At 68.7% G+C, this 113,941-nt stretch carries 108 protein-coding genes (2 of these 108 running past the window's edge); 41 read left to right on the forward strand and 67 right to left on the reverse strand.

Translation table 11 applies throughout. The features are described 5' to 3' along the window. Positions 1–662: the 3' end of a hypothetical protein gene (locus tag AB0M24_RS16985; RefSeq protein ID WP_363767663.1), read on the forward strand. The gene continues 1,378 nt to the left of window position 1, outside the view; the window shows 662 of its 2,040 coding nt (coding positions 1,379–2,040); its start codon lies beyond the left edge, outside the window; its stop codon occupies positions 660–662. Positions 663–744: 82 nt separating this feature from the next. Next, complete coding sequence (locus tag AB0M24_RS16990; protein ID WP_363767666.1) at positions 745–1,233, forward strand: hypothetical protein; 489 nt, start codon at positions 745–747, stop codon at positions 1,231–1,233. Here AB0M24_RS16990 and AB0M24_RS16995 read toward each other — a convergent pair. The 5 genes from AB0M24_RS16995 to AB0M24_RS17015 all read right to left on the reverse strand — a co-directional run bounded on the left by AB0M24_RS16995 (position 1,202) and on the right by AB0M24_RS17015 (position 7,273). Further along, on the reverse strand, positions 1,202–1,918 hold the full coding sequence (locus tag AB0M24_RS16995; RefSeq protein WP_363768270.1) for a BTAD domain-containing putative transcriptional regulator: 717 nt from the start codon (positions 1,916–1,918) through the stop codon (positions 1,202–1,204). The two genes, AB0M24_RS16990 and AB0M24_RS16995, sit on opposite strands and share 32 nt — an antisense overlap. A gap of 63 nt (positions 1,919–1,981) precedes the next feature. Then, complete coding sequence (locus tag AB0M24_RS17000) at positions 1,982–4,354, reverse strand: hypothetical protein (protein WP_363767669.1); 2,373 nt, start codon at positions 4,352–4,354, stop codon at positions 1,982–1,984. After that, positions 4,351–5,175 (reverse strand): carbohydrate ABC transporter permease, encoded by an 825-nt coding sequence (locus AB0M24_RS17005; protein ID WP_363767672.1) that lies wholly within the window; start codon positions 5,173–5,175, stop codon positions 4,351–4,353. The genes AB0M24_RS17000 and AB0M24_RS17005 overlap by 4 nt, the downstream gene beginning before the upstream one ends. Continuing rightward, entirely contained in the window at positions 5,172–6,032 is an 861-nt protein-coding gene (locus AB0M24_RS17010) for a sugar ABC transporter permease (RefSeq protein ID WP_363767675.1), read from the reverse strand. The genes AB0M24_RS17005 and AB0M24_RS17010 overlap by 4 nt, the downstream gene beginning before the upstream one ends. Beyond that, entirely contained in the window at positions 6,029–7,273 is a 1,245-nt protein-coding gene (locus AB0M24_RS17015) for an extracellular solute-binding protein (protein ID WP_363767678.1), read from the reverse strand. Before AB0M24_RS17015 ends, AB0M24_RS17010 begins: the two co-directional genes overlap by 4 nt. 153 nt (positions 7,274–7,426) lie before the next feature. Here AB0M24_RS17015 and AB0M24_RS17020 point away from each other — a divergent pair, with 153 nt between their 5' ends. Genes AB0M24_RS17020 through AB0M24_RS17035 form a run of 4 tightly spaced genes read left to right on the forward strand, consistent with a single transcriptional unit; the run spans position 7,427 to position 11,268 of the window. Continuing rightward, positions 7,427–9,751 carry a glycoside hydrolase family 3 C-terminal domain-containing protein gene (locus tag AB0M24_RS17020; RefSeq protein ID WP_363767681.1) on the forward strand — a complete coding sequence of 775 codons (2,325 nt, stop codon included), beginning with the start codon at positions 7,427–7,429 and terminating at the stop codon, positions 9,749–9,751. 8 nt (positions 9,752–9,759) lie between these two features. Further along, a complete protein-coding gene (locus AB0M24_RS17025) occupies positions 9,760–10,404 on the forward strand; it encodes a helix-turn-helix domain-containing protein (RefSeq protein WP_363767684.1) in 645 nt (214 codons plus the stop codon). Between the two features lie 4 nt (positions 10,405–10,408). Continuing rightward, positions 10,409–10,954, forward strand: coding sequence for a hypothetical protein (locus tag AB0M24_RS17030; protein ID WP_363767687.1), 546 nt, complete (start codon positions 10,409–10,411; stop codon positions 10,952–10,954). 29 nt (positions 10,955–10,983) lie between these two features. Beyond that, entirely contained in the window at positions 10,984–11,268 is a 285-nt protein-coding gene (locus AB0M24_RS17035; protein WP_363767690.1) for a PASTA domain-containing protein, read from the forward strand. Here the strand turns inward: AB0M24_RS17035 and AB0M24_RS17040 are convergent. Beyond that, a complete protein-coding gene (locus AB0M24_RS17040; protein ID WP_363767693.1) occupies positions 11,243–12,547 on the reverse strand; it encodes a nucleobase:cation symporter-2 family protein in 1,305 nt (434 codons plus the stop codon). The genes AB0M24_RS17035 and AB0M24_RS17040 overlap by 26 nt on opposite strands. A 78-nt stretch (positions 12,548–12,625) precedes the next feature. Between AB0M24_RS17040 and AB0M24_RS17045 the strand changes: the two genes are divergently transcribed. From AB0M24_RS17045 to AB0M24_RS17080, 8 genes are all read left to right on the forward strand, one after another. Continuing rightward, positions 12,626–13,348: a DUF2071 domain-containing protein gene (locus AB0M24_RS17045; RefSeq protein WP_363767696.1), complete on the forward strand. Its 723-nt coding sequence runs from the start codon at positions 12,626–12,628 to the stop codon at positions 13,346–13,348. 280 nt (positions 13,349–13,628) lie between these two features. Further along, positions 13,629–16,310: a BTAD domain-containing putative transcriptional regulator gene (locus AB0M24_RS17050; protein ID WP_363767699.1), complete on the forward strand. Its 2,682-nt coding sequence runs from the start codon at positions 13,629–13,631 to the stop codon at positions 16,308–16,310. Positions 16,311–16,416: 106 nt separating this feature from the next. Further along, on the forward strand, positions 16,417–16,596 hold the full coding sequence (locus AB0M24_RS17055; RefSeq protein ID WP_363767702.1) for a thiazolylpeptide-type bacteriocin: 180 nt from the start codon (positions 16,417–16,419) through the stop codon (positions 16,594–16,596). Further along, positions 16,593–18,995 (forward strand): lantibiotic dehydratase, encoded by a 2,403-nt coding sequence (locus AB0M24_RS17060; protein WP_363767705.1) that lies wholly within the window; start codon positions 16,593–16,595, stop codon positions 18,993–18,995. Before AB0M24_RS17055 ends, AB0M24_RS17060 begins: the two co-directional genes overlap by 4 nt. Next, complete coding sequence (locus AB0M24_RS17065; RefSeq protein WP_363767708.1) at positions 18,992–20,071, forward strand: hypothetical protein; 1,080 nt, start codon at positions 18,992–18,994, stop codon at positions 20,069–20,071. Before AB0M24_RS17060 ends, AB0M24_RS17065 begins: the two co-directional genes overlap by 4 nt. Positions 20,072–20,076: 5 nt before the next feature. Beyond that, a complete protein-coding gene (locus AB0M24_RS17070) occupies positions 20,077–21,459 on the forward strand; it encodes a hypothetical protein (protein WP_363767711.1) in 1,383 nt (460 codons plus the stop codon). Then, a complete protein-coding gene (locus AB0M24_RS17075) occupies positions 21,456–22,937 on the forward strand; it encodes a YcaO-like family protein (protein ID WP_363767714.1) in 1,482 nt (493 codons plus the stop codon). The genes AB0M24_RS17070 and AB0M24_RS17075 overlap by 4 nt, the downstream gene beginning before the upstream one ends. 8 nt (positions 22,938–22,945) lie before the next feature. Then, a complete protein-coding gene (locus AB0M24_RS17080) occupies positions 22,946–24,688 on the forward strand; it encodes a thiopeptide-type bacteriocin biosynthesis protein (RefSeq protein WP_363767717.1) in 1,743 nt (580 codons plus the stop codon). 40 nt (positions 24,689–24,728) lie between these two features. On the opposite strand, the gene AB0M24_RS17085 is transcribed toward AB0M24_RS17080, so the two are convergent. The 7 genes from AB0M24_RS17085 to AB0M24_RS17115 all read right to left on the reverse strand — a co-directional run bounded on the left by AB0M24_RS17085 (position 24,729) and on the right by AB0M24_RS17115 (position 34,433). Further along, positions 24,729–25,715: an acyl-CoA dehydrogenase family protein gene (locus AB0M24_RS17085; protein ID WP_363767720.1), complete on the reverse strand. Its 987-nt coding sequence runs from the start codon at positions 25,713–25,715 to the stop codon at positions 24,729–24,731. Beyond that, positions 25,712–27,253 carry an aldehyde dehydrogenase family protein gene (locus tag AB0M24_RS17090; RefSeq protein WP_363767723.1) on the reverse strand — a complete coding sequence of 514 codons (1,542 nt, stop codon included), beginning with the start codon at positions 27,251–27,253 and terminating at the stop codon, positions 25,712–25,714. Before AB0M24_RS17090 ends, AB0M24_RS17085 begins: the two co-directional genes overlap by 4 nt. Positions 27,254–27,279: 26 nt before the next feature. Beyond that, positions 27,280–28,137 carry a 2Fe-2S iron-sulfur cluster-binding protein gene (locus tag AB0M24_RS17095; protein WP_363767726.1) on the reverse strand — a complete coding sequence of 286 codons (858 nt, stop codon included), beginning with the start codon at positions 28,135–28,137 and terminating at the stop codon, positions 27,280–27,282. Further along, entirely contained in the window at positions 28,134–29,903 is a 1,770-nt protein-coding gene (locus AB0M24_RS17100) for an NAD(P)H-dependent oxidoreductase subunit E (RefSeq protein ID WP_363767729.1), read from the reverse strand. Before AB0M24_RS17100 ends, AB0M24_RS17095 begins: the two co-directional genes overlap by 4 nt. Next, positions 29,904–31,844, reverse strand: a complete 1,941-nt coding sequence (locus AB0M24_RS17105) for a molybdopterin-dependent oxidoreductase (protein WP_363767732.1) — start codon at positions 31,842–31,844, stop codon at positions 29,904–29,906. Positions 31,845–31,941: 97 nt separating this feature from the next. After that, complete coding sequence (locus AB0M24_RS17110) at positions 31,942–33,234, reverse strand: ferredoxin reductase family protein (protein ID WP_363767735.1); 1,293 nt, start codon at positions 33,232–33,234, stop codon at positions 31,942–31,944. Between the two features lie 137 nt (positions 33,235–33,371). After that, a complete protein-coding gene (locus tag AB0M24_RS17115; RefSeq protein WP_363767738.1) occupies positions 33,372–34,433 on the reverse strand; it encodes an aldo/keto reductase in 1,062 nt (353 codons plus the stop codon). A gap of 97 nt (positions 34,434–34,530) precedes the next feature. Between AB0M24_RS17115 and AB0M24_RS17120 the strand changes: the two genes are divergently transcribed. Beyond that, positions 34,531–35,421: an AraC family transcriptional regulator gene (locus tag AB0M24_RS17120; RefSeq protein WP_363767741.1), complete on the forward strand. Its 891-nt coding sequence runs from the start codon at positions 34,531–34,533 to the stop codon at positions 35,419–35,421. Here the strand turns inward: AB0M24_RS17120 and AB0M24_RS17125 are convergent, their stop codons facing one another. The 3 genes from AB0M24_RS17125 to AB0M24_RS17135 all read right to left on the reverse strand — a co-directional run bounded on the left by AB0M24_RS17125 (position 35,422) and on the right by AB0M24_RS17135 (position 37,843). Further along, positions 35,422–35,730: a hypothetical protein gene (locus AB0M24_RS17125; protein ID WP_363767744.1), complete on the reverse strand. Its 309-nt coding sequence runs from the start codon at positions 35,728–35,730 to the stop codon at positions 35,422–35,424. Positions 35,731–35,946: 216 nt separating this feature from the next. After that, entirely contained in the window at positions 35,947–36,864 is a 918-nt protein-coding gene (locus AB0M24_RS17130) for a LysR family transcriptional regulator (RefSeq protein ID WP_363767747.1), read from the reverse strand. A 1-nt stretch (position 36,865) separates the two neighbouring features. After that, entirely contained in the window at positions 36,866–37,843 is a 978-nt protein-coding gene (locus tag AB0M24_RS17135; RefSeq protein WP_363767750.1) for a 2-dehydropantoate 2-reductase, read from the reverse strand. A gap of 110 nt (positions 37,844–37,953) precedes the next feature. On the opposite strand from AB0M24_RS17135, the gene AB0M24_RS17140 reads away from it, so the two are divergent. Both AB0M24_RS17140 and AB0M24_RS17145 read left to right on the forward strand, forming a co-directional pair. Beyond that, positions 37,954–38,667 carry a GntR family transcriptional regulator gene (locus AB0M24_RS17140; RefSeq protein WP_363767753.1) on the forward strand — a complete coding sequence of 238 codons (714 nt, stop codon included), beginning with the start codon at positions 37,954–37,956 and terminating at the stop codon, positions 38,665–38,667. A gap of 261 nt (positions 38,668–38,928) precedes the next feature. Next, positions 38,929–39,114, forward strand: coding sequence for a hypothetical protein (locus AB0M24_RS17145; protein ID WP_363767756.1), 186 nt, complete (start codon positions 38,929–38,931; stop codon positions 39,112–39,114). Here AB0M24_RS17145 and AB0M24_RS17150 read toward each other — a convergent pair. The 6 genes from AB0M24_RS17150 to AB0M24_RS17175 form a co-directional block, all read right to left on the reverse strand. Next, a complete protein-coding gene (locus AB0M24_RS17150) occupies positions 39,105–40,121 on the reverse strand; it encodes a TerC family protein (RefSeq protein WP_363767759.1) in 1,017 nt (338 codons plus the stop codon). The two genes, AB0M24_RS17145 and AB0M24_RS17150, sit on opposite strands and share 10 nt — an antisense overlap. A 28-nt stretch (positions 40,122–40,149) precedes the next feature. Further along, a complete protein-coding gene (locus tag AB0M24_RS17155; RefSeq protein ID WP_363767762.1) occupies positions 40,150–40,572 on the reverse strand; it encodes a hypothetical protein in 423 nt (140 codons plus the stop codon). A 3-nt stretch (positions 40,573–40,575) separates the two neighbouring features. Then, entirely contained in the window at positions 40,576–42,069 is a 1,494-nt protein-coding gene (locus AB0M24_RS17160; RefSeq protein WP_363767765.1) for an Nramp family divalent metal transporter, read from the reverse strand. A 118-nt stretch (positions 42,070–42,187) separates the two neighbouring features. Then, a complete protein-coding gene (locus AB0M24_RS17165) occupies positions 42,188–44,338 on the reverse strand; it encodes an acetate--CoA ligase family protein (protein WP_363767768.1) in 2,151 nt (716 codons plus the stop codon). Positions 44,339–44,360: 22 nt separating this feature from the next. Then, positions 44,361–45,590: a formyl-CoA transferase gene (gene frc, locus AB0M24_RS17170; RefSeq protein ID WP_363767771.1), complete on the reverse strand. Its 1,230-nt coding sequence runs from the start codon at positions 45,588–45,590 to the stop codon at positions 44,361–44,363. Positions 45,591–45,600: 10 nt separating this feature from the next. Then, on the reverse strand, positions 45,601–47,286 hold the full coding sequence (locus tag AB0M24_RS17175; protein WP_363767774.1) for a thiamine pyrophosphate-binding protein: 1,686 nt from the start codon (positions 47,284–47,286) through the stop codon (positions 45,601–45,603). A 126-nt stretch (positions 47,287–47,412) separates the two neighbouring features. Between AB0M24_RS17175 and sucC the strand changes: the two genes are divergently transcribed. Both sucC and sucD read left to right on the forward strand, forming a co-directional pair. After that, positions 47,413–48,519, forward strand: coding sequence for an ADP-forming succinate--CoA ligase subunit beta (gene sucC / locus AB0M24_RS17180; protein WP_363767777.1), 1,107 nt, complete (start codon positions 47,413–47,415; stop codon positions 48,517–48,519). Beyond that, entirely contained in the window at positions 48,519–49,397 is an 879-nt protein-coding gene (gene sucD, locus AB0M24_RS17185; protein WP_363767780.1) for a succinate--CoA ligase subunit alpha, read from the forward strand. The genes sucC and sucD overlap by 1 nt, the downstream gene beginning before the upstream one ends. Here sucD and AB0M24_RS17190 read toward each other — a convergent pair whose 3' ends face one another. The 7 genes from AB0M24_RS17190 to AB0M24_RS17220 all read right to left on the reverse strand — a co-directional run bounded on the left by AB0M24_RS17190 (position 49,398) and on the right by AB0M24_RS17220 (position 55,165). Next, positions 49,398–50,219 (reverse strand): hypothetical protein, encoded by an 822-nt coding sequence (locus tag AB0M24_RS17190; protein WP_363767783.1) that lies wholly within the window; start codon positions 50,217–50,219, stop codon positions 49,398–49,400. After that, complete coding sequence (locus tag AB0M24_RS17195; RefSeq protein ID WP_363767786.1) at positions 50,216–50,518, reverse strand: type VII secretion target; 303 nt, start codon at positions 50,516–50,518, stop codon at positions 50,216–50,218. Before AB0M24_RS17195 ends, AB0M24_RS17190 begins: the two co-directional genes overlap by 4 nt. Then, positions 50,515–50,859: a YbaB/EbfC family nucleoid-associated protein gene (locus AB0M24_RS17200; RefSeq protein ID WP_363767789.1), complete on the reverse strand. Its 345-nt coding sequence runs from the start codon at positions 50,857–50,859 to the stop codon at positions 50,515–50,517. The genes AB0M24_RS17195 and AB0M24_RS17200 overlap by 4 nt, the downstream gene beginning before the upstream one ends. A 13-nt stretch (positions 50,860–50,872) precedes the next feature. Further along, the gene (locus tag AB0M24_RS17205; protein WP_363767792.1) at positions 50,873–51,490 is read right to left on the reverse strand and encodes an ESX secretion-associated protein EspG; all 618 of its coding nucleotides are present in this window, start codon (positions 51,488–51,490) and stop codon (positions 50,873–50,875) included. Continuing rightward, positions 51,487–51,786, reverse strand: a complete 300-nt coding sequence (locus AB0M24_RS17210) for a hypothetical protein (protein ID WP_363767795.1) — start codon at positions 51,784–51,786, stop codon at positions 51,487–51,489. The genes AB0M24_RS17205 and AB0M24_RS17210 overlap by 4 nt, the downstream gene beginning before the upstream one ends. Next, positions 51,783–53,006, reverse strand: coding sequence for a hypothetical protein (locus AB0M24_RS17215; RefSeq protein ID WP_363767798.1), 1,224 nt, complete (start codon positions 53,004–53,006; stop codon positions 51,783–51,785). The genes AB0M24_RS17210 and AB0M24_RS17215 overlap by 4 nt, the downstream gene beginning before the upstream one ends. Before the next feature lie 74 nt (positions 53,007–53,080). After that, positions 53,081–55,165 carry a helix-turn-helix domain-containing protein gene (locus AB0M24_RS17220; RefSeq protein WP_363767801.1) on the reverse strand — a complete coding sequence of 695 codons (2,085 nt, stop codon included), beginning with the start codon at positions 55,163–55,165 and terminating at the stop codon, positions 53,081–53,083. A gap of 66 nt (positions 55,166–55,231) precedes the next feature. Between AB0M24_RS17220 and AB0M24_RS17225 the strand changes: the two genes are divergently transcribed. Further along, positions 55,232–55,831 (forward strand): DedA family protein, encoded by a 600-nt coding sequence (locus tag AB0M24_RS17225; protein WP_363767804.1) that lies wholly within the window; start codon positions 55,232–55,234, stop codon positions 55,829–55,831. Here AB0M24_RS17225 and AB0M24_RS17230 read toward each other — a convergent pair. Beyond that, a complete protein-coding gene (locus tag AB0M24_RS17230; RefSeq protein WP_363767807.1) occupies positions 55,794–56,513 on the reverse strand; it encodes an SDR family oxidoreductase in 720 nt (239 codons plus the stop codon). The genes AB0M24_RS17225 and AB0M24_RS17230 overlap by 38 nt on opposite strands. 104 nt (positions 56,514–56,617) lie before the next feature. Between AB0M24_RS17230 and AB0M24_RS17235 the strand changes: the two genes are divergently transcribed. Continuing rightward, complete coding sequence (locus tag AB0M24_RS17235) at positions 56,618–57,463, forward strand: alpha/beta hydrolase (RefSeq protein WP_363768273.1); 846 nt, start codon at positions 56,618–56,620, stop codon at positions 57,461–57,463. On the opposite strand, the gene AB0M24_RS17240 is transcribed toward AB0M24_RS17235, so the two are convergent. From AB0M24_RS17240 to AB0M24_RS17270, 7 genes are all read right to left on the reverse strand, one after another. Then, complete coding sequence (locus AB0M24_RS17240; protein WP_363767811.1) at positions 57,438–58,541, reverse strand: macrolide family glycosyltransferase; 1,104 nt, start codon at positions 58,539–58,541, stop codon at positions 57,438–57,440. The two genes, AB0M24_RS17235 and AB0M24_RS17240, sit on opposite strands and share 26 nt — an antisense overlap. Positions 58,542–58,574: 33 nt before the next feature. After that, positions 58,575–59,684 (reverse strand): 3-oxoacyl-[acyl-carrier-protein] synthase III C-terminal domain-containing protein, encoded by a 1,110-nt coding sequence (locus AB0M24_RS17245; RefSeq protein WP_363767814.1) that lies wholly within the window; start codon positions 59,682–59,684, stop codon positions 58,575–58,577. 98 nt (positions 59,685–59,782) lie between these two features. Then, on the reverse strand, positions 59,783–60,700 hold the full coding sequence (locus tag AB0M24_RS17250; protein WP_363767817.1) for a Gfo/Idh/MocA family oxidoreductase: 918 nt from the start codon (positions 60,698–60,700) through the stop codon (positions 59,783–59,785). Positions 60,701–60,704: 4 nt separating this feature from the next. Further along, positions 60,705–61,772 carry an ABC transporter permease gene (locus AB0M24_RS17255; RefSeq protein ID WP_363767820.1) on the reverse strand — a complete coding sequence of 356 codons (1,068 nt, stop codon included), beginning with the start codon at positions 61,770–61,772 and terminating at the stop codon, positions 60,705–60,707. A gap of 1 nt (position 61,773) precedes the next feature. Next, positions 61,774–62,643, reverse strand: coding sequence for an ATP-binding cassette domain-containing protein (locus AB0M24_RS17260; protein WP_363767823.1), 870 nt, complete (start codon positions 62,641–62,643; stop codon positions 61,774–61,776). A gap of 68 nt (positions 62,644–62,711) precedes the next feature. Next, positions 62,712–63,554, reverse strand: a complete 843-nt coding sequence (gene fdhD / locus AB0M24_RS17265; protein WP_363767826.1) for a formate dehydrogenase accessory sulfurtransferase FdhD — start codon at positions 63,552–63,554, stop codon at positions 62,712–62,714. A 390-nt stretch (positions 63,555–63,944) separates the two neighbouring features. Then, on the reverse strand, positions 63,945–65,186 hold the full coding sequence (locus AB0M24_RS17270) for an MFS transporter (RefSeq protein ID WP_363767829.1): 1,242 nt from the start codon (positions 65,184–65,186) through the stop codon (positions 63,945–63,947). Between the two features lie 62 nt (positions 65,187–65,248). Here AB0M24_RS17270 and AB0M24_RS17275 point away from each other — a divergent pair, with 62 nt between their 5' ends. Beyond that, positions 65,249–66,526: a molybdopterin molybdotransferase MoeA gene (locus AB0M24_RS17275; RefSeq protein ID WP_363767832.1), complete on the forward strand. Its 1,278-nt coding sequence runs from the start codon at positions 65,249–65,251 to the stop codon at positions 66,524–66,526. 4 nt (positions 66,527–66,530) lie between these two features. Here the strand turns inward: AB0M24_RS17275 and AB0M24_RS17280 are convergent, their stop codons facing one another. Genes AB0M24_RS17280 through pcaH form a run of 5 tightly spaced genes read right to left on the reverse strand, consistent with a single transcriptional unit; the run spans position 66,531 to position 70,344 of the window. Beyond that, positions 66,531–67,694, reverse strand: a complete 1,164-nt coding sequence (locus AB0M24_RS17280; RefSeq protein WP_363768276.1) for a 4-hydroxybenzoate 3-monooxygenase — start codon at positions 67,692–67,694, stop codon at positions 66,531–66,533. Further along, positions 67,694–68,053, reverse strand: coding sequence for a 4-carboxymuconolactone decarboxylase (gene pcaC / locus AB0M24_RS17285; protein WP_363767835.1), 360 nt, complete (start codon positions 68,051–68,053; stop codon positions 67,694–67,696). Before pcaC ends, AB0M24_RS17280 begins: the two co-directional genes overlap by 1 nt. Next, a complete protein-coding gene (locus tag AB0M24_RS17290) occupies positions 68,050–69,147 on the reverse strand; it encodes a lyase family protein (RefSeq protein WP_363767838.1) in 1,098 nt (365 codons plus the stop codon). The genes pcaC and AB0M24_RS17290 overlap by 4 nt, the downstream gene beginning before the upstream one ends. A 2-nt stretch (positions 69,148–69,149) precedes the next feature. Beyond that, complete coding sequence (locus tag AB0M24_RS17295) at positions 69,150–69,635, reverse strand: protocatechuate 3,4-dioxygenase subunit alpha (protein WP_363767841.1); 486 nt, start codon at positions 69,633–69,635, stop codon at positions 69,150–69,152. Beyond that, entirely contained in the window at positions 69,628–70,344 is a 717-nt protein-coding gene (gene pcaH, locus AB0M24_RS17300) for a protocatechuate 3,4-dioxygenase subunit beta (RefSeq protein WP_363768279.1), read from the reverse strand. The genes AB0M24_RS17295 and pcaH overlap by 8 nt, the downstream gene beginning before the upstream one ends. A 92-nt stretch (positions 70,345–70,436) precedes the next feature. On the opposite strand from pcaH, the gene AB0M24_RS17305 reads away from it, so the two are divergent. The 3 genes from AB0M24_RS17305 to AB0M24_RS17315 all read left to right on the forward strand — a co-directional run bounded on the left by AB0M24_RS17305 (position 70,437) and on the right by AB0M24_RS17315 (position 72,666). Beyond that, positions 70,437–71,180 carry an IclR family transcriptional regulator gene (locus AB0M24_RS17305; protein ID WP_363767844.1) on the forward strand — a complete coding sequence of 248 codons (744 nt, stop codon included), beginning with the start codon at positions 70,437–70,439 and terminating at the stop codon, positions 71,178–71,180. 31 nt (positions 71,181–71,211) lie between these two features. Then, positions 71,212–71,784, forward strand: coding sequence for a TetR/AcrR family transcriptional regulator (locus AB0M24_RS17310; protein WP_363767846.1), 573 nt, complete (start codon positions 71,212–71,214; stop codon positions 71,782–71,784). Between the two features lie 66 nt (positions 71,785–71,850). Further along, positions 71,851–72,666: an alpha/beta hydrolase gene (locus AB0M24_RS17315; RefSeq protein ID WP_363767849.1), complete on the forward strand. Its 816-nt coding sequence runs from the start codon at positions 71,851–71,853 to the stop codon at positions 72,664–72,666. 13 nt (positions 72,667–72,679) lie between these two features. On the opposite strand, the gene AB0M24_RS17320 is transcribed toward AB0M24_RS17315, so the two are convergent. Beyond that, positions 72,680–73,537: a cellulose binding domain-containing protein gene (locus tag AB0M24_RS17320; protein WP_363767852.1), complete on the reverse strand. Its 858-nt coding sequence runs from the start codon at positions 73,535–73,537 to the stop codon at positions 72,680–72,682. Positions 73,538–73,778: 241 nt separating this feature from the next. Here AB0M24_RS17320 and AB0M24_RS17325 point away from each other — a divergent pair, with 241 nt between their 5' ends. Further along, entirely contained in the window at positions 73,779–74,189 is a 411-nt protein-coding gene (locus AB0M24_RS17325; RefSeq protein WP_363767855.1) for a ribonuclease domain-containing protein, read from the forward strand. Between the two features lie 4 nt (positions 74,190–74,193). Here AB0M24_RS17325 and AB0M24_RS17330 read toward each other — a convergent pair whose 3' ends face one another. Continuing rightward, positions 74,194–75,324, reverse strand: a complete 1,131-nt coding sequence (locus AB0M24_RS17330; protein WP_363767858.1) for a helix-turn-helix domain-containing protein — start codon at positions 75,322–75,324, stop codon at positions 74,194–74,196. Positions 75,325–75,565: 241 nt separating this feature from the next. On the opposite strand from AB0M24_RS17330, the gene AB0M24_RS17335 reads away from it, so the two are divergent. After that, positions 75,566–77,257, forward strand: a complete 1,692-nt coding sequence (locus tag AB0M24_RS17335) for an FAD-binding dehydrogenase (RefSeq protein ID WP_363768282.1) — start codon at positions 75,566–75,568, stop codon at positions 77,255–77,257. Here the strand turns inward: AB0M24_RS17335 and AB0M24_RS17340 are convergent. Genes AB0M24_RS17340 through AB0M24_RS17365 form a run of 6 tightly spaced genes read right to left on the reverse strand, consistent with a single transcriptional unit; the run spans position 77,254 to position 83,749 of the window. Next, entirely contained in the window at positions 77,254–78,951 is a 1,698-nt protein-coding gene (locus AB0M24_RS17340) for an FAD-dependent monooxygenase (RefSeq protein WP_363767860.1), read from the reverse strand. The two genes, AB0M24_RS17335 and AB0M24_RS17340, sit on opposite strands and share 4 nt — an antisense overlap. Further along, a complete protein-coding gene (locus AB0M24_RS17345; protein WP_363767863.1) occupies positions 78,948–79,871 on the reverse strand; it encodes an amidohydrolase family protein in 924 nt (307 codons plus the stop codon). The genes AB0M24_RS17340 and AB0M24_RS17345 overlap by 4 nt, the downstream gene beginning before the upstream one ends. Next, entirely contained in the window at positions 79,868–80,203 is a 336-nt protein-coding gene (locus tag AB0M24_RS17350) for a DoxX family protein (RefSeq protein ID WP_363767866.1), read from the reverse strand. Before AB0M24_RS17350 ends, AB0M24_RS17345 begins: the two co-directional genes overlap by 4 nt. Continuing rightward, the gene (locus AB0M24_RS17355) at positions 80,200–81,771 is read right to left on the reverse strand and encodes an AMP-binding protein (RefSeq protein ID WP_363767869.1); all 1,572 of its coding nucleotides are present in this window, start codon (positions 81,769–81,771) and stop codon (positions 80,200–80,202) included. Before AB0M24_RS17355 ends, AB0M24_RS17350 begins: the two co-directional genes overlap by 4 nt. Further along, a complete protein-coding gene (locus tag AB0M24_RS17360) occupies positions 81,768–82,646 on the reverse strand; it encodes a fumarylacetoacetate hydrolase family protein (protein ID WP_363767872.1) in 879 nt (292 codons plus the stop codon). Before AB0M24_RS17360 ends, AB0M24_RS17355 begins: the two co-directional genes overlap by 4 nt. Further along, on the reverse strand, positions 82,643–83,749 hold the full coding sequence (locus tag AB0M24_RS17365) for a VOC family protein (protein WP_363767875.1): 1,107 nt from the start codon (positions 83,747–83,749) through the stop codon (positions 82,643–82,645). Before AB0M24_RS17365 ends, AB0M24_RS17360 begins: the two co-directional genes overlap by 4 nt. Before the next feature lie 99 nt (positions 83,750–83,848). Here AB0M24_RS17365 and AB0M24_RS17370 point away from each other — a divergent pair, with 99 nt between their 5' ends. Next, a complete protein-coding gene (locus AB0M24_RS17370) occupies positions 83,849–84,472 on the forward strand; it encodes a TetR/AcrR family transcriptional regulator (RefSeq protein WP_363767878.1) in 624 nt (207 codons plus the stop codon). Between the two features lie 440 nt (positions 84,473–84,912). On the opposite strand, the gene AB0M24_RS17375 is transcribed toward AB0M24_RS17370, so the two are convergent. After that, positions 84,913–86,823 (reverse strand): KUP/HAK/KT family potassium transporter, encoded by a 1,911-nt coding sequence (locus AB0M24_RS17375; RefSeq protein WP_363767881.1) that lies wholly within the window; start codon positions 86,821–86,823, stop codon positions 84,913–84,915. 147 nt (positions 86,824–86,970) lie between these two features. On the opposite strand from AB0M24_RS17375, the gene AB0M24_RS17380 reads away from it, so the two are divergent. From AB0M24_RS17380 to AB0M24_RS17410, 7 genes are all read left to right on the forward strand, one after another. Beyond that, on the forward strand, positions 86,971–87,612 hold the full coding sequence (locus tag AB0M24_RS17380; RefSeq protein ID WP_363767884.1) for a PhoU domain-containing protein: 642 nt from the start codon (positions 86,971–86,973) through the stop codon (positions 87,610–87,612). A gap of 133 nt (positions 87,613–87,745) precedes the next feature. Continuing rightward, positions 87,746–88,027: a metal-sensitive transcriptional regulator gene (locus AB0M24_RS17385; protein WP_363767887.1), complete on the forward strand. Its 282-nt coding sequence runs from the start codon at positions 87,746–87,748 to the stop codon at positions 88,025–88,027. Positions 88,028–88,045: 18 nt separating this feature from the next. Further along, complete coding sequence (locus AB0M24_RS17390) at positions 88,046–88,252, forward strand: copper ion binding protein (RefSeq protein ID WP_363767890.1); 207 nt, start codon at positions 88,046–88,048, stop codon at positions 88,250–88,252. After that, the gene (locus tag AB0M24_RS17395) at positions 88,249–89,085 is read left to right on the forward strand and encodes a hypothetical protein (protein WP_363767893.1); all 837 of its coding nucleotides are present in this window, start codon (positions 88,249–88,251) and stop codon (positions 89,083–89,085) included. The genes AB0M24_RS17390 and AB0M24_RS17395 overlap by 4 nt, the downstream gene beginning before the upstream one ends. Beyond that, on the forward strand, positions 89,075–91,258 hold the full coding sequence (locus tag AB0M24_RS17400) for a heavy metal translocating P-type ATPase (protein WP_363767896.1): 2,184 nt from the start codon (positions 89,075–89,077) through the stop codon (positions 91,256–91,258). Before AB0M24_RS17395 ends, AB0M24_RS17400 begins: the two co-directional genes overlap by 11 nt. Positions 91,259–91,320: 62 nt before the next feature. Next, positions 91,321–92,160, forward strand: coding sequence for a GDSL-type esterase/lipase family protein (locus AB0M24_RS17405; RefSeq protein WP_363767899.1), 840 nt, complete (start codon positions 91,321–91,323; stop codon positions 92,158–92,160). A 62-nt stretch (positions 92,161–92,222) separates the two neighbouring features. Continuing rightward, positions 92,223–93,071: a GDSL-type esterase/lipase family protein gene (locus tag AB0M24_RS17410; protein ID WP_363767902.1), complete on the forward strand. Its 849-nt coding sequence runs from the start codon at positions 92,223–92,225 to the stop codon at positions 93,069–93,071. Here the strand turns inward: AB0M24_RS17410 and AB0M24_RS17415 are convergent. Genes AB0M24_RS17415 through AB0M24_RS17425 form a run of 3 tightly spaced genes read right to left on the reverse strand, consistent with a single transcriptional unit; the run spans position 93,052 to position 96,192 of the window. Then, complete coding sequence (locus tag AB0M24_RS17415) at positions 93,052–94,614, reverse strand: ATP-binding protein (RefSeq protein WP_363767905.1); 1,563 nt, start codon at positions 94,612–94,614, stop codon at positions 93,052–93,054. The genes AB0M24_RS17410 and AB0M24_RS17415 overlap by 20 nt on opposite strands. After that, positions 94,611–95,255 (reverse strand): response regulator transcription factor, encoded by a 645-nt coding sequence (locus tag AB0M24_RS17420; RefSeq protein WP_363767908.1) that lies wholly within the window; start codon positions 95,253–95,255, stop codon positions 94,611–94,613. Before AB0M24_RS17420 ends, AB0M24_RS17415 begins: the two co-directional genes overlap by 4 nt. A 25-nt stretch (positions 95,256–95,280) precedes the next feature. Further along, on the reverse strand, positions 95,281–96,192 hold the full coding sequence (locus tag AB0M24_RS17425; RefSeq protein WP_363767911.1) for a LysR family transcriptional regulator: 912 nt from the start codon (positions 96,190–96,192) through the stop codon (positions 95,281–95,283). A gap of 66 nt (positions 96,193–96,258) precedes the next feature. Here AB0M24_RS17425 and AB0M24_RS17430 point away from each other — a divergent pair, with 66 nt between their 5' ends. Continuing rightward, positions 96,259–97,191, forward strand: coding sequence for a DMT family transporter (locus AB0M24_RS17430; protein WP_363767914.1), 933 nt, complete (start codon positions 96,259–96,261; stop codon positions 97,189–97,191). Here AB0M24_RS17430 and AB0M24_RS17435 read toward each other — a convergent pair. Next, the gene (locus tag AB0M24_RS17435; RefSeq protein WP_363767917.1) at positions 97,142–97,657 is read right to left on the reverse strand and encodes a hypothetical protein; all 516 of its coding nucleotides are present in this window, start codon (positions 97,655–97,657) and stop codon (positions 97,142–97,144) included. The two genes, AB0M24_RS17430 and AB0M24_RS17435, sit on opposite strands and share 50 nt — an antisense overlap. Positions 97,658–97,827: 170 nt before the next feature. On the opposite strand from AB0M24_RS17435, the gene AB0M24_RS17440 reads away from it, so the two are divergent. Then, positions 97,828–98,784 (forward strand): class I SAM-dependent methyltransferase, encoded by a 957-nt coding sequence (locus tag AB0M24_RS17440; protein ID WP_363767920.1) that lies wholly within the window; start codon positions 97,828–97,830, stop codon positions 98,782–98,784. Here AB0M24_RS17440 and AB0M24_RS17445 read toward each other — a convergent pair. From AB0M24_RS17445 to AB0M24_RS17460, 4 genes are all read right to left on the reverse strand, one after another. Next, positions 98,756–98,878: a hypothetical protein gene (locus AB0M24_RS17445; protein WP_363767923.1), complete on the reverse strand. Its 123-nt coding sequence runs from the start codon at positions 98,876–98,878 to the stop codon at positions 98,756–98,758. The two genes, AB0M24_RS17440 and AB0M24_RS17445, sit on opposite strands and share 29 nt — an antisense overlap. Before the next feature lie 81 nt (positions 98,879–98,959). After that, positions 98,960–99,205 (reverse strand): hypothetical protein, encoded by a 246-nt coding sequence (locus AB0M24_RS17450; RefSeq protein WP_363767926.1) that lies wholly within the window; start codon positions 99,203–99,205, stop codon positions 98,960–98,962. 109 nt (positions 99,206–99,314) lie between these two features. Further along, the gene (locus AB0M24_RS17455) at positions 99,315–99,722 is read right to left on the reverse strand and encodes an FAD/NAD(P)-binding protein (protein ID WP_363767929.1); all 408 of its coding nucleotides are present in this window, start codon (positions 99,720–99,722) and stop codon (positions 99,315–99,317) included. A 7-nt stretch (positions 99,723–99,729) separates the two neighbouring features. Beyond that, the gene (locus AB0M24_RS17460) at positions 99,730–100,209 is read right to left on the reverse strand and encodes a DUF4386 domain-containing protein (RefSeq protein ID WP_363767932.1); all 480 of its coding nucleotides are present in this window, start codon (positions 100,207–100,209) and stop codon (positions 99,730–99,732) included. A gap of 64 nt (positions 100,210–100,273) precedes the next feature. On the opposite strand from AB0M24_RS17460, the gene AB0M24_RS17465 reads away from it, so the two are divergent. After that, positions 100,274–102,904: a BTAD domain-containing putative transcriptional regulator gene (locus AB0M24_RS17465; RefSeq protein WP_363767935.1), complete on the forward strand. Its 2,631-nt coding sequence runs from the start codon at positions 100,274–100,276 to the stop codon at positions 102,902–102,904. On the opposite strand, the gene AB0M24_RS17470 is transcribed toward AB0M24_RS17465, so the two are convergent. Next, positions 102,849–103,460 carry a TetR/AcrR family transcriptional regulator gene (locus AB0M24_RS17470; protein WP_363767938.1) on the reverse strand — a complete coding sequence of 204 codons (612 nt, stop codon included), beginning with the start codon at positions 103,458–103,460 and terminating at the stop codon, positions 102,849–102,851. The genes AB0M24_RS17465 and AB0M24_RS17470 overlap by 56 nt on opposite strands. Before the next feature lie 71 nt (positions 103,461–103,531). Between AB0M24_RS17470 and AB0M24_RS17475 the strand changes: the two genes are divergently transcribed. From AB0M24_RS17475 to AB0M24_RS17485, 3 genes are read left to right on the forward strand one after another with little or no spacing between them, the layout of a single operon-like run. Beyond that, entirely contained in the window at positions 103,532–104,389 is an 858-nt protein-coding gene (locus tag AB0M24_RS17475; protein WP_363767941.1) for a metal-dependent hydrolase, read from the forward strand. After that, positions 104,389–105,285 carry a PDR/VanB family oxidoreductase gene (locus AB0M24_RS17480; RefSeq protein WP_363767943.1) on the forward strand — a complete coding sequence of 299 codons (897 nt, stop codon included), beginning with the start codon at positions 104,389–104,391 and terminating at the stop codon, positions 105,283–105,285. The genes AB0M24_RS17475 and AB0M24_RS17480 overlap by 1 nt, the downstream gene beginning before the upstream one ends. Then, positions 105,282–106,901: an SDR family oxidoreductase gene (locus AB0M24_RS17485; protein ID WP_363767946.1), complete on the forward strand. Its 1,620-nt coding sequence runs from the start codon at positions 105,282–105,284 to the stop codon at positions 106,899–106,901. Before AB0M24_RS17480 ends, AB0M24_RS17485 begins: the two co-directional genes overlap by 4 nt. A 6-nt stretch (positions 106,902–106,907) precedes the next feature. Here the strand turns inward: AB0M24_RS17485 and AB0M24_RS17490 are convergent, their stop codons facing one another. From AB0M24_RS17490 to AB0M24_RS17520, 7 genes are all read right to left on the reverse strand, one after another. Beyond that, on the reverse strand, positions 106,908–107,330 hold the full coding sequence (locus tag AB0M24_RS17490; protein ID WP_363767949.1) for a tetratricopeptide repeat protein: 423 nt from the start codon (positions 107,328–107,330) through the stop codon (positions 106,908–106,910). A gap of 29 nt (positions 107,331–107,359) precedes the next feature. Next, entirely contained in the window at positions 107,360–108,883 is a 1,524-nt protein-coding gene (locus tag AB0M24_RS17495) for a carboxylesterase family protein (RefSeq protein ID WP_363767952.1), read from the reverse strand. Between the two features lie 7 nt (positions 108,884–108,890). Continuing rightward, a complete protein-coding gene (locus AB0M24_RS17500; RefSeq protein WP_363767955.1) occupies positions 108,891–109,859 on the reverse strand; it encodes an NAD(P)-dependent alcohol dehydrogenase in 969 nt (322 codons plus the stop codon). A gap of 65 nt (positions 109,860–109,924) precedes the next feature. Beyond that, entirely contained in the window at positions 109,925–111,916 is a 1,992-nt protein-coding gene (locus AB0M24_RS17505; RefSeq protein ID WP_363767958.1) for a hypothetical protein, read from the reverse strand. Between the two features lie 9 nt (positions 111,917–111,925). Beyond that, positions 111,926–112,522: a VOC family protein gene (locus AB0M24_RS17510; RefSeq protein ID WP_363767961.1), complete on the reverse strand. Its 597-nt coding sequence runs from the start codon at positions 112,520–112,522 to the stop codon at positions 111,926–111,928. Then, positions 112,519–113,859 (reverse strand): NAD(P)/FAD-dependent oxidoreductase, encoded by a 1,341-nt coding sequence (locus tag AB0M24_RS17515; protein ID WP_363767964.1) that lies wholly within the window; start codon positions 113,857–113,859, stop codon positions 112,519–112,521. The genes AB0M24_RS17510 and AB0M24_RS17515 overlap by 4 nt, the downstream gene beginning before the upstream one ends. Next, a protein-coding gene (locus AB0M24_RS17520) for a VOC family protein (protein WP_363767967.1) crosses the window boundary here: on the reverse strand, positions 113,859–113,941 show its 3' end. The gene runs 364 nt beyond the window's last position; only the last 83 of its 447 coding nucleotides appear in the window; the start codon falls outside the window, past its right edge; its stop codon occupies positions 113,859–113,861. Before AB0M24_RS17520 ends, AB0M24_RS17515 begins: the two co-directional genes overlap by 1 nt.

The raw sequence follows: 113,941 nt of genomic DNA on the forward strand, positions 1-113,941 counted from the left end.
TCGCGGCCGCGCACCTGGAACGCGCGGTCACCACTAACATCCGGTTGGGCAACCGGCCGATGACCGCGTACGCCCGCGCTCAGCTCGCCCAGGTCGTGGCCGGCGACCGCGCGCGGGACCTGCTGGACCTGGCTGTCGCGGACGCGGCCGAGATGGGCATGACCGACCGCGTCGCGCAGTGGACCCGGCCGGATCGCATCTCGTTCCGGCGTGAGGGCAGCCTGTGGGTCGTGTCCCGGCGCAGCACCGAAGTCCGCGTCGAGGACCTCGTCGGCATGCGGTATCTGGCCAGGCTCGTGGCCGCGCCCGGAACCGACATCGCCGCGCTGGAGCTCGTCGGCGGTGAGGACAGCGGCAACCAGCCCGTGCTCGACTCATCGGCGCGCACCGCCTATCTCGCGCGCGTCCGCGACCTCCGCGCCCGAGCCGACGAGGACCCTCGGGCACAGGCCGAGCTGGAGGCATTGCTCGACCACCTGGAACGCGAAACCGGACTCGGCGGACGTACGAGGAACTTCGCCGGACCCGCCGAACGCGCCAGAACCGCGGTGCGCAAGGCGATCCGCCGTGCCATCGACGCGATCGCGGTGACCGAACCGTCCACAGCGGACGCCCTGCGCTCGTCCGTCACCACCGGCTACCGCTGCTCGTACCGGCCCTGACCACCGCGCGGCAGCCGGTTGGCCACCGGCGGTTCGTAGAACTCGTGCAGGCGCCGCAGGAGCGCCGGACACAAGGAGAGCTATGGACAAGAAGAGTTCCTTGCTGCAGCGCCTCGTGCGCTTCGGCGCGATCGGGCTCGCCGCGCTGGGCATGATGACCGTGATGTCGGGCGCGGCCGAGGCGAAGTCGGCGTGCTCGAGCGGCTCCAAGCACGTCATCTGCTTCTCGATCACCCATGTCGGCGGCGACCAGTACGACGTGCACGTGGGCATCGACATCACCATGTCCCAGTCCGACGCGCAGGCGATCATCGACCAGCCCGGCGACCCGATCGACGCGTGGGCCATGGGCGACGACCCGTTCTTCGACAACGCGGAGTTCCGCATCCCGTTGAGCTGGGTCAACGCCTGGGAGGGCGGCCTGAGCGCCGAGATGGACATCCGGGTGCCGTACGCGGCGCTCGACGAGGACTCGGACGGCGGCGACGAGCTGTTCGCCCGCGTGCGGTTGTTCGACCAGCGCACGTCGACCAGAACGTTCACGTCGAGAACGCTTTCGAGCCCGTTCTAGACAGCACCACGGCTTCCCGGCGGCGCAACGCGTCGCCGGGTTCCATGCCGAACTCCTCGATCATGAGCGTCCGCACCCGCCGGTAGGTCCGCAGCGCGTCACCCGGCCTGCCCGCCCGTTGCTGCGCGTCCATCAGCAGGTCCCACAACGACTCCCGCAACGGATACAGCGCCACCAGCCGTTCCAGTTGCCCGATAGCTTCGGCGTAGCGGCCTTGGAGGCACAGCGCCGCCGCGTGGTTCTCCTCGGCGGACGCCACCGCCTCCCGCAACCTGATGATCTCCGCGCTCGCCCACCCCTCGACCGGGCAGTCCGCGAGCGGCTCACCCCGGTACAGCCGCAGAGCCGCCTGGTAGTCACCGCGTCGGACGTGCTCGTCGAACTCCTCGACGTCGACCACGACCTGTGTGACGTCGAGCAGGTAGCCGGGTTCTCTGGTCAGGATCACGCCGTCCACACCGAGTGCCTTGCGAACCTTCGCGATGTGGCCCTGCAACGTCTTCGTCGCCGTCGGCGGCACGTCCTCGCCCCACAGCCCGTCCACCAGCGCCGACCGCGACACCATCTTGCCGGTCCGCAGCGCCAGCAACGCGAACACCGCGCGTCTTCGTGCTCCCGTGAAGTGGACCTGGCCGTTCGGTCCGTGCACTTCCAGCGGCCCGAGCAGCCGCACCTCGACCTTCATCACGATTCCCCTCCCCTTGGACGCAGGAAGAGGCGTGCCACGGGTGTGCCGTGGCGTGGCACATCACCCGAAGTCGAGCTTGACCAGCGGGTTGTCGAGGTGGAGGTCGCCCAGCGGGACGACCGAGCCGTTCCGCGTGAACGGCAGGTCCCAGTGCAGCGACAGCCCGCGGTAGTCGACACCGTCGGCGCAGAACGACGGCTCGCCCAGCGCGGCGCAGAACTCGTCGAACGAGCCGCTGCCGACCGTGCACACCCACGCCCGTCCGCCCAGAACCTCCTGGAACGCGTTCGGGCCCGTCTTCACCACCTGGCAACCGCCGTCGGTCGTGACCGCGACGAACCCGTTGCCACGACGTCCGGCGAGCCAGCCGCCGACCGCGCGCCACTCGTCCATGGTCGACATCGGGAACCAGGCGTGCGTCCGGTCGGTTCGGTGCACTGCCAGCACGACATCCCGGTACTGCCGCACGCGTGGCAACACCCGATGACCTGCCCACGCGTTGGGCCGTGCGGAGGAGTGCGTCGCGTCGTTGGCCGGGTGGGTGGCGTAGATCTGGGTCTCCGGGCCGAGCACCGCGCCCCAGACGTGTTCCTGCAGCCCGGGAAGCCCGGCTCGGTAGTCCTGGACGCTCGACAGCAGCACGTCCGACGTCTTGTACACCACCAGATGCGACTCGTAGGCGCGTTCCAGCAGGTCGTGGTGCAGCCGGTACTGGCCGCGGTAGTGCTGGAAGCCGAGCCACTCCTCGGGCAGTTCAGCGGCCCGCTTGACGTGGTCTGGGAGCACGTACTTCCTGCTGGTGGCCAGTACGGTCGCGGGCAGCACGGCGGTGTTCAACGCACCGACTCCCCAGCACAGCCACGAGATCGGCGCGGTCTCCTCCAGCCTCGCGCTGCGCTGGGTGTGCACGTACGACCTGCCGTGCGCGCACCCGTGGATGCCCCGCCACGAGTTCGTGGCCAGCGTGAACAACGTCTTGTCGAGCAACCTCCTGGCCAGATCGGCGATCTCCGCGTCGTCGCAGAACTCCACCAAAGTCGTCAACGCCAGCACGTCCACGGCCAGGTAGGCGTTGGAGTCGAACTCGCTGTACCCGGCGGCGAGCTTGCGCACCAGCCACTCCCGCGCCAACTCACGCCCATGTTCCTGGTGCTTGGAACCGGTCCAACCCGTGTTGGCGAACGTCTCGTCCGCGAACAGCTGCCCGGCCAGCAGTTCCGCGGTGTGCCAGACGAACTGGTGGTTCTCGGTGAAGTAGCACATCGCGTCGAGGCCGGGCTGGTCGATCCAGTACTTGAACCCCAGCAACGCGTCCCGCACCAGCTCCCGCGACTCCGGTACGCGATGCCACAGGTGCAGCAACCCGACCGCCTCGAAGTCGGCGCAGTCGGCGCGGTTCTCGATCATCCAGAACGACCGCGCCACCCGCACCGGCCGGAACACGTGCTTCGAGTCCAACTCCTGTGCCGCAAGCTCCGCGGCACACCCGGTCGCCGCCGCCGCGTGGTCGAGCAGCTCCCGACGCCACTCGTCGCGCTTGCCGACCGGCTCACCGCGGTACTCCGGCACCAGGCACACCGGGAACTCGCGGAACTGGTCCCCGATCGACACCCGGACGATCCGCTCGCCGGTGCTCAGCATCGACGCCGCGTCGGCTTGGTCGGACGACTCGACGGTGAGCGGCACGACCGCCCGCCCGTCGACAAGCGTCACCTCGCGCTCCATCTCTCCACAGTGGACTTGAACCTTGACATCCGGCCCGATCAACTCCACCTCGGGCTCGGTGATGCCCCACTTGGGTGTGCCGACGGCGTTCAGCAACCGATCAACGTGCTCGTCGCCGTCGTGTCCCGGAATCACGACTCGGACCGGCAGCCCCGCCACCCGCAACCGCAGAATCTGGCGGCACTCGCGAAACCCGACCTGCCAGCTCGCGATCACGACCTCGGAGATCCCCGACGGCAACCACACGCGAACGTCGTGCTCAGCGGGTTCCATGTACGTGACCTGCTCGGTCCGCAACACACAGGACCCGTTGACGTACACCAGAACAGGCCCGGTACTGGCGACTTTCAACGTCCGCCACTCCGCCTGGTCGACCTCGAACGCCGTGCCCGCCAGCGCGATCCGCTTCTGCGGCGTGAAGCAGAACTCGCTGAAGTCGACCAGCCCGTCCGCCGCCGCGCGCACCCGTCGCCACGTCTCCCCCGCGACCACAGCCGGTGGCGGCTCCTCGACCAGCGGATCCCGGCGGTACAGCAGCTCTTTGAACGGCGTCACGTCCGGGCCGTTCGTCAGCACCCACCGCCCGCCCGGCCCCCACGGCGAGCCCGAGGCGTCCAGCACGTCGTCGAGTTCCAACGGCGTCGGCCACGGTCCGGCGACCAGCCAGTCCCGCACCCCGCCGAGTTCGTCCAGCTCGTGCGTGCTCATTTGAACCCCGTCTGTGCGATGCCTTTGACGATGTGCCGCTGGGTGAGCAGGAAGACGATGATCACCGGCAGCATGCTGACCACGGACATCGCCAGGATGTAGTTGAAGGGCACGACTTCCTCGCTGTTGAACTGCGCCAACGCGACGGGCAGCGTGTAGAGGTCCTGCGACTGGGCGATCACCAGCGGCCACAGGAAGTCGTTCCACCGCCAGATCACGGAGAAGATCGTCACGACCGCCAGCGCGGGCCGGCACAACGGCAGGATCAGCCTCAGGAAGATCCGGAACTCACCGGCGCCGTCCATCCGCGCGGCCTCGACCAGCTCGTCCGGAATCGTCAGCATGTACTGCCGCAACAGGAACACGCCGGTCGGTGTCGCGGCCGGTGGGATGATCATGCCGAGCAACGAGTTCGTCATCCCGAGCTGCGAGGCGACCTGCTGCAACGGGATGAGGATGATCTGCAGCGGGATCATGATCGTGCCGAGCGTGACCAGGAACAGCAGGTCGCGGCCGCGGAAGTTGTACTTCGCCAGCGCGTAGGCGGCCATCGAGTTGATCGCGAGCGTTAAAACCGTTGCCGACACCGTGACGACGAGGCTGTTGCGCAGGTAGATGGTGAAGTCGAAGCGGGACAACGCCTCGGTGTAGTTGTCGAGCGCAAACGTCTGCGGCAGCAGCGCGGGCGGGCGCGCGGCCAGTTCCGTGCGGTCCTTGAACGACGACAGCGCCGTCCACACCACGGGCGCCAGGAACAGCAGCGTCAACGCGATCAGCCCGGCGTACGTGAGGACCCGGCCGGTGGTCGGCGGGCGCCTCACACCGCTTCCCTTCTGCGCGCGTACAGGAAGTTCAGCATCGTCAGCGCGAAGATCGTCACGAACAGGACGACCGACCCGGCCGCCGCGAGTCCGTACCGGATCGGCGAACGGAACGCGTGCTCGTAGACGTACTGGACCATCAGCGTGGTGGCGCCCAGCGGCCCGCCGCCGGTCAGCGTGTAGATGAAGTCGAACGCCTGGAACCCGGCGATCAACGACAAGATCACCACCACAAGTGTGGTGGGCCGCAACAGGGGTAGCGTCACGAACCGGAACCGCTGCCAAGCGCTCGCGCCGTCCAGCCGCGCCGCCTCGTAGTAGGAGCCGTCGATGCCCTGCAGCCCGGCCATCATGATCAGCGTGTAGAACCCGACGTGCGTCCACACGCCGACGAACACGGTCACAGCGAGCGCGAGCCTGCCGTCGATCAGCCACGGGATGTCCGCGCCGAGCATCGAGTTCAGCGCACCCGCCCGGCGTTCCAGGATCCAGCCCCACAGCAACCCGACCACGACCGGCGAGAGCAGGACGGGCAGGAAGAACACCGCGCGGAAGAACCCTCGCGCGCGAATCGGTTGCGTCAACAGCAACGCCAACCCGGCAGCGCCCGCCGTGCACAGCACGACGAACGCCAGCACGAAGATCACCGAAGCACGCGCGGCCGTCCAGAACTCGGCGTCACCGAACAGGTTTCCGTAGTTGTCCACGCCGACCGGGCGGAACGTGCGGCCGTTGTTGCTGTCGTAGCCGCTGACCACGAACCCGTTGATCGCCGGGTAGATGATGAACACGCCGAAGATCAGCATGTTCGGGGCGATGAACAGGTACGGGGCGAGCCGCTGGTTCCACGGCTTCACCTGAGGTTCTTCTCGGCCGCCGCCCGGATGTTCGTGACGGCCTGGTCAGGGCTTTCCTGACCGGCGATGACCGCCGCGAGCTCCTTCACCACCGTGGTCGCGGTCGGCGAGAAACCGGGACTGTAGGTGCTGGCGAACCCGGCCTTGTCCGTGCGTTTCACGTCGGCGAGGAACGTCGCCATGTCCTCCGCGCGGTTCGGGTACTGGACACCTGACGCGATCAGGTCCTTGCGAGTGGGCAGGAACTGGGCTTCCTTCGCGTACTTCTCCTGCGCGGCACGGGAGTTCATGAACGCGACGAACTTCGCGGCCAGCTGCGGGTTCGCGCTCTGCTTGGTGGCGGCCATGAACTTGCCACCGGGATACCCGCCGCAGCGTTCGGCGCACGGGTTCGGCATCGCGGCCCACCGGAACTTCGCGACCTTGGTGAACTGGCTGACCTGCCAGTTGCCGCTGACGCACACGGGTGCGTCGCCGGCCAGGAAGATGTCGATGGCGCCCTTGTACTTCGTGCCGGACTCCAGCCAGAAGTCCTTGGACATCAGGCCCTGCTGGTGCAACTCGGCGAACTGCCTGATGGCGGCGGAGGCTTTCGCCGCGTCCAGTTCGACACCGTTCGCACCGAACAGGTTGGTGCCGAACTGGTTGAGCATGCCGGAGAACCGGTGGCCCGACTTGTCGTAGGCGAGGGCGAACGCGGTCCCGTTGGCCTGCTGCACCTTGCGCGCGTTCGCGATCAGCTCGTCCCAGGTCCAGGGCTGCGACGGGGGCGTGACACCGGCTTTCGCGAACATGTCGAGGTTGACGAACGGCCCGTTCATCGTGAGGTCGCTGGGCACCGCGAGCAACGAGCCGCCGGGACCGCTGATGTAGTCCCGTGCCTCGTCCATGAACTGGGCGCCGATGTCCTGGCCGTTCGCCTTGAGGTCGAGCAACGCGTCGCGGTACCCGGTCAGCGTGTCGGTCCGGAACACGTCCGGGGCGTTGTTGCTGGCGATGCGACCCTGCAGCTGCTGGCTCAGCTCGGAGAACGGGATGATCTGCAGCTCGACGGTCGCCCCGGTCTCCTGCTCGAAGTCCTTGATCAGGGCTCTCGTGACCTGCTCGTCGGGACCGTCGGTGAAGTAGAGGTACGTGAGGTGGTTCTGCGCTGAGGAGTTCGTCCCGCTGTCGTTGGTTCCGGGAGCGCAGGCCGCCAGCAGCAGCGCCGCTCCCACGATCATCTTCCGGTTGAAGCGCATCGGTGAGCTCCACTCGCCGGCGACGGAAAGCGCTTACCCACCTCGACCTTAGCGCCCTTACCTCGGACTTAAATATAACCACCCGATAACGACAGCATCACGGCCACATATACCGACCGACCACACGGTCGGGACTTCTGGTGTGCTGAAGACATGGACATCGAGAAGGCGATCGCGAGCCTGGACCTGCCGCGCAAGGTGCGACTGCTGACGGGGTCCGCGCTCTTCGCCCTGTGGCCGGAGCCTGCGATCGGACTGGCGTCGCTCAAGCTCTCCGACGGCCCGACCGGTGTCCGCGGCGCCGAGCTCAGGGGCGGAACGATCGCCTGCGTGCTGCCGAACGCGACGCTGCTCGCCCAGCACTGGGACGTCGACCTGGCCCACGAGGTCGGGTCACTGCTCGCCGACGAGGCCGCCGCCCAGCAGGTGCACGTCCTGCTCGGCCCGACGATCAACCTGCACCGCACCCCGCTCGGCGGCCGGCTCTTCGAGGCCTACAGCGAGGACCCGCTGCTCACCGGCGTGCTCGCTGCCGCGTACGTGCGCGGCTTGCAGGACAAGGGCATCGCGGCGACGCCGAAGCACTACGTGGCCAACGAGTCCGAGACCGAACGGCGCACGGCCAGCTCCGAGCTCGACGCGAAGACGATGCGCGAGGTGTACCTGCTGCCATTCGAGATCGTCGTCGAGGACGCCGCGCCGTGGGCGATCATGGCCGCCTACAACAAGGTCAACGGCGTTCCCGCGACCGAGCACGTGGACCTGGTCGAGGGCGTGCTGAAGGGCGAGTGGGGCTTCGACGGCCTGGTCATGTCCGACTGGTTCGCCGCGCAGTCCACCGCCGAGAGCGCGAACGGCGGGCTGGACCTCGTGATGCCCGGTCCCGGCGGACCGTGGGAGGACGCGCTCGTCGCGGCCGTCGAGGCGGGCGAGGTCCCCGAACGAGTCGTCGACGACCACCTGCGCCGGTTGCTGCTGCTCGCCGAGCGGGTCGGCGCGTTCGGCGAGCGCTCGTGGCCGGAGGACATTCCCGCACCGGACAGTGCGACCAGGCGTGAGCAGCTGCGGAGGTTCGCGGCGGGCGGCATGACGGTTCTGAAGAACGACGGCGTGCTGCCGCTGCAGGACTCCCAGGTCGCGCTGATCGGCCGGCACGCGATCGACACCGTCGCCCAGGGCGGCGGTTCGGCCGGACTGCGGCCACCGCACGTCATCAGCATCGCCGACGGCCTGACGTCGCTGCTGGGCGACCGAGTGTCCGTTGTGGACGGTGTGGAGGTGAGGCAGCGGTACGCCGCTCCGGGTCCTGGTGTGCTGCGCGACATCCGTGCCACGACGTTCGACGCGGCGGGCGAGGTGCTGGCGTCACGGGAGATGGAGATCGCCGAGCTCGCGGCGTACGGCGGATGGGCGCAGGGTGCCGCGTCAATCGAGGTGTCCGGCGAGGTCGTGCTGGACGAGCCGGTCAGGATGCTGGTCGGGGTGCGCGGGTTCGGCGACTGGACGCTCGAGGTCGCCGGTGAGCAGCACGCCACGCGGCTGGCGTGGGCGGACGGCATCGTGGAAGAAGCGCTGCTGAAGCCGCCGTTCTGGACGACCGAGGTGCTCGTGTCCCCCGGCGACCGGATCACCGCTCGGGTGCGCGAGGCCGCCGCGCTGGTCGGGCTCATCGCCCAGCCGGTCCCCCGCTCCCCCGCCGACGTCATCGGTGCCGCGGTGCGGGCCGCGCGCCAGGCGGACGTCGCGGTGGTGGTCGTCGGCCTCACCGACGAGCAGGAGACCGAGGGGTTCGACAAGACGACGCTCGCGTTGCCGGGCGAACAGGACGCCCTGGTCGCGGCGGTGGCAGCGGCCGCGAAACGCACGGTGGTCGTGGTGAACGCGGCGACACCGGTGCTGATGCCCTGGCTCGCCCAGGTCGACGCCGTGCTGTGGGCGGGCCTGCCCGGCCAGGAAGCCGGTGACGCCGTGGCGGCCGCACTGCTCGGCCACGTAGAACCGGCCGGGCGGCTGGTCACCACGTTCCCTCGGGCTGACTCCGGCGCGCTGACCCCGGTACCGGTGAACGGCTCACTGCCCTACACCGAAGGCACCGCGATCGGCTACCGCGGCGCGACCGAGCCGTTGTTCTGGTTCGGCCACGGCCTCGGCTACACGACGTGGGAGTACGGCACGGCATCCGCTTCCGTTGTGGACGGTGTGGTCGACGCGGTGTCGTTGTCGCTCACCAACACCGGCGAACGCTCCAGCCGCGAGGTCGTCCAGGTCTACCTGCGGCCGAAGAACGAACCCGTGCGCCTGATCGGATTCGCGGTCGCCGACGTCGCGGCGGGCGAGACCGCGCGGGTCGAGGTGGCGTGCTCACCGCGCGTGCAACGGATCTGGGCGGACGGCTGGCACCCGTTGCGAGGCGGCGAACTGCTGATCGCCCGCGGTCTGGGCGACGTCCGCGTTACCCTGCGCGTTGATCAGGAGTGAGGTGAGCCGTGTCGTTCCCACCGAAGTACCGGGCCAGGTCGCGGGTCGACATCTCGGGTGAGGAGTCCAGGGCGAAGGCGGTCGCCGTCGCCACCGAGCTGTTCGCCACGTCCGGGTTCCGCGGCACGTCGGTGGCTGCCGTCGCGGCGAGGACCGGGCTCTCGCAGTCCGGTCTGCTGCACCACTTCCCCAGCAAGGCGGCCCTGCTCGCCGCCGTGCTGGAGCAACGCGACCGCGAGGACGGCGACTTCCTCTCCGGCACCACCGACCCGCCACTGGGCTGGGCGGCGTTCGACGCGCTGACGGCCCTGGTCGCGCGCAACTCGACCCGCCCGCAGCTGATCGGCCTGTTCGTCCGTCTGGCCGCAGAGGCCACCGAACCCTCGCACCCGGCCCACTCGTGGATCCGCGAGCACTACGCGGGCACCCGCACCTGGCTCACCGACGCCGTCCACACAGGACAGCAGCGCGGCGAGATCAGCGCGGACGCCCCGGTCGCCACCATCGTGCGCACCACGATCGCGGTGATCGACGGCCTCCAGCAGCAATGGCTGCTCGACCCGGACGAGGTGTCGATGGCGGCGGAGTTCGAGGCGTTCACGCACACCCTCCGCGCCCGCTGGGGAACCACGGGCGCCGCCGAACGTCCTTGAGGTCATGCCACGAGTACTCGTCGTGCTGTGCGCTGCGATCGTGCTGACAGGTGCGATCGCGGTCGCCGTGTTCGGCCGGCCGGGCCCGAGCCTCGATCCGGAACGGGAACAGGCCGTGCGCACCGCGGTCGAGACCCACCTCGAACAGAACCACTGGCAGGGCGTACTGGCGGCGCGGTACGAGGACCAGCGCGTGCTGTGGATCTGCGCGACCGAGGTGATCGAGGCGAACCGGGAGCAGTCCGAGATAGGCATGCGCGTGCTGTGCGACGAGTACGCCGCCATCAACGGAGAACTGCTCTACGGCAGCGGCGAGTCGATGCCCGTGCTCGCGACCGTGACCACACCGCCCGACGCGGTGGCGGTGCTCAGCGTGCGGTCACCTCCGGACGGAGCGGGCAACGCGGAGTGGATCGAGGACCACTTCTCCTGGCTCGGAGTCAAGAAGCTGCACCGGTTCGAGGGCGGCGACCTGCAGGACGAGACGGTCACCAAGGCCCTCAGCGCGTTCGGGCTGCCCGCCGACGCACCTGTTCGCCCGCGCTCCTGACCGGTACCGTTGGTGTCGGGTGAAGTCATGTGACAGTGGTAGTTCCGAACTTCCACGGCAAGCAGGCGCTCGACGCGTGGCTGACAGGCCACGACGCGGGATTGCTCCTGCAGGGTCCTGATCCGGACAGTCCCCATCCCCTCCTCAACGGCGTCGTCGTGGCGCAGCAACCCGCTGCGGGCACGCGCGCCGAACGCTGGGACGTGGTGACCGTGTGGGTCGAGGGCGGTGGCGACGGCAGCGGAGTCCGCGAGCCGCGTCGTCCGCTGCCGGAACGCCGTGAAGCGACTAAGTACTACGACGGGTGTGGTTGAACAACAGGTTCAGCACGAACGCGGTCAGCGCCGCACTCGTGATGGCGCTGCCCGCGATCACCTGTGCCCACGCGGGAAACGACTGGTAGATCTTCGGCGCGACGACCGGGAGCAGGCCGACGCCGATCGTCACCGCGACGATCAGCAGGTTGCCGGAGTTGTCGAAGTCGACCGTGCGCAGAATCGCGATGCCCAGTGCCGCGACGGTCGCGAACATGACCAGCCCGGCCGCGCCGACCACAGGACCGGGCAGGGCGGCGACGATCTCGCCGAGCTTCGGGATCAGGCCCAGCACCACCAGAATCCCGCCGGCCACCGCCGTGACGTACCGGCTGCGCACCTTCGTGATGCCGACCAGGCCGACGTTCTGGCCGAAGTTGGTGTCCAGGAAGCCGTTCATGACACCGCCGAGCACGCCGGAGACACCCTCGGCGGCCAGGCCCCGTGCCAGGTCGCGGGACGTCACCGGGCGCCCGGTCATCTCGCCGACCGCGATCATGGAGGCGGTCGACTCGGTGAAGGTCACCAGCATGACCACGCACATGGAGATCACGGCGGCCAGCGGGAACTGCGGCGCACCGAAGTGGAACGGCTGGGCGATGCCGAGCCACGCGGCGCCACCGACACCGGAGAAGTCGGTCATGCCCAGGAAGATCGCGACCACAGTGCCGCCGATGAGCCCGATCAGCACACCCAACTGGCCCAGCAGTCCGCGCGCGAACCGTCCGACGAGCACGATCACCAGCACGATCCCGAACGCCAGCGCGAGCTTCTTCCCGGACGCGTAGTCGGGTGCGGACTCGAACCCGGTGATCAGCCCGGCTCCTACCCCGATCAGCGACAACCCGATCACCGTGATCACCGACCCGGTCACCACGGGCGGGAAGAACCGCACGGCCCGCGCGAACGGCACCGCGATCAGGATGCCGAACACGCCGGCCGCGAGCATCGAGCCGTAGACGGCCTGCACGCCGTACTGGCCGGCGATCAGGATCATCGGTGTCACGGCGGTGAACGTCGCTCCGGCCACGACCGGCAGCCGCACGCCCAGGACGTTGCCGATGCCGAGCGCCTGCAGCAGCGTGATCAGGCCCGCCACCAGCAAGTCCGCGTTGACCAGCAGCCCGATGGTGTGGGTGTCGAGACCGGCGGCGGCGCCGAAGACCAGCGGCACGGTGACGCAGCCGGTGTACATGGCGAGGACGTGCTGCAAACCGAGCAACCCGAGCCGCGCGGGTGGCAGCACCTCGTCGACCGGATGCTTCAGGGCGGTGTCCATGGGCTCTTCGTAGACCCTCCACGTCAACGCCGCGTCACGGCCGCGAGAACTCGCCCGCTCAGCGGTACGTTCAGGCGCATGACCGAGCCGGTGACGCCGCTGACACCGCGCCCTGTGCGGTTCGCCGCCGTGGGCCAGTGGTGGCGGGACGTGACGTTCCTCCACTGGGCCGTCGAGCCCGAGCAGGTAGCGGGGTTCCTGCCCAGGGGCACGGTGCCGGACACGCTGAACGGCGTCACGTACATCGGGCTGGTGCCGTTCCGGATGCATCCGATCGGCGGACGGGTCGGGCCGCGGCTGCCGTACATCGGCACGTTCTGCGAGACCAACGTCCGGCTCTACTCGGTAGACGGCGAGGGCAGGCGCGGGGTGGTGTTCCTGTCGCTCGACGCCAGCCGGCTCGTGCCGGTGCTCGGTGCACAGACCAGCGCGCGGCTGCCGTACAAGTGGTCATCGATGCGGCTGAAGCGGGTTGGCGACGTCCTCACCTACACGTCCAAGCGCATCTGGCCAGGGCCGCGGGGCGCGTCCAGTCGGGTCGTCGTCCGGACCGGAAAACCTGTCACACCAGGTGACCTGGAGAGATTCCTGACCGCGCGCTGGGGTTTGCACGTCGCGTGGCACGGAAGAACGATCTACTTGCCCAACGACCACCCGGAGTGGCCGCTGCACGAGGCGGACCTGCTGGACCTGGAAGAGGATCTCGTGGCCGCGTCCGGACTCGAAGCCCCACCAGGGCCGCCGGTCAGCGTGCTGCACTCGCCGGGTGTGCCGGTGCGGTTCGGCGTTCCCCTGACGTAGAAGGGTGGTGGCCCGGTTCAGTCTGGGGGACCTGTCCGGGCCACCGGTCAAGGTGGCCGACGTGCGCGGTGACTTTCACACGCCGGCCAGGTTCTTGGGGGAACCGGACCCGGCAACTGCGCCGACCCCCTGTTCCCGGGTTTTCGGGCCCGGCGGCGCAGGTACCGGATCTGGGTACAAAGGTGCCAGGCGGCGCGCACAGATTTCGCCCAGGCACCGCACAGAGCCGCCTCGGTGCGCGAGGATGGTTCGATCCAAACGTTCGAGGAGAGATGCGCCTGTGGAGTTCCTGTTGCTCGGCCCGCTTTCGGTCAGGCGGACGGGCACACCGCTGGAGCTGGGCGGACCCCGGCAGCGAGCGGTGCTGTCGATGCTGTTGCTGCACGCCAACGAGGCGGTCAGCGTCGCACAGCTCACCGAGGCGGTCTGGGACTCGCCGCCCGTCGCACCCGAGTCGAACCTGCGCACCTATGTGGCCGGGTTGCGCAAAGTCCTCGGGGAACGGCTGATCACCCGGCCCGGTCACGGCTACCAGCTCGCCGTCGAACCCGGTGAGCTCGACCTCGACGCGTTCGACTCGTTGCTGCGCCAGGGCGAGGAGGCCTTGGAGGAGGCCGACGTCGAGGCCGCGGCAGGGTTCTTCGGATCGGCTCTGGCCAGGTGGCACGGCGTTCCGACGGCCGAGCTGAGCGCGGGACCGTTGCTGCGCGCGGAGTTCACGCGTCTGCAGGAACGACGGCTGACGGCGGTCGAGCGGTATGCCAAGGCGGCGCTGGAGCTCGGCCGGTTCGACGACGTGATCGACCGGTTGCGGCGGGAGACGGCGCAGCACCCGTTGCGCGAGGAGTTGTGGGCACAGCTGATGCTCGCTCTCGATCGCTCCGGCCGTCGCACCGAAGCACTGGAAGCCTATGCGGCCGTGCGCAAACACGTGGTCGAGCAGGTCGGTGTCGAGCCCGGTGCGCGGTTGCGGCAGCTGCAGCAGGTGATCCTCAAGAGCCGGGTGCCGTCGCACGCCGCGTTGAACGCGCATCGCCAGCTGCCGATGGACATCGCCGAGTTCACCGGGCGCGAGGCGGAGCTGCGCCGGTTGTGCGAGCCGGGGCCGCAGACCACCGTGGTGATCTCCGCGATCGAGGGCATGGCGGGGGTCGGCAAGACGAAACTGGCTGTGCGGGCGGCGCATCAGCTCGTCTCGCGGTATCCGGATGTCCAGCTGTGGGCCGATCTGCACGGGTTCGACGCGGACGAGCTGCCCGCCGATCCCGCCGCGGTGCTGGAAAGCTTCCTGCGCCTGCTCGGGGTGCCGGGCGGCCAGATCCCGGAGTCGCTGGAGGCACGGGCCGCGCTGTACCGCGACCGGCTGGCGGGCAAACGGGCGTTGGTGCTGCTGGACAACGCGGCCGGCGAGGACCAGGTGCGGCCGTTGCTGCCGGGCAGCGCGTCGTGCCTCGTGCTGATCACCAGCCGCCGCACGTTGCTCCGGTTGGACGGGGTGTCCTCGCTCTTCCTGGACGTGTTCACGCCCGGCGAGGCTGTCGCGTTGCTCTCGCGGATCGCCGGTGCCGACCGGATCGACGCTGATCGTGAGGCAGCTGTTCGGGTCGCGGACCTGTGCGGGCATCTGCCGATCGCGGTCGCGTTGGCGGCGAAACGACTCGCCCGCCGTCCACAGTGGACCGTGCTGGACCTGGTGGCGCAGCTCGAACGGGGTGGTGCCGGCGCGCGAGGCGTCTTCGACCTCTCCTACCAGGCACTCCCCGACAACCAGCGACGATTATTCAGACTGCTCGGACTCCACCCCGGCGAGGACTTCACCGCCGAGTCCGCCGCCGCGCTCGCCGGGCTGACCGCGTACGAGACGGAAGACCTGCTGGAGACGTTGCTCGACGAGCATCTGCTGCAGCAGCACACTCCTGGGCGCTACGGGCTGCACGATCTGTTGCGCGCCTATGCGGTTGAGCAGGTCATGGCCGCGGAACCGCCGCCTGCCAGGGACTTGGCGCGGCGGCGGGTGCTGGACTGGTACGTGCACACGTCGTGGCACGCCGAGCTGCAGCTCAACCCCGTGCGGAAGCTGGAGGTCGGCCCGGCGGACCCGGCCGTGCACCCGCGCACGTTCGCCGACCGGGACGCGGCTTTGCTGTGGTGCGACACGGAACGCGCGAACCTGGTGGCGGCGGTGCGGGACGCGGCCGAGCACGGGCTGGCGGAGCAGTGCTGGAACCTGGCTCAATGCCTGTGGGACTTCTTCAACCTGCGCAAGCACTGGACTGATTGGATAGACACGCATAGCGTCGCGCTGGCCGCCGCTCGTTCCGTTGGTGATCGCAGTGCCGAAGGTCGGATGCTGATCACCCTGGGCATCGGGCTGCGCGAGATTCGGCGTCACGACGAGGCGATCGAGTGCTACCAGCAGGCGTTGGCGATCTTCCGCGCGATCGGGGACAGGTCGCGCCAGGAACCGACGTTGAACAACCTCGGCATCGCGTACATGGTGCAGGGACGGGTCGACGACGCGCTGTCGTGCTACGAGCAGTCGGCTGAAATCGCCCGTGAGCTGGGGAATCTGCACTCGGAAGCCGTGACGCTGAACAACATCGGGCTGCTGCACGCTGATGCCGGTCGTTTCGAACCGGCGCTGGAGCGGTACCTGCGGGCGTTGGAGATCCGGCAGGAGATCAAGGACCCTTACAGCGAGGCGATCCTGCTCAACAACATCGGCGAGGTGTATCGGGGACTGCTGGACTTCCCCGAGGCCGTGTCGTACGTCGACCGGGCGCTGGAGACGTTCCGGGCGATCGGCGACCTCTACGGGCAGGCCGAGTCGCTGGACAACCTCGGGCTGGCGCTGGACGGGCTCGGTGACCGGCGCGGCGCGGAGAAGTGCTGGCTGGAGTCCGCGACGTTGTTCGAGGAGCTGGGCGAACCCAAGGCCGACGAGGTGCGCGGCCGGTTGTAGCCGCCGCGATCAAGCAGAGCGCGATCCGTGCCGTATCGCGCTTTGCGAGCCTGGTCGAACGGCCCCCCGGCCAGTACCACCACAATTGAATGAGAAAGGCCACGGCATGAAGGATCTTTCGTTCGACCTCGACGACCTCGAGCTCGGTGACCTCGCGGTCACCACGATGCGCGACTCGGTCGCGCTCCCCGAGTCCGGCGCGTCCGGCGGACCGTCCTCCTGCTCTTGCAGCAGTGGTTCCTGCAGCAGCTGCCACCAGCCGCAGCTTCCTGTCTCGAACTCATGACCGATCGCGTGCAGGGAGAAGCAGCGCCGTACGCACTCGTGCGTCTGGCGGCCCTGCCGCACCCGGACGGCGCCGCAGCCGCGGCGCCGTTCCGGCGGGCAGTGGAGGCGTTGGCGGACACCGAAAGCCGGTTGCAGTCGTTGACCGGTCCGTTGTGCGACGCGTTGCACGACAGCGCGGGCGCCCACACCTCCGAGTTCCACCGCCGTGTCGTGCTGCCGTTGCGCCGTGACGTCCACAACCGGCGCATGCCCAAGCCTTCGTTGCGTTCCGCCGCGTCTGTCTTGCAGATTTCTTTGTTGGACACGTGGTTCTCGTTGATGGACTCGCTCGAGGAGTTGGTCTCGGAGGTCGCGCGGTTGCAGCCCGAGGCCTTGGCCGCCGAACGCGCTGTGCTCGCCTCGGTATGTGCTTCGGAGCCGTTGCGCCGTGCGGCAGTCCTCAGTGGACGCGATCTGTGGCAGGGGCTTTCGCGTGCCGGTTCCGACGACCGCCGGGCCCGCAAAGCCGAACCGACTGTGCTGCGCTACGCCTTGCGCGCCACGTCGAAGACCAGTCCGCTGTCCTGGTACACGTCGACGGGCTGGGGCACCTGGTCGGCCGACGCTCCCGCGCCCGACTGGGGCACGCCCGTCGCCGTGACGCGGGTCAACCAGATGCTGCTGACCCGCCTGGTCGCCGCGCTGGTCTCCGACCGCTCCCGGCTCTTCGATCACCCGCACCGGCTCGCGCCCGACGTGCACGAGGACGACGGCCGGATGAAGTTCCTCCGCGACGTCCCCGCTTCCGGGCCGTTGCGGGCGTATCTGTGCTCCGAGGAGAACGTGGAGCTGGCGGCCAGTCCGCCGTTGAAGTTCCTCATCGGCCTGACCGCGGCCAATCCCAAGGGAATCAGCCCGTCCGAGCTCGCCAGCGTGCTCGCGACCCGGCTGCCCGACGGGGAGTCCGACCGCGCGCAGGGCTATGTCGCGCTGCTGCTCGACATCAAACTGCTGATCCCGGTTCTGCCCGTCGATCCGCAGGACCCCGCCGCCTGTCCGGCGCTCGCCTCCTGGCTGCGCGACACAGGACGGTCCGAGCTCGCCGATGTGGTGATGTCGATCTACTCCGCGACCGTCGCGTTCGGATCGCTCTCGTCCTCGGAACGTCCCGCCGCGTTGGCCGCGTTGACCGCGTCGTGGGAAGAGTTGGGCTCCTCGGTCGGTGCCGATCTTGGCGGGCTCGTGCCGCTGAGCGAGGATGTCGTGCTGCCGCAACCGGTTCGTCTCGGTCGCTCCTACGGGTACGACGGTGTGCGGTCTTTGGCCGCACTGACTCCGTTGCTCATGTTGTTCGACCGGCACCTCGCTATCCGCCGGCACATCCGCGACCAGTTCGTCGTGTCCTTCGGCCGCGGCGGCTCCGCCCGGCTCGCCGAGTGCTCGCAGTTGCTGCTGGACGCGCTGGCCTCCGCGCCGACCGGTGGCCTAGGTGCCAGCCGCGCGCAGGTTGCCGATCTGGTGGTGGACGGCGTGATCACCGACGAGGCCGTCTCCGCCGCCGCCGACCTGCTGCCGTCGTGGATGAAGACCCGTCCTGTCTCGTACGGCTTCTTCGCCCAGCCTTCTCCTTCCGGTCTTGTCGTGAACCACGTCTACGACGGGTTCGGCCGCTTTCCGGGCCGGTTCCTCGATCTGCTGCCGCCCGAGGCCTACGCGTCCGTCCGGGCCACTTTGGACGGTGTGTTCCCGCGCGGCTTCGCCGAGTACCGCCCGGTGCAGGGCTTCAACCCGAACCTGCACCCGTTGCTGGGCTCGGTGGAGATCGGCGAGGATCCGCGCTGGGCCGACCACACCCCGGACGCCTTCGAGCTCTTCCACGACCAGGAACGCGACGAGCTCCGGCTGCGTCGTGGCGGCACTTCGGTCGACGTCCTGTACCTCGGCTACCTGATGCCGATCTCCCTGCCCGGCCGCGCCGCCGCCCTGCACGCCGACCTCGCGTGCGGCGCGGCCGACCTCTCCCAGTTGAGGCCGTTCTCCCACTCCGGTGACGTGCTGTTCGCCGACCGCCTGCGCTACCGCGACGTCCTGCTCGCCCGTCGCACGTGGGAGTTCGCAGCTTCTTCGCTCGACGTCTCGGGCGTGGCCTCGGTGACGAGGTTCCGTGCTTCGTGTGGTCTGCCGGGTGAGGTGTTCGTGGGCATGGGCGGTGTCGTGTCGTCGCGGGAGGACTACGTGGCCCGCATGAACGGCCCGAAACCGCAGTACGTGGACCTCACCAACGCCCTGCACCTGCGCAACCTCCCGCGCCTGCTGACCCGCTACCGCGACCACCGCGTCCAGCTCACCGAGGCCCTCCCGGTCCCGTCCGGCCAGGTCCTGGAAATCTTCGCGGAGACCTACCGGAGGGCCGAGTGACCGACGTCGTCTGCTACTACCACGACCCGATCAAAGCCCCACTGGTTCGCGACGGCGCCCTCCCTTCGCTGGCGGCCGCGTTGTCGGCCTTCCCCGACGTGATCGGGCACGTGGAGCGCCACTGGCTGCACGGCCCGCACATCCGCGTCCGCCTCTCGGGCCCGTCCGCCGACACCGCTGCGCTTCTGGTGGCTTCATTGCTTCGTTCCTACGTGGCCGCTCATCCGTCCACTGTGGAGCTATCGGAAGCCGAGCAACTGGCCCACGCCTCCTCGGCCGCAGCCGCCGAACTGCTGCTGCCACCGTTCACACCGTTGTACCCCAACAACTCCGTGCGCATCGAGCCGACGTGCGTCGACCGTCTGCGCGACCTCGTGCCCGACGCGTACATCGACCTGCGCTTCACGGGCCTGCGACTGGGTTTGCCGGCGTTGCGGGAGTCCTTCAGCATCCCGCGCGCCGAACTGGCGTTGACCGCGATGGCCGTGCACGCCAGCCGCTACCCCGCCGGCCTCCAATACGGCTACCACTCCTTCCTCTCCCACGTAGAAGAGTTCCTGCTCGCCTGCGACCCGACCGGCACAGTCCGCTCCACTTTGGACTCCGTGTGGTCGGCCAACGCATCCTCAGCCCGCTCCTTGGTCTCACGCGTGGCCTGGGGTCACCCGACGACGTCCGTTGAAGCCACCTGGCAAACCTGGACCATCTCCATGCGCCTGGCCGCCGAGTCCTCCTACGACACCGGCCTGCTCGAACAGGGCCGCAACCCCCGCCACGGCACCCGAGCCCACGAAATCGGCGACCCCACCGTCATCAGCCGCCACGACCCGGCCTCCCGCACAGCTTTCAGCGAGTACCACCAGGCGCTGTGGTCGGTCGACCTCTCCCAACCGGAGATCGAACGCAACATGACCGTCTACCGCTGCGGCACCAACGTCCTCTACCAGCTCCTGGCCATCCTCGACATCACCCCGATGGAGCGCTACTGCGCGGGCTACCTCCTGGCCCGCGCCGCCCAGGACATCCTCGGCACCACCTGGTCAGCCCAGTTCGCCTCGCTGACGAAGGCCGGGTGACGCCCGTGCTCATCCGCCTCCGCCCCATCGTCCAAGCCACTCCGACCGCCAACGGCCTGCACCTGCGAGGCTGGTCCTCGTCGTGCACGATCACAGGCGGCGCGGGCCTCTGGAAGGTGTGGCAACGCCTGGCCCCGCAACTGACCTCCGGCATCACCGACTTGGAAGTGCCTGAAGGAACTCCGCCGGCGGTCCGGGCTGCGGTCTCGCTGATCCTGGACCAGTTGCGGGAACACGACATGCTCGTGTCGATGTCCGCGGAGTGGGACGCCGACGGCCCTACGCCGGACGTCGCTGCCTGGCTGGAGTCGGCGGCGGCCGATCCGATCGACGCGTGGCGCCGGCTGCGCGCTGCGGTGGTGACGATCTCGGGAACCGGACCGCTGGCCGAAGCGGCGGCACGGGCTGTCGCGGCAGTGGGGCTGGCGGTTGTACGCGAATCTGGAACTCAGGCCGACGACGCCGAGCTCTTGGTTGCAGCTGGAGACCTCGTGGTCCTGGCGGGTTGCGGGGCGGATGTCGGCTATGTCCTGCCGATCGAGGAAACTTTCAATTCGTTCAACACTGAAGCCACTATGCGAACCGTCGCAAGGCTGGGTCTCACCGGAGAACCGACCCCGATCTTGGCCACGCTCATCGGATCCGCCGCCGTCCATCGCCTCGTCTGCGCGGTAGCAGGATTCCCCGACCCGGCCTCAGAGTTCGCCAAGACGCACCCCTACCCGATGGCCCTGATCGCACGAACCAATCCCCTCCGCGCCACCTACCACCCACTCATCACCGCCTCCCACCTCACCCCCTCCGCCCTCACAGACCCGTGGCAAGCCCTCGACGCCCTCACCGACCCCGAACTAGGCCTGGTCGACCCGCCCGAGTTCGGCACCCTCCCCCAGGTCCCGGCCAAGCTCGCCCGATCCGGCGACTCGCTCGGCATCGGCACCACCGCCGACGCCGCCCGCCTCGACGCCGCTCTCAACGCCCTCAAGTCCGACGGCATCGACCTCCTCCACGCCACCGGCACCATGCTGCGGAGGGCGGCCCTTCTCCACACCGGTGAGCCGGTCGACGACGAGGAATGGGCCGACGATCCCGCCGCGCGCCGGTGGTGGAAGGCGTTGACCGAGAGGTTCAAGGTCCCGGCGGTCGTCTACGTCGAGCGGCTGGCCCGAGGTGCCTACAAGGCCGAGATCCGAGACAGCCACCACCTCCTCGCCTGGGCGGTCGAGGCCACGCCCGCGCAAACCGTGGCGCTGGCCGCCCTCGCTGCCACGGGTTACGCCCAGGCCGGCAGAGACGGCACCGCCCACCTCAACAACGCCGGTCCGCACCAGAGGGACCAAGAAGAGGCGCTCCAGCGGACGCTGGCCGACCTGGACAGTGCCGCATGATCACCTACACAAGAGCCGATCCTCCGCGGGTCCGGGCGGACGGCGCGCTCGTGCTGATCGGCGGCTGCCCGAAGTGCGCGGAACAAGCACGACTCCCGGCAATCCCAGAGCTGAAGCTCAAGGGCCTGGGAGCGCCGGCATTCCAACCTCTCGTCGAGGCACTCCGAAACCACGAAGACACCGTGATCGCGATCCGCACCGACCTGGGAGTGGTGTCCACCCACGAACCGAGGCCGTGCAGCCAGACCTACACAGCGCCGACGGAAACCAGCGTTCCGGTCAAGCAGAACGAACTCAGGACCGAGAACGAACTGACCACTGTGGACAACCTCAAGGCGGCAACCGTCGACTTCCGGCACGGCCCGGTCACGAGCCTCTACCGCAGCGGCGACCTCCCACTCGCCACGGTCACGGCGGAACTCAAGGACCACGCGGCAGGCCACGGCAGAACAGCGACCTTCGAGCAAGCGGAACGAGTCGCGTTGTTCGAAGCCATCGAGCGCTACAACGGCATGCGCCCGCGCAAGCACCAGCCCACGACAGAAGCATCGTTCGCGGAGCTCGGAGACGAGGCGCTCGACCCGGCAAGCCTCGCCCTCAACGACGAAGACCAGCGCTACACGAAGGACCTCAGGATCCGCTGGGTCGAAGGCTGGTCGTACAGCCGGAACAAGCCGATCTGGGTACCCGAGCAGGTCGCCTACTGGGGCGCGGAAACGCCACCGGAGCAGCGGTTCGTCTACGAGACGTCCAACGGCTGCGGCCTCGGCAACAGCCTCACCGAAGCGGTGCTGCACGGCCTGTTCGAGGTCGCCGAACGCGACGCCTTCCTGATGGCCTGGTACGCCAAGACCCCGCTCACCAGAATCGAGCTGCCACAAGACCAGCTGCTCGCCCACCACGCCGACAGGCTCGAAGAGCTCGGCTACGAGCTGATCTTCCTGGACGCCACCAACGACCTCGGAATCCCGACCGTCCTCACCCTCGCGAGAACCGACGAAGACCTGCCCAGAGCGTTCTTCGCCGCCGGCGCCAGCCCGGACCCGCTAAGGGCAATGCATTCGGCAGCAGCAGAAGTGGTCGTGGACGTCGAGGCGTACAGAGCGCCCGAGAAAGACCTCCGGACACTCCTCAACGACCCGTACCAGGTCACGTCGATGGACGACCACGTCGCGGTCAACACCCTGCCCGAGGCCAGAACCAGATACGACTTCCTCGTCAGCGACCAACCACCAAAACGATTGCGGGACAACAGAAACCACACCGATCTCAGGCAGCTGCTCGACAGCTACGCCCAACGGCTCGAAGTGATCGCGGTGGACCAGTCGGATCCGCACACGGCAGACAAGCTCGGGCTGTACTCGGCCAAGGTCATCGTCCCGGGCACGCTGCCGATGACGTTCGGCCACCGACTCCGCCGCACGCGAGTCCCGAGGCTCCGCGAAGTGCGCAACCCGCACCCCCACCCGTTCCCCTAGGAGCAGCTGTGACCTGGACCGGCCTGCACTGCAGGGTCTCCTGGAAACGAGCGGACGTCGACACCTTCATCGCCGACGCGCTCGCCGACGTCATGGCGCCCCACGAGTGGTACTTCCTGCGCTACTGGGAAACCGGCCCACACCTGCGCATCCGCATCAAGAACGCCCACAACACCACCGAGCTCCAAGCCCAACTCCACCACCTCATCGCGCAACAGGACTTCGCCGCCGAGCCGGACGAAGAAGGCTGGCTCCCCCACGGCGACGTCCGCGAGGTCGAGTACGTCCCGGAGACCGCACGCTACGGCGGCCCGAAAGCACTCCCGATCGCAGAGGAAGTGTTCTGCCGCAGCACAGAAGTCGCCATCGCCGTCCTCAAAGCGGCCCGCACGGACAGCGCCAGGCTCACCGCGGCGATCGACCTCGCGATCGCCACGACCAAGGCACTCGACCTGAACCTGCCCCGGGCCGCGAGCTGGCTCCGCACCCTCGGCGCGGGTTGGCGCAACGTCCAGGAGCGCGCCCCGGCCCCGACGATCGGCTCCCACCACGCCGCCCACCAGCTCCTCGCCCAGCGCGGCGCGGACCTGGCCGCCCGATGGCACCGCGAACCACAAGGCGCGCTGGCTCACTGGACCACGTCGATCAGAGAAGCCCTCAACCGCACCGGCGAGTACCTGCCCTACGTCTGGGCCTCCCAGCTGCACATGCTCCTCAACCGCCTCGGCATCAGCCCGAACGAGGAACGCATGATCTGCTGGACCACCGCAGCGGCAGCACTCTCCCCCACAGGTCTCCAGGACTTCCACGAGGACGGCGCAGAAGCCCCAGATCGACGGTACCTGGAAGCCGCCAAGTTCCTCCCGGGCTTCACAGACCAGCTCCCCCGCAAGACAAAGCCCCAGCGACAAGTGTGGGCGCCAACCACCACACTGCCGTCCACAGTGGACCTGAACACCTTCACAGGCCGCAAGACGAGCCGTGATCTCGACGGCGACCTCACCAGCACCCAGCTCGGCAACCTGCTGTGGAACGCCATGTCACCGAGAGACGGCAGATGGCCCTACCCGAGCGCCGGCGCCCAGTACTGCGCCCGCCTCAGGCTCATCGCGCTGAACGTCGAAAACCTGCCCCCAGGCCGCTACGAGGTCAACGAAACCGACCAAACGCTCAGCCGCACAGGTGAAGCACCGAAGATCGAAGACCTGGAAGCCACCTCGATGTGGTTCGGCCCAGGTACCACCGAACTGAAACACACCCCGGCCATCCTCGCGCTGTACGTGAAGATCGGCGAGCTGAGGCAAACCTACGGCCTGCGAGCACTCAGGTTCGCGTTCACCGAAGCCGGACATCTCGCCCAGAACCTCACCGTCACAGCGGCGAACCTGGGCATCAAAACCGGGCTGGTAGGCGGTTTCTACGACGACATCGCCCACGACGTCATCGGACTCGACGGCGTGGACGACGCACTCGTCTACTTCCTGCCCCTGGCCTCAGAGAATCCGGCCGCCGACGAACATCAACGCGCTGACCAGCACCGCCAGCAGTCCCAGCAGCAGCCCGATCGCGGCCATCGGCTTGCCGCGCCGGTTCCCGGTCAGGCCGAGCACCGCCACGACGACCACGATCAGCCCGCCGCCCAGGCCGACGTAGACCCGGAACCCGCTCATGTTCATCGGGAGGAACGGCGCCACGACCGCCACCAGCCCGAGAACCAGCGCGACCAGCCCGAGCACGGGACTCTTGGATGACGTCGGCAGCGACATGTTCGCGACCCTAACGAACCGAAAACTAGATCTCCACCGAATCCAAAAGAACATCCACAGTCGGTTCGATCGCGGCAGCCGCCCGTGCGTCCCGGAACCGGCGCTCGATGCCCAGATCCCGGCGGAACGCCGCGTCCCCGCACACCTTCATCGCCATGTCCGTGACAGCGACCGCAGCCTCGGTAGCGGTCACCGCGAGCAGCCGAACCCGGTCGACAGACCTCTCCGGATGCCAGGTCACCGCCGACAAGGTGTCGTTGTAGAGCACCCGCACCGAGTCCGTCCGCAACCGCATCCGAGCCAGATCGGCCCGTGTCCGCGGATCCCCGCCGCCCAAATGCCCCAGAGCAGCGGCCAGCGCACCCTCCATGAGCCCCAACGACACGGCGGCCCCGAGCACCAGGAACCACGGAAACGCCAGCTCTTCCGCCCACAGCAGGTTCGACGCCGGCACTCGCACGGGATCCGCTTCCACACACGTGGCGACAGTCCCCCGCAAGCCCATCCCGGCGTGGTCGGCGGGCACGAGCAACCCCGGCGCCTCGGCGGGCACCAGCAGCAACGCAGAGCCGCAGGACCAGACGTAGCTGTCGGCCTCCCCGGCCGCGATCACCCAGCTCTTGCGCGCCCGCACCTGCACGACATCGCCGTGCGTCGACACCGAACCGGAGGCACCGAACGCCGCCAACGTCGACAAGTGACGGCCCGCCGCGATCTCAGCACGCAACCAGAGCGGCCCGGAGCGGTTCAGCACCGCACAAGCCGAATAGTGCGAGCGCAACACGGAAGCCGTTGCGCCACAAACCCGAGCGATCTCCTCGACGACGCGTCCGGCCGAACGAAGATCCTGCCCTCCACCGCCGACGGTGCGGGAGATAGTCATGCCAAGCAGGCCGCGCGCCCCAAGAGCGTTCAGGGCAGCGCGCGGGAACCTGGCCTGTTGATCGACATCGGCGGCGGACGGTGCCACCACGTTCTGCACGATGCGGAGCAGGTCCGCCCGGTAGGTCACGTGGGCGGGTAGAGCGAGTAGGACGGGAAGTTGCCGTAGGGCCGTTCGTCCGGCGGGCCCTCTGTCACGGCGTGCACGAGCAACGAGCCACCAACGAACGCACCGCGCCACGAGGCGCCACGGCCACCGAACACCTCGTCCCGGTCACCCCGCGAGCGCGGCTTGTTGATGCCGACCTTGAACGCCTGCACGTCCTCGGCGAGCCTGCGGGCCGTCGCCTCGTCGTCGCACGCCAACGACGCCACCAGCGCGCCGTTCGAGGCGTTCATCGCGGCCAGCAGTTCGGCCTCGGTGTCGACCAGGACGATCGTGTCGACCGGCCCGAACGGCTCCGCGTGGTGCAGCACCGAAGACCGCGGCGGATCCAGGATCGCGACCGGCGCCAGGTACGCCGCCGTCTGCTGACCGGGCAGGAAACGGCCGGAGTCCAACGATCCCCGGTACAAGGGCACACCGCCGGCCCGGATCGCCTCCTCCACGACGTCGCCGAGCTCCTTGGCCTTCGCGTCGTTGATCAACGGCCCGAAGTCCAGCACGGGCAGCTCGTCGCCGGGCGAAGTGACGGCGAGCGGATGCCCGAAGGTGACCTCCTGGACCGCGGGCAGGTACACCGAGAGGAACTTGTCGAACAACGACCGCTGCACCACGTAGCGCGGATAGGCGGTGCAACGCTGCTTGCCGTAGTCGAACGCCTTGCGGATCTGCGCGCCGAGCATGTCCCAGGAGTCGGTTTCCCAGACACCCCAGCAGTTCAGGCCCTCCTGCTCCAGCACGTGCCTGCGCTGCGAGTCGACCAGCCGCGTCGCGATGGCGCTGCCGACGTCACGACCGCCCACAAAGGACACACAGCCCAGGAACGACGACCCGACCAGCACTGGTGCCAGCTCGGCACCGCTGCCGCTGACCAACGTCAACGGCAGCCCGGACCGCACCGCCAGAGCGGTGGCCAGCGTCAGGCAGCTCACGCCGCCGTCGGTCGGCGCCTTGGCGATGACCGCGTTGCCCGCCAACGCCTGCACGAGCATCGCGTGCATCAGCACGCTCATCGGGTAGTTCCAGGAGGCGATGTTGCTGACCGGGCCGGACAACGGCGTGCGCCCGGCCAGCATCGAGTCGATCTCCTCGACGTACCAGCGCACGCCCTCGATGCACCGGTCGACGTCGGCCGTAGCGAGCCGCCACGGCTTGCCGATCTCCCACACCAGCAGCAACGACAACAGGTCGCGGTGCTCAGTCAACGCGTCCAAAGCGGACGACACACGGGCTTTGCGTTCCGGGAGAGGCACGTTGCGCCACTCGATGTGCTGGTCGACGGCCGCGACCACCGCCCGTCCCGCGACGTCGAAGTCGAGGAAGGGCGGGCCCGCGATGGTGGAGCCGTCGACCGGGGTGGTGGCGGGCATCGGTTCGCCGGAACGACTCCACCCGCCGCCGAAGTGGTTGAGCAGCCGATCGTCGTGGAACGCTTCGGGTGCGATCCGAACGCACTGCGAATAGACCTCGTCCCACGAGGTGCCGGGCTTGAGGATCAACGACATCTTCAGCGCCCTCCAAGATGCTGTGATCAGCGGTTTTGCACGTGCTGCCAGCCGAATCGGCCCTTGATGCACAGGTTTCCGTGCGTGACAGTGCTTTCGTGCGGTGAGGTGACCTTGACGATCTCGTTGTCCTGCACGTGCAGGGTGAGGTTGCACCCGACACCGCAGAACGTGCAGATGGTCGTCGTCTGGGTCTGCGCGGACTCGTCCCAGGTGCCGTCCTCGCGCTTGTCGTGCTCGCGCTTGAAGCTCAACGCACCCGTCGGGCAGACCTCGATGCAGTTGCCGCAGTACACGCACGCGCTGTCGGGCAACGGGGTCGAGAACTCCGTGGAGATCCGCGAGTCGAACCCGCGGCCCGCGACGGAGATGGCGAAGCTGTTCTGCCACTGGTCGCCGCACGCGTCGACGCACTTGTAGCACATGATGCACTTGCCGTAGTCGCGGACGTACAGCGGATTGTCCACAATGGTCGGCTGAAGCTTCGTCTCGGCGTCGGGGCCGAAACGAGCGGGGTCGGCGCCGCACGCGGACATCCACTCGTCCACGTGCGGCGTGGTGGAGAGGTCCGTGGCGGACCCGAGAAGTTCCAGCACCAGCTTGCGGCTGTGTTGCGTGCGTTCGGAGTCGGTTTTCACGACCATGCCGGGCTCGACCTTGCGCGAGCACGACGGCACCAGCGTGCGCGATCCCTCGACCTCGACCATGCAGACGCGGCAGGCGTTGGCGGGCTTCAACGTGTCGCCGTAGCACAGCGTCGGGATCGACTTCCCCGACGCCGTACACGCATCCAGGATCGTCGCGCCCTCCGGCACCCGCACGCTTTCGCCGTCCAAGGTGAACTCGACCAGCCGCTTCGGAAGCCCGATCTCGACGATAGTCATGATGTCGCCTCCTCCGCGTAACCCAGCCGGTCAAGAGCTGATTCGATGGCGTTCCAAGCCGTCTGGCCCAAGCCGCAGATCGACGAGTCGCGCATGACCTGCCCGACGTCCCGCAGCAACTGGAGATCCGCCGCGCTCGTGCTCAACGGACGCTTGCCGACCAACCGGTGCAGCGCTTCCTCCTGCCGCACAGTGCCGATCCGGCAGGGTACGCACTGCCCGCACGACTCGTCGCGGAAGAACGAGGCGATGCGCACAAGGAAGCTGCCCAGGTCGGCCGTGTCGTCGAGCACCAGCACGACACCGGAGCCGAGCGTGGTGCCGGCGGCGCGCGCGTCCTCCAGGGTGAGCGGCAGGTCGAGCTCGTCCGGGCGAACGAACCCGCCTGCCGCCCCGCCGAGCAGTACCGCTCGCAGCTCCCGGCCTGGCGGCACGCCACCCGCCAGATCGAGGAGTTCCCCGAGCGTGGTGCCGAACGGCACCTCGTACACGCCCGGACGACTCACGTTGCCCGACAGGCAGAAGAGCTTCGGTCCCGTCGACCCGGCGGTGCCGAGGCGCGTGTACGCCTCGCACCCCTCCGTGAGGATCACCGGCACGTTGACCAGCGTCTCCACGTTGTTGACCACGGTCGGCTTGCCGAACAGCCCCGACTCCACCGGGAACGGCGGCTTCGAGCGCGGTTCCCCGCGGAAGCCCTCGATCGAGTTGAAGATCGCGGTTTCCTCACCGCAGATGTACGCCCCGGCGCCGCGGCGGATCTCGATGTCGAACGAGAAACCCTCGTGGCCCATGATGTTGTCGCCGAGGAAGTTCCGCTCGCGCGCCTTCGCGATCGCGTTGCGCAGCAGGTGCAACGCGCGCGGGTACTCACCACGCAGGTAGAGGTAGCCGCGCGAACACCCGGCGGCGAACCCGGCGATCGTCATGGACTCGATCACCGCGAACGGGTCGCCCTCCATGAGCAGCCGGTCCTTGAACGTGCCGGGTTCACTCTCGTCCGCGTTGCACACCAGGTAATGCGGCCGCACCGGCTGACGTGCCGTGGCATCCCACTTGCGCCCGGTCGGGAACGCCGCGCCACCACGTCCCATCAGCTTGGCGTCGCTGACCTCGCGGATCACCCCGGACGGCCCGAGCAGCAGTGCCGTCCGGAGAGCGTGATAGCCGCCCGTCGCCCGGTAGTCGTCGAGCGACTCGGGGTCGACGACGCCGACTCGTTTGAGCAGCCGCAGGCCGGGGGCACCGGCCTGCGGCACCTCCGCGCGCTCACCGTCCACGTGGGAGGGACCAGCGGCCGCCACCGCGATCACCTCACCGGCGTGGGTGGGCGCCAGGAGCTGCTCCTTCGCCACCTCCCCCGCCTCGAACGCGAGCGCCGCCGGAGCCTTCTCGCACACCCCGAGACACGGGCTGCGCAGCCAGCCGCTCTTCACCCCCGCCGGACCGAGCTCGTCGGTCAGCCTGTCGCACAACGCTTTCGCGCCGTTGACCTGGCACGCGAGGTCGACGCAGACGTGGGTGATCTTCGCAGGGCGTTCGGAGAGCGAGAACAACGAGTAGAAGCTCGCCACCCCGTACGCCTCGGCCGGCGGGATGTGCAGGACGCGGCAGATGTGGTTCAGCGCGCCCTGGCTGATCCAGCCGACCCGGTCGTTCACCGCGTGCAGGGCGGGCAGCAGCTGGTCCCGCCCCATGCCGGTGAACAGGTCGACGACGACGCGTTCGGCTTCGGTGGGCTCGACGTCGAGCAGTTTGAGGTCCACTCACGCCACCGTCCCGGAAACTACAGGGACCGGAAGCTTGTCGATGCGGATCGCCGCGGCCTTGTACTCGGCCGTGCCCGCGATCGGACAGGTCGCCTCGATGGTGATGATGTTGACGTCGATCTCGTCCGGGAAGTGGAACGTCATGAACACCAGGCCGGGCGTGAGTCCGTCGTCGATCCGCACCGGCGCCTGGATCTGCCCGCGCCTGGACGTGATCTGGACTTCCTCGCCGTCTCGAACGCCGAGCTCCTCCGCGTCCTGCGGGGAGAGGTCGAGCGTCTCGCCCTTGCGCAGCGGCGACTCGAACCCGGCCGACTGCACGCCGGTGTTGTAGGAGTCGAGCCGTCGGCCGGTGGTGAGCCGGAACGGGAACTCGTCGGTCAGCTCGTCGACCGGCGGGCTGTGCAGGACCGGCGAGAACGTGGCGGGCATGCCGCGCTTGGCCGGGTCCTCCTCCCACAGCCGGCCGTGCAGGAAGCTGGGTTCGAGGGAGTCCTCGCTCGGGCACGGCCACTGGATCCCGCCGAGCTTCTCCAGCCGCTCGTAGGACATGCCGGTGTGCAACGGCGACAGGCTGCGCAGCTCGTCCCACACGTCCTCACCGGTCATGTGCCGCCACGGCGCGCCGAGCCGCTCGGCGATCTGGCTCATGATCTCGATGTCGTCGCGCGCGCCCTCCGGTGGGTTCAACGCCTTCCTGACGCGCTGGACCCTGCGCTCGCTGTTCGTGAACGTGCCGTCGGTCTCGCACCACGCGGCCGCCGCGGGCAGCACGACGTGGGCCATCTGTGCGGTCTTGGTGAGGAAGATGTCCTGCACGACGATGTGGTCCAAGTTGGACAGTCGCTTGATCGTGTGCTCGCAGTCCGCCTCGGACTGCACGGGGTTCTCGCCGATGATGTAGACGGTGGTCATGTCACCGCGTTCCATCGCCTCGAGCATCTGGGTGAGGTTCCAGCCCTTCTTCGGCTGGATGTTCGAGCCCCACGCCTCGTTGAACTTGGCCGCCACCGCGGGGTCCGTGATGTCCTGGAACCCCGGCATGCGGTCGGGGATGGCGCCCATGTCGCCGCCGCCCTGGACGTTGTTCTGCCCCCTGAGCGGGTTCAGCCCCGCCCCGTACCGCCCGACCTGCCCGGTGAGCAGCGACAGGTTGATCAGGCTGAGCACGTTGTCGGTGCCGTTGTGGTGCTCGGTGATGCCGAGCGTCCAGCTGAGCTGCCCCCGGTCGGCCTTGGCGTAGGCGTGCGCGAGCTCGCGGATGAGCTCGGCGGGCACCCCGGTCTCCAGCTCAGCGACCGGCAGCGTCCACGGCTCGACGGCCTTGACGAACTCCGCGAACCCCTCGGTCGCCCGCTCGATGAAGCTCATGTTCGTGAGGTTCGACGCGATGATCTCGCGCGCGATGGCGTGGGCCAGCGGGATGTCCGTGCCGACCTTGAGCCGCAGCCACTTGTGCGCCCACCTGCCCGTGCTCGTCAGCCGCGGGTCGACGACGTACAGCTTCGCGCCCTTGTTCACAGCCTTCAGCACGTGCTGGAAGAAGATCGGGTGCGCCTCACGCGCGTTGGACCCCCACAGCACGATGAGGTCGGCGTCCTCGATCTCCTGGTACGAGCTCGTGCCGCCACCGCTGCCGAAGACCTTGGCCAGCCCCGCAACACTGGGCGCGTGACACGTGCGGTTGCACGAGTCGACGTTGTTCGTACCGATCACGGCCCTCGTGAACTTCTGCGCCATGTAGTTCATCTCGTTGGTGGCCCTGGCACAGGAGAACATCCCGAACGCGTCCGGCCCGTTCTTGGCGACGTTGCGCCGGAACCCCTCAGCCGCGCGGTCGAGCGCTTCGTCCCAGGTGGCAGGGCGCAGGATGCCTGCGTCGCGCACCAGCGGCTGGGTGAGCCGCACGTAGGGCTCGGTCTTCTTCCGCCTGCTCATCACGACACCTCCTGCCGTCCATACTGTATGCAATCTTCGGTATGCGCTAGCCCCTGTTGCGGTTTCTTGACGAGAGGGAGTGCGGTTACCCGCGTCTTCAGGCCAAGCCGAACCGCTCGGCGTGCACCTGACGGCGCGGCACGTTCAGGCTTCGCAATCCGCTCAGCACAGCCGCGGTCATCGCGGGCGGGCCGCACACGTACACGTCGCGGTCGACGATGTCCGGCACCAGTTGCCGCAGCACGTGCGGTTCGAACGGCCGGGCTCCCTGGCTGCTCCGGCCGGTGAGCAGGTGCAGGCGACCGCGGCGAGCCACGACGAGCTGCCGCAACTCGCCCAGCAGCACGGCCTCGCGCTCGTCGCGCACGCGGTAGAGCACGACGAAGTCGCCGGGAACGTGCTCCTGCAGCAATGCGCGGACAGGGGTGACACCGACGCCGCCCGCGATCAGCAGCACGCCCGGCCGCGTGCGGTGCAGTGAGGTGAACGCGCCGTACGGCCCCTCGGCGAACACACGCGTCCCGGGCCGGAGGTTGCGCAGACCGGCACTGGTGGTGCCGACGGCTTTGGCGGTCAGCCGCAACGTGCGGCCGTCCGGCTCGGCGGACAGCGAGAACGGGTTCGCGAGCCACCAGTGGTTGTGTCCGGGGAACCGCCAGATGAAGAACTGACCGGCCTTGGCGGGCAGGCGGTGGAGATCGCGGCCGGTGACGTACACCGACACCACATTGGGCGCCTCTGGCACGACCGCCGCGACCCGGAACTGATGGCGCGCGTTCAGCCGCAACGGCACCACTATCCGCCCGACGACCAGCGAACTGAACGAGAACAACCACAACGCCCACCAGTAGGCCATCGCGAACACCGAGGACGCGAACGTCGTGGTTTCCAGCAGCTGGTGCGTAAAAGCCAGCCCGAGCGCCAAGTACAGCAGCAGGTGCAAGCCGTGCCACGTCTCGTAGCGCAGGCGCCGCCGGACGTACCGGGTGGAGACGACCCCGATCACGACGATGGTCGTGGCAGCGAGCATGCCGAGCAACGAGGCGGGCACGCCGGCCAGGGCGAGGAACGTCTTCCCCATCGTTGTGTCGTCCAGAGTCGCGTACCCGAGCACGACCACCGTGGCGTGCACGAGGACGGTCCACAGCAGGGAGAAGCCGACCCACCGGTGCCACACCGTGAGGCGGTCCATGCCGATGCGACGCTCCAACCACGGCAGCCGGGCCACCAGGAGCAGCTGGAACAACAGGAGCAGCGCGGCGTGCAGCCCGAAGAACTTCGCGACGGTGAGAACCTCGTTCTTGCCGGTGCCCGCGGTCAGGAACAGGTACTCGACGATCGCCACGTTGACCGCGACGAACACCCACAGCGCCCACCGCGCTCGAACCACTGGAACCACCACGTTGCGCCGAACGTACGAGTTCGCTGTCACCTGGGACCACCTCTCGGCCGCTCTTGCGTGGCGAGCCGGGACAGTATGAATCGGCCAGAGGTTCCGCGCTGCGGTCCAATCAGGTCACAGGTTGCTCAGTACCTCGTGCCCGAGGCGAACATCGGCAGCATCGTCGACGGACGTCCGTCCACGGTGGCGCCCGCGAACTGCAGGTGCGGGGCGAGTTCGCGGTTGTTCTCGGCCGGGAAGTTCAGGTGCGGCGCGGACACCTCGTCGAGCTTCGCCCGTTGCGCGTCGGTGAGGGTGACGTCGAGCGCGCCGAGGTTCATCTCGAACTGGTCGTAGCGGCGCGCGCCGATGACGATCGAGCTGACGCCGGGCCGTCCGCGCAGCCACGACAACGCGACCTGGGACGCGGGCACTCCCAGTTCGTTCGCGACCTCGTTGACGGCGTCGATCACCACGAACTCCTGCGGACTCGGTACGCGGCCGCGCTCTGACGCGGGTGCGGCGCCGGAGGTGTACTTGCCGGACAGGAAGCCGCCGCGCAACGGCGACCACGGCATGACGCCCATGCCCATGGCCTGTGCCATCGGGATGAGCTCGCCTTCCGGGGTGCGTTCGAGCAGGGAGTGTTCGAGCTGCAGCGCGATGATCGGCGACCAGCTGTGCCACTGGGCGAGCGTGGCGGCGTGCGCGGTGGCCCAGGCCGGGACGTCGGAGAAGCCGATGTAGCGGACCTTGCCCGCGCGCACGAGATCGTCGAGCGCCCTGAGCGTCTCCTCGACCGGGGTGGCGGGGTCGAAGTTGTGCAGCCAGTAGAGGTCGACGTAGTCGGTCCGCAGGCGCCGCAACGAGTCCTCCAGCTGGTGGATCATCGCCTTGCGACCGGGGCCGCCGCCGTTCGGGTCGCCGGCGTGGAGGTTGCCGAAGAACTTCGTGGCGAGCACCAGCCGGTCGCGCAGCTTCGACCCGGCCAGGAAGTCGCCGATGATCTTCTCGGAGTGGCCGTTGGTGTAGAGGTTGGCGGTGTCGATCGAGTTGCCGCCGCTGTCCACATAGGACGCGAGAATCTTCGCGGACTCTTCCGGGGTGCTGCCCCAGCCGTGGTCCTCGCCGAAGGTCATCGTGCCGAGGGTGAACGGGCTGACGCGCAGGCCTGAGCGGCCGAGGGTGAGGTAGGAATCAAGCGACATGCCTCAATTCAAGGCCCCCGCTGCGTTATCTCCTAGACCGATGGGCTCGAACGATTGCACGATCCGCTCAACTTCGCCCAGATGTGATACTGGGCGCATGACGTACCTGGAGGAGCTCCGCCGCGGGATCATCCGGCACGCCGGACCCTACGGCCGTCCACTGTGGAACGAAGGCGTGCTGGTGTTCGCGGGCGACCGGGTGACCGAACCGATGGGCACGGTCACCGAGCCGGTGCTGACGCTCGTGGCCCAGGGCGCCAAGCGCACGATGCTCGGCGACCACGTCTTCGACCACGGCCCCGGCAAGATCTCGGTCGTCACGGTCGACCTGCCGCTGACCGGGCACATCACCGAAGCCAGCCCGTCGAAACCGTTCCTCGCGCTCGGCCTCAAGCTGGAACCCGCGACCATCGCGCAGCTGCTGGTGGAGGCCGGTCCCGCGCCGATCAAACCGCACGACGGCCCAGGCATGGCGGTCTCCACGGCCGACGACAAGCTGCTCGACGCCCTCGTCCGGCTGCTGCGCCTGCTCGACGAACCACGCGACCTGCGCGTGCTCGGCCCGTCTGTGCGCCGCGAGATCCACTGGCGGCTGCTCAACAGCCCGCAGGCGGCCCTGATGCGGCAGGCGGGCACGGCCGACAGCCGCCTGGCCTTGGTCGCGGCGGCCATCGCGTGGATCAAGACCCGCTTCGACCAGGTGATCCGCATCGACGACCTGGCCGCCGACATCGGCACCAGCGTGTCGACGCTCAACCGCCACTTCCGCACCGTCACGGCCATGAGCCCGTTGCAGTACCAGAAGCAGATCCGGCTGCAACGAGCCCGCGCAGCCCTCGTCTCAGCGCCTCACGACGTGGCGGCGGTCGGCTACTCGGTCGGCTACGACAACCCGTCACAGTTCAGCCGCGAGTACCGGCGCATGTTCGGCGCACCGCCGGGACAGGACGCGCTCCGGCTGCAGACCGCGTCCATCGTCCAGGAGTGATCAGGCCTTGACGAACGGTGCCGCGAAGATCGGCACCGCGGACGTGAGCTGTGCCGCCGCGGCCGCCTGGCTCTGCCCGGACGCCACCACGAGCGCGATCATCTTGCCCCGCGTCAGATACGCCTGGCAGGACCACGGAACCATGTCGGGGCCCTGGTTCGCCTTGCAGTAGGTGTAGAAGTCCTCGACACCCTCCGGCTTGGCGATCGGGAGGTTCGCGACAGCCTGGTCAGCACCGAAGGACAACACGCAGTTGTCCGCGCCCCTGCGCAGCGGCAACATCAGCACCGACGCCGGAAGTTCGGACATCGCGTGCCGTACCGCTGTCGACGCGCAGCGTGGAGTTGCCGCGGCATTGCTGGGCGACGATCTCGCGCTCGATGCCCGGATCGCTGTTGTTCGCCGGCGTGCTTTCCGCTGGCGTCAGCGGAACCACAGAGGGCTTCGTGGTGGTCGTCCGGGCCTGCTGCGTGGCTGGTTGCCCCGTGCCACAGCCCGCGACCAGGTCAGCGACAAACCTCGAAGTCACAGTTCGCGCCGGTCGAGATGCTTGTGCAGCAACCGATCCAACTCGCCGCGCAGGTCCAGCCCGCGCGTCAGCCCGAGCATCGCCCGCGCGAGCATGGAGACCTGCTCACCGACGACCAGTCCGATCTGCGGCACCCGCTGGGGATCCTCGATCCGCACCACGCGCATGCCCTCGGGCGTGCCGAACATCTGCAACCACGCGTGCGCGATGACCGAAGACCACTTCCGGGTCGCCACGTGCGCGTACAGCGTCGCCACGGTGTCGGCCTCGATCACCGGCACCGGCTGCACCCCGGCGTCGGCGAAGATCCCGTCCAGGATCCGGCGGTTCCGCATCTTCGAGGTGAGCAGGCACAACGGCAGCGCCGCCACGTCCGCCCAGCGCGCGACCGGGCGCGAAGCGATCTCCTCGTCGGCGGGCGTCAGCAGCACGTAACGTTCCTCGTACAACGGCATCGCGCGCACTGAACTGTCCACATAGGTCATCGCGATGTCGAGCTCGAACTCGTCGAGCCGGCGCACGATCTCCCGCGACGACAAGGATTCCAGCGTGATCCGCACGTGTGGGTAACGCTCGCAGAACGGCGTGGTCAGCATCGGAGCCGCGGGCAACGCGGTCGGAATCGCGCCGATCCGCAGGATTCCCGACAGCGACTCGCGCATGCGTGACAGGTCCTGCTGCAGTGCATCGCGGTCCGCGAGCATGCGATGCGCCCACAGCAGGACCCGTTCCCCCTCTGGCGTCAGCGACTCGAACCGGCGGCCGCGGGACACGATCGGCACCCCGAGCTCGCGTTCGAGCTTGCTGATCGCCGCCGACAACGACGGCTGGGACACGTGACAGGCCTCCGCGGCCCGCGCGAAGTGGCGTTCACGGGCGAGTGCCACCAGGTATTCCAGCTGTCGCAGCAGCAACTCAGGACACCAGCGACGTGCGCGACAGCAGGTCGATGGCCGCGTACACGTGCCGCAACGTCGGCGCGGGCACGCGGGTCAGCGAGGCGATCTCCACCACGGCGGCGATGATCGCGTCGATCTCCAGTCGTTTGCCGGCTTCCAGGTCCTGCAGCATCGACGTCTTGTGGTGCCCGACCCGACGGGCGCCGTCGATGCGCTTGTCGATCGAGATCTGCGGGTCGCAGCCGGCGGCACGGGCGATGGTCAGGGTCTCCGCCATCATCTGCGCCACGAGGTCGCGGCTGTCCGAGTGGTCGCAGATCTCCACCATCGTCGCGCGGGTCAGGGCGCTCAACGGGTTGAACGCCACGTTGCCCATCAGCTTGATCCAGATGTCCTCGCGGACGTCCTTCTCCACCGGGCACTTCAGGCCGCCCGCGATCATCGCCTCGCTCAACGCCACACAACGGGACGAGATCGACTTGTCGGGCTCCCCGATCGAGAACCGCGTGCCCTCCAGGTGACGGATCACCCCCGGCGACTCGATCTCGGTCGAGCAGTAGACGACGCAGCCGATCGCCCGTTCCATCGGCAGCACCGCGGACACCGAGCCGCCGGGGTCGACGGCCTCGATCCGCTGTCCCTCCAGAGGATGGCCGGTCATGCCGTGGAAGTACCACCACGGAATCCCGTTCTGCGCCGCGATGACGGCGGTCGAGTCACCCATCAACGGTGCCAGCAGATCGCCTGACGACGCGTACGAGTACGCCTTCAGACCGAGGAAGACGTAGTCCACCTCGCCGACTTCCTCCGGTGAGGACGTCGCATGTGGACGCGCGGTGAAATCACCACGAGGACTCAGCACCCGCACGCCGTGCTCCTGCATCGCGGCGAGATGGGCTCCACGCGCGATCAGGTGGACCTCCACGCCCGCACGATGCAACGCCGCACCGACATAGGCACCGATCGCCCCGGCTCCGAGAACAGCGATCTTCATGTCACGCCCCGCCCATTGATCAGGTACGCATGATTGCATACAGTATACGGACAACATGACCAAAGCTCTAGAAGTGCTTTTTGCATACCAAAAGCTGTATTCTGTCTGGCATGACCTCTTTGCCCAGTGGCCGCCGAGCCGGCAAGGGCTCACTCAGCGCCGCAGCGAGCCGCCGGGTCGAACGACCCGCGCCGTTGCGCCAGGCCGTCTACGACGCCCTGCTCGAGCTCATCATCAACCGCACCCTCGCCCCCGGCCAGCACCTGGTCGAGGCCGAGCTCGCCGAGTACCTGGGCGTGAGCCGCCAGCCCGTGCGCGAGGCCCTGCAGCGCCTCCAGACCGACGGCTGGGTCGACCTGCGCCCCGCCCAGGGCGCCTTCGTGCACACCCCGACCGAGGATGAGGCCGACCAGCTGCTCGCCGTGCGCAGCGTCCTCGAGACCTACTCCGCCAAGCTCGCCGCCGAGCACGCCACCTCGTCCGACGTGAAGCTGCTCAAGAGCCTGCAGAAGAAGGGCGAGGAAGCGCTGGTCACGGCCAACGTCGAACGCCTGGTCAAGGCGAACGCCGACCTGCACGCGGCCATCGCGGCGATCGGCCGCAACAAGGTCCTGTCCGAGATGATCGGCCTGGTCGACCGCCGGGTCCGCTGGTACTACACGCCGATCGCCCGTCCGCGCAGTGGCGACTCCTGGAAGGAGCACGCCGAGCTCGTCGCCGCCATCGCCGATGGTGACGTAGAGCGAGCGGGTGAAGTCATGCACCGCCATGCGGAGCAGACCCGGATCACGTACCACGACAGGAAGACGACCGAGGGTAACTAGGCGATTACTCTCAGATCACCCGAAATCGGTCATTTGGTGCCACACGGGTGATCCGCGACACGATGGACGTCGATTGCATACAAAACGCAGTATGCTGAATGTCAGCGAGGGTGGAGTCGACGAAGACCCACATGAGGTAGCCACGCAGTGGGTATCCAGTGGCGAAGACCCCAGCCGCAACCTCGCCGATCCCGTGTGACAGTGCCTGATGGGCTGCTGCACGCCTCGGGAACGACCATCGACCGGGAGAGTAGGAAAACCATGTCTCGCTTGAAGAACTTCGCGCGCTCTCTCTCCGAGCCGCGCGCCGGATTCTCCGCCGACGGCCGCGCGCTCGGCCTCGGACTGTCCACCGCGCTCAACGAGCAGCGCAAGGACGCCGAGGCCGTCGCGGCCGTGGCCCAGACGCTCCGAAAGGACGCCGAAGGCCACACGATTCACGGCTGAGAGTCCCGAACGGGAGCGTCGTCGCTCCTTTGGGCACTCTCGGCACCCTCCACGGCGGACTGGGCGGCCCGCTTGGAGGTGTGCAGGCTCCACACCGTGGTGACGGCGAGCGTCACCAGGATCACCCCGAGAGACACCACGATCGGGATCTCCGGAGCCCACGAAACACCGTGGTGGTGCATCGCCTCGAAGATGAGCTTGAGCCCGATGAACGCGAGCACCACCGCAAGGCCCTTGCTCAGGTGCACCAGCCGATCGAGAAGGCCGCCCACCAGGAAGAACAGCTGGCGCAGGCCCATCAACGCGAACGCGTTGGCGGTCAGCACCAGATAAGGCTCCTTGGTGAGCCCGAAGATGGCCGGGATCGAGTCCACCGCGAACAGCAGATCCGTGGTGCCGACCGCGACCATGACGATCAGCATCGGCGTCACCACCCGACGGCCGTCGATGCGCGTCGTCAACGCCGCACCGTGGTAGGTCGTCGTGGCCGGCACGACCTTCTTCACCGCGCGCAACGCGGCGTTCTCGGAGAACTCGGCCTCCTCGGTTTCCTCCTGGCGCAGCAACTTCCACGCCGTCCAGATGAGGAAGGCGCCGAAGAGGTAGAACAGCCAGTCGAACCGTGCGATCGCCTGCGCGCCCAGTGCGATGAACACGGCCCGCAGCAACAAGGCCAGGACGATGCCGACGATGAGCACCTTCTGCCGGTACTCGCGCGGCACCGCGAACCTGGCCATGATGAGCACGAACACGAACAGGTTGTCGACGCTCAGCGAGTACTCGGTGATCCAGCCGGCGAAGAACTCACCGCCATGACCGGGTCCGGCGAACAACGTCACGCCGAGTCCGAACAGGACGGCCAGGCCGACGTAGAACACGACCCAGTACAGCGACTCGCGGAACGACGGTTCGTGCGGTTTTCGTGCCACCAGGTAGAAGTCGAACGCGATCACGGCGGCGATCCCGCCCATGGTCGCGATCCACACCCAGACAGGAAGATCCAGCATCCTCAGGCTCCTTCGGCGGAAGGGAAGGTCAGCGGGCGGCGGCAGCGGAACGCATTCGCAAGCGCATTGCGATGCGTTCGTGCAGCCAGAGGAAACCGATGGCCCAGCCGAGGCTCACGATCCCTTGGTAGGCGAGGAAACCGGCCAGGTCCGAGGGCAGTCGGACCTGGCCGGTGAGCACCAGGCTCACGACGGTCTCGTGGATCAGTCGCGCCAACGGGAACGCGACCAGCCAGTACAGCGCCACGGGAGCGAACCGCCCCGCGGGAAGCTTGCCGGCAGCCACCAGCAAGCCGAAACCACCACCGAACGCGCCCAGCGGCAGTCCTAAAGCGACCATCGTGACGAGAGCCCACCCGAGCGGCTGGCCGACGAGCGCGGCCAGCCCTCCCGCGATGAGCCCGGCAGCGAGTCCGACAAAAGCACCGGGAATTCCTTCGCGGATCTGCATTCGTCAGCCCACCACTACGCCGAACTTGAAGAGGCTGAAGAGCAGCATGCCCAGGTAGAACACCGCGCCGAAGCCGATGATCAGATTCGTGATCAGCTTGGGCCGGATGGGTTTGGGCAGCATCCGGTTGTTCACCAGCAGCAGCACCACGCAGTAGGCGCCCATGGCGAACGTCGACAGGAACGCGAGCACGTCGAGAATCGCTCCCGGTCCGTCGGCCGGTCCGAACAGCAGGATCAGGATGCCGAACGTGATGACACCCCACAGGAAACCCGCGTAGATGTGCGACATCCGGAACCTCTTCGCGCCGGGCACGAAGTGGTACGTCATGTCCGCCTGGCCGCGCGAGAACGAGTCGAACAGGCCCAGTGTCGCGTTCAGGCCGATCAACGCGATGAACCCGAGGAACACCGCACCCAGTACCGGTCCGCCTGCTGACGCGAAGGCGTCCGACATGGCGTTGAGTGCTGCCTCACGCTCACCGGACTCGATCAGCGCCTTCACGTCCGGCGAGGTCCGCGAAGCCGACTGCGCGAGAACCGTGAAAGAAACCGTGACGAGCATCGTGATGCCCCAGAACAACAGCAGGGCGTCGAAGGTGACCCAGCGCCGCCAGCCCTTCCACTTGGCCAGCTCCGCCTTGTCGTCGGTGTCGAACATGTAGCCGCGGGAAGGCATCTGCTCTTCCTCACCCGCGTGCCGCAACCCTCGCAGCTTCGGGATGTGCGCGCCCATGCCGGCGCCGCTGTCGCGCAGGTGCAGCGTGTACCACATCTGCTGCATGCCGGACGGGCCGGCGAACGCGATCGAGCCGACGATGATCGGGAACCACTCCGGCGACATGGCCTGCGCCGGGAAGTACCCGAACTGGAACATGCCGGTGATCGTGCTGGTCAGGTCGCCCCACGTGCCGACCATCGCCGCCACCACGGCCGTGCTGACGACGAGCAGTCCGATGAGGATGGACAGCAGGTTCTCGAGCAGGTTGTAGATGACCTTGGCCAGGCTGAAGAGCACCCCGACGAGAATCAGGCCCACACAGGCCGACACCGTCCAGGGTATGCCCGTGATCCGTTCCAGGGCCGCCGCCCCGGCCGAGAGATGACCTGGCCAGATGTAGACGAGTATGGCTACGACGAAGAAGAACCACATGATCGGTTTGAACACGCGTGCGGCGCCGAAGAAGATGCTCTCCCCCGTCGCCATCGCGTACCTCGCCATCTCGAGCATGACGACTGCCTGCAGCGTCACGCCGATCAGGAAGAGCCACCTGATGTCCGGTCCGAAGACCAGCACCAGGCGCGGCCACATGTAGGACTCGCCCATGCCCACGCCAAGGGCCACCAGGAAAACAGTGGGACCCAGCAGGTGAATCGACGGTGGTGCGTCGGGCAGTTTCCTGATGGGCATCGCTTCCAGCCGTCCCGCGGGCCAGAAGCGCTCCTTCTCAGGTGGCGAACTGACTTCCGTGCGGGCGACCAGATTTGGATCATCCACGGTTAACAACCTCCAGAGGACCGGCTGTCTTCGTTGACCTCCCTGGCGGGTTCGCGACCGTGGGCGTGTCACGGTCGCGGACGGGCCATCTCTCCCTTGCTACACAGAAAACCCAGCGCTACCCAAGCAGCCCAGCGGCGCGTGCCCACCGGTATTTGGCGCCCAGTACCGCGACAGGTTTCTCCGTTGTGTACGGATACGCAACCACTCCGTTCCGATACAGGTACTCGCTGGCCTCCTCCACCTGCACGTCACCCGCGAGCGACGCGACGACGGGCTTGTGGATGCCGTTCGCCCGGTACTCCTCCACGACGTCGACCACGAGCTTCGCGAACACCATCGGTGGTGTGACGATGGTGTGCCAGTAGCCCAGGATCAGCGAGTGGATGCGCTCGTCGGCAAGGCCGAGCGCGATCGTGTTCCGGTACGTCGAGGGCGGTTCCCCGCCGGTGATGTCGACCGGGTTGCCCGCCGCGCCGAACGGCGGGATGAACTTCCGGAACGCCGCGTCCAAATCGTCCGGAATGGTCATCAGCGACAACCCGTTGTCCACACAGGCGTCCGAGAGCAGCACGCCCGAGCCGCCCGCGCCCGTGATGATGACGACGTTCTCGCCCTTCGGCGTGGCCAGCAGCGGAATGCCGCGCGCGTACTCCAGCAGGTCGTTCAGGCCGGGTGCGCGGATCACGCCGCTCTGCTTGAGGATGTCGTCGTAGACCCTGTCGTTGCCCGCGAGTGCGCCGGTGTGCGAGCTCGCGGCCTTGGCGCCCTGGTCGGTGCGGCCGGCCTTCAGGACGACGACCGGTTTCTTTTCCGAGACTCGTTTCGCCGTTTCCGCGAAGGAACGACCGTCCTTCAGGTCTTCCAGGTGCATCGCGACGAGCTGGGTGTTCGGGTCCTGCTCGAAGAACGTCAGCAGGTCGTCCTCGTCGATGTCGGCCTTGTTGCCCACGCCGACGATCGCGCTGACGCCCATGCCCGCGGACCGGCTGAACCCGAGGATCGCCATGCCGATGCCGCCGCTCTGCGACGACAGCGCGACGCCGCCCTTGACGTCGTACGGCGTGCAGAAGGTGGCCGACAGGTTCTCCGGCGTGTAGTAGTAGCCGTAGATGTTCGGGCCGAGGATGCGCACGCCGTGCTTGCGCGCGATCTCCACGATCTCGTTCTGCAGCTCGATGTTGCCCGTCTCGCCGAAGCCGGACGGGATCATGATCGCGCCGGCGACACCCTTCTTGCCGACCTCTTCCAACGCCGCGGGCACGAACTTGGCCGGGATCGCGAACACCGCGACGTCGACGTCTCCTGGAACGTCGGCGATGCTGGCGAAGGCTTTCCTGTCCAGGACTTCGTCGGCTTTGGGGTTGATCGGGTAGATCTCGCCGCCGAACCCGCCGTTGACGAGGTTCTTCATCACCGAGTTGCCGATCTTGCCCTCTTCGTTCGAGGCACCGATCACGGCGACGGCGGCGGGCTTCATGATGCGGTTCATCGCGGTGAGGATCTCGTCCTGCGTGAACCGGTGCGGCTCCTTCGCGGCGTTCTCGTCCACGAGGATCCGCACGTCGACCGCGGTGGCTCCGGAAGGCGTCGCCAGCACGGGGTTGAGGTCGACCTCGGCCAGTTGCGGGAAGTCCGTCACCAGGTCCGACACGCGGTGGATCAGGTCGGCGATCTTGTGCGCGTCGACGCCCTTCGCGCCGCGGACTCCGCGCAGGATCTCGGCGGCCGCGATGCCGTTGACCATCGACAGCGCTTCGGAGTTGCTGGTCGGTGCCAACCGGAACGTGACGTCCTTGAGCACCTCCACCAGGATGCCGCCGAGACCGAACGCGACGATCTTGCCGAACGTCTCGTCCGTCACCGCGCCCACGATGACCTCGTGGACCTCGTTGCCGGTCGGCAGCTGCTGCTGGACCTGGACGCCGGTGATGTCCGCGTCCGCCTTGTAGTTCTTGGCGTTGTGGATGATCGTGCGGTAGCCCTCGGCGACCTCGGCCGCGTTCTTGAGACCCACCAGGACGCCGCCGGCCTCGGTCTTGTGCAGGATGTCCGGTGAGACGATCTTCAGCACGACCGGGTAGCCGATCTCCTCGGCGAACGCGACGGCGCCCTCGGACGACTTCGCCAGCGCCTCGGCCGGGGTCGCGATCCCGTAGGCGTCGCAGACCCGCTTGCCCTCCGGCGCGGTGAGGGACGACCGCCCCTCCGCCCGCACCTTCGCGAGTACGTTCTCGACCGCGGCGCGGTCGTAGCCGTTGTCCGGCATGAGAATTCTTCTCCCTAAGGGATTAGATGACGCCTGCGGTGCGAAGTTCGGCCAGGCGGTCGGCGCTGTAGCCCAGCGCGCCGAGCACCTCGTCGTTGTGCTCACCGAGCAGCGGCGGGCGCTGCACCGAAACGTCGGAGTCGGAGAGCTTGAGCGGGTTGCCGACGGTCTTGAACGAGCCGCGCTCGGGGTGCTCGACCTCGACGACGGTGCCGAGCTCGGCCAGCGTCTCGTCCTCGATGATCTCCTTTGTGGACAGAATGGGTCCGCACGGGATGTTGTGGGCGTTGAGCTTGTCCATCACCTCCCACTTGGTGTGCTTCTCCGTCCACTCCTCGATCAGCGCGAACGCCTTGTCCAGCTTGGAAAGCCGGACCTCGGGCGTGGCCCAGGCCGGGTCCTCGGCGAGCTCCGGCCGGCCGATCAGCTCGGTGAGCGGCGCCCACCCGACCGGCTGGATGATCACGTAGATGTAGTCGTTGGGGCCGCCGGGGGCACAGCGCACCGCCCAGCCGGGCTGGCCACCACCGGATGCGTTGCCGGAGCGGGGCACCTCGTCCCCGAACTGCTCGTTCGGGTACTCCCCCAGCGGCCCGTGGGTGAGCCGCTGCTGGTCGCGCAGCTTCACCCGGCACAAGTTGAGCACGGCGTCCTGCATCGCTACCTGGACGCGTTGCCCACGACCCGTGTTCGTGCGTTGGTACAGCGCGGCGAGGATGCCCGCCACGAGGTGGATGCCGGTGCCCGAGTCGCCGATCTGGGCGCCGGTGGCGAGCGGAGGGCCTTCCTCGAACCCGGTCGTGCTCATCGAGCCGCCCATGGCCTGCGCGATCACCTCGTACGCCTTGAAGTCGGCGTAACGGCCGGGACCGAAGCCCTTGATGGACGCGTAGATCAGCGCGGGGTTGAGCTCCTGCAGCTTCTCCCACGGGTAGCCGAACCGTTCGACGACACCGGGTCCGAAGTTCTCGACCAGGATGTCGACGTCCGCGATGAGCTTCTCGAAGACCTCCTTGCCCTCCGGAGACTTCATGTTGAGCGTGATGCTCCGCTTGTTGCAGTTGAGCATCGTGAAGTAGAGAGAGTCCACTTTGGGCAGATCGCGCAGCTGGCCGCGGGTGATGTCGCCCTTGCCGGGCGTCTCCAGCTTGATGACGTCCGCGCCCAGCCAGGCGAGCAGCTGGGTCGACGACGGTCCGGACTGCACGTGCGTCATGTCGAGGACTTTGACGCCCTCCAGGGCCTGTGCCATCTCAGCTCACCTACTTGTACATCGTCTGGTTCATGGTTCCCGGCGCGTACACGTCGGGGTCGATCCACACGTTGATCAGCGACGGCTTGCCGGACTCGCGGGCGCGCTGCAGGGCGGGGCCGATGTCCTTGGGGTCGCGCACTTCCTCGCCGTAGCCGCCGAGCATCTTGGCGAACTGGTCGTACTTCACGTCTCCCAGCGTGTTGCCGACGCGCTCGCGCTCGAGGCCGTACTTCGCGGCCTGGCCGTAGCGGATCTGGTTCATCGACGAGTTGTTGCCGACGATGCCGACGAACGGCAGGTTGTAACGGACGAGCGTCTCGAAGTCCCAGCCGGTGAGGCTGAACGCGCCGTCGCCGAACAGGGCCACGACCTCCTTGTCCGGGCGCGCGAGCTTGGCCGCGAGCACGAACGGGATGCCGACGCCGAGCGTCCCGAGTGGACCGGGGTCCATCCAGTGGCCGGGCGACTTCGGCTGCACGACCTGACCGGAGAACGTGACGACGTCGCCGCCGTCGCCGATGTAGATGGAGTCCTCGGTGAGGAAGTCGTTGATCTCGCTCACCAGCCGGTAGGGGTGGATCGGCATGTCGTCGGACCGCAGGTGCTCGGCGCGCTTCTGCCGGGACTGCTCCTCGACCGCCTGCAGCTCCTCCAGCCACACCTTGCGGCCCATCGCGCCGTTGTCCTCGCGACCGGACGCGGCCTGCGTGACGGCCGAGAGCACGAGGTCCGCGTCGCCGACGATGCCGAGGTCGACGTCGCGGTTCTTGCCGACGGTGCGGTAGTCGAGGTCGATCTGCACGACCGTCGCGTTCGGCGAAAGCCTGCGGCCGTACCCCATCCGGAAGTCGAACGGGGTGCCGACGATGACGATCACGTCGGCGTTGTCGAAGGCGTAGCGGCGCGACAGCTGGAAGTGGTGCGGGTCGCCGGGCGGCAGGGTGCCGCGACCCGCGCCGTTCATGTAGGCGGGGATGTTCAGGGTGCGGACGAGCTCGATCGCGCTGTCCGTGGCCCTCGTGGTCCACACCTGGCTGCCCAGCAGGATCGCGGGTTTCTTGGCGTGCACCAACAGGTCCGCGAGCTTCTCGACGTCCGCCGGGTCGCCGAGGCTGCGCGTGGAGGCGCGGTAGTGGCCGGCCTGCGGGATGCGGGCCTGGGAGACGGGAACCCTGGCGTCGAGAACGTCGCGCGGGATCTCCAGGAACGACGGGCCGGGCGCGCCGGCGTTGGCCTCGCGGAACGCCATCGACACCATGTCCGCGATGCGGGCGGTGTGCGGGACGTTCGCGGCGAACTTGGTGATCGGCGTCATCATGTCGACGTGCGGGAGGTCCTGCAGTGAGCCCATCTTGTGCTGGCTCAGCGCACCCTGGCCGCCGATCAGCAGCATCGGGCTCTCCGCGCGGAAGGCGTTGGCGACGCCCGTGACGGCGTCGGTGGTGCCCGGCCCCGCGGTCACCACGGCGCATCCGGGCTTGCCGGTGATGCGTGCGTAGCCGTCCGCTGCGTGCGCGGCTACCTGCTCGTGACGGACATCGACGACGGCGATGCCCTCGTCCACGCAGCCGTCGTAGATGTCGATGATGTGTCCACCGCACAGCGTGAAGATGGTGTCGACACCCTCGGCCTTCAGCGCTTTGGCGACCAGGTGGCCACCGGAAATCGACTCCGGCTCCGCGGAACTCGTCATCGGCGATCAGCTCCCCTGAGGCTCTCAACTGTAGATTGCATACCGTATGAGGTAGGCATATCGTTACTCCGCTACCAACCGGATGTCCATAGATGGCCGCAAGTTTTCGGCGAGAGGACGTAGACGGTGGATCTTTTCGAACATGAGGCGCGGGACCTCTTCGAGCGCCACGGAGTGCCCGTTCCGCGCGGTCTCGTGGCGGACACTCCTGAGTCCGCGCGCGAGGCGGCCGCTTCCATCGGTGGGACCGTGGTCGTGAAGGCTCAGGTCAAGACCGGCGGGCGCGGCAAGGCGGGCGGCATCAAGCTCGCTTCGTCGCCCGACGAAGCTTTTGCCGCTGCCGAGGCCATCCTGGGGATGGACATCAAGGGCCACACCGTGCACAAGGTGCTGGTGACCGAGGCGAGCGAGATCGCCGAGGAGTACTACCTCTCGTTCCTGCTCGACCGTGCCAACAGGACGTTCATCGCGATGGCGTCGGCGACCGGCGGCATGGAGATCGAGGAGATGGCGGACTCGATCACTCGAATGCCAGCTTCGGCTTTTGACGCAGCTGCGGTGTTCTCACCGGAAATCGCCGCACAGGTGAACGAGATCGCTTCCGCTTTGTGGAAGGTCTTCGTGTCCGAGGACGCGACATTAGTCGAGGTGAACCCGTTGGCGCTCACCAAATCCGGACAGATCCTCGCACTCGACGGCAAGGTGACGCTGGACGACAACGCGTCGTTCCGGCACTCCCGCACCGATTCAGGCGCGGAGGGTGACCCGCTGGAGGTGCGGGCGGCCGAGAAGGGGCTCAACTACGTCAAGCTCGACGGCACGGTCGGTGTCATCGGCAACGGCGCGGGTCTCGTCATGTCCACATTGGACGTCGTGGCACTGGCCGGAGCCGCGCCCGCGAACTTCCTCGACATCGGCGGCGGCGCCTCGGCGCAGGTGATGGCCGACGGGCTCGACGTGATCCTCTCGGACCCGTCGGTGCGCAGCGTGTTCGTGAACGTGTTCGGCGGCATCACCGCGTGCGACGCGGTGGCCAACGGAATCGTGCAAGCACTCGGGCTGCTGGGCGACCGCGCCGACAAGCCGCTGGTCGTGCGGCTCGACGGCAACAACGCCGAAGCAGGCCACCGCATCCTCGACGAAGCACGACACCCGCTGATCACCGTGGCGCACACGATGGACGACGCGGCCGGTCGTGCCGCCGCGCTCGCCGGTGCAGGTAAGGAGTCCTGATGGCCATCTTCCTCGACGAGAACAGCCGCGTGGTCGTGCAGGGCATGACCGGGTCGGAGGGGTCCAAGCACACCCGTCGCATGCTCGCCGCGGGCACGCAGGTCGTGGGTGGTGTGAACGCGCGCAAGGCCGGAACGTCCGTTGCGTTCGACGATGTCAGCCTGCCGGTGTTCGGCACGGTCGCCGAGGCGATTGAGGAGACCGGCGCGAACGTGTCGGTGCTCTTCGTGCCGCCCGCGTTCACCGGCGACGCGGTGATCGAGGCCGTCGACGCGGGCATCGGCCTGGCCGTGGTGATCACCGAGGGCGTACCGGTGCACGACACGGCCAAGTTCTGGGCTCACGCGCAAGGGAAATCCACGCGGATCATCGGGCCCAACTGTCCAGGCATCATCAGTCCCGGCAAGTCGAACGCGGGCATCATCCCCGCCGACATCACCAAACCGGGCTCGATCGGACTGGTGTCGAAGTCGGGAACCCTGACGTACCAACTGATGCACGAGCTGAAGGACTTCGGGTTCACCACGTGCGTCGGCATCGGCGGCGACCCGATCGTCGGCACCACGCACATCGATGCCATCGCGGCGTTCGAGGCGGATCCGGAGACCGAGCTGATCGTGATGATCGGCGAGATCGGCGGAGACGCGGAGGAACGGGCCGCGGAGTTCGTGCGGGACAACGTGTCCAAACCCGTCGTGGGTTATGTCGCCGGCTTCACCGCGCCCGAGGGCAAGACGATGGGGCACGCGGGCGCCATCGTCTCGGGGTCCTCGGGCACGGCGGAGGCCAAGAAGCTGGCCATGGAGTCGGTCGGGATCAAGGTCGGCAAGACGCCGTCCGAGACCGCGGCTCTGGCGCGGGCGATCCTGACGTCGTGACTACTGGCTCGGCGACGCTGCCGACAGCGTCGCCGAGCCGGTCCGCGATGCCGTCGGGAGCTTCGCGGAGCCGCTGCCCTGAGCCTGCTCCCCGATCACCGACATCGCCTGCTTGACCACCTTCAACACCGCTTGGGCGCCTTCGACGAGCTTGATCAGGTTCTCGCCGCTGGCCAGCAGTTCACCGAGCTTGGCGGCGATCTGCGTGCCGCACTCGACGGCGATCTGCACGCACTGCGGGATGGCCGCGGCGACGCTGGCCCCGAACGTCGCCGCGGCCGCCGCGATCGCCTGGGTCATGATCGGCACGATCTTGCCGACCGCCTCGGTGATCAACCTGGTCACCTCGGCGACGACCTGCGCGACCACCTGACCCGCCTTGATCAGCGCACTCGCGTTGGTCAGGGCGGTCTCGGCGACGGACATCACGCCGTCGACGAGCTGCTTGCCGGTCTTGGCGTAGTCCTGCGCGCTCTGGCCTTCCCAGCCGCTGGTCTCGCTCTTCGCCTTGCTCTCGTAGTCGCTCGCGAGACCCGTGGCCGCCTTGCCCGCCTTCTCGAACTCTGCAGCGCCCTGCTGCACGCCGTCCGGGTTGCCCTTGAGCTGGTTCAGCGGCTCGTCCAGGAACGAGACCATCGGCGTGAGGAAGCCGACGCCCGCGCTGTCCAAGGCCTGCAACGGTTTCCCGTTCGAGCCCAGTTCGCTGATGTCCGCTTTCGGAGTGCTCGCGAGGTCCTGGGTCAGCCATTGGTCGCCGGCGATGGCGTTCGTGGTGGTGCGGAGCTCGTTGAGCAGTGCGGTGATCGTGCCTGTGTCCGTCATCGGCCGGCTCCGACCACCGCTGCCGCGTTGTCGTCGTCCGTGCGCTGGTAGAGATCTGCCGTGTTGCGCATTCCCTCACTCACTTTGTCCATTGTGGACGCGATGTGCGTGAAGGCGTCGAGAGTCTCGTTCATCGCGCTGCCAAGCCCTGCGGTGAGGAACTGGGCGAACGAGCCGAGCGAGTCCTGGCCGAGCTGGTCCGGCAGTCCCGTTCCCGTGGAGGACAACTGGTCCGCGTATCCGGCGAGCGTCGCGGCGTGCCGGCGCAGCTGCTCGTGATCGGTCTGGAACGCCGTCATCGCACGGCCTCCGGCAGGTGCTTCGTGATCTGGTGCAGGGCGTCGCTCTCGCCGAGGTAGTCCGCCATCACCTCGGTCATCCGCGCGCTCGCCAGTCGTTGCGCTTCCCTCGCGGTGCTGACGATCAGCATCGCGAGCGTGTCGACGTCGAGCTTGCGCGCCGCCGGCGTCAGCGCGACGTCGCCGAGCACACCACCCGCGTTGACGCTCACCGTCACCTCACCGCGTGGCGAGGTCGCGCTGGCACCGACCTCGGCCAGGCTGGCGCTGGCGGACCTCGCGCTGTAAGCCACTCGTTCCAGGCGTTCCTGGTAGTCCGCCAGCCACTGTGCTGGATCCACTTCTCCCCCTCTTCTAGGCTCGGGCGGTTGCCGCGAGCTCACCGATCGCACGGACCAGGTCGTTGTGGCGCATGGGATTCACGCTGACCCAGCCGTTTCCGCTGACGTCGACCCTGACCCGCCCTTTCGGACCGTCCAACCAGGACACTTCCTGCCGTTGCCCGCCCTTGATCACGCCTGCCTGCCCCTGTCCGGTGATCTCCAGGTCGAGGACCGCGTCGGGTGGCAGGGTGATCGGCATGATCTGGGCGGGTTTGAGCTGCGGGACCAACTGCGCGAGCTCGTCGGCCAACGTCTCCGCCTCGACCTGCGTCGCGCGGACCGTGCTTTCGTGTTGTGTGCAGATGAGTGCGTCGTTGCCGTAGACCATTGCCACCGCGCCGGTTCCCGGGATCACGAGGTCGACCACGGCCGTGTGCTCCTGCAGCGCGGTGACGAGCTCCTCGGCCATGCCGGTCGGTCCGTGCGGCTCAGCCAGTCCACGCGCCTGGAGCCCGTGGCCCGCCTCGGCGAGGAGGTCAGCGCGTTCGCTCGCACGGGTGCCGAACGACGGCACCCGGAGCGGGAACGGCCAGCGCACCCCGGCGTGGGTGGCGAGCAGGTCCATCTCGACCAGGTCGAAGGCGATCATCGGACCGCCCTGCGCGCCTGGTCGTCGGTCTCGGTGTAGGTGGTCCTGATCTGGGCGAGCATCTCCTGGAACGCCCGCACCTCGCGTTCGGCGGCGCTGACCTCGTTCTTCAGGCCCTCGCCGGCGCCTTTGAGCCGCTTCGACAGATCCTGGGCGGGCGGCGCGGTACCGAGCAACGGCTGACGTTCGGCCAACCTGCTCGCGGTCGCCACCAGCTCGCCCGTGAGCTCGGCCAGCCGGGTCAGGGTCTTGACGCGGTCCTGCAGGCCGTCCGGCGCGACCTCGTAGCCGTTCACTGCTCCTCCCCGATGACGGCGGGCGACACGCGGTCGTCCACCACGAACAGGCCGTGGTCGAGCGTGGGCATCTGGTTCTCGTGCTCCTGGTCGTCGTCCTTGCGCGCACCCGCACCTGCCGGCGCCATGCCCGCGCCCTGTGCGGCAGTGCGTCCTTCGCTGAGGGGCGAGCCTGACGTGAGTGGCCCGATGGTGTGGCCGGTCATCACGCCAGCGCGCATGCCGGGGGTGAGCTGGCTGACCTGGGGTGTCGCTCCGATCACCGGGCCGCGAGCCGCCGGTACTGCGCCTCGGCCGGATCCGCCTCCTCCGCCGACGAGTTGCCGCCACGGCACACCGCCCGAGCTGGGTGTTCTGATCGGCGGCGGCGCTGCGGCCACGGTTGCGGGCGCGGGTGCGGTCTGAGGGATGGTGCCGCGGGCGTTGTCGATGAGGCGGCCGCTGCCGTTGAGGTTCGACTCGTAGGTCTGCATTGCTCGGACCGCGTCGGCCTTCTGCTGGTCGGCGGAGGCGGCGCCGAAGTAGAAGTAGAAGCCGGACGTGGCGCCCGCCGGCATCGTCGGAGCGCTGGGCAAGGTCATGGGCGCCGGAGCGCTGGGCAGTGTGAAGGGCGTGTTCGCGAACGGCGCGGGCGCGCTCGGCAGGCTGAACGGCGCGGCACCGGCCGGCAGCGTGAACGGGGTGCCTGTGCCGGTTGGTGCCCCGATCGGCGTGGCACCAGCCGGCGTTCCGAACGGCGCGCCAGGCCCGGCCGGCGGTGCGAACGGCGTGCCTGGCCCAGTCGGCGCCCCGAACGGCACCGCACCGGCTGGCGGTGCGAACGGCGTGCCGGGCCCACTCGGCGCAGCACCCGTCGGTGAGCCTGCGAAGGCAGGCGTCGTGGTCCCTGCCGGCGGTGGCGGCATCGCCACCCGCGCCTGCGCCAACGCGTCCGCGGCGTCCTGCGCCGCCTTCTCCCCCGCCGCCGAGAACTCGCTGATCTTCTCGATCCGCTCGGCCAGCCTGGCGAGCCGAGCCCCCGCCTCCTCAGCGGCCGCCCCGTGCCAGCCGTCGAGCAGCGCGGCCCGTTGCTCCTTCAGCACGGCGGCGTGCGTGTCCAGTGCCTCGCGATGACGCGTCCACTCGTCGGCGAGCGTGCTCACGTCCGCGACGTCGGCGTCCTGCCACAGCATCCGATGCAGCTCTTCATGGCTGTACGCCTCCCAGTTGATCGCGTCCACGTCGAGAACGATCACAGCCGGGCCAAACGATGGACCAGGCCAGGCGACCGGCCACTTATGGCCGGTCGCTCTGATCAGCGCAAACGCGCGAAGTATTCCTGGAGTCTCGCGTGCCGGAATTGGTAGACGGCCCCCGCCCGCCGCAGCACGCCACGCCGGTACGCGTCGTCGAGGAACGCCGACAACCGCCACGGCAACCGTCCGGTCAGCGGCAGCCACACGCGCGCGAACACCACCCACTGCCCCCACGCGGTCAGGCTCAGCACGTACGCCAGCCCGCCCCCGATGCCGCAGACGAGCCCGAGCGCCAACGCCGTCGTCGGACTCCACGCGACCTCGAACCGCAGCGCCGTCAGCCCGCCCGCCACGATTCCGGTGGCGGCTGCGACGAACGCCGCGAACACCGGCACGAACAACGTCACCAGGCTGAGCACGTGCCGCCGGTTCGCCTCGATCAGGTCGTCCGGGCTGCCGGCCGAGCGGACGTCGAGCGGTGCCTCCATCGCCGAGACGAGCCCGAACACCAGCCCGGCGCCTAGCGCGAACACCAGCCCGAAGACGCAGACGTCGACGAGCACGCCCGCTGTCATCTCATATCCGGGCATGACCAGCCAGAACGCCGCCGCCCGCACCGCCCCGTACGCGGCCCCGATCGCCGCGCCGAAGGCCAGTCCGAGCCGTGCCCGCGACCACACGTTCGCGCCGATGCGGCCTCTCAGCCTGATCCGCGTCCGCACGGGTTCGAGGGGTGCGCTCCTCGTGACGTACCAGTTGGCCAGTCCGAAGAAGAGACCTGTGACCAGCCCGATCATCGTCGCGAACAACAACCCTCGGACCGTGAGCGCTCCTATGAGGATCGTCTCGACCACGAAGTCCGCGAGCCCGACCGCTGTCCCGACACCGAGCCCGCTGACCGTCGCGGAAGTCCCGAACTGCCACCACGCGATGTTGTGCGTGCCCAGCCGCGTCAGATGATCGGCGAGATAGCCGAGCCACGGCTGCACACGCTCTGCATACGACCCGTATACAGCTGGTACGAAGCTCCCGAGCAGGTGCCGTTCGATCTCGTCGGCGTCGTGAAACGCCAACAGCGAGACGGGGTCGTGGTCCGGCGTATCGCTGTAGATGCGCCGCGCGAGAGCGACCATCAACGGCGTGGTCAACACGTCAGCCAACGGACCGCCGGCGCGCACCGAGTCGAGCACGGGCGTCCACACGTTCTTGCGCGTGGTCCGCGGCAGGTAATCGGCCAGATCTGAGGCCGTCAGATCGCGAAGCACCACCGCAGCAGCAGACGTCAACACGTCCGTGCCCTCAACCGCGTCGCGGTATTCGTCTACACGGCTCGTGAGCAGCAACGGCAGAGTGGTGGTGTTCAACGCGTTGAGCGCCGGCCGGTGCAGCCCGGCCGCGATCTCGTCGAACCCGTCCAGCACCGGCAAGATCCGCTGCGCGTCGACCAGCGCCGCCGCCAACGTCCCACCGCTCGGCCCGGGCGCATCGAGGAACGGGTGGTCGAGGATCAGCTGCGCAGCCATCCAGTCGCGCAGCCCCAGCAGTTCCGGATTCCACGACCCGAGCCCGAAGATCACCGGCACCGGCCCGTCGTCCGCGAGGTCCAGCACGAACCGCGTGGTGAGCACCGTCTTGCCGGAGCCGGCGCGTCCCAGCACCACCAACCGCTGCGACCCGACCCTGCGGTACACCTCGACGACCTGGTCGAGGCTGCCCGACAACGGCACCTCGCCGCCGATGTTGAGCCAGCTGTCCTGCAGTTCGGACGAAGCCGGATCCCACCGCACCGGCAACGGCACGGGGTCGTGGATCTGCCGCTGCTCCTCCTCGCGCCGCCATCGCGCCGAGACAGCCGCCTTCAACGTCGCAGCGGCCTCAGCCAGCGGGTCGAACCGCACCGGCTCAGCCAAAGCAACAACAGGCTCGTCCCGTCCGGCAGCGGCGAACAACGACGCTCGCTCGGCCCCGGTCAGCTCCAGCGCGTCGGCCAGCGACCGCACGGTGCCCATCCGCGGATCGGTCCGCTCGCCGGTCTCGAGCCCTCGAACAGTGCGAATGCCCACGGCAGCGCGCTGGGCGAGCGCTTCCTGGCTCAATCCCGCCCGCTGCCGCCACTGACGCAGCAGCACGCCGAACTCGCCCACCACACCCCCTTGGTTGATCCACACCCTAGCTGGCAGACAACCCGTTCTGAGGGGAAGATCGCGAAGGTGCTGACCGAGTGGCTTCACCACATCCCGCCGCTGCTGGTCTACGTCGTCGTAGGCCTGGTGGTCGGCATCGAGAGCATCGGCATCCCGCTCCCAGGCGAGATCGTGCTCGTCACCGCCGCCCTCATGGCCTCACACCACGACGGCATCTCACCGCTGATCGTCGGCATATCCGCCTCGGCAGGAGCGATCATCGGCGACAGCATCGGGTACGCGCTGGGCAAGCGGTTCGGGCCGCGTGTGTTCGCGAAAGCCGGGCAGAAGTTCCCCAGCCACTTCAGCGAGGACAGGATCGGCAAAGCCCAGGCGCTGTTCACGAGGTACGGCGCCTGGGCCGTCTTCTTCGGCCGGTTCGTGGCGTTGCTGCGGATCCTCTCCGGTCCGCTCGCCGCCACGATGGGCATGCACTACGGGAAGTTCCTCCTGGCCAACGCAGCGGGCGGCATAGCGTGGGCCGGGGGCACGACGGCGGCGGTCTACTTCGTCGGCGAGGCGGCCGAGCACTACCTCGCCGAGTTCTCCTGGATCGCGCTGCTGGTCGTGCTGGTGGCGGTGATCGGGTTCAGCGTCCGAGCCCGGCTCCGCCGTTCACCCCGATGACCTGCGCCGTGATGTGCCCCGCTTCCACCGAGGTCAGGAACGCCACAGCAGCAGCGATGTCCGCCGGCGTGCCCGCGCGCCCGTTGGCCGGGTTGCCGACGAGCTTCTTGCGCCGCTCCTCGCTCAACGTGCCGCCGAAGAACTCCGTGTCCTCGGTGACGCCCGGCGACACCACGTTGACCGTGATCCCCCGGCCGCCCAACGCGAAGGCCAGATCAGCCGTCCACGCCTCGACCGCGGACTTCGCTGCGCCGTAGGCACCCGAGCCACGACGGCCAGCGATCGACCCCAGAGTGACCACGCGTGCGTTGTCGGCCAGTCGCGGCTCCAGGGCCGTCGTCACGAGCACCGCGCTGATCACGTTCGACTCGTAGTTCGCGAGCCACAGGTTCCGCACGTCCGCCAGGTTCTCCGGCGCGGGCAGGCGCCGGGTCATGTTGCCGCCGGCGTTGTTGACGAGAACGTCCACTGAGGACGGCAGATCGCTCAGCGCCGCCTCCACCGCGTCCGGGTCGGCCGCGTCGAACACCACCGCACGCGCACCGATCTCCTCGGCCGCCGCCTTCAGGACGTCCTCCCGGCGTCCCGTGATCACCACGTCCAGCCCCTGCTCCACGAGCCGGGCCGCCACCGCCTTGCCGATGCCCGTGCCGCCGCCGGTCACCACTGCAATCCGTTTCATGAAGCCTTCATAACAGCCGAATACTTGCAGGTCGATCAGCCTAAAAGCCGATACGGGTTCATGGTTGTGACTAGGCTGCTCACACCCGATCCGACTGGGGAGAAATCGTGAGTACACACGTTCTCGAAACCGACAAAGCGGCCATCACGTACGACGTGCACGGCGAGGGCGGCCGTCCGTTGATGATGATCGGCCAGCCGATGGACGCGTCCGGCTTCACAGCGCTCAAAGCGCAGTTTCCCGATCGGACAGTGATCACCTACGACCCGCGCGGCCTCGGCAGGAGCACGCGGTCGGACGGCAGCAAGGAGAACCGGCCGGACATCCAGGCCGCGGACGTGCACGCGGTGATCGAGGCGGTCGGTGGCCCAGTCGACCTGTTCGCGTCCAGCGGCGGCGCGGTCACGGCGCTCGAACTCGTTGCCCAGTACCCGAACGACGTCGTCACGCTCGTCGCGCACGAGCCGCCGATCATCGACGTGCTGCCCGACGCCGAGGCCGCGCGCAGGGCCCGCGACGGGTTCATCGACGCGTTCTTCGCCAGCGGTTTCGGGGCGGGAATGGCGCAGTTCCTGGTGATGTCGGGGTGGCAGGGCGAGTACAACGACGAGTACTTCGCCCTGCCGCCCGCCGATCCGGCGCAGTTCGGCATGCCGACCGAGGACGACGGCAACCGCGACAACCCTTTGCTGTCAAGGGACTCCCTCGCGGTCACCGACTACCAGGTGAACGTCGACGCCCTCGCCGCGGCGCCGACCCGCGTCGTGATCGCGGTCGGCGAGGAGACGGGCAACGCGTTCACCGCCCGCACCGCCGTCCACACCGCGAAGCTGCTCGGCCAGGAAGCCGTCGTGTTCCCCAGCCACCACGGCGGGTTCATGGACGGCACCTTCGGCTACGCGGGCAAGCCGGAGGAGTTCGGCGTCAAGCTGCGCGAAGTGCTCGACTGAGAATCACCTCGGCGGCACGGGAAGCACCACCGCCGGCGTCGATGGCGGCACGCATTCGGTCCACATCGGACCGGATCGTGCCGCTCGACGCCACCCGTTCCACCGCCGCGCGCAGTTCCGCGTGGTCGTCGACCCGTTCTCCCAGACCGAGCTCGGCCACGCGGTCGCCGTTCGCGGCCTGCTCCGGCGTCTGCGGAACGATCACCAACGGCACTCCCGCGTGCAGAGCCTCCATGGTGGAGTTCATGCCACCGTGGCTGATGAACACCGCGGCGTGCTTCAACACCGCGGGCTGCGGAAACCACGGCCGCACATCGATGTTCTCCGCGGGCTCGACGTCGCGCGCGGTCATCGCGACCTGCCACGCGCCATCGCCGAACTGATCGAGGCACGCCTGGTAGAACCGAGCGTCACTCATCACGGAACCCAGCGACACGAACAACAACGGCAGATCCGGACGCGCCGGCGACCACTCCTCGTCCACCCGGCTGCCGAGCACCGGGCCGACGAAGTGGAACGACTCGTCGAACGTCTCCCCGAACGGCTGCCACTCGCGCGGCACGAACACCACGCTGGTCGCTTCCGGCGCCTCGATCGTGCTCGCGATGTCCAGCTCGACGTCGTGGGCGGCCACGAACGCCGCCAGATCGTCGGCGATGAACCGGGCCAGGCTCGGATCCATCAACCTGTAGTGCTCGTTCGACGCGGTGTGCGGGAGCATGCGCACCGCCGGGATGCCGAGCTTGCGCGCCACCAGCCGAGCGGGCCAGTTGGTGGAGTCGTAGCAGATCAACGACGGCCGATCGGCCCGGCAGCGCTCCAGCAGCACCGGGTAGATCGCGACCATCGCCCTGAAGTAGTGCGGAAACCACTCGTCGATCGGGTTGGCGGTCGTGGGCCGGAAGTCGGGCAACCCCGGCAGCTCCACCCAGCGCGCTCCCGCCCCGGTCACCAGGTCCGCGAACTCCGCACCGGTCGCGTACTCGACCTCGGCCCCGCGCCGCACCAGTTCCTCGACCACCGCGAGCGTCGGCATGACGTGCCCATGTCCTGACAGCGTGACGAACAAGATCCCCATTCCCTCGATCCTGCCGAACCACGTCAAGCGCATTTAGCCCACGGCGGGCGGCACGGGGTGTGGAATGTGGACGGTCATCACCACCGCGCCGCGCTCGGGACCGCCTCCCACCACGGAAAGACAGATCAGGTCACCGTTGGAGACCCGCCCCGCGGTCACGTCGTCGTGCAGCATCTGCATCGTGGACACGGTGACGAGGTTGCCGAACCGGCGTGCGTTCGTCGGCGCCTTGTCCTCGTCCAGCCCCGCCAGCTCGTGGAACGCGTCGACCAGCGCTGGATTCGCCTGGTGGGTGTAGATCCGGCGCACCTTCTCGACATAACCGGGGAGCGCGGCCTCGATGTCGCGGTGGTTGAACATCATCGCGGCGGCGTAGAAGCGGGCGATTCCCTTGGAGTCCATGCCGAACACCGCGCGTTCGGCCGCTCCCGGCGTGCCCGGCGCGTGGTTCAGGCCGCCGCCGGGATAGTGGATCAACGGGTCCTCGGCGAACTCGTCGGTGTCCCGCGAGTACAGCACGAAACCTTCGTCGTCGGTCCGGTCGAGCACCAGCGCGGCGACGCCGTCGGAGAAGATGCCGGGCGACGACCAGACGCTGTCGCCGTCAGGATGCACGGGATTGCTGCGGTACAGGTCGTTGATGCCACCAGCACCATCACCCGCGGCGCGGCTGGGCACGGTGTAGGTGACGATCAGCACCCGCGAGGCATCCGTACGAGCAGCCAACGCGATCGCCCGCGCCAGACCCGCGCAACCGGCGGCCATCTGCGTCGGGATCACGCTGTCGGGCAACCCGATCCGTCGCACCAGCCGGAACGCGTCCTGGTCCAGCATCAGCTCGTAGGGCGTGCAGGAGACGACGATCGCGGCGTCGACGTCCGACGGACTCAGCCCGGCCGACGCCACCGCGCGTTTGCCGACACCGGCCACGACGTCGATGCTCGCGAACAGCTCGTGGTCCCAGCTCTTGCCGTGAATGCCGAGAATGCGGTGCATCATCGCGCCGTCGAGGAGCTCGCCCGGTTTGCCGCGGAACGGCACCCGGACCCGCTGCGCCCAGTCGTCGAGCGGAATGGGCTCGGCGACGAGCGTGGCGAGACCGGTGAGCCGGAACGGAAGAAGGCGTGCACGAGCCTCACTCATGAGGATGCCTCCGCTTTTGTTGGTGCCGCGGGAGAATGGCCCACAGTTCACAAGCGGAGGCCCGTCACGGGCAATCAGCCGGAAAGCGCATTCCCGTCTCAGCGGGAAGGGTGGAAAGCCTCGATGATCTCGGCGACCCGCACGCCGCTCGCGAAGTCGGCGAGGTCGCGCGGGTGCGCACCCCGGACGGCCTCGGCGAACAACGTCAGCCGTGCGCTGTCGGAACCCGTCCGGGTCAACGGAATCGGCTCCCATGCACCGCCGGATGAGCTGTTGAGCTGCGCCCATTGGTCGAGCCGCAGTGACCGGCGAGTGCCCCAGAGCGTCCACTCGTACAGCTCAGGCACCGCTGCTCCGGACACCGCCGACACGTGCACGGGAATTTCGCCCGCGCGCAGGATTCCGCGGGCGGAGATCTCCGCCGCGCCCGCCGCCGGGAAATCGGCCGACACGCTTTCGACAGCAAGTGGGCCGAGCACCCGATCAGTGAGATATATGAAGTGCGACAACACCTCACGAATGAATCCGCCCTGCGCGGACTCGGCGAGCCACGTCGCTTCCGCCTGGAAATCGCGAGGCCACCTCGGGAACTGCAGCCGGATCTCCGCGCCGCGAATCTCGCCGAGATCGGGAACGAGTCGTTCGATCTCCAGAGTCGCCGCCATGTCGCTCAACGCGAAGTTCACCGCGTTCGGCAGTCCCTCGGCGGCCTCGGCCATCGCCCGCGCCTCGTCGAGGTCGACCGCGAGCGGCTTCTCGCAGAACACCGCCTTGCCCGCGGCGAACGCCTGCAGGGTCAACGACGCGTGGGACGCGGGCGGGGTGGCGATGTACACGGCGTCCACATCGGACAGCACCTCGTCGAGCGAGGCGACGACCGGGACGTCGAGCGTGCGGGGTACGACGTCGACGCCGGCGACCACGGTGTAGCCGGGATGTGCCCGCGCCGCCGTCAGCATCCGGGTGCCCATGGCTCCCAGGCCGACGACGGCGAGGCGAATCGGATCAGCGATCATGCGCCTATTCTGCAGGTGCCCACGCTCGTGACAGCTTGACCCGCGCACCGGTCTGCAGCAACGACCCGGTGTAGAGCCGCGAGGCGACCAGCAGGATCGTCACGACGGTCGCCGCGAGGATGCCGAGCGACACCAGCGCCTCCCACGGCTGGGCCTGCTGCGCGAACATCCGCACCGGCATCGCCACCCCCGCGGTGAACGGCACGAACGACAGCACCTTCAGCACCGTCAGGTTCTCGTGGAAGAACTGCACGCCGAAGTACGGGCCCATCACCGCGATCATCACGAGGCCCATCGTCGAGCCGAGGTCCTCCTGACGGCTCACCAGCGCACCCGCCACCGCCCACATCGACGAGGTCAGCACGAACCCGAGCATGAGGAACGGGACGAACCAGCCCAGCGCGGGCGCGACCACCCCCAGCAACTCCCCCAGTCCCGCGACCCGCAAGGCGATCGGCGCCGCGAGCGCCAGCACGACGACCTGGCCGAGCGTGAGGATCGTGTGCCCGAGGATCTTGCCCGCGAGCAGCGCGCGCACCGGCACGGTCGACACGAGGATCTCGACGATCCGCGTCTGCTTCTCGGTCACGGTGCTCTGCGCGATCGCCGCGCCGCCCATGCCGAACATGAGGAACACCAGCCCGAACACGATGACCGTGACGGTTCTCTGGGCCGAGGTCACCGCCGCGCCGTCGAGCAGCTCGACCGGGGGCGCCTCGACGAGCTGGCGGATCACGTCGTTCGGCGGGTCGTTGAGCGCGAGCACCTTGATCCCGGCGCCGTCCGGCACGATCGCGGCCTCGACCTCGTCAGCCCTGACCAGGTCCGCGGCCTCCTGCACGCTGCCGACCTCGCGCACGTCGAGCGCCTTGCCCTGCACCACCCTGCCGGCCGAGCCGACCACCGCCACCTCGGGGTCGCTACCCCCGAACACCGTCGGCAGCACGGTGAGCGCGAACAGCCCGGCGATCGTGATCACGAAGCTGATCCAGAAGCCCTTGGTGGTGACCAGGACCTTGATCTCACGTTCGGCGACGAGCCAGGTCGCCTGGCTGAAGGACGCCTTGGCCATGTCAGATCACTTCCTTGAAGATCTCGTCGAGCGTGGGGACGATCGGCGTGAACGAGCGGACCTCGCCGCGTCGCACGGCCTCGGCGAGCACCTGCTGCGGTTCGGCCTCGAAGACCGCGCGCGGCCCGTCGAGCTCCAGCACGGTCACGCCGGGCACGTCGCGGATCCAGCCGGCGTCCTCGGCGACGACGATCTCGTAGCGCGAGGTGGCGTGGTTCTCCCGCAGCTGCTCACGCGATCCGCTGGCCGCGATCCGTCCCTTCGAGATGATCACGACGTCGTCGCAGAGCCGTTCCACGATCGCCAGCTGGTGGCTCGAGAACAGCACCGGAACCCCGCTCGCGGCGCGCTTGCGCAGCACGTCCAGCACGGTCTCGACGGCGATCGGGTCGAGGCCGGAGAACGGCTCGTCGAGGATCAGCACGTCCGGGTCGTGCACCAGGGCGGCCGCGATCTGCACGCGCTGCTGGTTGCCGAGCGACAGCTGCTCCAGCCGGTCGTTCGCGCGGTCGGTGAGCTCCAGGTCGTCGAGCAGCTGGTCGGTGTTGCGCTGCGCGACCGTCCTTTCGACACCGTGCAGCCTGCCGAGCCAGGTGATCTGGTCGCGCACCTTCATCTTGGGATAGAGGCCGCGTTCCTCGGGCATGTAGCCGAAGTGCGGCCTGTTCTGCGGCGTGATCACCTGGTCCTGCCAGCTCACCGCACCCCCGTGCGCGGCGAGCACCCCCAGCACGATCCGCATGGTCGTGGTCTTGCCAGAGCCGTTGGCGCCCAGGAAGCCCGTCATGCGGCCGGGCCGCACGTCGAAGCTCACCTCGTCGAGCACCCGATGATCGCCGAAGCTCCGGCTGATCCCCCTCACAGTCAACATGGGAGAAATCTAAGGTTCTCGGGCGAAGATCGCGTCCGCCGCGAGGGGTCCTCCTCGCGGAGGACTCCTTACGGCCTAGCGCCGACCGCGACGCCCAGGCGGTGGGCTCCTGTGTAGACGTTCATCGAGCTGCCGCGCAGGAACCCGACGAGCGTCACGCCCATCTCCTCGGCCAGGTCGGCGGCGAGCGACGACGGCGCGGACACCGCCGTGAGCACCGGAATCCCGGCCATGACCGCCTTCTGCACGAGCTCGAACGACGCCCGGCCGCTGACCATCAGCACGGTGCTCGTGAGCGGCAGCCGGCCGTTGCGGGTGGCCCAGCCGACGACCTTGTCGACCGCGTTGTGCCGGCCGACGTCCTCCCTCAGGCAGAGGAGGTTGCCGCCTGCGTCGAACAGCCCGGCGGCGTGCAGGCCGCCGGTCTTGTCGAAGACCCGTTGCGCCAGGCGGAGTTTCGTCGGGAACTCGGTGATCTGTTTCGGATCGAGCCGGATCGGGTCCGCGGCCACCTGCCACGTCGCGGTCGTCCGCACGGCGTCGAGGCTCGCCTTGCCGCACAGGCCGCAGCTCGACGTCGTGTAGAAGTTGCGCTCGATCGACGGGTCCGGTGGCGCGACACCTTCCGCGAGGCCGACGTCGAGCACGTTGTAGGTGTTGCTGCCGTCGGCCGTCGCGCCCGCGCAGTAGCGGATGCTCGCGATGTCGGACGGGTGTCGCACCACGCCTTCGCTGACCAGGAAGCCCGCCGCGAGGTCGAAGTCGTCACCCGGCGTGCGCATGGTCACGGCGAGCGACTTGCCGCGCACGCGGATCTCCAGCGGTTCCTCGACCGCCAGCGTGTCCGGCCGTGCGGTGGCCGAGTCGTCCACCAGCCGCACCACGCGCCGCCTGCTCGTCACTCGTCCCATCACTTACCTCCCTGCAGATCGCGACGCACTCCTGGAGCAGTCGCCGCAACACCTCGTCTCCGCTGAGCGCTCGTACGGCTTTTGCCACGACCCAATTGCGCGGCCACCATCGTCCGGCTTTGATACCGGCCCTGGTGAGGCAGTGCGCGACCAGCCGTTGCGCCGAAGCGTTCTCCGTGCCGATGACCTTGATGGCGAAGGGCAACAGCTTCCGACGTCCGTCCGCTGTGGACTGATCGTTGACGCAGCGCGCCACGCACGCCAGCACCGGATGCACGCAGGCGGGCCGGTCCGACCACACCTCGCCCGCGAGCACCGACGTCAGCTCCATCAGGCAACAGCCTTCTGCAGGCGTCTGATGCCAGCCCTTGTCCAGTTTCGGCACCCGGCTCACAGGCGCGGCCTTCCCGGCTGCGACAGCTGACTCGTGAGCACCGAGCCCGCCAGCCCGAGCACGCCGGCCGCGAGGAACGCGAACGTCGGCCCCTGCGACGCCAGCACGATCGCCGCGATCAGCGCGCCCGCGGCTTTCGCCGTGTAGAGCACGCCGAAGTTCTGCGCGCCGTTCGTCTCGCCGAAGTACTCCCTGGTGACGCCGACCAGCAACGAGTAGCAGCACCCGGTGCCGAGGCCCGCCAGCGCGGCTCCCAGCAGCAGTGCCGGGACGTTCTGGGAGTACAGCAGCACGAACTGCGCCACACCTCCGGTCGCGAGCGTCCAGACGAGTGCCTTGCGGCGGCCGATCTTGTCCGAGATCCACCCGACCAGCACGCGTCCGGTGCCCGTTGCCGCCGCGAGCGTGGCGAGGGCCGTCGCGCCGAGGATCTTGTCTCCGACGAACAGCGGCAGGTAAGCGAGGTCGTAGAGCGACACCGCCGCCGCGAACGCCACCCCGCCGTACAGCCACCAGAACGTGCCGGTCCGCATGGCCTCGTGCGTCCGGAACTCCTTGAGCGCCGCGCGGTTCGCCACTCGTGCCCGGTCCAGCGCCCACTCGCGCGGTGAGATGTGCGCCGGCCACCAGTGCTCGGGCGGGTTCTTCATCAACGCGCCCGCTACGGCGACTACGGCGGTGATCGCGATGGCCGCCTGCGTGAGGAAACCGCCCTGGTAGTTGATCCCCACGGCCAGCACGAACGGCACCGACCCGTACGCGAACGCGCCGCTGACGAACGCCACCTTCCGCGTCACGCGCTCCGGATACCAGCGGACGATCGTGCCGAGACACGTCGCGTAGATGAGCCCGGCCCCGATGCCGCCGAGCACGGCGTACCCGACGAGCTGCCCCTGCCCGAGCGTGAAGAACCCGGTGCCGGTGAGGATCGCGCCGATCCACAGGGCCCCTGTGGGCGTCAGTCTTTGTTGTTTCTGGAGCCACGCAGCCGGAAACGCCGTGCCCGCCTGGCACACCGTCCACAACGCCAGCGCCCAGAACAGCTCCGGAACACTCCACCGGTCCTGCAGTTGCGGGATCAACGCGCCGAAGCCGTACTGCCCGATGCCGGCCGCGAGCATCGCCGCCCAGGCGGCCCACAACGCAGTGCGCCGCGACCGCCCCGACACCTCGACGTCGGTCTCCCCCACCCGGTAGAGCCTGCCGACGTGATCACGTACGTAAGTCGCGACTGACATGCCCTTCACCCCGTTCCGAGGATTGCATACAGTATGAGGTAGGCTATACCACGGGAGCCCACATGAACATGCCCTGGAATCTCGCCCGCCAGACGGCCCGCTCGGCCGCCAAGCCGCTGGAGGGTCTCGAGGTCGCTCTGCCCGACGCTCTGGGTCTCGCGCTCGCGTCGGGGGTGCGGGCTCTGGCCAGCCAACCGACCTGCGACACCTCCGCGATGGACGGGTACGCGGTGTCCGGGGCCGGGCCTTGGGTTGTGGTGGGGCGGGTGGCTGCTGGGGATCCGGTGCCCGGGGTGTGGTTGCGGGGTGGTGAGGCGTTCGGGGTTGCCACGGGGGCGCCGGTGCCAGGCGGGGCGGAGCTGGTGGTCCCGGTGGAGCGGTGCTCGGTCGAGGGTGGGTGGCTTCGGGAGACGGCAGGTGTCGCGCACCCAGGCCACGGCTGTACCGGCGGGCACCCGCACGCCGCCCAGGTTCACTCCGGCAGCCACGCTGATGCCGCACGCCGCCAGCACGGTGCCCCCGCGCGCGCCATCGCACACCCGCAGCCCGGCACACACCCCCACCCCGCCGCACAACTTCAGCCCGGCAAGCACATCCGCCGCCGTGGCGAGGACTGGTCAGCAGGCGATGAGCTGATCCCCGCAGGTTCCCTCGTCTCCCCCGCAGTCCTCGGCCTGGCCGCAGGAGCAGGCCACGACACCCTCCTCGTCCACCGCCGCCCCCGAGTAGCCGTGATCGTCACCGGCGACGAACTCCTCCAAGCAGGCCCACCCCGCCCAGGCCGAGTGCGCGACGCCATCGGCCCGATGCTCCCCGGCCTGCTCAAGAAAGCCGACCTCCTGGGCACCACCCACTTGCGCGACGACCCGGACGCTCTCGCCGACGCCCTCACGTTCGACGCGGCCGACGTCCTCGTCACGTGCGGCGCCACCTCGGTCGGCCCCGCGGATCACCTCCGCCGAGTACTGGCCGAACTGCAGGCCGAGATCCTGGTCAGCGGCGTCGCCTGCCGCCCAGGTCACCCGATGCTGCTCGCGGTCCTCCCCGACGGCCGCTGCGTCGTCGGGCTGCCGGGGAACCCGTTCGCCGCGCTGGCAGCGGTCCTGACCCTGCTGAACCCGCTCCTCGACACCCTCGGCGGCCACCACCCCAGGCCGCCGATCACCGCGTGGCTGGACGAAGTCGCCCACCCCGGAGACACCAGGCTCATCCCGGTGGCTGGAGCGGTTCCGGTCGGCCACGACCGCCCCGGTTCGTTGTGGGGTGCGGCCCTGGCCGACGCGCTCGCCGTCGTCCCACCAGGGCACCAAGGCGGCGAGGTCGAGCTGCTGCCGATCTGAGAGCTCAAGCAGGCCAGCCGGTGTAGCCCTCCGCCAGGTACCGCGACCCCGCCTCGGAACCGACCACCGACCTCAGCTCGCCGAGTTGACGGCGCACGTCGAAGTCCGTGGCGGCGGGTAGCGCGTGCAGCATCGTCGTCATCCAGTACGAGAAGTGCTGCGCCTTCCACACCCGGTCCAACGCGCGCGGCCCGTACTCGTCCAGCGCGTCGCTGTCGTTCTTCAGCAGAGCCCGTGAGATCACCTCGGCGAGAACGCGCACATCCGCCAAAGCCAAGTTCAAGCCCTTCGCACCGGTCGGTGGCACGGTGTGGGCGGCGTCGCCGGCGAGCAGCAAATTGCCGTGGCGCATGGGTTCCGCGACGAAAGAGCGGAACCGCAGCACCGTCTTCTCGGTGATCGGCCCCTCCTTCAACGAGAACCCGTCCGGCCCGGCGACGCGTGCCTGCAGCTCCTCCCAGATCCGGTCGGAGGACCACGACGCGGGATCGGTCGACGGGTCGCACTGGAAGTACATGCGCTGGTGCGTCGCCGTCCGCTGGCTGATCAACGCGAAACCGCGCGGCGAGTGCGCGTACACGAGTTCCGGTGCGCTGCGCGGCGCCTCGGTGATGATGCCGAACCACGCGAACGGGTACTCGCGGAAGCTGTGCAGCCGCACGGACTCCGGCACCTCGGCCCGGCAGATCGACCGCGACCCGTCCGCGCCGACCAGCAGATCGCAGCGCACCTCCCGCTGCACACCGTCCGAATCCACGAACCGGATCGCAGGCGCGTCAACATCCACCGACGTATCGCTGACACCGAACCGCACGTCGCCGCCGTCGCGGGCGCGCGCATTCGCCAAGTCGACGAAGACATCGGTCTGCGGGTACAGCCACACCGACTCGCCGACCAGAGCGCGGAAGTCGATGCGATGGCTCTCGCCGCCGAACCGCAGGTCGATGCCCTCGTGCGCATGCCCGTCGCGCAGCACGCGATCCGACACGCCGGTGTCGACGAGCAGGCGGGCGCTGTCGGCTTCCAGGATACCCGCGCGGACCGTGTTCTCGATCTCCAGGCGGGTTCGGTTGTCGATGACGATGCTGTCGATCCCGTTGAGCGACAACAGGTGCGAGAGCATCAGCCCGGCCGGCCCAGCGCCGACGATGCCGACCTGAGTGCGCATCACGCCTCCTCCTTCAGCACGGTTCGCGCCACCGCGAACGCGTGGTTCGCCGCGGGCACGCCGCAGTAGATCGCGCTCTGCAAGATCACCTCGGAGATCTCCTCGACGGTCAGCCCGTTCCGCAAAGCCGCCGAGACGTGCATCCGGAACTCGTCCCAGTGCCCGTGCGCGATCAACGCCGTCAACGTGATCGCGCTCCGCATCCGCCGGTCCAGGCCGGGCCGGGTCCAGATCTCGCCCCACGCGTACTTGGTGATGAGCTCCTGGAAGTCCTGCGTGAACTCGTCCGGCACAACGCTGTCCACGTGCGCGTCGCCGAGCACCTCGCGCCGTACCTTCATGCCGTCGTCGTAGGTCACCGCTTCTCCCACCGCCCCAACACAACGTCCACAAAGGACGACGCAGCTCCCAGGTACGAACCGGGATCCGTTCCACCACCCGCTTCGGCCAGCAGATCGCCGGCAGCCGCATCAGCACGCCGAGCCATCACGTCGGCGTGCACCTCAAGCCCGGAAACCAGTTCAGCCGCCTGCGACGCCGCCACCGCGACCAGCTCCAGCAACGAACGCAACGCCGGCCACTCCGCGTGCCAAGCCCCGTCCGGACGTTCGTCCACCGCGCGCGCCGCACACAGGTGCAACTGCGCCCCGAGCTGCGGAGCCTGCAACGCTGCACTGTTCACCAGCACCGAGAGCACCGGATTCCGCTTGTGCGGCATGGTCGACGACCCACCACGCCCGGCCACGACACCCTCGGACACCTCGCCGATCTCCGGCCGCCCCAACGTCAGCACGTCCGCCGCGATCACCCCGAGCGCGTCGCACACCCGCACCAGCGCGTCGCCGAGTCGCGTCACCGGCGCCCGATGCGAGTGCCAGGGCAACCCGGGCCACACCAGTCCGAGGTGCTGAGCGAAAGCCGACGCAGCCACCAAAGGGTCCCCGTCGACCCGAGCCAACGTCCCCGCAGCACCACCGCACTGCACGGGCAGCACCACGGCCGAAAGCCCGTCCAGCGCGTCCAGCACACCGTCCAGCCACCGGGCGGCCTTCAGCCCGAACGTGATCGGCACGGCGAACTGCGTCAACGTCCGCCCGGCCATGACACTCGACCGGTGCGCGGAAGCCAATGCGGCAAGAGCCTCGGCAACCAGCGACAAATCCGCCGACACCTGGCCCAAAACCTTACGTGCCAACAACATCATCGCGGTGTCGAGGACGTCCTGCGAAGTGAGTCCGGTGTGGACAGGACCGGAAACCTGAGCACGCAACGCCGACACCAGAGGCAGCACCGGATTCCCGGCGGCCTCGACCTCGACGGGATCGAGCTCGACAAGCGATACGGAGATCGAGTTCCCCAGCACCCGAGCCCACGCCACCTCGACGTCGACCAGAGCACGGACCAGCGCGGCGTCGTCCACCAGTCCGGCAGCGCGATACGACCCGGGCAGCACGGTCAGCTCCGCGGGAACGTGAAGAAGGGAGTCTCGGACGGCCCCTGCAGGTGGATGTCGAACCGCAGCCGCCTATCGGCCTCCCGAACGCACGTCAACCCGTCCACGTCGGCGCCCGGCAGGTAGATGCGCGTGAACAACCGGTCGAGCAACCCCCGCGCGAACACGGTCACCGCGAAGAACGGCGCCCCCGGCTCCACGGTGCTGAACCAGTAGTGCCCGGCCGCGTCGGTGCAGCACCGCCCCCACCCGGTGAACCCGGACCCGCGCCGCCGCAACGACCCGTCGACGGCAGGCACCACACCCGAACCATCAGCCTGCCGGATCTCGATCATCGCGTCCGGCACCGCGGCCCCGTCGCCGTCGTACACAAATCCATGCAGCACAACGGATCCAGCCGATCCGAACGGCACCAGCTCGGCGTCGCCGGGATAGGCGAGCGCGTGGTGGAAGAACGGGCCGATGGTCTGCCCGGGAGTCTCAGTCATCGGAAGGCTCCAGGTAGGTCGCGTGGCTGCCGGTCAGCACGATGTCCCAGCGGTACCCGAGCAACCACTCGTGCTCGGACCGCGAGTGGTCGTAGGAGGCGATCAACCGGTCCAGAGCACCGGGCGCGGTGATCGACTGCGCGATCGGGTCCAGCGCCAGCAGCTGGTCGCCGGGGAAGTACATCTGCGTGATCAGACGCTGCGTGAAGTCGGTGCCGAACAACGAGAAGTGGATGTGCGCGGGCCGCCAGGCGTTGTGGTGGTTGCGCCACGGATAGGGCCCCGGCTTGATCGACGTGAACGAGTACCAGCCGTCGTCGTCGGTCAGACACCGCCCGACGCCGGTGAAGAACGGGTCCAGCGGCGCCGGGTGCTGGTCACCCTGATGCGAGTACCGTCCCGACGCGTTGGCCTGCCAGATCTCGACGAGCTGACGCCGCACCGGCCGTCCGTCGCCGTCCAGCACCCGCCCCTGGACGCGGATGCGCTCGCCGATGGGCTCGCCGCCGCGCTGGATCGTCAGGTCGGACTCGACCGGAGCGACGTCGGAGTGGCCGAACACCGGGGCGAGCAGCTCGGCGCCCTCGGGATCCACGAGCCGCGGTTCCTTGGTCGGATGCCTCAGCAAGGTGCTGCGGTACGGAGGGAAGTCCAGCAGCGGCGCACCCGTCGGTGAGTCGGCCTGGATCTTCGCGATCTCGTCGCTGATCTCGTGCTGGCTGGTCGTCACACCATCGAACGCTAGGGACGAGCACCGGACGCCGTCGACCGTATGCTTCCACTCAGTGGAAGGAGACCGCGATGGCGGGGAACACCTCGGTGCCGGGCGCGACGGTCGTGGCGCGCACGATCGCGTTGCTCGCGGCCTTCGACGAGGACCACCCCCGGCTCACGCTCACCGAGCTCAGCCAGCGCGCCGACCTGCCGCTCACCACCGCGCACCGGCTGGTCACGGAACTGACCAAGGCCGGGGCGTTGACGCGAACGTCGAGCGGTTACGTCGTCGGCCAGCGCCTGTGGCAGCTCGGCACCCTCGCGCCGGTGCAGACCGACCTGCGCCGCCTCGCCTCGCCGTTCCTGCACGACCTCTACGCCGGCACGCTCGCGACCGTGCACCTGGGCGTGCGCGACAAGCTCACGGTGCTCTACCTCGACCGCATCTCCGGCCAACGTTCCGTGCCGGTCGTCAGCGAGATCGGCTCGCACCTGCCGTTGCACGCGACGGGCGTCGGCAAGGTGCTCCTCGCCCACGCACCCGAGTCGGTGCAACGCGAGGCGCTCAAGAAGCTCGACCGCATGACGCCGTACACGATCACCCAGCCCGCGCAGCTCCAGGCGCAGCTCGGCCGCATCCTCGACGACGGCTATGCCACCACCTACGAGGAGATGTCGCTGGGCGCGTGCAGCGTCGCCGTCCCGATCAGGCACGACGAGAACGTCGTCGCGGCGCTCGGCGTCGTGGTCCCGTCGCTCAAGCGGGACAAGGTGCGGTTGATCTCCGGCCTGCGCGTCGCGGCCCACGGCATCGAGCGCAACCTGGCTTGACGCAGCTGAGACGACCGCTCATATTGGGAGAATGCCCAGGGCCAGCACGCGAGACCAGATCGTCGACGCCGCGTACGAGCAGTTCCACCGCCACGGCTACAACGCGGCGGGCGTCAAGCTGATCACCGACAGCGCCGGCGTGCCCAAGGGCTCCTTCTACAACCACTTCGAGAGCAAGGAAGCGCTCGCTCTCGTCGTGATGGACCGCTACGGCGAGTCGCGGCACCTGGAGACGCTGGCGGACGAGCAGGTGCCGCCGCTGACCCGGCTGCGCGTGCACTTCGAGTTCCTCGCGAAGGACATCGTCGAGTTCGGCTACGAACGCGGCTGCGTCTACGGCAACTTCAGCGTCGAGGCCGCCGACCACATCCCGGCGATCCGCGAGGGCGTCAAGACGGGGTTCGACTACTGGGCCGCAGCGATCACCGCCGCGATCCGCGAGGCCCAGGAGGACGGGTCGATCACCTCGACCCAGGACGCCGAGACGCTCGGCCGTTTCCTGGTCAACGCCTGGGAAGGCGCGATCGTGGGCGAACGAGCGGCCAAGGACGGGTCGTCGTTCGCCGCGTTCTTCACCATCGCCTTCGACGCACTCCTCCGCTGACTCGCGCGAAAATGACCGGTCGTCTCAGCCCTTGACGGGCTTAAGACGACCGGTCATATTGGAGTCATGACACAGATCCAGCCCCGCTTCCGCACCATCGACGGCCTGTCCATCCGGTACGCGGAGAGCGCTCTCAGCGACAAGCCCGCCGCCCTGCTCTTCAGCCCGTGGCCCGAGAGCATCTACGCCTACGACGCGACCTGGTCACGCCTCGCCGAGCACGCTCACCTGATCGCGGTCGACCTGCCCGGCTTCGGCCACTCCGAGCTGCGCGAGGACCTGCTGACACCGAGCGCGATGGGCGAGTTCATCGTCAAGATCGCCGACGCGTTCGGGCTCGACCACCCGCACGCCGTCGGCCCGGACGTCGGTACCAGCGCGGTCCTCTTCGCCGCGGCCAAGGCGGCCGGCCGGTTCCGCAGCGTCGTGATCGGCAGCGGTGGCTCGCTGGTGCCGACGGACCTGGGCACGCCGCTGCACGAGTGGGTGCACGACGAGGACATCTCGCAGTACAAGGCAATGGGCCCCAAGGACGTCGTGAACATCGCGATGGACGCCATCCAGGGCTACGAACTGCCGGACGTGGTGCGGCAGGACTACCTCGCCGCGTACCAGGGACAGCGGTTCTACGAGCAGATGGCGTACGTGCGCGCGTACCCGACAGACCTCAAGAAGCTCGCCGAGCTGCTGCCGTCGATCACCACGCCGGTCCAGCTGCTCAACGGCAGGAACGACCCGGTGGTGCCGGTGTCGAACGTCGAGTTCCTGCACGGCAAACTGCCGAACAGCAACCTCGACGTGATCGACGCCGGCCACTTCGCCTGGGAGGAGAACGCCCCCGAGTACGCGCGCGTGATCACCGAGTGGTGGCAGAAGAACTGACCTGAAGAACTGATCACCCGGTGGTGCAGGCCGACCCGTTCAGCGTGAACGAGGAAGGCACCGAGTTGGCGCCGTTCACCGAGCCGTTGAACCCCAGCGACACGGAACCGTCGGGAACGAGCAGCGCGGTGTAGCCGGCGTTGGTCACGGTCACGTCGGCGCCGGTCTGGGACACGGAGGCGTTCCACATCTGCGCCACGGTCTGCCCGTCGGGGAACCGCCAGCGCAACGTCCAGCCGTCGATCAGCTTGCCGCTGACGTTGCGGACGGTCACCTCGGCCTGGAACGAGCCGGGCCAGGTGCTGTTGACCCGGTAGACGACAACGCACGGCGGCGAGGGCGGCGCCGGCGGTGTCTGAGCTGCCGGAGGTTGCGTGGCAGGAGTGGACGCGGGTGTGGGCGGAGGAGTCGTCGAGGTGGGACAGTCCTTCCCCCACAACCCGAGTTTCCCCTTGGACGCCTTGGACTCGGCCTCCGTCATCGGACCGCCGTCCACGCCGGTGGTGCGCAGGATGCCGTTCTTCACGGCGAGCATCGCGTAGTCGGTGCCGTCCTCCATCCGCAGCGTGATCTCGCCGGGGGTGATGCTGCCGACCTGGACCTCCTTGTCCAGCAACGTCTTCGTGGCGAACTCCAGCGCGGCGGCAGCGTTGCACGACGGTGGTTCGGCGAGCAGCGAGATGCGCGCCTTCGTGCCGTCGGCGAGTTCGACCGTGCGGCCGTCTATCACCGCACGGACCTTTGTGGACGTCTCCTTGTCCGGAGAGGGAGATGAGCTCTGTGGTGCTGGCGAGGGCGTGCCGCCCTGCTCGGCCGTGCAGGCGGTGGTGAGCAGGGTCAGCAGCACCAAGAGGTGTTTCCGTGCTGCCATTGGGCAAACTTATCGCCGGTGGCAGCGGAATCAATCCGCTGTTCGGCGTTGATCAACTGGAGCGTTCAGAGCCAAGGCACGTGGAATCGGGTTGGTTGATCCAAGACCGCCCACGCCGTCCACATCTGTGCGAGCGTGAAGAGGCCACAGTTGCGCGGATGGTTCCCTGCCGTTCACCGGCTGGTGGTGATCAACAGCGAAGATCACGACATCCAACGATCCCTGCCGATGGAGGTCTGAAGTGCGAACCCTGCAAGCACCCTGGACGCATCGCCTGCTCGCCGCTCTCGCCATCGTCGTGTCCGTGCTCGGTGTGACGACCGCCGTCGCACCCGCCGCCGACGCCACCGTGTACAGCTCCTGCACGCAGTCCCGTTGTTCGGCGGCCCGCAACGCCAGGGACATCTGGGCCGGGAAGGGCTGGCCGACGTCGAGCGGCTGGTACTCCTGGCCGACCGGGCAGTACAACTACACCGGCGGCACGTTCCAGAACCGCGAGCGCCAGCTGCCGCTCGACCACACCTACTCGGAGTACGACGTCTACCCGCGCGCCCGCGGTGCCGCCCGCGACGCGTACCGGATCGTCCGCGACCGCACCAACGGCGTCGTCTACTTCTCGCCGAACCACTACACCGACTTCTACCGCCTGTAGCACGTCATCGGGCGCTGCGGTCGATCCACGACCGCAGCGCCCACCAGGTGTGCAGCGTGGTCAGCACGTGCGACCGCGCTACGTCCGGGTTCTCGCCGAGATCGACGTCCGTGAGCTCCACCAGCCGATCGAGCCGGTACCGCACGGTGTTCGCGTGGATGTGCAACGCCGAGGCCGTCGCGCTGAGCCGGCCGCCGTTGTCGAGGTAGCACAACGCCGTCGCCACCATCTCGTGGTGGAACGTGCTCTTCGGATCCAGCTGGCCCAGCAGCGAGTCGGCGAGCGTGTCCGCCAGTCCCGGGAACGCCGCGAGAGCGGTCTCACCCGCGAGATCGGTCAACAGCCGCACTCCCAGCGACGCACCCGCCGCCGCCAGGGCCTGAGTGCACAGGGAGTACGTGCCCCGCAACGACTTCAGGGCCGTCGCCGGTGAGACGACGAGAAGATCGTCCGACCACGACGGCGGCAGGTGGGTGAGCCCGGCCAGCCGTCCCTCGACCAGCCCGTACACGCCGCCGAACGGGTGCAGCCGCTGTTCCAGCGTCCGCGCGTGGCTCGGATCCGTCACCGCGGAGACGAAGCAGTGGTAGCGCCCGTCCGGACGCAGCCCGGCGCGCGCCAGCTCGGAGGCGTCGGGAAACTCTCCCGAGACCAGCAACCGGCGCAGCACCTGGGCGTTCAGATCCCTTGCGGTGCGGGACAGTTGCAGCTCAGCCGTGTGATACCCGCTGATGATGTGCCGCTCCACGGCGCCGACGTAATGGTCCAGGTCGATCATGAAGTCGAGGATCGTGCCGTCGTCGACCGCGAGCGACCGCGCCAGCTCGACAGCGGCCCGGATCAGTTCGGTGCGTCCCGCGTGCACCCCGCGCAACAGCCCGGCCATCGACACGCCTTGAGCCGCACGGTCCGCGCCCAACGCCAGCGCCGCGGAGAAGTCGCCGTCGTCCGGTGTCCCGCCGCGTTCGAGGTGCGCGATCCCTTCCGCCAGCAGGAACGCGATGTGGCGCCGGTTCTCCTCGGCGGGCAGCCGGGCCACCTCCGGCGAGTGGCCGCGGGCGGCGTCGACGACCCGTTCGACCACCTTGTCGTCAGCCGCGACGGCCTCCAGCACCTGTCGGACCATCTCGGACATTCCCGGCACAACGCCTCCACGAGCCAGGTTGTGGGACGGCCACAAGACCACTGCCGCCGTTTGGTGGTGAGCCCCTATCCCCCGCTCAGCCGTTGCTGGTTAGTTGCATTACGCGAGAGTAATTCGCGTTGGGCACCACCTTCAACGAGGAAGGCCTGGGATGTCGGACCGGAACATCAGCCGTCGCAACCTGATCGCCGCGGGTGGCGCGATCGCGGCGAGCGCCACGCTCGGGCAGGCGATGGCAGGGGCGGCGCCTCGGACGGACGCGGACGTCATCGTGGTGGGACACGGCCTCGCCGGGCTCGTGGCGACCTCCGAGCTCGCCGCGGCGGGCCGGAAAGTGCTGCTGCTGGACCAGGAACCCGAGGCCAGCCTCGGCGGACAGGCGTTCTGGTCGCTCGGCGGCCTCTTCTTCGTCAACTCGTCCGAGCAGCGCACCGCGGGCATCAAGGACTCCCTCGAACTGGCCCGTGCGGACTGGTTCAACACCGCCGGGTTCGACCGCGGCGTGAACGATCCCCTGGGCGAGGACTACTGGGCCGCGAAGTGGGCCGAGGCGTACCTGAACTTCGCCGCCGGGGAGAAGCGCGACTGGCTCTACGGGCTGGGCGTGCGGTGGGTGCCGATCGTCGGCTGGGCCGAGCGCGGTGGTCAACTCGCCGACGGGCCGGGCAACTCGGTGCCGCGCTTCCACATGACGCTCGGCACCGGCCCCGGCGTGATGGAGCCGTTCGAGAAGAAGGTGCGCGACGGGGTTCGCGCCGGCAAGGTCACCTTCAAGTTCCGGCACCAGGTCGACGGCCTCATCGTCACCAACGGCGCCGTCACGGGTGTGCGCGGCAGCGTCCTGGAGCCGAGCAGCGCCGCGCGTGGCACACCCAGCTCGCGCACCAAGATCGGCGACTTCGAGCTGCACGCGCCGATGGTGATCGTGACCTCCGGCGGCATCGGCGCGAACCACGACCTGGTGCGCCGCAACTGGCCCGCGCGTCTCGGCCCCGCCCCGCAACGGCTGATCACCGGCGTTCCCGCACACGTCGACGGGCGGATGCTGGCGATCACCGAGCTCGCCGGCGGCCGGATCGTGAACCGCGACCGCATGTGGCACTACACCGAGGGCATGATCAACCACACGCCGATCTGGCCGGACCACGGCATCCGCGTGCTGGCCGCGCCGTCGTCGATGTGGTTCGACGCGCGCGGCCGCCGGTTCGCGAACCCCGGCATCCCGTCGCTGGACACGCTCGGCACGCTGGAGCTGATCGGCAAGTCCGGTTACGACTACTCGTGGTTCATCCTGAACAAGAAGATCATCGACAAGGAGTTCGTGCTCTCCGGATCCGAGCAGAACCCGGAGATCACCCGCAAGGACCTGGCCGCCTACATCGCGATGCGGATCTTCAACAGCACGCCGCCGCCGGTGAAGGCGTTCATGGACAAGGGCGCGGACTTCGTCATCAAGAACAACCTGCCGGACCTGGTGGCCGGGATGAACCAGCTGACCGGCCAGAACCTGGTAGACCTGGACTCGTTGCGCCGCCAGATCGTGGTGCGGGACCAGCAGGTCGACAACCCGTTCACCAAAGACGTGCAGGTGATGGGAATCCGGAACTCGTTGGCGTACAGCGGGGACAGCCTCGCCCGCACGGCCCCGTTGCACAAGATCCTCGACTCCGGCTCCGGCCCGTTGATCGCGATCCGCATGAACATCCTGACGCGCAAGACGCTGGGAGGCCTGCAGACCGACCTCACGGGCCGGGTGCTCGGGTCGAACGGACAGCCGATCACCGGCCTCTACGCGGCGGGCGAGGTGGCCGGGTTCGGCGGTGGCGGTGTGCACGGCTACCGCGCGCTGGAGGGCACGTTCCTCGGTGGCTGCCTGTTCTCCGGACGGGCGGCCGGTCGAGGTGCGGTGGCCGAAAGCGCCTAGCGACCAAGGATTCTGGTCAGCGTGTCGACCAGTTCCGCGGCGGGCTCAGCGGTCTCCCCTGTCGACCGCCAGGCCACGAACCGATCGGGGCGCACCAGGATCGCGCCCCGATCGGTGATCCCGCGGTGCCGCGCCCACTGCGAGCGCGGGTCCAGGTGATCTCCGTCGAGGTGACCGATCCTGACCGCGTCGACCGGTACGTCCAGGTCTGCTGCGGCCTTCGCCGCCGCCGCGAGCCAGTCGTGCCCCTGCTCCCCCGCGATGAGCAGGAACCGGCCGGGCCGCACCAGGTCCATGACCGGGACCCCGTCGCCGAGCCACGCGTGCGGCAGCGGGTGTCCCGGTCGTGTGCTCGGCTGGTAGAGGCGGATCGGGTCCGGGTTGTGCTCGGGTTCGGTCCAGTCGCTGACGATCGCGTCGGACTCGTAGGTGTAGCCGTACTCGACGTTGTGCTCGTCGAACTCCATCGACTGGCTGGCGATCACTCGTTGTCCGTCGCTCCAAACGTTCCGGAGCGCTGCCCAGTTCTGGTCTGCCGTGTTCTCGGGGCTGATGCCGAGCTGCTGGGTGGTGACGAGGTGGTTGACGGCGTTCTCGACGGCCCGTTGCACGTTGCGCGCGGTGGTCGGCTTGCGTTCCGGCTCGTAGGTGTCGAGCAGCGCGTCGGTTGATTGTCCATTGAGGACTGCCGCGAGCTTCCAGCACAGGTTGTGCGCGTCCTGCACCGCCGCGTTCAGGCCGAGGCCGCCGGTCGGGGGATGGCGGTGGGCCGCGTCGCCGAGCAGGAACACGTGGCCGTCGCGGAACCTGTCCGCCACCACGCCCTCGATCGACCAGCGGGTGATCATGTGGATCTCGTAGGCGTCGATGCCGAGTGCCTTGCGGAGGTCGGCTTCGACGGCCGCGTCGTCGAGCGCGCGTTCGTCGTCGGGCAGGTAGTTGAGGTGGAAGATCCACTCCTCGGAGTCCGGGCCCCACCTCGTGGGTCCGGCGGGAGCGAGCACGCCACCCAAGCCCATGTGCGGCAGGCAGAGCCAGCGGATCAGCACCTCGGGGTCCTGCGCCCACTTCGACAGGTCCGCGGTGAGGTGGAACGTGACCACGCGGGCGACGTCGCGGTGGCCCTCCATCGTGACGCCGAGCGCCGGGCCGACCGTGCGGCCGCCGTCGCAGCCGAGCAGGTAGCGGGCCTTGATCTCGTAGGTCTCGCCGGTGTTCTTGTCCAGGATCGTGGCCGTGACGCCGTCGTCCTGGCTGATCCCGATGACGTCGTGGTTGAAGCGGACGTCGCCAAGCTCTTCCGCGCGTTGTTTGAGGATCGGTTCGAGCCGGATCTGCGGCAGGTTAGCGGGCAGGCACGCGCTCGCCGCCGCCCACGCCGGGTTCTGCCCACCCGCACCCCAGCACTCGAGCTTGCCGAACTGCCTGCCGCAGTCCGGGTCGTCGCCGCGCAGCCCGGCGTACCAGGCGGTGTGCGACATCTGGTGCGGTGGCGTGCCGCGCTCGTAGACCTCGTCCGCGATGCCGAGATCGCGGAAGATCTCCATCGTGCGCTGGTTGAGGTAGTGGGCCTTGGGCAACGCGCTGGTGCTCGGCCGCGCGTTCACCAGAACCGTGTCGATGCCGAGCTGGGACAGCAGGATCGAGGCCGTCAGCCCGGCGCCGCCTCCGCCCACGATGAGAACGTCGGTCATTGCTGTCCTTCCAGGCGCGGGAACAGGGTCTCGGCGTTGCCGCGGTCGATGGCTCGGCGCAGCTCCGGGTCGAGCGGGTACTGCTCGTACAGGCCGTTGATCGCTCCGACCGCGATCGGTGGTGCGAACGGGAAGTCGCTGCCGTAGGTGATGTGGTCGGGGTCGGCGACCTCCAGCAGGCTCGGCAACGCGGCGGGCGTCGCCGAGAGCGCGATGTCGAAGTAGAACTGCTTGAGCACGTCGAGGCTCGGGGGCAGGCCTTCCTTGGCCATCGTCAGCAGGATCCGGTAGGCGATGTAGGGCACGAACCCGCCGGCGTGCGCGAGGATGAACCTGATGCCCGCGTACTGGGTCATGGCACCGGACAGGATCAGGCTGATCGCGGTGCGGGTGGTGTCGAGCAGGAAGTCCGCGGTGAAGCCGGGGATGCCGGGTACCGGTTCCGCGGGCAGCTCGCCGGGGTGGACGAACACCGTTGTCCCGCGCTCGTGCAGGAACTCCAGCAGTGGCACGAAGTCCTTGTCGCCGAGGTAGCGGCCCTCGTAGTTGGCGAGCAGCACGATCCCGTCGGCCTTGAGAACGTCGAGGGCGTACTCGGCTTCCTCGATCGCACCGTCCACATCGGGCATCGGGAGGGTGGCGAAGAAGCCGAACCTGCCTGGGCGGCGATCTTTGATGTCGGCGCAGTACAGGTTGATCTCGCGGGCCCACCTGCGGGCTTCCTCGTCGTCGCCGAAGTGCACGCCGGGCGTGGAGAGCGAGAGGATGCCGGTCTGGATGCCGTGGCCGTCCATGAACTCCAGGGCGGCGCTCTCCGACCAGTCCGGCACGTCGACGCCGCCCGGACGGATTCCCTTGGCTTTCAACCACTCCGCGTAACGCGGCGGGACGACGTGCTGATGCGTGTCGATGCGGTTCACAGCAGTACCACCAGATATCCGATGACGAGCAGCGCGCACACGACGGCCGGTGCGAGCTGCTGGAGGGTGTGTTGGTTGCGCAGGTGCGTGATGAGCGCCCCCGCGAGCAGCAGTAGAAGTCCGGCTCCAGCCAGGCCACCTAGCAGTGGGAAGGCAAGACCTGTGAGCACACCGGCCGCGCCTGCCAGTTCCAGTGCGCCGATGCCGCGGTAGGCCGTGGCGGAGAAGCCGGAATGGGTGGCCAGCTCACGAGCCTGAGGCAGGGCGAGGACTTTGGCGGTGCCGAGGCCCGCGAAGATGAGGGCGACGAGGATGGCGAAGGCGATGGTCACTGGGCTCTCCAATTCACCGCGTACCGCTCGAGCGCCGACGTTGCTTCTTGAGCCGCCAGTACGACGACCGTTCCGTCCTCGATGACGACCTCCACGTCGAGATCGTGGAAAGCGCGGCGGGTGGCGTCCGCCCGCAGCTCCGGCTTGTACGGCTTGCCGATCGCCGTGAGCGGCAACGCGTCGAGCACCACGATCTCCTTGGGAGCAGCCGCTTTCTCCGGCACCCGCTTCCCTGCCCACTCCTTGAGCTCCTCCGGCGTGGCCTGACCTGCGAGCGTCACGTACGCCACCGGGACCTCGCCCGCGTGCACGTCCGGCCGGCCGACCGCGCTGGCCGCCGTCACCGCCGGGTGGCTGAGCAGGGCGTCCTCGATCACCGCCGGGTCGATGTTGTGGCCGCCGCGCACGATCAGGTCCTTGGCGCGTCCGGAGAGCCGGATGAAGCCGTCGTCGTCGATCGTCGCGAGGTCGCCGGTGTCGAGCCACTCCCCCGGCTCGTCCAGCTCGCCTGGGCTCCGCACGTACCCCGCGAACACCGTCGGCCCGCTGATGGCCAGCACGCCGTCCGCCTGGATCTTCACTTGCTGGTACGGCAGGCGCTGGCCGACCGAGCCCGGCCTCGGTGCGTCCGGGAAGCTGCGCGCGCTGGCACAGGTGGCCTCGGTGAGGCCGTAACCTTCGACCAGCGGCACTCCGGTGTGCGACTCGAAGGCTTTCCGCAGGGCGGGTGGAAGCGGTGCGGCGCCGACCATCGCGAACCTCAGGCTGCTGATGTCCGCGTTCACCGGGCACTGCGCGAGCACCGAATAGACCGTCGGGACCGCGCTCATCGTCGTGATCCGGTGTCGTTCGACGATCTGCCAGAACTCCCCGTACAGCGCGGGATCGCGGTAGCCGAGCGGTCCTGCCCACACCACGTGCTGGCCCTTGAACAACGGTGTCAACAGCGTGACGATGAGCGCGTTCACGTGGAACAACGGCAGCGCGGCGAACAACACCGCGTCCTCGTCCAGCAGCTCGTTCGCCGCCAGCATCCAGGCGTTGGCGACCTCGTTGGCGTGGGTGTGCGCGGCGAGCTTCGGAGCGCCTGTCGTGCCGCCGGTGTGGAAGTACGCCGCGAGGTCGGCGCTCTTCGGCCGGTCACCGTCGTATGTGGACGGTCCTGAGTCGTTGAGGTCTGGGATGCGTGCTCCGGAACGGGCGAGCAGCTCCTGCACGTGGTCGGGCGCCAGAGCCGGGTTGATCGGCATGGCGATGCCGACCAGCTGGGCGGCGAGGATCGCGGGGATCATCACCTGGCGGTCGTCCGACATCAGCGCGATGGCGTCACCGCGTCGGAAACCCTGGCGCCGCAACGAGTTCGCGTAGCGGTTGACGTTGCGGAGGAGGTCGCTGAACGTCCAGGTCACGTCCGGCAGGAACGTGATCGCCTTGCGGTGGGGCCACAGGTCGGCGGCGCGCTTCAGCAGGGCGTAGGTGGAGTCGGGCAGGCCGCGGTCGGAGAGCGGTACGGACTCGATCGCGGGAAGATCCTCGGGCGCGGAGTACCGCGGCCACAACGTACTCATGCTTTCACCACCGTGCGTTGACGGCCCAGGTCCAACTTGCCGTCGTCCGTCCCAATCGCGATCTCCACCACGTCCCCGTCCTTCAAATACTTCGGGTTCTTCGCCTGTGCCTTGAAGAACAGCCGCCACCTCGTCGCGGCCGGCAGCAGCGAGGCGATCAGCTGCACGGGCTTCGCAGGCGCGCTCAACGCCGTGCCGACAGGCGTGCCGGTGAGCACGAGATCGCCGGGATCGAGGCGCTGGAACCGCGTCAGCGCGCGCAACGCCTCCGCGGGCGGGTAGATCATGTCGGCGGCGGTCATGTCCTGGCGGAGGTCACCGTTGACCCACAGCCGCAACCGCAGGTCCGCGACCCTGTCGAGCTCGCCGGGGTCGAGCAGCACCAGCACCGGGCCGGTCGGGGTGAACGTCGGGTACGACTTCGACTCGTAGAACTGCGTTTTCGGCAGCTGCAGGTCGCGGGCGGAGACGTCGTTGGTGATCACGAGCCCGGCGATCTGGTTGTCCGCGCCCATGACCAGGCCGATCTCGGCCTCGTAGTCGAGCAGCCGCACGTGCGCGGGCTTCAGGACGTCGTCGTACGGGCCGCTGATCGAGCCGGACGACTTGCGGAAGAACGCCAGCGGTGTCGTCCGGGGATCGAGACCGGTGTCGACGACGTGCGACACGTAGTTGGTCATCTGCGCGACAACGCGGCACGGCGCGGTGACCGGCGAGAGCAGCTTCAGCTCGTTGACCGGACCCGGCAGACCCGTGGTGGTTAACGTGCTCATCAGCAACTCGCCGGTCGTGCGCGCGGTGGTGTCGATTCGAGTGGCGCCGTCAGCGGAAGCGACCCACCAGGCGTCGGCGGTGCGCAGGATCGAGGTGCTCATGAGCTCGCCGCTTTCAGCATGCCGCGCAGGCGGTGCAGGTCGAATTCGTTGTCCTCGCGCAGGCCGTGCGCCACGGTGATCAGCTCGGCCGGGCGGACGCCGAGGAAGTCGCGCGTCGCGGGCGGACCCCACTGGGCGAGGCCGGATGCGGTCATGGGCGCCCAGCCCGGTTCGAGCGTGCAGTCGAACAGGTCGCCGTCGCTGAAGTGCTCGACCAGGAACCCGTCCGGGTCGCGCCAGTAGTCGAAGAGCTGGCTGCCCTGGATGTGCCGGCCGATGCCCCACGACCGCCGGTAGCCGTGGTCGAGCAGGTACTCGCCGCCCGCCGCGAGCGCGTCGAGGTCCGCGACCTGGTACGCCGAGTGCACGTACCTGTTGGCAGGACCCAGCGTGAGCGCCAGCGTGTGGTGGTCGGCTGGTGTGTTCCCGCGGTCGCACCGGATGAAGCTCATGATCGGCCCGCGCTCGCGCTGTCCCGGGTAGAACAGGAAGTCGCTGACGATCAGGCCGAGGAACCGCAGGTACCAGTCGAGGGTTTCGCGGTACCGGGTCGTCTGGATGACGACGTGACCGAGCCGCTGCACCCGCGCGGGCTCGCGAAGAGGCCGTTGTGGAGCGTTGACGCGGTTCGCGGCACCGGCGTTGAGCGTGAGCGGTGTCTGCGCGGGCAACGCCGGCAGGTCGTGCATGTCCGCCACGACCTTGATCGGCAACCCGCTCGGGTCCAGGACCGTCGTGCCCACGCCGCCGAGGCTCTCCGGCAGCCCCGTGACGCTCACGCCCGCGGCGTTGGCGAGGCGCAGCACGTCACGACCGTCGGCGGCCCGGAACGCGGGACCCAGGAACCGTTCGCGCGGGCCTTTGCGGATCAGCACGCACGGCGCGCCCGGATCCGTGCCGCGCAGGTGCAGCTCGCTGTCCGTGCGCAGCGCCGCGGTGAACCCGAACGCGACCGCGAACTCCTCGGCTTTGCGCAGGTCGGGCTTGGCGAACTCGAGCCACGCCAGGTCGTGCGCCTTGATGATCGGATCACGGTCCCGGCCGGGGTGCTCACCGGCCAGTGCGCCCTGCTCGCTGTGCAGTCCAGCGTGTGGATCGCTCATCGCCACTCCCTTCTGACGAAATCCTCAGTTACGAACACCTCCTCAGTCAAGCAGAAGTTGAGGATTTCGTCAGTTGTGACGTTCGACTAGACTGTGTGGGTGACCGAGAACCGTCTGGAGCGCCGCAAGGCCCGAACGCGTGCCGCGCTGGTCCGCGCCGCGCAGGACTTCATCGCGCACGGGAAGCTCAACGCGCCGATCCTGGAGATCACGCAGAGCGCGGACGTCGGGATGGGCTCGTTCTACAACCACTTCGAGAGCAAGGAAGATCTCTTCCACGCGGCCCTCGAGGACGCGCTCGACACGTTCGGCCAGGTGCTCGACAGCCACACCGGCGACCTCGACGACACCGCGCACGTGTTCGCGCAGAGCTTCCGCCTCACGGGCCGTCTGCACAGGCGCTTGCCGGAGCTGAGCAAGGTGTTGCTGCACAACGGTTTCGAGCTGACCAGATCGGGCAGGGGCCTGGCACCGCGGGCGCGCAGGGACATCGACGCGGCACTCGCGGCCGGCCGGTTCACGGTCGCGGACCCGGAGATGGCGCTGGTCGTCGTCGCGGGCGCGGTGCTGGCGCTGGGCCAGCTCCTGCACGCCGAACCGGAGCGCGACGACGCGGCGACGACCGACCAGGTCGCCGAGGATCTGTTGCGCATGCTGGGAGTTCCGCCGGACGAGGCCCGCGACATCAGCCGCAGGCCCCTGCCCGACGTGTCAGTCGCCTAGCGGGTCGAGGACGCGCGTCGGCGAGGTTTTCCGGCGTTCCACAGCCGGGTCGAGCACCAGGTGGACCTCCTCCCACGGCTCCCACGGCTCCCACGGTTCGCACGGCTCCTATCGCTCCCACAGCTCCCACAGCTCCCACGGCTCCTATCTCTCCCACGGGCCGCGCATCCGCTCGACGTGGAACCACGGACGCGTTGCGTGCCAACCAGGAGTGCCCGTCGGCCGATACAGGGAGTCGTCACGGCTCGACTGCCCGGTGCCAAGCCGCCGCGCCCGCCCCCCTTCCCCATGCCGCCGCGCCCGCCCGCCCCTTCCCCATGCCGCCGCGCCGCCCGCCCCTTCCTATTGCGGGGAGGGAGATGACCATGGTTTCGGGACACTGAACAGACGGCGTTAGGCGTGGATCAGGACAGAGTTCACCCGTCCGAGTGGCGGGCCGGCTAGACATCGATGTGGGCGCCCATGATCACTGTTCGCTCTCGGGGCAGTCCGAAGTGCTCGGCGGCGTCCGCGGTGATGTAGGACGTCGCGACGAACAGCCGTTTGCGCCAGCCCGCCATCGTCGGCGCCTTGCCGCGCTGCAGCTCGATCTTCGACAGGAAGTAGCGCGCCTGGTCGAGGTTCAGCGGGCCCTCGGTCTGCGCCGGGTCCAGCAACGCCAGCGCGGCGGGCACGTCCGGTGTCTCCATGTAGCCGAAGCGAGCGCTCACGTGGATGATCCCGTCGTCGCCGTAGCCGAGCTCGTCGACCTCGACCCGGCGGTCCAGCGGCACGCGCGGCACCGGTTCGGTCTCGATGGACACGACCACCACGCGCTCGTGCAACACATGGTTGTGCTCGACGTTCGCGCGCATGGCGAGCGGAGCGGTCTCCTTGCCGCGGTTGAGGAACACGGCACAGCCCGGCACGCGCATCGGTGACAGCTCGTGCAGTTCCTGGACGAACGCCTGCAGCGATCCTTCGGCGTTCTGTCGGTTCCTGGTGACGATCGCCCGCCCGCGCTGCCACGTCGTCATGACGGTGAACGCGGTGAGGCCGATCAGCAGCGGCAGCCACGCGCCGTGCAGCAGCTTGGTCAGGTTGGCCGCGAGGAACAGCAGGTCGACGCCGAGCAGCACCACGCACCCGAGCACGATCGCCCAGGCCGGCGCCTTGAACTTCAGGCGCCAGATGAACAGGAACAGGGTCGTCGTGATGGTGATCGTGCCGGTGACCGCCATGCCGAACGCGAACGCCAGCGCCGCCGACGTCCGGAACGCGAACACCAGCGTCAGCACCGACACCATCAGCAGCCAGTTGATCCACGGCACGTAGATCTGGCCGATCGTCGACTCCGACGTGTGCGCGACGCGCAACCGCGGCAGGTACCCGAGCTGCGCGGCCTGCGACGCCACCGAGTACGCGCCGGTGATCACGGCCTGGGACGCGATGACGGTCGCCGCCGTCGCCAGGATCACCATCGGCCAGCGGGCCCACTCCGGCACGAGCAGGAAGAACGGCCCGCTGATGTTCGTCTGGTCCTCCAGGATCAGCGCGCCCTGCCCCATGTAGCTGAGCACGCACGCCGGGAGCACCAGGAACAGCCACCCGCGCGCGATCGCGGGCCGCCCGAAGTGGCCCATGTCCGCGTAGAGCGCCTCGGCACCGGTCACCGCCAGCACGACGGCCGCCAGCGCGAAGAACGCGGTGCCGAAGTGCCCGAACAGGAAGCCCAGCGCGTAGGTCGGCGACAGTGCTTTCAGGATCTCCGGATGGCTCGCGATCCCCACGATCCCTGCCGCGCCGATCGCGGTGAACCACAGGATCATGATCGGTCCGAAGAACCGGCCGACCGCCGCGCTTCCTCTGCGCTGCACCAGGAACAGCCCCACGATGATCACCGCGGTGATCGGCACGACGAACCGTTCCAGCTCCGGCTCGACGACCTTCAGCCCCTCCACCGCGGACAGCACCGAGATGGCGGGCGTGATCATGCTGTCGCCGAAGAACAACGCCGCGCCGAAGATTCCCAGCGCCGCGAGCGTCGCCGCCGCTTTCCTGCCCTGCTTGGACTTCCACCGGCGCAGCAGCGTGATGAGCGCCATGATGCCGCCCTCGCCGTCGTTGTCGATCCGCATGGCGAGCAGCACGTAGGTGATGGTCACGATGATCATGACCGACCAGAAGATCAGCGACACCACGCCGTAGACGTTGTTCACGCTCACCGGGACCGGGTGCGGGTCCGAGGGGTTGAACACCGTCTGGATCGTGTAGATCGGGCTCGTGCCGATGTCGCCGAACACGACGCCGAGCGCTCCGACGACCACCGCCAGGCGGACGGTGTCGTGGGCGAGCTTCTGCCGGTCAGTCACGCCCGCAAGATAACCGCCGCTCAGGCCTGTCGCAGAGCGCCACCGGGTGATCTTCACGGGTTCCTGACGCCAAGATCGGCGCGGACGACGTCGAGATGGCGTAAGGGCCCCTTGCGGCGCAGGTCAGGCCTGGGATTCCGTGGCGACATGCGTGACCACTTCCACCACCGGCTGGACGCGCTGGTGCTCCACCTTGCGCACATGTGCGACCTCACCGCGCTGGCGATACATCGAGCAACGGCGGCCCTGCTGTCGGAAGACCTCGCTTTGGCCGAGCAGGTCATCGCCGACGACGTCGTGCTCGACACCGCCAGGGAACGGATCGAGCACGACGTGCACCTGCTGCTCGCGCTCCAGTCCCCGGTCGCGTCCGATCTGCGGACGATCGTGCAAGTTGCGCGCTCGGCGGAGAAGGTCGAACGGATGGGCGACCTCGCACGCCACGTGGCCGTCGCGGTCCGGCGCCGCCACCCCGACCCCGCGGTGCCGCCGGCGTTGCGCGACCTGTTCGTGCGCCGGGGAGACCTGGCCGAGCGCTCGGCCCAGGGCATGAGCCGGATCGTGCGCACCCGCGATCCGCTGCTGTTGCACGGCCTCACCGTCGCCAACGCCGAGATGAACGGCCTGAACCGCACACTCCTCGACGCGATCGACCGGGAGTGGCCGTACGGGACCGTCCACGGTGTCGACGCGGTGCTGCTCAGCAGGTTCTACGCCCGGTTCGCCGACCAGGCGCTGGCCGTGGCGCGCCTGGTCACCGGCCGGTACCAGCTCGTCAGGGCGAGCTAGAAACCGAGAAGTCCGGGCTCTCCCGGACTTCTCTTTTGACATACCCATACCCCCCTAGGGTATAAATGAGCAGAGCCCACCGCTCCCCCGGCATCACCAGCCGGCCGCGCGGTGGCAGGAGAAGGAGCGAGACATGCACGGCTACGCCGAGAACAAGACCGCCCACCTGCACCGCCTCCGCCGGATCGAGGGCCAGGTCCGCGGCTTGCAGCGGATGATCGAGACAGACGAGTACTGCATCGACGTGCTCACTCAGATCTCCGCGGCCACTCGGGCGTTGCAGGCGGTCTCACTGGGGTTGCTCGACGAGCACCTGAAGCACTGCGTGAGCCAGGCCATCAGCGAGGGCGGCACCGCGGCCGACGCGAAGATCGCGGAAGCCAGCGACGCCATCGCCCGCCTGGTCCGCTCCTAACCCGCGAGGAGATCCACCATGAGCGAGACCTACACCGTCAGCGGCATGACCTGCGGCCACTGCGTCGCCTCCGTGACCGAGGAAGTCGCCAAGATCAGCGGTGTCAGCGACGTGAGCGTTCACCTGGAGACCGGCAGGGTCACCATCACCAGCGCCGCGCCCGTGACGCTCGAAGACGTCCGCGCCGCCGTCGCCGAGGCCGGCTACGAGCTGGTGCAGTCGTGAAGACCGCGTACAAGGTCGGCCTCTACGGCGTGGCGCTGGCCGTGATCTTCGGCGGAACCTGGGCCGTCGGAGCCGTTGCGGGACCGAAGCAGGAAACACCCATGGCGCACAACGAAAGCGCGCCGCACAACGAACATCAGGCCGAACCGGGCAAGCTCCCACCCGGACTGTCCGTTTCGGACAACGGCTACACGCTGAAGCTGCACGAGAACGAGAGTCTCGGCTTCCACATCAACGGACCAGACGGCAAGCCCGTGACGAAGTTCGCCGTGGAGCACGAGAAGCGCCTGCACCTGATCGTCGTCCGCCGTGACGGGTCGAACTTCCAGCACGTGCACCCGGAGATGGCACCGGACGGCATGTGGTCGGTGCCGCTGAAGCTGGAGGAGGCGGGCAGCTACCGGGTGTTCGCGGACTTCAAGCCGGAGAACGGCGAGAAGACCACGCTCGGCGCGGACATCCAGCAAAAAGGCGACTACCAGCCGAAGCAGCACGAGGTCAGCCGCACGTTCACCGTCGACGGCTACGAGGTAACCCTCAAGGGAGATCTCAACGTCAACGAAGCCTCGACCGTGACCATCCAGATCACCAAGAACGGCCGGCCGGTCACCGACCTGCAGAACTACTTGGGAGCCAAGGGACACCTGGTCGCGCTGCGGGCAGCCGACCTCGCGTACCTGCACGTGCACCCCGAGGAGAGCGACGAGGTGAAGTTCGCGGTCGAGGTGCCCACGGAAGGCACGTACCGGCTGTTCCTCGACTTCCAGCACGAGAACAAGGTCCGCACGGCCGAGTTCACACTGAGCACTGAGGAGGGCGGTCATGGCCACTGAAACCCTGGAAATCTCCATCGGCGGCATGACTTGTGCCTCCTGTGCCGCGCGGATCGAGCGCAAGCTCAACAAGCTGGACGGCGTCGAGGCGTCGGTCAACTACGCGACCGAGAAGGCCCGCATCAGCTACGCGGGCGACCTCACACCGGCCGACCTGGTGAAGGTCGTCGAGGACACCGGCTACACCGCCGAGCTCCCCGAAACCGAGGAGCCGCAACGACAAGACCCGGCGGACACGCTCAAGCAGCGCCTGATCACGTCGACCGTGCTGGCCGTGCCGGTGATCGCGCTCGCGATGATCCCGGCGCTGCAGTTCACCTACTGGCAGTGGTTGTCGCTCGCCCTCGCAGGCCCGGTCGTCACGTACGCCGCGTGGCCGTTCCACAAGGCGGCGTGGACGAACCTCAAGCACGGCGCGGCGACGATGGACACGTTGATCTCCATCGGTGTCGGCGCGGCGTTCCTGTGGTCGCTCTACGCGTTGTTCCTGGGCACCGCGGGCACGCCCGGCATGACGCACGGGTTCACGTTCACCATCGAGCGGATGGCCGGCACCGGCAACATCTACCTCGAGGTCGCGGCGGGCGTCACGACGTTCATCCTGGCCGGCCGGTACTTCGAGGCACGGTCCAAGCGCCGCGCCGGAGCAGCTCTGCACGCACTCCTCGAGCTCGGCGCCAAGGACGTCGCGGTTCTCAAGGACGGCAAGGAAGTCCGCATCCCGACCGACCAGCTGCGCAAGGGCGACCGGTTCGTCGTCAGGCCCGGCGAGAAGATCGCCACGGACGGCGTCGTCGAGGAAGGCAGCTCGGCCGTCGACGCGAGCATGCTCACCGGCGAGTCCGTGCCGGTCGAGGTGCGGCCGGGCGACGCGGTCGTCGGCGCCACGGTCAACGCGGGCGGCAGGCTCGTCGTCAAGGCCACCAGGATCGGCTCCGACACCCAGCTCGCGCAGATGGCGAAGCTGGTCGAGGACGCGCAGAACGGCAAGGCCGAGGTGCAACGCCTCGCCGACCGGATCTCCGCGGTGTTCGTGCCGATCGTGATCGCTCTCGCCGTGGGCACGCTGGGCTTCTGGCTCGGCACGGGCGGCGGCGCGGGTGCGGCGTTCACGGCGGCGGTCGCGGTGCTGATCATCGCGTGCCCGTGTGCGCTGGGCCTGGCGACGCCGACCGCGCTGCTCGTCGGCACCGGACGTGGTGCGCAGCTCGGCATCCTGATCAAGGGTCCGGAGGTGCTGGAGTCCACCCGTCGTGTCGACACGGTCGTGCTCGACAAGACCGGCACCGTGACGACCGGCCAGATGAGCCTGGTCAGCGTGCACACGGAAGAGGACGAGGAAGAGGTCCTCAAGCTGGCCGGTGCGCTGGAGCACGCGTCCGAGCACCCGATCGCCAAGGCCGTCGTCAAGGCGGCGGGCGAGGTGCCACAGGTCGAGGACTTCCAGAACGTCGAAGGCCTGGGCGTGCAGGGCGTCGTGAACGGGCACGCGGTGCTCGTCGGCCGCGAGAAGCTGCTCAACGACTGGAGCGTGCACCTCGACCCGGCACTCACCGAGGCCAAGGAGGCCGCGGAACGTCAGGGCCGCACGGCGGTGCTGGTCGCGTGGGACGGCAAGGCCCGCGCGGTGCTCGTCGTGGCGGACACGGTGAAGCCGACGTCGAAGGAAGCGGTCGCAGGACTCCGAAAGCTCGGATTGCGGCCGGTGCTGCTGACCGGTGACAACGAGGCAGCGGCGAAAGCGGTCGCGGCCGAGGTCGGCATCGACGAGGTCATCGCCGAGGTGCTGCCCGCCGACAAGCTCGACGTAGTCAAGCGGCTGCAGGACGAGGGGCGCGTGGTCGCGATGGTCGGTGACGGCGTGAACGACGCCGCCGCGCTCGCCCAGGCCGATCTGGGCCTGGCCATGGGCACCGGCACGGACGTCGCGATCGAGGCGAGCGACCTCACGCTGGTCCGCGGCGACCTGACCGCCGCCGTGGACGCGATCCGGCTGTCCAGGCGCACGCTCGCCACGATCAAGGGCAACCTGTTCTGGGCGTTCGCCTACAACGTCGCCGCACTGCCGCTGGCCGCGCTCGGCCTGCTCAACCCGATGATCGCGGGCGCGGCGATGGCGTTCTCGTCGGTGTTCGTCGTGAGCAACAGCCTGAGGTTGCGCGGCTTCCGCTGACGCGACTCTCACGAGCGGTTTCGTAGCCTCGGCACATCCCCTCCCGATCCGAAGGAGCAGATGTGCCGAGGTTCGCCCTGGTCCTGGCGCTGCTGACGGCGCTGGCCGCGTGCACCTCGACCCCGCCCGCGGCCACGCCGGCACCGGTGTCGACGCCGAGCAGCACGCCACCGGCCCAGCAGGTCTACGTGTCGATCGGCGACTCCTACGCGACCGGCCTCGCACCGGGCGGAACCGGGGAGAGCTTCGCCCAGATCGTCGCGAAGAAGTCGGACCTGAAGCTCCTCAACCTCGCCTGCAACGGCGCCACCTCCGCCGACCTCGCGACCAAGCCCGCGTGCGGACCGGATGCCGGCGGCAAGACCCAGCTCGACGCAGCCGTCGAGGCGTTGCGCGGCAAGAACACGGGCCTGGTCACCGTGGTGATCGGCGGCAACGACCTGGCACCGTGTGCTGTGTCGCAGGACCCGCTGCAGTGCGCGACCAGGACCGTCGCCGACATCAGGACCAACGTCGCGGCCACGCTCACCAAGATCCGCGAAGCAGCACCGGACGTGAAGATCGTCGGCCTGACCTACCCGGACGTGTTCCTCGGCGCGTGGGTCAACCCGTCCTTCCCCAACGGGAAGAACATCGCCCGTTTGTCGGTCGCGATGTTCCAGGACTTCAACACCACGATCGCGGCCGAGTATGCGAAGTTCGGCGCCAAGTTCGCCGACGTCACGAAGACGACCGGTGCCTACAGCGAGCTCACGGACCTGACCCAGGACCCGAAGTACGGCCGGATCCCGGCCTCGGTCGCCAAGGTGTGCACGCTCACCTACTTCTGCGACCGCACCGACGTGCACCCGACACCGGCCGGTCACCAGGCCATCGCGGAGGCCGTCGCCGCGGCCGGCTGACAGCACCCTCACGGACAGTTGCGTAACCTGGACGCATCGGCGTCGAATGAGAAGGAGCCCGCGTGCCGAGGTTTGCGCTGGTCGTGGCCCCGGTGGCGGCACTGCTGACGCTGTCCGCGTGCACAGCGCTCCCCATCTCCGCGACGACTCCCGAACCACCGAGCGTGAAGCTGCCGGGCCAGCTCACGTACGTGTCGATCGGCGACTCGTACGCGACGGGCTACGCGCCGGAAGGCCCTGGCGAGAGCTTCGCGCAGATCGTGGCCAAGCAGGAGAACCTGCACCTGCTCAACCTCGCCTGCGACGGCGCCACCTCCGCCGACCTGCTCACCCAGCCGGCGTGTGGACCGGAGACGCAGGGCAGGACCCAGATCGACGCGACCGTCGACGCGTTGCGCGCCGGCGAGGTCGGCCTGGTCACGGTGGTGATCGGCGCCAACGACCTGCTGGAGCCGTGCGCCGTGGCCGAGGACCCCGGCGGCTGCGCGACGTCGGCGGCCACCGACACCAAGAACAACATCGCCACGATGCTCACCAGGATGCGCGAGGCGTCGCCGGACGTGAAGATCGTCGGACTGTCCTATCCGGACGTGTTCCTCGGCGCGTGGGTCAACCCCGAGTTCTCGAACGGGGAGGAAGTCGCCAGAGCGTCGGTGAAGCTGTACGAGGACTTCAACGGCGAGATCGCCGCCGAGTACGCGAAGTTCGGCGCGAGCTACGTCGACGTGACCAACAAGACTGGTGGCTACGGCGCCCTGACCGACCTGGTCCAGGACCCGAAGCACGGCGAGATCCCGTCGCCGGTCGCCGAGGTGTGCACGCTCACCCACTTCTGCGACCAGGGCGACGTGCACCCCACCCCGGCGGGCCACCAGGCGATCGCGGACGCCGTCATCGCCGCGGGTCGCTGAACTCCGCCCGCACCGTCGTTCCCTCCCCCACCGGCGAGTGCACGGTGAGCCGCCCGCCGAGCGCCGCGACCCGGTCGTCCAGCCCGCGCAGTTCTGCAACGCCACCAACGCCGTTGTCGCTCACCTCGACCGTGACCAGCCCGTCCGCGCAGCTGACCTCGATCTTCACCTCGCGTGCTCGCGAATGCTTGGCCGCGTTCGTGAGCGCTTCGGCGAGGACGAAGTAGCAGGTCCGTTCCGCAACGGGCGACAACCGCTCGTCCGGCACGCCGACCAGCACCGCCGGGATCGCCGACCGTTCGACGAGCGACTGCAGCGCGGGCCCGAGTCCGGCGTCGGTCAGCAGCACCGGGTAGATGCCGTGCGCCAGCTCGCGCAGGTCGTCCAGCGCCCTGCCCAGCTCTTCCCGTGCGGCGGCGAGCAGTTCGGGCGAGTTCTCGGCCAGCTTCAGCGTGAGCAGCACCGAGACGAGCCGCTGCTGCGCGCCGTCGTGCAGGTCGCGTTCGACCTGGCGGCGGGCCTCGTCGGCGGCCTCGACGATGCGCCGCGCCCGCTGTTCGTTCTGCACGGCCAGAGCCGCGCTGGCCGCCACCGCCCGCACGAACGCCGGATCCAGCGCGGGGTCGTGCACGAGAGCAGCCAGCCGGGTCCCGCCCGCTTCGAGGTAGGTGACGCCACGAGACGTCGACACCTCGCCGTAGACGATCTCCAGTGTCGGATCGTGCAACGTTCGCGCCAGCACCGACCGCAGGTCACCCGGCAGCCCGGCCCCCAGCGACACGGCCAGCTCCCCCACCGCCGACCGGTCCAGCCGTGCCCGCAGCAGCCCGTAGAGCAGCGCCAACGGCCAGACGACCAGCGCCACCTCGGTCGACCACTGCAACGGCACCTGCACGCCCGGCGGCAACCCGGCGAGCGCCGCCACGTACGTCACGACCGTGGTCAGGACAATCGCCGCTCCACCCCACACCACAGGCCCGAGCTCGCGCCGGGCCACGCTGCCCGACCGCAGCCAGCGCGTGATCATCCGTGCCACCAGCGCAGCGAACAGCACGATCGCGCAGACCATCACGACAACCGCGACCATCGGAACGCCCTGGTACTGGACCTCGCGGATCACCACGATGTTCTGCGGCCCGTCGAACGGCGCTACCAGCAGATAGCCGACGTTGACCGGCACCGTGAGCAAGTACGCGACGCTCACGACCACGCGCTGCCAACGACTGGTGATGCGCCCGGTCGGATAGGTGACCAGCAGGTGTCCGAGCACCGCCAGGTAGAGCGTCTTGGTCGCGACCCCGACGGCGAACGCGACGTCGTTCTCGATCGCCCCCGCCAGCCTGACGAACCACGCCAGCCCGACCCCGATCATCAGCCGGCCGGAGAAGCTGTCCGGACGCCGGTCCGCCGCCTCGACCCCGGCGCCGATGAACGACAGCCCGACCGCCAGATTCAGCACGACCGCGGGCACGGACACCTCGTAACCACCCCACACCAACGCGGCCAGTGCGAGGAACCCGGTGCCGAGCCAGAGAACCCTCATCGGCGCAGGTAGGCGAGCACGGCCAGCACCCGCCGGTTGTCGTCGGGCCCCTGCTGCAGGCCGAGCTTCGTGAACACCGACCGCACGTACGCCTCGACCGTCTTCGGACTCAGGAACAACCGCTCGCAGATCGCCTGGTTCGACCGTCCCTCGGCCATCACGGCGAGCACCTCGCGTTCCCGTTCCGACAACGACTCCAGCGGATCGTCGACCCGCCGCCGTCCGACCAGCGTCGCGACGACGCCGGGATCGATCACCAGCCCGCCCGCGGCGACCCTGCGCACCGCGTCGGACAGTTCGGCCGCATCAGCGACCCGGTCCTTGAGCAGGTAGCCGGCGCCGCGAGCGTCCGCGTCGAGCAGCTGCAACGCGTAGTGCGGCTCGACGTGCGCAGACAGCACCAGAACCCCGATCCCGGGGTGCTTCTCGCGGATCTCGCGGGCCGCGTCGAGGCCTTCGGTGGTGAAACCGGGCGGCATGCGGATGTCGACGACCACGACGTCCGGCGGGTCGGCGTGCACCCGAGTCAGGAGCTCGGCCGCGTCGCCGGCCTTCGCCACCACCTCGAACCCCGCGTCGGTGAGCAGACGTGCGACACCCTCGCGAAACAGCGCCGCGTCGTCAGCCAGAGCTACCCGCATGAGCCGATGGAACCATGACGATCTTTCAAGCGCCGACGAACTCCCGGGCCTGCACCACCGCGGCGGCACGGCGCAGCTCGACGAGGACCGTCTGGACAGCCTTGCGCGCAACACGTTCCGGCCGGTGCAGCACGTCGATGTCGCGGTGGGCCTGCACCCCGTGCAACGGACGCAGCACCACGTCAGGGTGCCGGCGGGTGGTCCAGCGCGGCATCAACGCGACACCACCGCCCGCGGCCACGACTTCGGCACTCACCGCGAACTCGTTGATGCGATGGACGATGTCGAGCCGACGTCCCGCGACACTGGCGATGGCGTCGATGATCGCCATGAGAGGGAAGCCGTCGTGGACGGTGATCCACGGCTGGTCCGCGACGTCCTGCGGCGACAGCGCCTCCTTGGCGGCCAGCGGATGCCCGGCCGGCAGGGCGACGTCGAGAGGTTCGTGCAGCAGGGTGGAGCAGATCACCGAACGCGGCCAGCGTGGGCCGTGGTCGAGCCGGTGTGCGAGCACCAGGTCGTAGTCGCGGGTCAGGGCGGGGAAGCGGTCCTGGGCGACGTCCTGGTCGCCGAGGACGAGGTGGGGCCCCGTGTCGGCGAGGCCGCGCAGCAGCAGTGGCCAGAACACCGAGGCCGCGCTGTGGAAGGCGGCCACCGACACCTCGCCGTCCGGTTGCCGCAGGAAGTCCGTGACGGCCCGGCGTGCTCTCGCCAGTGAGGTTTCCACCTCGACCGCCGCCACGGCCAGGGCGTGACCGGCGTCGGTGAGGACGACGCGGCGGCCCGTGCGTTCGGTCAGCGGAACCGGAATCGACCGCTGCAGCAGTCGCAGTTGCTGGGAGATCGCGGACGGTGTCACGTGCAGAGCCTCCGCGACCGCCGTGACGCTGCCCAGTTCTCCCAGCTCTCGCAGGATGCGCAGTTGCCGTTCGTCCACACACGACAGTGTAGGACTTCTACAACATCGTTTAAGTAGTTGGTCGTGGTCTTCAACGTGCAGGTCATGCAGCGTAGAAGCATGCTCACCGCCCGCCGCACCGACGTGGTGCTCCTCATGGTCGCGCTCGTCTGGGGCTCCAGCTACCTCTCCGCCAAGACGGCCACCACCGCGCTCCCGGTCCTGGCGGTGCTCCTCGCGCGCTACGCCATCTCCGCCCTCGCCTGCGGGGCGTTGAGCGGGCTTCGTCGCCGTCGGTGGACCCGCGACGAGGTCCGCTCGGGCGCCGTCCTCGGAGTCACCCAGGCGGCCGTTCTCCTGCTGGAAACGTACGGCGTGGCACACACCAGCGCGGCCAACGCGGGCCTGATCATCAGTCTGACCATCGTGCTCACGCCTCTGCTGGACCGCCGCCGCCTGCCCCCGGCGTTCTTCCTCGCAGCGGGTCTGTGCGTCCTGGCTGTCGGGCTGCTCACCTCCAGCAGCGGCTTCCACGCACCGCGGCTCGGCGACGCCCTGATGCTCGCCGCGGCCGTCGTGCGAGCGGGCCACGTGGCGCTGGTCGGCCGGCTCACCGTCGGACGCCCCATCGACCCGCTGCACCTCACGACCGTCCAGACCGTCGTCGGCACCGCGCTGCTGCTGCCTCTCGCGATCCCGCACCTGCCCGCACTCGCGGCCGGCAGCGCGACCACCTGGTCCCAGCTGCTCTACCTCGCCCTGTTCTGCAGCGTGTTCGCCTTCCTCGCCCAGACCTGGGCCATCCAGCGCACGTCGGCCAGCAGAGCCAGCCTGCTCCTCGGCACCGAACCGATCTGGGCCGTCGCCATCGGAATCAGCCTCGGCGGCGAACACCTCACCGTGTGGGCATCGCTGGGCGCCGTGCTGATGATCGCCGGTACCTACTGGGGACAGGCGATCGAACGCACCCATCGCGAGCAGTCACCCACTAGCGGGCCGACGGAACCACGTGCCCGGCCCGCCTGCGCCACCACATGAACACCAGGACCGCGTTCAGCACGACCAGTCCCGCCGCCGCCGGATAGAAGAGCCGCAGCGCGCTCTGGGTGTCGCTGATCGCGAACGACCACGTGATCTTGAAGATCCCCCCGGCGTTGATCACGACCAACGCCCACAGCATCGACCGCCGCCACACCGCGGCGCCCAGCGACACCAGCATCAACGGCACCAGCAGCGCCATCGCGATCTTCGCGAGCGTCCACTCCCCCAGCAGGTACTCGCGCTCGTCGGCGAGGAACTGGATAGCGCCGGGCGTCGGGTGCTCCGGCGCCGGGAACCACGCCATGCTCGTCGCCAGCGCGACCAGGGTCGCCGCGATGCCCCACCAGCTGCGCTTGTAGCTGAAGTACGCGAACGGCAGCAGGAACAGCGGCCGGATGTACCAGCTGAGCTCGTTGTGGTGCCGTGCCCACGCCCACGAGGCGAGCTCGTTCAGCCACTCCATCGTCTTCTCCTCTCGAGTGGCTTCCAGAGTTCGCTTTCCCGGTGATCGGGACCACGAGGGCAACCCGTGAACTGGGAGCAGGGTTGTCCCCGTATTACCCGAAAGCCTCTGTCGGTCGGCGGCGCCGCCTGACAGGCTCTGGAACCGTTGCCGCAGCGAGGAAGTGTTGAATGACAGTGCTCCCGCACAGCATGGACGCCCTGCACCGGCTGAACGACGCCGTGGACGGGTTCCTCCGCAGTGAGAAGGAGTTCAACCTCACCGATCCCGCCACCCACATGCTGGTGGGCGGCCGCTTCCGCACACTGGGCACGCAGATCGGCGCTTCCGTGCTCGCCGGCGTGCCGGACGAGGACATCGCCGCGATCGTCCAGCCCGCCCGCTCGGCCTGCGCGCGGACACCGTTCATGCGCAGCGAGGAGGAGTGGGCGCGCGGCTACCCGAGCGACTTCCGGCTGGTCGAGCACGTGCTGGCCCAGGCCAACGGTGCCCAGCAAGGCACGCTCGGCTGGCACGTCGAGGCCAGCCTGCAGAGCTCGGCGATCGCCCAGCAGCAGCGCAACCGGGTCATGCACCAGGCCCGCCTGATCGGCGACACGCTGACCGCGCAGCGGGGTGGCCCGCGCTCGATCTTGCTGATCGCCTCCGGCGCCGCACCCGACCTGCGCACCATCCCGCCCGGCATCGTCCGTCCCGGCGACCGGTTCGTGCTCACCGACGTCGACCCGGACGCGCTGGACCTGGCGCAGAAGCGGCTCGGGCTGCTGAACAACTCCACCGCGGTCGTGCCGGGCAACATCTTCCGCGCGTTGGGGCCGTTGGCCGAGATGGGGCCGTTCGACCTGGTTCTGGTAAACGGCCTTTACGACTATCTCAACGACCGCGCGGCCGTCCGGTTGACCGAGGCCGTGCTGACGCGGCTGTGCCGGCCGGGTGGCACGTTCTACTTCTCCTGCACCGGGGTCGGCAACCCGTTCCGGTGGCCGCTCGAGTACCTGATGGAGTGGCAGGTGATCGAACGCGACGAGGCGGCTGTTCGCGCGTTGCTACCTGGCTGCGACGTGTCGGTCGGGTTCGAGCCGACCGGGCTGTCCTTGCTCACTCACGTCCGAACCAGGCGGGGATGACGTCCCGGACGTACGTGGTGATGCACTCCGCCGTGGGACCGGAGAGGATCTCGCCGACGAAGTAGACGCCGTTCCTGCCTTGGAGAGCGCTCACCGCGTCGAACCAGCCGTTGCGGACGGCCTTGGCGTGCGCGTTCCCAGGCTTCTCCAGCGCTGATCGTGAGCTCGGAGTTGCTCAAGCAGACCCAGAGGTCGCCGGGGTGCTGCTTGTACACCGCGGTGATCCGGTGTAGCTGCCGTACGGGTCGATCACCCAGAAGCCCAGCCGCTCGCCGCCGTCCTTCAGGGGCGGGGACTCGGTGCGGCTGCGTGCTCGCACCAGGTAGCTGCGGGTCCAGGCGGGTGGGCAGTTGCGTGGGGAGAAGAGGATCCCGCCTTCCGGGTGGATCTCCCTGATCTGGGCGGGTTTGGCGGTGACCACGACTTTCTCGTAGTGCTCGCGGAGAGCTTCGACGCTGGTGACCTGGTGGTTGGTGCTCGCCGGTCAGCGCGGTAGGTCTCCCAGGTCTCGCCTCGCGGGCCGTCGATGTTCAGGCCGCCGAGTCCGGGGCCGTGCTTGGTGCGGACGGCGGTCTCGATGATGCGCCACGCTTCGGTGAGCTGGTCGACGGCCTGAGTCGGGGTGAGCAGCGGGACGAAGTGCGGAGGCGGCACGGCGGCGAAGAACAGCGACTCCGGCCGCAGGTCGACCGGGTGGTTCGCGAGCAGGTCGTGGATCGCGGTGCCGGCCATGTCCTCGCCGAAGTCCTGCTCGCTGACGAGGTGCGCCTGGAAGTCGTAGACCCGCCGTCGACCGTCACGGTCTCGGCGAAACCGCCGAGACTCGGTGACGTCTCGAGGATCTCGACGTTCCGGTAGCCCCGCCGGTGCAGTTGCGCCGCGGTGAAGATGCCGCTCTGGCCGCCGCCGACGATGCCGATCGGCGCGTCAAGATCCATGGTCTTCTTATGCAGATCGGGAGAAGCCTTTCACCATCAACCAAAGTGCTAGAACCATCTCGTTGAGCGCCAACGGGACGAAGAGCGCGGCGACTTGGGTTTGGGTGAACACGTTGAGGAGGTTGAGCACCGCACCGGCCAGATATGGCACCACGGCGATGAGCGCCCACACGGAGATCCACCGCGGTACGAGCTTTGACCGGTAGAGGACGACGTTCAACAACACGACGCTCACACAGAAGTAGATGGCGCTTTGTGCCGTAGCTGTCGTGAGGAAGACGACCTCCAACGTCCTCGCGACGACGTACCCCAACGCGAGGGCCTCACCGTGTGGTTTGAGGACGGGGAACAGCGTGGGCGCGATGAACGCGATGGCCACGGCCATCAGGAACACGCACAGGTCGCGGGCCGTGCCTTGAGTGGCCGTGCTGACCAGTCCGGCGGCCGTGGCGGCGATGAAGAGGGAACCAACAACACGTGCTGTCATGTCTGCGAGGTTGGCCGGTGTCGGTGTGCGGCCGGTGTGCGTGTGGTGTGTGAGAATTCGCCGCGTGCGGATCGGTCTGCTCGGTGGTGTCCGCGCCACCACCGACGACGGCGAACCGGTCGACATCGGGTCGCCCCGGTCTTTGGTGGTGCTCGCGGCACTGGCCTTGTTTCCTGGCGTGGCGCTGCCGGAGTCGCGGCTCATCGACCTCGTGTGGGGGTCGTCGCCGCCTTCGTCTGCTAAGGCGTTGCAGTGGCACGTCGCGCAGCTGCGGAAGTCACTCGGCTCTGCTGCGATTTCGCGGGTTGGGGCCGCTTACCGGCTTGATCTGCCGACTGATGTGTCGCTGTTTCGCGCGTGTTTGAGTGACGGGGACGCCGCGGGAGCCTTGGCTGCGTGGGGCGGGGTGCCGTTGGCCGGGCTTGCGGCGCCCGGGTTGTCGGCGGTGGTTGCCGGGCTGGTGGAGGAATGGCTGGGCGCGGTCGAGATGGACTTCTCTCGGCGTGTGTCGGCGGATCCTGGTGCTGTTGTCGGTGAGCTGTCGTCGTTCGTGGCGGAGTATCCGACTCGTGAGCGGTTGGCGGCGCTGTTGATGACGGCGCTGTATCGGAGCGGTCGGCAGACTGACGCTCTGGCTGTGTACCAACGGGTTCGGCAGCATCTGGTGGCTGAGCTCGGGGTGGAGCCCGGGCCGGAGTTGCGGGCCGTGGAGCAGCAGGTGCTCTCGCAGGCTCCGGTTCCCGGGGCGGTGCTGGTCGGGCGTTCTGCCGATCTGGCTGTTGTCGCTGAGGCGTTGCGGCGGTCTCCTGTGGTGACGTTGGTCGGGCCGGGCGGGATCGGGAAGACACGGCTGGCTTCGTGTTTTGACGGGGCGTTCGTGTCGCTGGCGGAGATTTCTTCTTCTGCTGATGTGCCGCGTGCGGTTGCGGATGCGCTGGGGATCGTCGAGCGGCCTGGGCTTTCGGTGGCTGCTGCGGTGGTGTTGGCGCGGCCGTCGTTGTTGGTGCTGGACAACTGCGAGCACGTGCTGGAGGGGGCTGCGGCGTTTGCTGCTGCGGTGTGTTCTTCGGTGCAGGTGCTGGCTACGTCTCGTGAGCGGCTTTCTGTTGCTGACGAGCAGGTTGTTGTTGTGTCGCCGTTGGATGCTGCTGCGAGCGTTGAGCTGTTTGATGTCCGTGCGCGCGCTGCTGATCCTTCGTACGTGCGGGATGCGTCTGTTGTTGAGCTGTGTCGTCGGCTTGATGGGATTCCGCTGGCGATTGAGCTGACCGCGGCGCGCGTGCGGAGTTATCGTCCTGCCGAGTTGCTGAGCCGGTTGGACATCGGGGTGCGGCGTACCGGGGCGGCTCGGCATCGGACGGTTCAAGCTGCTGTGCGGTGGTCCTACGACCTGCTGTCTTCGGCTGAGCGGGAGTTGTTCTGCCGGCTTTCGGCGTTCGCGGCGCCTTTCGATCTGTCCGCGGTGGCTGAGGATCATCTGCTCGGGGATCTGGTCGAACGGTCGATGGTGGCGGTGGTGGAGGGACCGTTCGGGCGGCGGTTCCGGTTGCTGGAACCGTTGCGGGAGTTCGCTTCTGCTGAGCTCGTGGATCGTGCGTCGGCCATGTCGTCGCATGCTGCTTGGTGTCTGCGACAGGTTCGTGCGGTGGGGTTGTTGTTGGCCGGACCTCGCGAGGTCGAAGGGGTTGGGCGGCTCGCGGAGTTGTGGCCGAACCTGCGGGTGGCGGTGGCGTGGGCGTTCGAGGTGGCCGACTTCGGTCTGGCCGAGGCGCTGGTGCGACCGGTGGTGACGGAGCTGCCGCTGCGGGGGCGGCGGGAGATCGGGGACTGGGCTGAGCGGATCCTCGCGGGGCCTATGGGCGCCCACCACACACACGACTCCGGCCGGGTTCCCCCAAAATCAACAATAGCGAGTGGGTCTGACAGTTTTTGGCTGGTCTGGGTTGCCGAGCGGAACACCCAGAGCTCCAGCCCGGCCGCGCTGCCCGACACTCCTGACGATCCGCTCAGCAGGTACGCGCGGGCCTACGCGTCCGGCGACGGGCAACGACTCGCCGAATCTCTGCCTGGAGCGGTGTCCTCACTGGACGATCCGCACCTCAAGGGATTCCTGGGACTCATGCCTGCGGGAACGCTCATCGGTGCCGGGCAGTTCGAGCAGGTCGACGAGGAGGTTCTGGCGTTGGCGCAACGGTATCGCGTGACCGGGCCGCCTACGTTGCTGCACTGGGCGTTGCAGACGCTCGGGTACAGCGCGATGTTCCAGGGACGCGATCCCGAGCCGTTCTTCGACGAGGCCGCCGAGGTGGAGCTGCCGCCGGGAACGTTGTCGGCCAACAAGACCACGCAGGCGCGGGCGGCGTTCCGGCGCGGGGACGAGGCGAAGGCGTTCGGGTTGTTGCGGGAGCACGTCGACGAGTTGCTGGAGACCGGGAACGTCGTGGCGGCCAGTGTGGTGGCGGTCGAGTTCATCGCGATCACCAAGGAGAGCATGCGTGCCGAGGCGGCGCGGGTGCTCGGATATTTGAAGCACGCCAACGACTTCGGGGCGATGGCGGCGCGGCGGCTCGTCACCGATGTCGACACGACCGCGCCTGGCATGGACGATCGTGAGGCGCTGCTCTACATGCGGGCGGCGCTCAGCTCAGGCCGTGCGCGATCCGGGCCACGAACGCCACCAGCCGATCGGGCGTGAACTTATCCGGGTCGGTCAGCACCAGCCGGCCCGACATCTCGGCCAGGGCGAGCATCGCGTGACCGAGCAGGCCTGAGTCGAGGTCGTCGAGGCCGCCCAGTTCCTTGAGGCCGAGGGCGGCCAGGTCCTCGATCTGGGCCAGGATGCCGACGCGGACCAGTTCCACCTGGGCGCGGAACTCCCGTGGCGTGCCTTCAGGTGGGAGGAGCACTAGGCGCCAGCGGTCAGGGGCCTCGACGACGGCGTTCACGAAGACGCGGACGGCGTCGGCGAAGGCGTCGTCCGGGGAGCGGGTCGCGAAGTCGGTCGGGAGGGCGGCGATGACCTGTTCGGTGGCCCGGCCCGCCTCGCGTTCGAGCAGGGCGCTGATCAGCTCGGACCGGTTGGCGAAGAGGTCGTAGAGGACGGGTTTCGTCACCTGGGCCTGTTTGGCGACGGATTCCATCGTCACCGTGTCGAACCCTGCCGGAATCAGGCTCAGGGCGGCGTCCAGCAGCTGCTCGCGGCGCTGCTCGGGCGGCAGGCGGCGGGCGTACTTGCGACGCGTTGTGCTCACGGGTCCATATTGCTACGGTGGCGTAGCTTTCACAAAGCTACGCGGGCGTAGTAATTGCGGGAGGGTGTGCGATGGAGCCGGACAATCTCGTTCTGCAGCCGCGTGACGTGCAGTTCGACTGGTCGACCCTGCCGATGCACTGGGTTCCGGACGAGCCGGTCACCACGCACGTGATGAACGTCCTGCACCTGCTGCTCCCCGAGGGCGAGCGGTGGTTCGTGCGGACGTTCCAGCAGGTCGTGCCCATGATCACGGACGACACGTTGCGCGAGGACGTGCTCGGCTTCATCGGGCAGGAGGCGATGCACGCCGAGGCCCACAGCGAGGTGCTCGACCACCTGCTCGCCAACGGGCTGGACCCGCGGCCGTTCACGCGGCAGATGGAGCACGTGTTCCAGCGGATCCTCGGGCCGAAGCCGGGACTCACCGACGCACAGGCACGCGAGCAGCTGATCGAGCGGGTCGCGATCGTGGCGGCCGTCGAGCACTTCACCGCGTACCTCGGCGACTGGATGCTGAACGCTCAGGCGCTCGACCGGGCCGGGATCCACCCCGTGATGCTGGATCTGCTGCGGTGGCACGCGGCCGAGGAGGTCGAGCACCGCAGCGTCGCCTACGACCTGATGTGTCACCTCGACCGCCGATACGTGCGGCGGGCTCGGACGATGCTGCTGGTCGCGCCGGTGCTGTTCTGGCTGTGGGTGCAGGGCGCGCGGTTCATGGTGAAAGCCGACAAGACGACGAAGGTGCGGCTGACCTGGCGCGAGGCGATGAGGGCAGGGCGGCGCGGGTTGCTGCCGAAGCTGTCGGAGATCTTCCGGGCGTTCCTGCGCTACTTCCACCCGGCCTACCACCCGAAGCAGGAAGGCTCGACGTCGCAGGCCATCGCGTATCTGGCCTCGTCGCCCGCGGCAAGGGAAGCGCACTGATGCTGGACGGTCTGACCAAGTTCGGCGACTTCTACGACCGCGCGGTCACCCGCTTCGGCGGCCGGGCACGTCCCGGTGCGGCGCGGGATGCGTTGTGGCTCAACGTTGTCGAACGTTCACAAGTGGCGGACGGCGTGGTGAGCCTGCGGTTCGGCGGGCCCTCGTTGCCCGCGTGGCAGCCCGGCTGCCACCTCGACCTGCACCTGCCGAGCGGGCTGAGGCGCCAGTACTCGTTGTGCGGCGACCCGGCCGACCCCACGTACCGGATCGCTGTCCGCGAGGTCGGCGCCGGATCACGTGAGGTCCAGGCTCTGCAGGTAGGAGACCGGATCCAGGTGCGCGGGCCGCGCAACGCGTTCCCGTTCGCCGGCATCGGACCCGTGCTGTTCGTGGCCGGCGGCATCGGGATCACGCCGATCCTGCCGATGGTCCACGCGGCGGCCCGAGCAGGACTCGACTGGCGGCTCGTCTACTGCGGGCGGTCGACGAAGGCCATGCCGTTCCTCGACGAGCTGCCGATCGGCCAGGTCGACGTCCGGATCGGCCGCGGCGGGCCGCTGCTCGCCGACGCGCATCCTCGGGGCGCGGTCTACTGCTGCGGCCCGGCGGGAATGCTCGACCAGGTGCGCGCCGAGTTCTCCTCGCGCTGGCTGCACTTCGAACGCTTCAGCCCGCCGCCGATCGTCGACGGGAAGCCGTTCACGGTCGAACTGCGCCGCAGCGGGGTGGCGCTCGACGTGCCCGCTGACCGGTCCGCGCTCGACGTCATCAGAGATTTCCTGCCGTCGGTCGCCTACTCGTGCCGGCAGGGGTTCTGCGGCACGTGCGACGTCGGCGGCGTGCGGATCTGCGTGGACCGGCCAACCGGTGACCGACTCGTCCTGGAGGAACTGTGAAGGTGCGTTCCGGAGAAGTCGACCTCGCCGTGCAGGTGCGCGGCACGTCCGGGCCGACCGTGGTGCTGGTGCACGGTTATCCCGACACGCACGCCGTGTGGGACCGCGTGGTCGCGTTGCTGGAGAACGACTTCCGCGTCGTCACCTACGACGTGCGCGGGGCGGGCGAGTCGACTGCTCCATCCACTCAGGACGGTTACCGGCTCGAACACCTGGCGAAGGACCTCGAATCGGTGATCGACGCGGTCAGCCCGGACGAGCCGGTGCACCTCGTCGGCCACGACTGGGGTTCGATCCAGTCGTGGGAGGCCGTGACCACGCCCGGCGCGCGGATCGCCACGTTCACGTCGATCTCCGGGCCGTGCCTCGACCACATGGGTCACTGGTCGCGCAAAGGCCTGTCCCTCGCGCACCTCCGGCAGTTCCTGAGGTCCTGGTACATCGGCGCCTTCCACCTGCCGGTGCTCGCGCCGCTGTTCTGGCGCCTCTACCTCGGCCCGCGCTGGGGAGGCGTGCTGCGACGTCTCGAAGGCGTCCGCGCCACGCCCGCGAGCACGATCACCCGGGACGCGGTGCGCGGAATCTCGTTGTACCGGGCCAACATCCGCCAGGTCATGCGCTCGCCTCGACACCGGCTCGCCCCCATGCCGGTGCAGGTGATCCAGCCGATCCGCGACCGCTACATCGACACCGGACCGCTCGACCTGGAACGCTGGGTGCCGTCCCTGCGCCGCCGCAAGATCGCCGCCGGCCACTGGGCGCCGCTCAGCCACCCGGCACCGCTCGCCCGCATGATCAGCGAGTTCATCGCGGACTCCACTCCCCCGCGCGAGCTCGTCGTCGTCACGGGTGGTGGCAGCGGCATCGGCAGGGCGACGGCGGTGGCGTTCGCCGAGGCGGGCGCACGAGTCGTGGTGTCCGATGTGGACCTCGCCGCGGCCAAGGAGACCGCGGAGATGATCGACGGCCACGCCTACGAGGTGGACGTGCGGTCCGAAGACGCGGTGCGAGCCTGGGCGCAGCAGGTCGCGGACGAGCACGGCGTGCCCGATGTGGTCGTCAACAACGCGGGCATCGGCCACTCGGGGTCGTTCCTGTCGACCTCGACCCAGCAGTGGCAGCGGGTGCTGGACGTCAACCTGTGGGGTGTCGTGCACGGCTGCCGCGCGTTCGGTGAGCTGATGGTCGAACGCGGAGAGTGCGGCCACATCGTGAACCTGTCCTCGGCGGCGGCCTATCTGCCGTCGAAGATCCTCTCCGCGTACGCGACGAGCAAAGCCGCGGTGTTCATGCTGTCGGACTGCCTGCGGGCCGAGCTCGCGCCGCACGCCATCGGGGTGAGCGCGATCTGTCCGGGTCTGGTGAACACGAACATCACGGCCACCACGACGTTCTCCGGTGTCAGCGCCGACGAGCAGTCGCGCAAGCAGGACCGCGCGTCCCGGATCTACGCCCGGCGCGGGTTCGGGCCCGAGGGGGTGGCGAAGGAGATCGTGCGCGCCGTTCGCCGCAACCGTCCGGTGGTGCCGGTGACGGTCGAGGCGAAGGCGGCACGTGTCGCGAGCCGGGTGGCGCCGGGGATCCTGCGCTCGTTCGCCAAGCTGGACGTGGGCTGAGCCGGTCTAGACGTCAGCCAGCTCTCCACCGAAGGCGGCAGCCAAGCGGAGCCAGGGCGCGGCCTCCTCAGGCCGGCTCTGCCGCTCCAGCGTGCGCCCGAGCAGCAGGTGGGCGTAGTGCTCGACCGGGTCGCGGTCCACGATCTCGCGGAGCAGCGCCTCGGCCTTGCCCAGCTGCGCCGAGTGGTAGTAGGCGCGGGCCAGCAGCAGGCAGAGGTCCGTCTGGAACGGCACTTCCCCGACGACCTCCGCGAGCAGCTGCACGGCACCCAGGTAGTCGCGGGCCTCGAACAGCAGTTGTGCCCGTTCCCACCTGTCGGCCGTGGTCTCCTCGTGGTCGTCGAACAGGTGCGTCGCGGTCAGCCAGCGATCCGGCGACACCTGACCGAAGCCGAACCCGGTGCTGTCGTGCACTTCGAAGTCGTTCATTCGAACCTCCCTTCCGGACGCGTACAACGTCAGCCGGCGGCAGGTATTCCCAAGGCGTGGAACGGGTGGTCCTCCCAGATCCGCCGCGACCGCTCCTCCGGATAGGCGGTCACCTCGTCGACATCACCGAAAACGCGCGTCAGCCGATCATCCGAGTAAACCGGCCACCCCGGATCGCCGGTCAGCGCGAAGCCGGTCCACGCGCGGCGCATGCGGTCCGACACCTCGGCGGCGGCGGAAGTGTCCTCGCCGATCAGCACCGCGGGCTGGCCGCGGTCCAAGTTGCCGAACACCAACGGCACGTCGAGGCCGTGGCACGCGCCCAGAGCACCGCCCATTCCGGGCGCCTCCCAGGCCAGCACGTACACGTGAGCCCGTCCACCGGCCGCGACCTGCGCCTCCGCCAGCCGCAGCGACGGCATGCGGAACACCCAGTCCGAGCAGACCAGGTCGTACAGCTCGTCCGGCCCCGCGTCCGGGAAGCTCTCCCGGTAGCGGCGAGCGCCGTCCGGTCCAGGAGCGAAGATGTCCAGCGCGGTGGCGGCCTGCTGGTCGGTGACCTGGCCGAGCATCCCCTCGATCAACGTGAGAACGCGCTGCTCGTGCCGCGTGTGGCCGACGACCAGAGCGATGTCCTTCGCTGCGCCCGCGGCCACCGCCTCCCACGGCGTGACCGGCAGCACGTCACCGTCGACGACGGGCGCGAACGGAATCTGCTTGTGCGCGGTCTGGCCCCACCGTCCGGCGAACTGCCCGATCTTGGCCATGAGCTCGTCGACCACGGCCGGCAGCAGCTCAGGGTCCACAGTGGACAGTTCGGCAGGGCGCACGCCCAGTTCGGCGGCGCAGGCGGCCGTGATGTCCGAGGCCAGCTCGGGTGTGAAGAACGGGCCCGGCACGCTGCTCGCGACCGCGCGGTGGAAGAGCCCGGCAGCACGCGGCATCGCCAGCAGCGCCGCGACCGAACCACCGCCGGCGGACTGGCCGAAGATCGTGACGCGGCCGGGGTCTCCTCCGAACGCGCCGATGTTGTCGCGCACCCATTCCAGGGCGGCGACCTGGTCGAGCAGGCCGCGGTTCGCCGGAGTGCCCTCGACCAGCGCGAAGCCCTCGATGCCCACCCGGTAGTTGAACGTCACCACGACCACGCCGTCCTGGGCGAGGCGCGCGCCGTCGTACTCGGCGAGCCCGGACGTGCCGAAGATGTAGGCACCGCCCTGGATCCACACCATCACGGGCAGGTTCGCGGAGGGGTCGGGCGACCAGACGTTGACGGTCAGCCAGTCGTCGCCCGCGATGCCCACCTGGTCCATGCCGAACGCGCCTGGTTGCGGTGGCGGCGGCCCGAACGCCAAGGCATCCCTGACGCCGTCCCACGCGGCAGCGGGCTGGGGCGCGGCGAACCGCAAGTCCCCGACCGGGGGCGCGGCGAACGGGATGCCGCGGAAGACCGCGACGCCCGATTCCATAGCGCCCCGAACCATTCCACCGCTGACGCGAACCTCGACCATGGGCGGGATCGTTGCCGTTCGACCCCGAAGAGCGCCACGCATTTTTCGATCAGGCCGTGACCACGACCTTCGCCCGCGCGTGCTCCAGCTCCACGTGCCGGATCGCGTCAGGTGCGTCGGTCAGCGGATAGGTCCGCTCGATCACCGGCACGAGCTTCCCCGACTCGGCGAGCTCCCGCAGCGCCGCCAGGTTCTCCTTGCTGGCCTTGGCTTCCAGCACCACCAGCCGCTGCCGCGCGAACGGCCCGAGCACCTTGCCCTGGATGATCAACCGGTACGGGCCGAACAACGCCCCACCGGTGAAGCTGCCTCCCCCGGACAGCACCAGCGTGCCGTCCGGCGTCAGCGACCCGCGCAACGAGCTCATCGACCGGTTGCCCACGAGGTCGAAGATCACGTCGTAGCGCTCCCCGTTGGTGGCGAAGTCGTCACTCTTGTAGTCGATCACGACGTCCGCACCCACCGCGCGCACCTGCTCGACGTTGCGCGTGGAGCACACCCCCGTCACGTGAGCCTTGCGCGCCTTGGCGATCTGCACCGCCATCAACCCGACCCCGCCGGACGCGCCGTTGATCAGCACCTTCTGCCCGGCCTGCAGCTCCCGCAGCCCCATCCACGCCGTGTTGCCCGCCAACGGCAACGTCGCCGCCTGCTCGAACGACAGGTTCGAAGGCTTGCGCTCCACCAGGTGCGCGGGCACCCGAACGTACTCGGCAAAGGACCCCTCGACCTCGCCGAACACCTCGTCCCCCACCCGCAGCAACCCGTTCACCCCTGGCCCGACCGCCTCGATCACACCGGCGAAGTCCAGCCCGCGAATCCGCGTCTTCGGCGCCCGCAACCCGAGGAACAGCCGCGCGAAGTACGGGTCACCGCGCATGACGTGCCAGTCGGCGGCGTTCACCGACGACGCCCGCACCCGCACGAGCACCTCACCGGCGGCCGGCACGGGCTGCTCGACCTCGCGCAGCTCCAACACGTCCGCCGAGCCGTACCCGTCCTGGACGATCGCCTTCATCGCGGCCTCCCTCGCTTGCCGAAAAGCTAAGCCGCGACAACACATGCGCACATCAGGGACGCCCCCTAGGGCGGCCACCCAATGTCTCCTGACATCATTCGGCGCGCGAACTCCTCCGCCTCCGTCACATAGCCCGCCCAGGCTTCCGCCCGGCCCGCGCGGAAGTCCTCCTCCTTGGGCGGGTGGTCTTCGGTGCGCTCCTCGTACCAGCTGTCGAGGTGGTCGAGGAACGTCACCAGCTCCGGTCGCGCATCAGCTGGACGGACGGGAACACCGGTCCCGTTCCTGGTGCCGTGGTACTCGTCGACGACGCCGAGGAACATCGCGTCGAGAGCCGGGAACGACTCCCGTGCGAGCACTTCGGGCGGCAACGGGGCGATGTAGGAGCGGCGGTGCGCGTTCCACACGTCCTGCTCCAGATCGAGCTCGACCAGACGCAGGGCCGCGCGGGACGACGCCAGAGCGGCCAGGCCGTCGTCGCCGATCGTGTGGTCGTGCAGGTCCAGCGACCACAGCTGCGGCAACACCGGCCAGGCGGCCAACGCGCGAGCGCCTTCCGAGCTGAAGTTGTTGTAGGCCAACGAGAGGCTCACCAAGGAGGCAACGGTGGGAAGCATCGCGAGATCCGCGTCGCCCAGACCGCAGTCCGCCAGGTCCAGCGTCCGCAACGAACCCCACGCCGGCACGTCGGGCAGGCTGCCCATCGGGTTGCCCGACACGTCCAGCTCTTCCAGGCCCTCCAGCGCGAGCAGCGCGGCGAGCCCGTCCGGCCCGACCCCGGCAGCGGACAACCGCAAGGTCTTGAGGCGCTTCAGCCCGGCGGAGGCCACGGCCACCGCACCGCCGTCACCGACGAGTTGGAGAGACGGCCGGGCGTAGTGCGGCGAACCACCCCAGCGACCGCTCAGGTCCAGGTGTTCGAGGACGGGCAACTCCGCGCCGAGCAGCCGCCGCACGCCCTCGGCGCCGAGGTGGTTGCCGTTCAGGCCGAGCCGGCGCAACCGCGGAAACGTTCCGGCGAATGCGTCCGCCACGTTGTCAGTGGCGACCAGGTGCGAGAGCGTCAGCTTCTCGATGCGCTGCCGGTCGACCGATGCCACGACGTCGGCGATGGACCTGTCGCCGACGGGAAGCAGCTCCAGCGACAGCTCGGTCAGCCGCGGCACCACCGGGAGAATCGCCTCGACACCACGGGCACCGAGTCCCTCCCGGCCGAGCCCCATCGACGTGCCGCGCACCCGAAGACCGCGGAGGTTCGTGAGATCGGCGCGGGAGAAGAACTCCGCGCACGCCTCGTCGTCGGCCTCGATCACGTTGCCGAAGAACGGTTTCCACAGCGGTTGCTTGCCGTTCTTGCCGCACCGGAAACCGATCTCCAGCCGTTCCAGCGACGCCAGCTGCGCGCAGGACGCCAGTTCGCGGGCCTCGTCGGCGGTGGAGACGAGCACCTCGGCCGACCGCAGCTCGGGCAGAAGTCCCTCGCGCATCAGATGGACCAGATCCGCCGCCATCACGCCGATGTGGCGCAGGCGGGCCGGCCGGTCGAGCCGGAACGACGGCTTCTCGAAGTGCCACAGGCTTTCCGTCACCCCGACCAGCACCAACGACTCCAGCCTGGTGACGGCTTCCGTTCGCGCGAACCGGGCCAGTGCGTCGTTCTCGGAGTCGGTGAGCATGTGGAACTGGACGGACCGCAGGTTCTCCCACTGGTCGGCCGTGTCCGCGAACGCCGACAGCTTCTCGTCGCGCAGCCAGCCGAGCACCAACCGGCTCACCGCGCGCATCTCGGGCCGCAGCGGATCCGGCAGGTCGACGTCGCGCAGTCCTTCCCTGGAGGACCACAGATCCAGTGATCGGACGAGCGGCCACACCGGTTTCGTGAAGCCGGATTCCAGTGCGGCGAGCCAGGACCACGGTGCCTCGCGCAGCTCGTCCGGCCAAGACGCGAGCTGTTCCTCGCAGTAGGGCACCAGATCCGCGTCCGCCGCAGAACAAAGCGCGCGGAACGCCAGTGTGGACGGCGTTCCGCGCAGCGCTCTATCGATTTCCCCAGTCACCCAAGAAAACTACAGCGGCAGAGTCTCGCCCGTCTGCTCTTTGACCATGTACTCGGCGTACCAGTCGGGCCAGTTCTCGTCGAACTCCCCGCCGTTGCGCTTCTCGTGCTCGCCGTGGGCCAAAGCCGCGCGACGCAACGCCGAGGCCAGGTCCGTGATCGACGCGTACGAGGTGTCGTCGGCGTCGACGCGGCCGGGCAGGCGGGTCGTGACCTCCTGCAGGATCCACAGGTTGCCGTCCGGGTCGGCGAACTCGGCGCGCGAGAAGTAGCTGCGGCGCTCCGGGTCCACGCCCTCGACGGGGCCGTCCGGGCCGCCGTGGTAGACCGGGCCGACCTTGATGCCGGCGGCGAGCAACGCCTCGTGCGTCTCGACGATGTCCGCGACGATCAGGAAGTGCCGTCCGGAACCGGGTGCGGCGGTCGTGACGCCCTCGCCGAAGTGGATGGACGCGCTGGACCCGTACGGGGTGAACTGCACGACCCACGGCGGGGTGACGTCGAGCCTCCAGCCCAGGCGGCTGTAGAACTCCTTGGCGCGCTCCACGTCGGTGACGCCGATGACGGTGACTTCGAGCTTCATGTCGATTTCGGTCAGGTTCTTCATTTCGCTACTTCCTTTGCCAGATCGCGGAGGCCGTTGAGGAAGGCCTCGGAGAAGGTGGGGAACGGCTGGATCACGTCGAGCAGCACGGACAGCGGGACCTTCGCGCGGATCGCGAGGGTGGCCTGCTGGAGCCACTCGCCTGCCTCGGGACCGACGGCGTAGGCGCCGGTGAGCACCGAGCCGTCGGAGACGAGGGTCAAGAAACCGGGTCGCGTGGCGTACTCACGGGTGTAGGTAGCCGTGCGCGCGACGCCGGAAAGATGAGCTGTTGCGGTGTACTTTCCTTCTGCCGCACCGACCGCGGCGACCTCGGGAGAGGTGAACACGGTCCGCGGGACGGCGCTGTAGTCGACCTTCGCGGTCTGTCCCAGGATGGTCGCGGCGGCGACCCGGCCCTGGTACTTGCCGACGTGGGTCAGGTTCCACTGGCCGGTCACGTCGCCGACGGCCCAGAGTCCGACGCCGAAGTTCATCGTCTCGTCCGTGGCGATGCCGGCAGGATCCGGTTCGACACCAACGGTTTCGAGCCCGATGCCCTCGACCCGTGGCCGCCTGCCGGTGGCGACGAGCAGCTTGTCGCCGCGCAGCACGACGCCGTCCGGGAGGTCGAGCACGTACTCGCCGTTCTCAAACCGGGCGGCGGTGGCGTGGACGCCGAGGTGCAGTTCGACGCCGTCCGCGGTCAGTGCCTCGCCGAGCGCACGGCCGGCGGCCTCCGGTTCGCGTGGAAGCACTCGGTCCGCACCTTCGACGAGGGCGACTGACGAACCGAAGCTCCGGAACGCCTGCGCCATCTCGACGCCCACCGGTCCGCCGCCGAGGATCAGCAGCCTGCGGGGGATCTCCTTGACGCCGGTGGCCTCGCGGTTCGTCCAGACGTCCAGCTCGCGCAAGCCCGGGATCGGCGGAATGAAGGCGGCCGAACCCGTGGCGACGACGATGTGGTCGGTCGTGTAGACCTGATCAGCCACCGCGACCCGGTGCGGGCCGTCGATCCGGCCGTCACCGCGCAGCACGTCGATCCCGGCGTCCTGCGCCCACTTCTCGCCGCCCGCGTCGTCGTAGGACGACACCATGAAGTCACGCCACTCCAACGCGGCCTGCACGTCGACCTTGCCGGTGATCGCCTGTTTCGCACCGGGGACGTCCTGCGCTGCCGCCACGGCCTCGCCCGGCCTCAGCAACGTCTTGGACGGGATGCACGCCCAGAACGAGCACTCACCACCGAGCAGCTCGCGCTCGACGATCGCCACCCGGAGTCCTCCCTCGGCGACGGCCGCGGCGAAGTGCTCACCAGGCGACCCGCCACCGATGACGACGACGTCGTACTGGTTCATCACACACGCCCGGGAAGGCGAGTGGTGACCTCCTGCAGGACCCAGCCGTTGCCGTCGGGGTCGCTGAACGAGGCGAACGAGC

It is taken from the genome of Lentzea sp. NPDC051838 (genome assembly GCF_040681245.1).
Lineage (GTDB): Bacteria > Actinomycetota > Actinomycetes > Mycobacteriales > Pseudonocardiaceae > Lentzea.

Coding starts and splice junctions, on each gene's coding strand:
- AB0M24_RS16990 (WP_363767666.1), top strand. CDS start 745: ATGGACAAGAAGAGTTCCTTGCTGCAGCGCCTCGTGCGCTTCGGCGCG.
- AB0M24_RS16995 (WP_363768270.1), bottom strand. CDS start 1,918: ATGAAGGTCGAGGTGCGGCTGCTCGGGCCGCTGGAAGTGCACGGACCG.
- AB0M24_RS17000 (WP_363767669.1), bottom strand. CDS start 4,354: ATGAGCACGCACGAGCTGGACGAACTCGGCGGGGTGCGGGACTGGCTG.
- AB0M24_RS17015 (WP_363767678.1), bottom strand. CDS start 7,273: ATGCGCTTCAACCGGAAGATGATCGTGGGAGCGGCGCTGCTGCTGGCG.
- AB0M24_RS17020 (WP_363767681.1), top strand. CDS start 7,427: ATGGACATCGAGAAGGCGATCGCGAGCCTGGACCTGCCGCGCAAGGTG.
- AB0M24_RS17030 (WP_363767687.1), top strand. CDS start 10,409: ATGCCACGAGTACTCGTCGTGCTGTGCGCTGCGATCGTGCTGACAGGT.
- AB0M24_RS17040 (WP_363767693.1), bottom strand. CDS start 12,547: ATGGACACCGCCCTGAAGCATCCGGTCGACGAGGTGCTGCCACCCGCG.
- AB0M24_RS17045 (WP_363767696.1), top strand. CDS start 12,626: ATGACCGAGCCGGTGACGCCGCTGACACCGCGCCCTGTGCGGTTCGCC.
- AB0M24_RS17055 (WP_363767702.1), top strand. CDS start 16,417: ATGAAGGATCTTTCGTTCGACCTCGACGACCTCGAGCTCGGTGACCTC.
- AB0M24_RS17060 (WP_363767705.1), top strand. CDS start 16,593: ATGACCGATCGCGTGCAGGGAGAAGCAGCGCCGTACGCACTCGTGCGT.
- AB0M24_RS17075 (WP_363767714.1), top strand. CDS start 21,456: ATGATCACCTACACAAGAGCCGATCCTCCGCGGGTCCGGGCGGACGGC.
- AB0M24_RS17090 (WP_363767723.1), bottom strand. CDS start 27,253: ATGTCGTTGATCCTCAAGCCCGGCACCTCGTGGGACGAGGTCTATTCG.
- AB0M24_RS17095 (WP_363767726.1), bottom strand. CDS start 28,137: ATGACTATCGTCGAGATCGGGCTTCCGAAGCGGCTGGTCGAGTTCACC.
- AB0M24_RS17105 (WP_363767732.1), bottom strand. CDS start 31,844: ATGAGCAGGCGGAAGAAGACCGAGCCCTACGTGCGGCTCACCCAGCCG.
- AB0M24_RS17115 (WP_363767738.1), bottom strand. CDS start 34,433: ATGTCGCTTGATTCCTACCTCACCCTCGGCCGCTCAGGCCTGCGCGTC.
- AB0M24_RS17120 (WP_363767741.1), top strand. CDS start 34,531: ATGACGTACCTGGAGGAGCTCCGCCGCGGGATCATCCGGCACGCCGGA.
- AB0M24_RS17125 (WP_363767744.1), bottom strand. CDS start 35,730: ATGTCCGAACTTCCGGCGTCGGTGCTGATGTTGCCGCTGCGCAGGGGC.
- AB0M24_RS17135 (WP_363767750.1), bottom strand. CDS start 37,843: ATGAAGATCGCTGTTCTCGGAGCCGGGGCGATCGGTGCCTATGTCGGT.
- AB0M24_RS17140 (WP_363767753.1), top strand. CDS start 37,954: ATGACCTCTTTGCCCAGTGGCCGCCGAGCCGGCAAGGGCTCACTCAGC.
- AB0M24_RS17145 (WP_363767756.1), top strand. CDS start 38,929: ATGTCTCGCTTGAAGAACTTCGCGCGCTCTCTCTCCGAGCCGCGCGCC.
- AB0M24_RS17150 (WP_363767759.1), bottom strand. CDS start 40,121: ATGCTGGATCTTCCTGTCTGGGTGTGGATCGCGACCATGGGCGGGATC.
- AB0M24_RS17155 (WP_363767762.1), bottom strand. CDS start 40,572: ATGCAGATCCGCGAAGGAATTCCCGGTGCTTTTGTCGGACTCGCTGCC.
- AB0M24_RS17165 (WP_363767768.1), bottom strand. CDS start 44,338: ATGCCGGACAACGGCTACGACCGCGCCGCGGTCGAGAACGTACTCGCG.
- frc (WP_363767771.1), bottom strand. CDS start 45,590: ATGGCACAGGCCCTGGAGGGCGTCAAAGTCCTCGACATGACGCACGTG.
- AB0M24_RS17175 (WP_363767774.1), bottom strand. CDS start 47,286: ATGACGAGTTCCGCGGAGCCGGAGTCGATTTCCGGTGGCCACCTGGTC.
- sucD (WP_363767780.1), top strand. CDS start 48,519: ATGGCCATCTTCCTCGACGAGAACAGCCGCGTGGTCGTGCAGGGCATG.
- AB0M24_RS17190 (WP_363767783.1), bottom strand. CDS start 50,219: ATGACGGACACAGGCACGATCACCGCACTGCTCAACGAGCTCCGCACC.
- AB0M24_RS17195 (WP_363767786.1), bottom strand. CDS start 50,518: ATGACGGCGTTCCAGACCGATCACGAGCAGCTGCGCCGGCACGCCGCG.
- AB0M24_RS17205 (WP_363767792.1), bottom strand. CDS start 51,490: ATGATCGCCTTCGACCTGGTCGAGATGGACCTGCTCGCCACCCACGCC.
- AB0M24_RS17230 (WP_363767807.1), bottom strand. CDS start 56,513: ATGAAACGGATTGCAGTGGTGACCGGCGGCGGCACGGGCATCGGCAAG.
- AB0M24_RS17240 (WP_363767811.1), bottom strand. CDS start 58,541: ATGGGGATCTTGTTCGTCACGCTGTCAGGACATGGGCACGTCATGCCG.
- AB0M24_RS17245 (WP_363767814.1), bottom strand. CDS start 59,684: ATGAGTGAGGCTCGTGCACGCCTTCTTCCGTTCCGGCTCACCGGTCTC.
- AB0M24_RS17250 (WP_363767817.1), bottom strand. CDS start 60,700: ATGATCGCTGATCCGATTCGCCTCGCCGTCGTCGGCCTGGGAGCCATG.
- AB0M24_RS17255 (WP_363767820.1), bottom strand. CDS start 61,772: ATGGCCAAGGCGTCCTTCAGCCAGGCGACCTGGCTCGTCGCCGAACGT.
- AB0M24_RS17260 (WP_363767823.1), bottom strand. CDS start 62,643: ATGTTGACTGTGAGGGGGATCAGCCGGAGCTTCGGCGATCATCGGGTG.
- fdhD (WP_363767826.1), bottom strand. CDS start 63,554: ATGGGACGAGTGACGAGCAGGCGGCGCGTGGTGCGGCTGGTGGACGAC.
- AB0M24_RS17270 (WP_363767829.1), bottom strand. CDS start 65,186: ATGTCAGTCGCGACTTACGTACGTGATCACGTCGGCAGGCTCTACCGG.
- AB0M24_RS17275 (WP_363767832.1), top strand. CDS start 65,249: ATGAACATGCCCTGGAATCTCGCCCGCCAGACGGCCCGCTCGGCCGCC.
- AB0M24_RS17280 (WP_363768276.1), bottom strand. CDS start 67,694: ATGCGCACTCAGGTCGGCATCGTCGGCGCTGGGCCGGCCGGGCTGATG.
- AB0M24_RS17295 (WP_363767841.1), bottom strand. CDS start 69,635: ATGACTGAGACTCCCGGGCAGACCATCGGCCCGTTCTTCCACCACGCG.
- AB0M24_RS17305 (WP_363767844.1), top strand. CDS start 70,437: ATGGCGGGGAACACCTCGGTGCCGGGCGCGACGGTCGTGGCGCGCACG.
- AB0M24_RS17310 (WP_363767846.1), top strand. CDS start 71,212: ATGCCCAGGGCCAGCACGCGAGACCAGATCGTCGACGCCGCGTACGAG.
- AB0M24_RS17315 (WP_363767849.1), top strand. CDS start 71,851: ATGACACAGATCCAGCCCCGCTTCCGCACCATCGACGGCCTGTCCATC.
- AB0M24_RS17320 (WP_363767852.1), bottom strand. CDS start 73,537: ATGGCAGCACGGAAACACCTCTTGGTGCTGCTGACCCTGCTCACCACC.
- AB0M24_RS17330 (WP_363767858.1), bottom strand. CDS start 75,324: ATGTCCGAGATGGTCCGACAGGTGCTGGAGGCCGTCGCGGCTGACGAC.
- AB0M24_RS17335 (WP_363768282.1), top strand. CDS start 75,566: ATGGCAGGGGCGGCGCCTCGGACGGACGCGGACGTCATCGTGGTGGGA.
- AB0M24_RS17340 (WP_363767860.1), bottom strand. CDS start 78,951: ATGACCGACGTTCTCATCGTGGGCGGAGGCGGCGCCGGGCTGACGGCC.
- AB0M24_RS17355 (WP_363767869.1), bottom strand. CDS start 81,771: ATGAGTACGTTGTGGCCGCGGTACTCCGCGCCCGAGGATCTTCCCGCG.
- AB0M24_RS17360 (WP_363767872.1), bottom strand. CDS start 82,646: ATGAGCACCTCGATCCTGCGCACCGCCGACGCCTGGTGGGTCGCTTCC.
- AB0M24_RS17365 (WP_363767875.1), bottom strand. CDS start 83,749: ATGAGCGATCCACACGCTGGACTGCACAGCGAGCAGGGCGCACTGGCC.
- AB0M24_RS17380 (WP_363767884.1), top strand. CDS start 86,971: ATGCGTGACCACTTCCACCACCGGCTGGACGCGCTGGTGCTCCACCTT.
- AB0M24_RS17385 (WP_363767887.1), top strand. CDS start 87,746: ATGCACGGCTACGCCGAGAACAAGACCGCCCACCTGCACCGCCTCCGC.
- AB0M24_RS17390 (WP_363767890.1), top strand. CDS start 88,046: ATGAGCGAGACCTACACCGTCAGCGGCATGACCTGCGGCCACTGCGTC.
- AB0M24_RS17400 (WP_363767896.1), top strand. CDS start 89,075: ATGGCCACTGAAACCCTGGAAATCTCCATCGGCGGCATGACTTGTGCC.
- AB0M24_RS17415 (WP_363767905.1), bottom strand. CDS start 94,614: ATGAGGGTTCTCTGGCTCGGCACCGGGTTCCTCGCACTGGCCGCGTTG.
- AB0M24_RS17420 (WP_363767908.1), bottom strand. CDS start 95,255: ATGCGGGTAGCTCTGGCTGACGACGCGGCGCTGTTTCGCGAGGGTGTC.
- AB0M24_RS17430 (WP_363767914.1), top strand. CDS start 96,259: ATGCAGCGTAGAAGCATGCTCACCGCCCGCCGCACCGACGTGGTGCTC.
- AB0M24_RS17435 (WP_363767917.1), bottom strand. CDS start 97,657: ATGGAGTGGCTGAACGAGCTCGCCTCGTGGGCGTGGGCACGGCACCAC.
- AB0M24_RS17440 (WP_363767920.1), top strand. CDS start 97,828: ATGACAGTGCTCCCGCACAGCATGGACGCCCTGCACCGGCTGAACGAC.
- AB0M24_RS17455 (WP_363767929.1), bottom strand. CDS start 99,722: ATGGATCTTGACGCGCCGATCGGCATCGTCGGCGGCGGCCAGAGCGGC.
- AB0M24_RS17460 (WP_363767932.1), bottom strand. CDS start 100,209: ATGACAGCACGTGTTGTTGGTTCCCTCTTCATCGCCGCCACGGCCGCC.
- AB0M24_RS17475 (WP_363767941.1), top strand. CDS start 103,532: ATGGAGCCGGACAATCTCGTTCTGCAGCCGCGTGACGTGCAGTTCGAC.
- AB0M24_RS17480 (WP_363767943.1), top strand. CDS start 104,389: ATGCTGGACGGTCTGACCAAGTTCGGCGACTTCTACGACCGCGCGGTC.
- AB0M24_RS17490 (WP_363767949.1), bottom strand. CDS start 107,330: ATGAACGACTTCGAAGTGCACGACAGCACCGGGTTCGGCTTCGGTCAG.
- AB0M24_RS17495 (WP_363767952.1), bottom strand. CDS start 108,883: ATGCGTGGCGCTCTTCGGGGTCGAACGGCAACGATCCCGCCCATGGTC.
- AB0M24_RS17500 (WP_363767955.1), bottom strand. CDS start 109,859: ATGAAGGCGATCGTCCAGGACGGGTACGGCTCGGCGGACGTGTTGGAG.
- AB0M24_RS17510 (WP_363767961.1), bottom strand. CDS start 112,522: ATGAAGAACCTGACCGAAATCGACATGAAGCTCGAAGTCACCGTCATC.
- AB0M24_RS17515 (WP_363767964.1), bottom strand. CDS start 113,859: ATGAACCAGTACGACGTCGTCGTCATCGGTGGCGGGTCGCCTGGTGAG.